The 115,343-nt window shown below is 42.0% G+C and carries 92 protein-coding genes and 7 tRNA genes (2 of these 99 cut by a window edge); 67 read left to right on the top strand and 32 right to left on the bottom strand.

Going from position 1 to position 115,343, the window contains the following annotated elements:
* Both priA and IEY67_RS14270 read left to right on the top strand, forming a co-directional pair.
* Positions 1 to 1,007 carry the 3' end of a replication restart helicase PriA gene (gene priA, locus IEY67_RS14265; RefSeq protein WP_183672079.1) on the top strand. It extends 1,456 nt beyond the left edge of the window, so only the last 1,007 of its 2,463 coding nucleotides appear in the window; the start codon falls outside the window, past its left edge; it ends in the stop codon at positions 1,005 to 1,007.
* A 44-nt stretch (positions 1,008 to 1,051) separates the two neighbouring features.
* Positions 1,052 to 1,540 (top strand): low molecular weight protein-tyrosine-phosphatase, encoded by a 489-nt coding sequence (locus IEY67_RS14270; RefSeq protein ID WP_370450099.1) that lies wholly within the window; start codon positions 1,052 to 1,054, stop codon positions 1,538 to 1,540.
* Here the strand turns inward: IEY67_RS14270 and IEY67_RS14275 are convergent.
* Positions 1,515 to 3,545, bottom strand: coding sequence for an HD family phosphohydrolase (locus IEY67_RS14275; RefSeq protein WP_183672080.1), 2,031 nt, complete (start codon positions 3,543 to 3,545; stop codon positions 1,515 to 1,517). The genes IEY67_RS14270 and IEY67_RS14275 overlap by 26 nt on opposite strands.
* A 94-nt stretch (positions 3,546 to 3,639) precedes the next feature.
* On the opposite strand from IEY67_RS14275, the gene gltX reads away from it, so the two are divergent.
* Both gltX and IEY67_RS14285 read left to right on the top strand, forming a co-directional pair.
* A complete protein-coding gene (gene gltX, locus IEY67_RS14280) occupies positions 3,640 to 5,157 on the top strand; it encodes a glutamate--tRNA ligase (RefSeq protein ID WP_183672081.1) in 1,518 nt (505 codons plus the stop codon).
* Between the two features lie 3 nt (positions 5,158 to 5,160).
* Positions 5,161 to 6,399, top strand: a complete 1,239-nt coding sequence (locus IEY67_RS14285; protein ID WP_122356328.1) for a 3-deoxy-D-manno-octulosonic acid transferase — start codon at positions 5,161 to 5,163, stop codon at positions 6,397 to 6,399.
* Between the two features lie 185 nt (positions 6,400 to 6,584).
* On the opposite strand, the gene IEY67_RS14290 is transcribed toward IEY67_RS14285, so the two are convergent.
* Together IEY67_RS14290 and IEY67_RS14295 are read right to left on the bottom strand one after the other, a co-directional pair.
* Positions 6,585 to 8,471 carry a RagB/SusD family nutrient uptake outer membrane protein gene (locus IEY67_RS14290; RefSeq protein ID WP_122356326.1) on the bottom strand — a complete coding sequence of 629 codons (1,887 nt, stop codon included), beginning with the start codon at positions 8,469 to 8,471 and terminating at the stop codon, positions 6,585 to 6,587.
* A gap of 29 nt (positions 8,472 to 8,500) precedes the next feature.
* Complete coding sequence (locus IEY67_RS14295) at positions 8,501 to 11,641, bottom strand: SusC/RagA family TonB-linked outer membrane protein (RefSeq protein ID WP_122356324.1); 3,141 nt, start codon at positions 11,639 to 11,641, stop codon at positions 8,501 to 8,503.
* Between the two features lie 1,216 nt (positions 11,642 to 12,857).
* Between IEY67_RS14295 and IEY67_RS14300 the strand changes: the two genes are divergently transcribed.
* The 4 genes from IEY67_RS14300 (at position 12,858) to IEY67_RS14315 (ending at position 17,432) form a co-directional block, all read left to right on the top strand.
* The gene (locus IEY67_RS14300) at positions 12,858 to 13,184 is read left to right on the top strand and encodes a DUF6922 domain-containing protein (protein ID WP_007654232.1); all 327 of its coding nucleotides are present in this window, start codon (positions 12,858 to 12,860) and stop codon (positions 13,182 to 13,184) included.
* Positions 13,139 to 13,783 (top strand): nucleotidyl transferase AbiEii/AbiGii toxin family protein, encoded by a 645-nt coding sequence (locus tag IEY67_RS14305; RefSeq protein WP_122356322.1) that lies wholly within the window; start codon positions 13,139 to 13,141, stop codon positions 13,781 to 13,783. The genes IEY67_RS14300 and IEY67_RS14305 overlap by 46 nt, the downstream gene beginning before the upstream one ends.
* A gap of 83 nt (positions 13,784 to 13,866) precedes the next feature.
* Positions 13,867 to 16,191, top strand: coding sequence for a GH92 family glycosyl hydrolase (locus IEY67_RS14310; protein ID WP_183672082.1), 2,325 nt, complete (start codon positions 13,867 to 13,869; stop codon positions 16,189 to 16,191).
* Positions 16,192 to 16,238: 47 nt separating this feature from the next.
* Positions 16,239 to 17,432, top strand: a complete 1,194-nt coding sequence (locus IEY67_RS14315; protein WP_183672083.1) for a DUF418 domain-containing protein — start codon at positions 16,239 to 16,241, stop codon at positions 17,430 to 17,432.
* 76 nt (positions 17,433 to 17,508) lie between these two features.
* Here IEY67_RS14315 and IEY67_RS14320 read toward each other — a convergent pair whose 3' ends face one another.
* A complete protein-coding gene (locus tag IEY67_RS14320) occupies positions 17,509 to 18,909 on the bottom strand; it encodes a C1 family peptidase (protein ID WP_183672084.1) in 1,401 nt (466 codons plus the stop codon).
* Positions 18,910 to 19,296: 387 nt separating this feature from the next.
* On the opposite strand from IEY67_RS14320, the gene IEY67_RS14325 reads away from it, so the two are divergent.
* Entirely contained in the window at positions 19,297 to 20,451 is a 1,155-nt protein-coding gene (locus IEY67_RS14325) for a DUF4934 domain-containing protein (protein ID WP_183672085.1), read from the top strand.
* A 246-nt stretch (positions 20,452 to 20,697) separates the two neighbouring features.
* Here IEY67_RS14325 and IEY67_RS14330 read toward each other — a convergent pair whose 3' ends face one another.
* Both IEY67_RS14330 and IEY67_RS14335 read right to left on the bottom strand, forming a co-directional pair.
* Complete coding sequence (locus IEY67_RS14330) at positions 20,698 to 21,849, bottom strand: acyltransferase family protein (protein WP_183672086.1); 1,152 nt, start codon at positions 21,847 to 21,849, stop codon at positions 20,698 to 20,700.
* A gap of 113 nt (positions 21,850 to 21,962) precedes the next feature.
* Positions 21,963 to 22,526 carry a Crp/Fnr family transcriptional regulator gene (locus IEY67_RS14335; RefSeq protein ID WP_122356395.1) on the bottom strand — a complete coding sequence of 188 codons (564 nt, stop codon included), beginning with the start codon at positions 22,524 to 22,526 and terminating at the stop codon, positions 21,963 to 21,965.
* Between the two features lie 313 nt (positions 22,527 to 22,839).
* Here IEY67_RS14335 and IEY67_RS14340 point away from each other — a divergent pair, with 313 nt between their 5' ends.
* The 3 genes from IEY67_RS14340 to IEY67_RS14350 are packed head-to-tail and all read left to right on the top strand — an operon-like array spanning position 22,840 to position 24,679.
* Entirely contained in the window at positions 22,840 to 23,808 is a 969-nt protein-coding gene (locus IEY67_RS14340) for an alpha/beta hydrolase (RefSeq protein WP_183672087.1), read from the top strand.
* A 2-nt stretch (positions 23,809 to 23,810) separates the two neighbouring features.
* On the top strand, positions 23,811 to 24,089 hold the full coding sequence (locus IEY67_RS14345) for a DUF2089 family protein (RefSeq protein ID WP_122356308.1): 279 nt from the start codon (positions 23,811 to 23,813) through the stop codon (positions 24,087 to 24,089).
* A gap of 2 nt (positions 24,090 to 24,091) precedes the next feature.
* Entirely contained in the window at positions 24,092 to 24,679 is a 588-nt protein-coding gene (locus IEY67_RS14350) for a YIP1 family protein (RefSeq protein WP_122374997.1), read from the top strand.
* A gap of 39 nt (positions 24,680 to 24,718) precedes the next feature.
* Here IEY67_RS14350 and IEY67_RS14355 read toward each other — a convergent pair whose 3' ends face one another.
* The 5 genes from IEY67_RS14355 to IEY67_RS14375 form a co-directional block, all read right to left on the bottom strand.
* Positions 24,719 to 25,369, bottom strand: a complete 651-nt coding sequence (locus IEY67_RS14355; RefSeq protein WP_183672088.1) for an HAD family hydrolase — start codon at positions 25,367 to 25,369, stop codon at positions 24,719 to 24,721.
* Positions 25,370 to 25,845: 476 nt separating this feature from the next.
* Complete coding sequence (locus IEY67_RS14360) at positions 25,846 to 26,961, bottom strand: carbohydrate-binding family 9-like protein (protein ID WP_183672089.1); 1,116 nt, start codon at positions 26,959 to 26,961, stop codon at positions 25,846 to 25,848.
* A gap of 21 nt (positions 26,962 to 26,982) precedes the next feature.
* Entirely contained in the window at positions 26,983 to 28,155 is a 1,173-nt protein-coding gene (locus IEY67_RS14365) for a serine hydrolase domain-containing protein (protein ID WP_183672090.1), read from the bottom strand.
* Positions 28,156 to 28,680: a gamma carbonic anhydrase family protein gene (locus tag IEY67_RS14370; protein WP_122356296.1), complete on the bottom strand. Its 525-nt coding sequence runs from the start codon at positions 28,678 to 28,680 to the stop codon at positions 28,156 to 28,158.
* Positions 28,681 to 28,701: 21 nt separating this feature from the next.
* Positions 28,702 to 30,489: an aminopeptidase P family protein gene (locus IEY67_RS14375; protein WP_183672091.1), complete on the bottom strand. Its 1,788-nt coding sequence runs from the start codon at positions 30,487 to 30,489 to the stop codon at positions 28,702 to 28,704.
* Between the two features lie 388 nt (positions 30,490 to 30,877).
* Here IEY67_RS14375 and IEY67_RS14380 point away from each other — a divergent pair, with 388 nt between their 5' ends.
* From IEY67_RS14380 to IEY67_RS14520, 29 genes are all read left to right on the top strand, one after another.
* The gene (locus IEY67_RS14380; RefSeq protein WP_183672092.1) at positions 30,878 to 31,732 is read left to right on the top strand and encodes a hypothetical protein; all 855 of its coding nucleotides are present in this window, start codon (positions 30,878 to 30,880) and stop codon (positions 31,730 to 31,732) included.
* A 34-nt stretch (positions 31,733 to 31,766) separates the two neighbouring features.
* Positions 31,767 to 32,654, top strand: coding sequence for a hypothetical protein (locus IEY67_RS14385; protein WP_122375112.1), 888 nt, complete (start codon positions 31,767 to 31,769; stop codon positions 32,652 to 32,654).
* A gap of 3 nt (positions 32,655 to 32,657) precedes the next feature.
* Positions 32,658 to 33,704 (top strand): S-methyl-5-thioribose-1-phosphate isomerase, encoded by a 1,047-nt coding sequence (gene mtnA, locus IEY67_RS14390; RefSeq protein ID WP_122375003.1) that lies wholly within the window; start codon positions 32,658 to 32,660, stop codon positions 33,702 to 33,704.
* 840 nt (positions 33,705 to 34,544) lie between these two features.
* On the top strand, positions 34,545 to 35,831 hold the full coding sequence (locus IEY67_RS14395; protein ID WP_229801076.1) for an IPT/TIG domain-containing protein: 1,287 nt from the start codon (positions 34,545 to 34,547) through the stop codon (positions 35,829 to 35,831).
* A 33-nt stretch (positions 35,832 to 35,864) separates the two neighbouring features.
* The gene (locus IEY67_RS14400) at positions 35,865 to 38,969 is read left to right on the top strand and encodes a SusC/RagA family TonB-linked outer membrane protein (protein ID WP_122375005.1); all 3,105 of its coding nucleotides are present in this window, start codon (positions 35,865 to 35,867) and stop codon (positions 38,967 to 38,969) included.
* A 13-nt stretch (positions 38,970 to 38,982) separates the two neighbouring features.
* Entirely contained in the window at positions 38,983 to 40,974 is a 1,992-nt protein-coding gene (locus IEY67_RS14405) for a RagB/SusD family nutrient uptake outer membrane protein (RefSeq protein WP_122375113.1), read from the top strand.
* A 14-nt stretch (positions 40,975 to 40,988) separates the two neighbouring features.
* On the top strand, positions 40,989 to 42,002 hold the full coding sequence (locus IEY67_RS14410; RefSeq protein ID WP_122375006.1) for a BT_3987 domain-containing protein: 1,014 nt from the start codon (positions 40,989 to 40,991) through the stop codon (positions 42,000 to 42,002).
* A gap of 110 nt (positions 42,003 to 42,112) precedes the next feature.
* Positions 42,113 to 44,461, top strand: a complete 2,349-nt coding sequence (locus IEY67_RS14415; RefSeq protein WP_183672093.1) for a hypothetical protein — start codon at positions 42,113 to 42,115, stop codon at positions 44,459 to 44,461.
* On the top strand, positions 44,461 to 46,140 hold the full coding sequence (locus IEY67_RS14420; RefSeq protein ID WP_229801077.1) for a DUF6057 family protein: 1,680 nt from the start codon (positions 44,461 to 44,463) through the stop codon (positions 46,138 to 46,140). The genes IEY67_RS14415 and IEY67_RS14420 overlap by 1 nt, the downstream gene beginning before the upstream one ends.
* A gap of 74 nt (positions 46,141 to 46,214) precedes the next feature.
* Positions 46,215 to 47,555, top strand: coding sequence for a TolB family protein (locus IEY67_RS14425; protein ID WP_229801078.1), 1,341 nt, complete (start codon positions 46,215 to 46,217; stop codon positions 47,553 to 47,555).
* Positions 47,556 to 47,717: 162 nt separating this feature from the next.
* The gene (gene rpsU / locus IEY67_RS14430) at positions 47,718 to 47,909 is read left to right on the top strand and encodes a 30S ribosomal protein S21 (RefSeq protein WP_122356288.1); all 192 of its coding nucleotides are present in this window, start codon (positions 47,718 to 47,720) and stop codon (positions 47,907 to 47,909) included.
* A 73-nt stretch (positions 47,910 to 47,982) separates the two neighbouring features.
* Positions 47,983 to 48,879 carry a tyrosine recombinase XerC gene (locus tag IEY67_RS14435; protein WP_122356286.1) on the top strand — a complete coding sequence of 299 codons (897 nt, stop codon included), beginning with the start codon at positions 47,983 to 47,985 and terminating at the stop codon, positions 48,877 to 48,879.
* A gap of 2 nt (positions 48,880 to 48,881) precedes the next feature.
* Positions 48,882 to 49,181 carry a ribosome hibernation-promoting factor, HPF/YfiA family gene (gene hpf / locus IEY67_RS14440; RefSeq protein WP_122375010.1) on the top strand — a complete coding sequence of 100 codons (300 nt, stop codon included), beginning with the start codon at positions 48,882 to 48,884 and terminating at the stop codon, positions 49,179 to 49,181.
* A 96-nt stretch (positions 49,182 to 49,277) separates the two neighbouring features.
* Positions 49,278 to 49,351, top strand: a tRNA-Thr gene (locus IEY67_RS14445).
* 25 nt (positions 49,352 to 49,376) lie between these two features.
* A tRNA-Tyr gene (locus IEY67_RS14450) sits at positions 49,377 to 49,459 on the top strand.
* A 51-nt stretch (positions 49,460 to 49,510) separates the two neighbouring features.
* Positions 49,511 to 49,583 (top strand) — tRNA-Gly (locus tag IEY67_RS14455).
* Between the two features lie 11 nt (positions 49,584 to 49,594).
* A tRNA-Thr gene (locus IEY67_RS14460) sits at positions 49,595 to 49,666 on the top strand.
* 50 nt (positions 49,667 to 49,716) lie between these two features.
* The gene (tuf, locus tag IEY67_RS14465; RefSeq protein WP_122356282.1) at positions 49,717 to 50,904 is read left to right on the top strand and encodes an elongation factor Tu; all 1,188 of its coding nucleotides are present in this window, start codon (positions 49,717 to 49,719) and stop codon (positions 50,902 to 50,904) included.
* 48 nt (positions 50,905 to 50,952) lie between these two features.
* Positions 50,953 to 51,025 (top strand) — tRNA-Trp (locus IEY67_RS14470).
* A gap of 19 nt (positions 51,026 to 51,044) precedes the next feature.
* The gene (gene secE / locus IEY67_RS14475) at positions 51,045 to 51,239 is read left to right on the top strand and encodes a preprotein translocase subunit SecE (protein ID WP_007654183.1); all 195 of its coding nucleotides are present in this window, start codon (positions 51,045 to 51,047) and stop codon (positions 51,237 to 51,239) included.
* Between the two features lie 12 nt (positions 51,240 to 51,251).
* Positions 51,252 to 51,794 carry a transcription termination/antitermination protein NusG gene (gene nusG / locus IEY67_RS14480; RefSeq protein WP_075558757.1) on the top strand — a complete coding sequence of 181 codons (543 nt, stop codon included), beginning with the start codon at positions 51,252 to 51,254 and terminating at the stop codon, positions 51,792 to 51,794.
* A 63-nt stretch (positions 51,795 to 51,857) separates the two neighbouring features.
* Complete coding sequence (gene rplK, locus IEY67_RS14485) at positions 51,858 to 52,301, top strand: 50S ribosomal protein L11 (RefSeq protein ID WP_122356280.1); 444 nt, start codon at positions 51,858 to 51,860, stop codon at positions 52,299 to 52,301.
* Between the two features lie 15 nt (positions 52,302 to 52,316).
* Positions 52,317 to 53,015 carry a 50S ribosomal protein L1 gene (rplA, locus tag IEY67_RS14490; protein ID WP_007654180.1) on the top strand — a complete coding sequence of 233 codons (699 nt, stop codon included), beginning with the start codon at positions 52,317 to 52,319 and terminating at the stop codon, positions 53,013 to 53,015.
* Positions 53,016 to 53,031: 16 nt separating this feature from the next.
* Complete coding sequence (gene rplJ / locus IEY67_RS14495) at positions 53,032 to 53,562, top strand: 50S ribosomal protein L10 (RefSeq protein WP_183672095.1); 531 nt, start codon at positions 53,032 to 53,034, stop codon at positions 53,560 to 53,562.
* Between the two features lie 44 nt (positions 53,563 to 53,606).
* Positions 53,607 to 53,984, top strand: coding sequence for a 50S ribosomal protein L7/L12 (rplL, locus tag IEY67_RS14500; RefSeq protein WP_122356276.1), 378 nt, complete (start codon positions 53,607 to 53,609; stop codon positions 53,982 to 53,984).
* 107 nt (positions 53,985 to 54,091) lie between these two features.
* Positions 54,092 to 57,904: a DNA-directed RNA polymerase subunit beta gene (gene rpoB, locus IEY67_RS14505; protein WP_122356274.1), complete on the top strand. Its 3,813-nt coding sequence runs from the start codon at positions 54,092 to 54,094 to the stop codon at positions 57,902 to 57,904.
* Positions 57,905 to 57,978: 74 nt separating this feature from the next.
* Positions 57,979 to 62,271 (top strand): DNA-directed RNA polymerase subunit beta', encoded by a 4,293-nt coding sequence (gene rpoC, locus IEY67_RS14510; protein WP_122356272.1) that lies wholly within the window; start codon positions 57,979 to 57,981, stop codon positions 62,269 to 62,271.
* 133 nt (positions 62,272 to 62,404) lie between these two features.
* Complete coding sequence (locus IEY67_RS14515; protein ID WP_183672096.1) at positions 62,405 to 63,268, top strand: endonuclease/exonuclease/phosphatase family protein; 864 nt, start codon at positions 62,405 to 62,407, stop codon at positions 63,266 to 63,268.
* Positions 63,269 to 63,655: 387 nt separating this feature from the next.
* On the top strand, positions 63,656 to 63,973 hold the full coding sequence (locus tag IEY67_RS14520; protein ID WP_007654170.1) for a DUF3467 domain-containing protein: 318 nt from the start codon (positions 63,656 to 63,658) through the stop codon (positions 63,971 to 63,973).
* Positions 63,974 to 64,052: 79 nt separating this feature from the next.
* On the opposite strand, the gene IEY67_RS14525 is transcribed toward IEY67_RS14520, so the two are convergent.
* Positions 64,053 to 64,223, bottom strand: coding sequence for a hypothetical protein (locus IEY67_RS14525; RefSeq protein ID WP_183672097.1), 171 nt, complete (start codon positions 64,221 to 64,223; stop codon positions 64,053 to 64,055).
* 139 nt (positions 64,224 to 64,362) lie between these two features.
* Between IEY67_RS14525 and IEY67_RS14530 the strand changes: the two genes are divergently transcribed.
* On the top strand, positions 64,363 to 65,100 hold the full coding sequence (locus IEY67_RS14530) for a lysophospholipid acyltransferase family protein (RefSeq protein ID WP_183672098.1): 738 nt from the start codon (positions 64,363 to 64,365) through the stop codon (positions 65,098 to 65,100).
* A 2-nt stretch (positions 65,101 to 65,102) separates the two neighbouring features.
* On the opposite strand, the gene IEY67_RS14535 is transcribed toward IEY67_RS14530, so the two are convergent.
* The gene (locus tag IEY67_RS14535; RefSeq protein WP_183672099.1) at positions 65,103 to 66,590 is read right to left on the bottom strand and encodes a capsule assembly Wzi family protein; all 1,488 of its coding nucleotides are present in this window, start codon (positions 66,588 to 66,590) and stop codon (positions 65,103 to 65,105) included.
* A 140-nt stretch (positions 66,591 to 66,730) separates the two neighbouring features.
* On the opposite strand from IEY67_RS14535, the gene IEY67_RS25195 reads away from it, so the two are divergent.
* Together IEY67_RS25195 and IEY67_RS14540 are read left to right on the top strand one after the other, a co-directional pair.
* Positions 66,731 to 66,940 (top strand): hypothetical protein, encoded by a 210-nt coding sequence (locus IEY67_RS25195; protein ID WP_229801079.1) that lies wholly within the window; start codon positions 66,731 to 66,733, stop codon positions 66,938 to 66,940.
* Complete coding sequence (locus tag IEY67_RS14540; protein WP_229801080.1) at positions 66,927 to 68,117, top strand: protein kinase family protein; 1,191 nt, start codon at positions 66,927 to 66,929, stop codon at positions 68,115 to 68,117. Before IEY67_RS25195 ends, IEY67_RS14540 begins: the two co-directional genes overlap by 14 nt.
* Here IEY67_RS14540 and IEY67_RS14545 read toward each other — a convergent pair whose 3' ends face one another.
* Positions 68,118 to 69,125 (bottom strand): alpha/beta hydrolase, encoded by a 1,008-nt coding sequence (locus IEY67_RS14545; RefSeq protein WP_183672100.1) that lies wholly within the window; start codon positions 69,123 to 69,125, stop codon positions 68,118 to 68,120.
* A gap of 687 nt (positions 69,126 to 69,812) precedes the next feature.
* Between IEY67_RS14545 and IEY67_RS14550 the strand changes: the two genes are divergently transcribed.
* The 10 genes from IEY67_RS14550 (at position 69,813) to IEY67_RS14595 (ending at position 83,458) form a co-directional block, all read left to right on the top strand.
* A complete protein-coding gene (locus IEY67_RS14550; protein WP_183672101.1) occupies positions 69,813 to 71,033 on the top strand; it encodes an alkaline phosphatase family protein in 1,221 nt (406 codons plus the stop codon).
* Between the two features lie 18 nt (positions 71,034 to 71,051).
* Positions 71,052 to 72,566, top strand: a complete 1,515-nt coding sequence (locus tag IEY67_RS14555) for a sulfatase (protein ID WP_122375016.1) — start codon at positions 71,052 to 71,054, stop codon at positions 72,564 to 72,566.
* Between the two features lie 102 nt (positions 72,567 to 72,668).
* Positions 72,669 to 73,022: a 30S ribosomal protein S6 gene (gene rpsF, locus IEY67_RS14560; protein ID WP_122274690.1), complete on the top strand. Its 354-nt coding sequence runs from the start codon at positions 72,669 to 72,671 to the stop codon at positions 73,020 to 73,022.
* A 2-nt stretch (positions 73,023 to 73,024) separates the two neighbouring features.
* Complete coding sequence (rpsR, locus tag IEY67_RS14565; RefSeq protein ID WP_007654155.1) at positions 73,025 to 73,294, top strand: 30S ribosomal protein S18; 270 nt, start codon at positions 73,025 to 73,027, stop codon at positions 73,292 to 73,294.
* 21 nt (positions 73,295 to 73,315) lie between these two features.
* On the top strand, positions 73,316 to 73,759 hold the full coding sequence (rplI, locus tag IEY67_RS14570; protein WP_122362415.1) for a 50S ribosomal protein L9: 444 nt from the start codon (positions 73,316 to 73,318) through the stop codon (positions 73,757 to 73,759).
* A gap of 239 nt (positions 73,760 to 73,998) precedes the next feature.
* Positions 73,999 to 75,213: an N-acetylmuramoyl-L-alanine amidase family protein gene (locus IEY67_RS14575; RefSeq protein WP_183672102.1), complete on the top strand. Its 1,215-nt coding sequence runs from the start codon at positions 73,999 to 74,001 to the stop codon at positions 75,211 to 75,213.
* A gap of 23 nt (positions 75,214 to 75,236) precedes the next feature.
* Entirely contained in the window at positions 75,237 to 76,121 is an 885-nt protein-coding gene (locus IEY67_RS14580) for an MlaD family protein (RefSeq protein ID WP_122353848.1), read from the top strand.
* A 365-nt stretch (positions 76,122 to 76,486) separates the two neighbouring features.
* Positions 76,487 to 77,884: a chromosomal replication initiator protein DnaA gene (gene dnaA / locus IEY67_RS14585; RefSeq protein WP_122353847.1), complete on the top strand. Its 1,398-nt coding sequence runs from the start codon at positions 76,487 to 76,489 to the stop codon at positions 77,882 to 77,884.
* 255 nt (positions 77,885 to 78,139) lie between these two features.
* Positions 78,140 to 80,677, top strand: a complete 2,538-nt coding sequence (locus IEY67_RS14590; RefSeq protein WP_183672103.1) for an adenosylcobalamin-dependent ribonucleoside-diphosphate reductase — start codon at positions 78,140 to 78,142, stop codon at positions 80,675 to 80,677.
* 87 nt (positions 80,678 to 80,764) lie between these two features.
* On the top strand, positions 80,765 to 83,458 hold the full coding sequence (locus tag IEY67_RS14595) for a 4-alpha-glucanotransferase (protein ID WP_183672104.1): 2,694 nt from the start codon (positions 80,765 to 80,767) through the stop codon (positions 83,456 to 83,458).
* Between the two features lie 36 nt (positions 83,459 to 83,494).
* On the opposite strand, the gene IEY67_RS14600 is transcribed toward IEY67_RS14595, so the two are convergent.
* The gene (locus IEY67_RS14600; protein WP_122353844.1) at positions 83,495 to 83,875 is read right to left on the bottom strand and encodes a bactofilin family protein; all 381 of its coding nucleotides are present in this window, start codon (positions 83,873 to 83,875) and stop codon (positions 83,495 to 83,497) included.
* 87 nt (positions 83,876 to 83,962) lie between these two features.
* On the opposite strand from IEY67_RS14600, the gene folB reads away from it, so the two are divergent.
* The 5 genes from folB to IEY67_RS14625 are packed head-to-tail and all read left to right on the top strand — an operon-like array spanning position 83,963 to position 88,457.
* The gene (gene folB / locus IEY67_RS14605) at positions 83,963 to 84,325 is read left to right on the top strand and encodes a dihydroneopterin aldolase (protein ID WP_122375020.1); all 363 of its coding nucleotides are present in this window, start codon (positions 83,963 to 83,965) and stop codon (positions 84,323 to 84,325) included.
* Between the two features lie 56 nt (positions 84,326 to 84,381).
* Complete coding sequence (locus IEY67_RS14610; RefSeq protein WP_183672105.1) at positions 84,382 to 85,818, top strand: monomeric [FeFe] hydrogenase; 1,437 nt, start codon at positions 84,382 to 84,384, stop codon at positions 85,816 to 85,818.
* A 6-nt stretch (positions 85,819 to 85,824) separates the two neighbouring features.
* On the top strand, positions 85,825 to 87,066 hold the full coding sequence (locus IEY67_RS14615; RefSeq protein ID WP_183672106.1) for a PNGase F N-terminal domain-containing protein: 1,242 nt from the start codon (positions 85,825 to 85,827) through the stop codon (positions 87,064 to 87,066).
* 57 nt (positions 87,067 to 87,123) lie between these two features.
* The gene (locus tag IEY67_RS14620) at positions 87,124 to 87,768 is read left to right on the top strand and encodes a MarC family protein (protein WP_122375023.1); all 645 of its coding nucleotides are present in this window, start codon (positions 87,124 to 87,126) and stop codon (positions 87,766 to 87,768) included.
* On the top strand, positions 87,768 to 88,457 hold the full coding sequence (locus IEY67_RS14625; protein ID WP_183672183.1) for an HAD family hydrolase: 690 nt from the start codon (positions 87,768 to 87,770) through the stop codon (positions 88,455 to 88,457). Before IEY67_RS14620 ends, IEY67_RS14625 begins: the two co-directional genes overlap by 1 nt.
* Positions 88,458 to 88,678: 221 nt before the next feature.
* On the opposite strand, the gene IEY67_RS14630 is transcribed toward IEY67_RS14625, so the two are convergent.
* Genes IEY67_RS14630 through mtaB form a run of 3 tightly spaced genes read right to left on the bottom strand, consistent with a single transcriptional unit; the run spans position 88,679 to position 91,917 of the window.
* A complete protein-coding gene (locus IEY67_RS14630) occupies positions 88,679 to 89,707 on the bottom strand; it encodes a glycosyltransferase family 2 protein (protein ID WP_183672107.1) in 1,029 nt (342 codons plus the stop codon).
* Positions 89,700 to 90,587, bottom strand: a complete 888-nt coding sequence (locus IEY67_RS14635) for a lysophospholipid acyltransferase family protein (protein ID WP_075558720.1) — start codon at positions 90,585 to 90,587, stop codon at positions 89,700 to 89,702. The genes IEY67_RS14630 and IEY67_RS14635 overlap by 8 nt, the downstream gene beginning before the upstream one ends.
* A 1-nt stretch (position 90,588) precedes the next feature.
* Positions 90,589 to 91,917, bottom strand: a complete 1,329-nt coding sequence (mtaB, locus tag IEY67_RS14640; RefSeq protein WP_183672108.1) for a tRNA (N(6)-L-threonylcarbamoyladenosine(37)-C(2))-methylthiotransferase MtaB — start codon at positions 91,915 to 91,917, stop codon at positions 90,589 to 90,591.
* Positions 91,918 to 92,125: 208 nt separating this feature from the next.
* Here mtaB and IEY67_RS14645 point away from each other — a divergent pair, with 208 nt between their 5' ends.
* The 5 genes from IEY67_RS14645 to IEY67_RS14665 all read left to right on the top strand — a co-directional run bounded on the left by IEY67_RS14645 (position 92,126) and on the right by IEY67_RS14665 (position 98,633).
* A complete protein-coding gene (locus IEY67_RS14645; RefSeq protein ID WP_183672109.1) occupies positions 92,126 to 92,806 on the top strand; it encodes a hypothetical protein in 681 nt (226 codons plus the stop codon).
* Between the two features lie 345 nt (positions 92,807 to 93,151).
* Positions 93,152 to 94,309: a DUF4934 domain-containing protein gene (locus IEY67_RS14650; RefSeq protein ID WP_183672110.1), complete on the top strand. Its 1,158-nt coding sequence runs from the start codon at positions 93,152 to 93,154 to the stop codon at positions 94,307 to 94,309.
* 107 nt (positions 94,310 to 94,416) lie between these two features.
* Positions 94,417 to 96,081 (top strand): AMP-binding protein, encoded by a 1,665-nt coding sequence (locus IEY67_RS14655; RefSeq protein ID WP_183672111.1) that lies wholly within the window; start codon positions 94,417 to 94,419, stop codon positions 96,079 to 96,081.
* A gap of 157 nt (positions 96,082 to 96,238) precedes the next feature.
* Positions 96,239 to 96,460 (top strand): hypothetical protein, encoded by a 222-nt coding sequence (locus IEY67_RS14660; RefSeq protein ID WP_028726975.1) that lies wholly within the window; start codon positions 96,239 to 96,241, stop codon positions 96,458 to 96,460.
* 76 nt (positions 96,461 to 96,536) lie between these two features.
* A complete protein-coding gene (locus tag IEY67_RS14665) occupies positions 96,537 to 98,633 on the top strand; it encodes an outer membrane beta-barrel family protein (protein ID WP_183672112.1) in 2,097 nt (698 codons plus the stop codon).
* 154 nt (positions 98,634 to 98,787) lie between these two features.
* Here IEY67_RS14665 and IEY67_RS14670 read toward each other — a convergent pair whose 3' ends face one another.
* The 8 genes from IEY67_RS14670 to IEY67_RS14705 all read right to left on the bottom strand — a co-directional run bounded on the left by IEY67_RS14670 (position 98,788) and on the right by IEY67_RS14705 (position 109,317).
* Complete coding sequence (locus tag IEY67_RS14670) at positions 98,788 to 100,077, bottom strand: NAD(P)/FAD-dependent oxidoreductase (protein WP_183672113.1); 1,290 nt, start codon at positions 100,075 to 100,077, stop codon at positions 98,788 to 98,790.
* A 144-nt stretch (positions 100,078 to 100,221) separates the two neighbouring features.
* Positions 100,222 to 102,375 carry a RagB/SusD family nutrient uptake outer membrane protein gene (locus tag IEY67_RS14675; protein WP_183672114.1) on the bottom strand — a complete coding sequence of 718 codons (2,154 nt, stop codon included), beginning with the start codon at positions 102,373 to 102,375 and terminating at the stop codon, positions 100,222 to 100,224.
* Positions 102,376 to 102,484: 109 nt separating this feature from the next.
* On the bottom strand, positions 102,485 to 103,498 hold the full coding sequence (locus IEY67_RS14680; protein WP_183672115.1) for an FAD:protein FMN transferase: 1,014 nt from the start codon (positions 103,496 to 103,498) through the stop codon (positions 102,485 to 102,487).
* 208 nt (positions 103,499 to 103,706) lie between these two features.
* Complete coding sequence (locus IEY67_RS14685; protein WP_075558714.1) at positions 103,707 to 104,660, bottom strand: N-acetylornithine carbamoyltransferase; 954 nt, start codon at positions 104,658 to 104,660, stop codon at positions 103,707 to 103,709.
* 34 nt (positions 104,661 to 104,694) lie between these two features.
* Positions 104,695 to 105,948 carry a glutamate-5-semialdehyde dehydrogenase gene (locus tag IEY67_RS14690; protein ID WP_183672116.1) on the bottom strand — a complete coding sequence of 418 codons (1,254 nt, stop codon included), beginning with the start codon at positions 105,946 to 105,948 and terminating at the stop codon, positions 104,695 to 104,697.
* A gap of 47 nt (positions 105,949 to 105,995) precedes the next feature.
* Positions 105,996 to 107,081, bottom strand: a complete 1,086-nt coding sequence (proB, locus tag IEY67_RS14695; RefSeq protein WP_183672117.1) for a glutamate 5-kinase — start codon at positions 107,079 to 107,081, stop codon at positions 105,996 to 105,998.
* Between the two features lie 14 nt (positions 107,082 to 107,095).
* A complete protein-coding gene (locus IEY67_RS14700) occupies positions 107,096 to 108,751 on the bottom strand; it encodes an AMP-binding protein (protein WP_183672118.1) in 1,656 nt (551 codons plus the stop codon).
* An 11-nt stretch (positions 108,752 to 108,762) separates the two neighbouring features.
* Complete coding sequence (locus tag IEY67_RS14705; RefSeq protein WP_122353822.1) at positions 108,763 to 109,317, bottom strand: helix-turn-helix domain-containing protein; 555 nt, start codon at positions 109,315 to 109,317, stop codon at positions 108,763 to 108,765.
* Positions 109,318 to 109,750: 433 nt separating this feature from the next.
* Between IEY67_RS14705 and IEY67_RS25430 the strand changes: the two genes are divergently transcribed.
* Positions 109,751 to 110,023, top strand: a complete 273-nt coding sequence (locus IEY67_RS25430) for a helix-turn-helix domain-containing protein (protein WP_158607079.1) — start codon at positions 109,751 to 109,753, stop codon at positions 110,021 to 110,023.
* A 407-nt stretch (positions 110,024 to 110,430) separates the two neighbouring features.
* Here the strand turns inward: IEY67_RS25430 and IEY67_RS14715 are convergent.
* The 4 genes from IEY67_RS14715 to IEY67_RS14730 all read right to left on the bottom strand — a co-directional run bounded on the left by IEY67_RS14715 (position 110,431) and on the right by IEY67_RS14730 (position 111,909).
* Positions 110,431 to 110,503, bottom strand: a tRNA-Gly gene (locus IEY67_RS14715).
* A gap of 26 nt (positions 110,504 to 110,529) precedes the next feature.
* Positions 110,530 to 110,612: transfer RNA gene (locus IEY67_RS14720), tRNA-Tyr, on the bottom strand.
* A gap of 55 nt (positions 110,613 to 110,667) precedes the next feature.
* Positions 110,668 to 111,150 carry a 6,7-dimethyl-8-ribityllumazine synthase gene (gene ribH / locus IEY67_RS14725; RefSeq protein ID WP_122353820.1) on the bottom strand — a complete coding sequence of 161 codons (483 nt, stop codon included), beginning with the start codon at positions 111,148 to 111,150 and terminating at the stop codon, positions 110,668 to 110,670.
* Between the two features lie 75 nt (positions 111,151 to 111,225).
* A complete protein-coding gene (locus IEY67_RS14730; RefSeq protein WP_122375033.1) occupies positions 111,226 to 111,909 on the bottom strand; it encodes a tetratricopeptide repeat protein in 684 nt (227 codons plus the stop codon).
* A gap of 137 nt (positions 111,910 to 112,046) precedes the next feature.
* On the opposite strand from IEY67_RS14730, the gene recF reads away from it, so the two are divergent.
* Together recF and IEY67_RS14740 are read left to right on the top strand one after the other, a co-directional pair.
* The gene (gene recF / locus IEY67_RS14735) at positions 112,047 to 113,150 is read left to right on the top strand and encodes a DNA replication/repair protein RecF (RefSeq protein WP_183672119.1); all 1,104 of its coding nucleotides are present in this window, start codon (positions 112,047 to 112,049) and stop codon (positions 113,148 to 113,150) included.
* Positions 113,147 to 113,440: a DciA family protein gene (locus tag IEY67_RS14740; protein WP_122353817.1), complete on the top strand. Its 294-nt coding sequence runs from the start codon at positions 113,147 to 113,149 to the stop codon at positions 113,438 to 113,440. The genes recF and IEY67_RS14740 overlap by 4 nt, the downstream gene beginning before the upstream one ends.
* Here IEY67_RS14740 and IEY67_RS14745 read toward each other — a convergent pair.
* The gene (locus IEY67_RS14745) at positions 113,430 to 113,951 is read right to left on the bottom strand and encodes a 5-formyltetrahydrofolate cyclo-ligase (protein ID WP_229801086.1); all 522 of its coding nucleotides are present in this window, start codon (positions 113,949 to 113,951) and stop codon (positions 113,430 to 113,432) included. The genes IEY67_RS14740 and IEY67_RS14745 overlap by 11 nt on opposite strands.
* Positions 113,908 to 115,343, bottom strand: the 3' portion of a protein-coding gene (locus IEY67_RS14750) for a S41 family peptidase (RefSeq protein WP_122353815.1). It continues 286 nt past the right edge of the window; the window shows 1,436 of its 1,722 coding nt (coding positions 287-1,722); the start codon falls outside the window, past its right edge; its stop codon occupies positions 113,908 to 113,910. The genes IEY67_RS14745 and IEY67_RS14750 overlap by 44 nt, the downstream gene beginning before the upstream one ends.

Here is a 115,343-nt window from a genome sequence, read left to right on the forward strand (position 1 = left end):
AAAAGATCATGAAAGATACGCTTTTCTCTCCTTTGCTGGTTGAAAAGGTAAATGCGGCGCTTGCTCGTGGTGAACAGGCTATCCTGTTCCAGAACCGGCGTGGGTTCGCTCCGATGATCGAATGTAAGAGTTGCGGCTGGGTCCCTCATTGTGTGAATTGTGATGTCAGCCTGACCTATCATAAATACCATAATCAACTGGTCTGCCATTATTGCGGATATACTATTCAGTTACCGCCCCATTGTCCGGAATGTCAGAGTGCAGAGTTAAAAATGATGGGATTCGGTACGGAAAAGGTGGAGGAGGAGATCGCCTCTTTGTTTCCGGCGGCAAAAGTCGAGCGGTTGGATTTCGACACAGCCCGTACCCGTACGGCTTACGAGCGTATTATATCGGATTTTGAGAAAGGGAAGACGCAGATACTGATCGGGACGCAGATGTTGTCCAAAGGGTTGGACTTTGGAAATGTGAGTGTAGTAGGTATTCTGAATGCCGATAACCTGATGAATTACCCAGATTTCCGGGCTCACGAACGCGCTTTCCAGCTGATGGTACAGGTGAGTGGGCGTGCCGGTAGGAGGGATAAACGCGGTACGGTTGTTTTACAGACTTCCCAGCCGGAGCATCCTTTGATACGGATGGTACAGCATTTTGCTTATCGGGAAATGGTCCGTTTGCAGTTGAGCGAGCGCAGTATGTTCCGGTATCCTCCTTATTACCGGTTGATTGTTCTGGTGCTCCGGAGCCGTAATGAGACTGTCTTGCAGGAAATGTCGACAATCTATGCTGAAAAGTTGCGTGTTCGTTTAGGAGAAAGGGTATTAGGCCCAGTGACTCCGCCTGTCACCCGGGTGCAGACATTGCATATTAAAAAGATCGTTCTGAAAATCGAAATAGCTGCAGCGATTGCCCCTGTTAGGGAGATACTGGAAGCAATTCATTTGGAAATGCAACGCTATCTTCCTTTTAAACAGTTGATAGTGCACTATGATGTCGACCCGGCGTAAACAATGAAGTATTCAATTAAAAAAACAATTAAATGACCAGTATGATGAAGCAGGAAAAGATAAGATTGTTATTTGTTTGTCTCGGAAATATCTGTCGCTCTCCGTCGGCAGAAGCGGTGATGAAGAAATTGGTAAAGGATGCCGGTCTTGAAGATTCTATCGAAGTCGATTCGGCAGGTATCATGGGATATCATGAAGGAGAACGTGCCGACCAGCGGATGCGTAGCCATGCGGCACGGCGGGGCTATGTGCTCGATTCTATCTCCCGTCCTGTCCGTACTTCCGATTTCTATGATTTCGATCTGATCATCGGGATGGACGATCGTAATATCGATGACCTGAAACAGAAGGCCCCCGACCTGGAATCTGTTGCTAAAATACACCAGATGACGGAATATTCCCGTAATAAATTATACGACTATGTCCCCGATCCCTATTACGGAGGCGCCTCCGGCTTTGAGTTGGTTCTCGATTTACTGGAAGACGCCTGTGGCGGATTATTGGAAACTATTTCTTCAGGTCAGGATAACTGATACGGGTATGGAACATCGTTTTCAGCTTGTCGACAAAAACACTTTTAATGGTTTCCACGTCCCGGAAGGTCAGCGGAGCACTCTTTAATAATCCGTCAGCGATCTGTCCGTCGATAATTTTATCCACCAACTGTTTGATGCTCTCTTCCGTATGTTCTTTCAGACTGCGGGAGGCCGCTTCAACAGAGTCCGCCATCATCAGCACGGCAGTCTCTTTTGAGAACGGGTTAGGTCCCGGATAAGTAAACACCTTTTCGTCGATCTCTTTATCCGGATATTGGTTTTTGAATGAGTTATAGAAATATTTGGCTTTCCCCAATCCATGATGTGTGCGGATGAAATCGACGACAGCTTTCGGTAACAATGCCTTCTCGGCTATCCTTACTCCATCGGTGACATGGTTGATGATCACTTTGGCACTCTGGTCGAAGGTCAGTTGGCTATGCGGATTCACACTACTTTGGTTTTCGGTAAAGAAAGCCGGATTTGCCATTTTTCCTATATCATGGTACATGGCTCCCGTACGCACCAGTTGCGCATTCGCTCCGATTTTTGCAGCCGCTTCCGATGCCAGTATAGAGACCTGCAGGGAGTGCTGGAATGTTCCGGGAGATGTTTCCGATAACTTTTTAAGAATAGGCGTATTGATGTTCGATAATTCCACCAACGTGATACTCGATACATATCCGAAGGTCTTTTCTAGCATGTAAACCAGAATATAAGTAAACATCAACAGAATGAAGTTAATACCGAAGTACAGGATCATCAGCCAGTTGATCTTGTTGAAATCGGCTTCCTGATATAAGGCAAGACTGATATAACATAATGTATAAGACATAAAGATCAGGAATGCGCAACGGATCAGCTGCGAACGTTCCGACAGGTCTCTCAAGCTGAAGGTAACGACCATCCCCGCTATGATCTGTAACAGCAGGAACTCATGCGGGAAAGGTACCATCAGCGAACATATCAATACGATGATAAGATGTGTAAACAGGGCTGTACGGGAATCAAAGAAAGTCCGGACAACGATCGGCACAATCGCATAAGGCAATATATAAATATTGAACAGTGCATACGTGACACACAACTCTGTCAATATACAACTGACAAATATACACAGGACGAGAAACAGCGCGTTCCGCCTGTTATGTAATATCTTCAACCGGAAGGACCACAGGTATAGCCAGAAACAGAAAATCATACCGAAGACCAGTACGAATTGTCCGCCAAGGATAATACTTTGACGTTGGGCGCCGCCCGACTTCGTTTCGTGTACGATCTTTAGGGAACGTAACACATTGTATGTGTGATTATCAATAATTTCTCCCCTGTCAACGATGCGTTCCCCCGCCTGTACCATACCGTTTGCCAGTGCTACCCCCCGGAGCATATCGTCTTTTACTTTCTCCGACATCGCTTCATCGTACGATACGTTTTCCGTCAGGTAATTATTAATATCACAAGACTGCAGGATCGATTTGTCCAAACGGGTCGGACAATTATTTATAATGAACTCATAAGCTGTTTTTACCGTGAAAAAGTCGCTGGCATAACGGGAATGTGCAATATTATTTTCCAGCAGGTTAACGCGTTCGTAGTTGTTCTTTTTCAGGTTTTCTACTTCCTGTGGGGCTATGATCCCTTTTTTGTACAGGCTGACCAGGCTATTTTCGATGTATTGCATATAAGCCGGCGTCGCTTTCCGTTTCAGGTCATTGTTGTAGGCAGTCCGTAACTTGTCGACTTCCGTATTTTCGACAGTCGCGTCCATGCGGAAATAAGGTTCGAAGTTTTTCAGTACACTGTCTTTTTCTGCTTCGACTTCGGCATCGGTTTTATAAATAGGAAAATCGCTCGGCGCAGTAAGCAATCCGTACCTCCAGGGCTTGCCTTCATAGAACTGATAACGGAATTTCCCCTCACGCGGGAAAAAGTAAGCAATTAGCAGAGATGCTACTATGAAATATACGGCCGGGTGTATGCTATAGTTTTTTAGTTTCATAAGATTCTCATTTGAGGGCGAAATGTACATAAAAAAGTTTAGTAAGAGAAAAAAAAGGACTACTTTTGCCGCATTATTATAGAATGAAAGAATTATGACTCAAAGGAAAGTTAGAGTCCGTTTTGCACCCAGCCCGACAGGGGCGCTGCATATCGGAGGTGTTCGTACTGCTTTATACAACTATTTGTTTGCCAAACAAAATGGCGGAGATTTGATTTTACGTATTGAAGATACCGATTCTCAACGGTTTGTTCCGGGAGCCGAGAAGTATATCATTGAAGCTCTTACCTGGTTGGGTATCAAGTTCGATGAAGGTGTGAACTTTGGAGGCGAACAGGGGCCCTATCGTCAAAGTGAGAGAAAGGCTATTTATAAAGACTATGTCGATCAGTTGTTGAACGACGGTCTGGCTTATATCGCTTTCGATACACCACAGGAACTGGATGCCAAACGTCAGGAAATCGCTAATTTCCAGTACGATGCATCTACCCGTTTGCAGATGCGCAACTCCTTGACACTTTCTGCAGAGGAAACAAAGGCATTGATCGATGCCGGCAACCAGTATGTTGTCCGTATCAAGATCGAACCGAACGAAGATATCCATGTAAACGATATCATCCGTGGTGAAGTAGTGATCAACTCTTCTATCCTGGATGATAAAGTATTATATAAATCGGCTGACCAGCTGCCTACTTACCATCTGGCAAACATTGTCGATGACCACCTGATGGAAGTAACTCACGTGATCCGTGGTGAAGAATGGTTGCCGAGTGCTCCCCTTCATGTCCTGTTATACCGTTATCTGGGTTGGGCGGATACGATGCCGCAATTTGCCCATCTCGCTTTATTGCTGAAGCCGGAAGGGAACGGTAAACTGAGTAAACGTGACGGTGACCGTTTAGGATTCCCTGTGTTCCCGTTGGAATGGCATGATCCTAAGACTGGCGATATTTCTTCGGGATACCGTGAAAGCGGTTATTTGCCGGAAGCAGTCGTTAACTTTCTTGCTCTGCTGGGATGGAACCCCGGTAACGATCAGGAGATCATGAGCATGGATGAACTGATCAAATATTTCGATCTTACCCGTTGCAGCAAGGCCGGTGCCAAGTTCGATTATGAAAAAGGTAAATGGTTCAACCACCAGTATATCCAGAAGAAAGACAATAAAGAAGTGGCAGCACTGTTCATGCCTATCCTTGAAAGCCACGGTGTAAAAGCCGAATCTGCTTATGTGGAAAAAGTGGTAGGAATGATGAAAGACCGTGTTTCTTTTATTAAGGAATTGTGGGATGTTTGTGCATTCTTCTTTGTTGCTCCGACCGAATACGATGAGAAGACAACGAAAAAACGCTGGAAAGCCGATTCTGCAGCCCAGTTGGCAGAACTGATCGAAGTGCTGCGCGTTCGTGAACCGTTCGATATCGAAGGAACTGAAGAAGAAGTGAAAGCCTGGATCGAAAGCAAAGGATACCATTTGGGAAATATCATGAATGCTACCCGTCTGGCTTTGGTCGGTGAAGGAAAAGGCCCTCACATATTTGATATTACAGAAGCTTTAGGAAAAGAAGAATCTATTCGCCGTATCGAAAGAGCGATTGAAGTGCTTAAATAAGTTATGTATAGTCTGGCAATCCACTTTTACGCATTTATCATTGCGTTGATATCTCCATTCCATAAAAAGGCCCGGATCATGCGTCTGGGGCAGTGGAGGACGAATTCTATTCTTCGTGAGAAGATCGACCGGAATGCAAAATATATCTGGTTTCATGCTTCCTCCCTGGGCGAGTTCGAACAGGGCCGTCCGATGATGGAGAAGATCAAGGCGGAACATCCGGAGTATAAAATACTGCTTACTTTCTTTTCTCCTTCGGGATATGAGGTTCGTAAGAATTACAATGGGGCAGATGTCATTTGTTATCTGCCCTTCGATACGCCTTACCGGGTTAAAAAGTTCCTGAATCTGGCAAACCCGGCTATTGCCGTATTTATAAAATATGAGTTTTGGGGAAATTACCTGCATGAGTTAAAACGCAGAGGCATCCCTGTTTATATCATTTCTGCTATCTTCCGTCGTGACCAGCTGTTTTTCCAATGGTTCGGTTATTCATACCGGAAGATGCTTTATTGCTTCACACATTTGTTCGTACAGGACGATCGCTCGAAAGAATTATTGAATGAATTTGGTATCAGGAATGTGACGGTTACCGGTGATACCCGCTTCGACCGGGTATTGGACGTTCGTAACCAGGCCCGTGAATTGCCGAATGTGGAACGTTTTGTTTGTGAAGGAGGAGAAGAGAAACACCTTACTCTTATTGCCGGAAGTTCCTGGCCGCAGGATGAGGAAATACTGATCCCTTATTTCAATGAACATCCGGAGATGAAATTAATTATTGCGCCGCATGAGATCCACCGGGAACATCTGATGTATATCGAGTCGCTGTTGAAGCGTCCCTCTGTCCGTTTATCGGATGTGAAGCAAGATCCGTCTTTACTGGAAGGAAAAGATTGCCTGATCATCGATAGTTTCGGATTGCTCTCTTCGATCTACCGTTACGGCACGATCGCTTATATCGGTGGAGGTTTCGGAGCCGGTATACATAATACATTGGAAGCTGCGGTGTATGGCATACCTGTCATATTCGGACCCAGATACCAGAAATTCAAGGAAGCACGCGACCTGATCAAAGTGGGAGGAGGTTTTTCCGTATCGGATAAACAGGTTTTCTGCGATAAGATGGATGAGTTGCTGACTTATCATGAAGTTTTGGAAGCTTCGGGTAATAGTGCCGGACATTTCGTTAGCGATAATGCCGGGGCAACCGATAAGATATTACAAACGATTCAGTTTTAAAAAGAGATACCGATTGATCAGATGTTTTTCAGGTTTATGCCGGATAAGAAACAGACATCTGTCAATCGGTACTCGTTTTTTTAAGCTCCGGGTTCTCAAAATCCCGTGTATTCCACTTTCATTCAATAGCCCGGAGCCTTGCGCATAGTTGATGTTTTTATGTATTGCGCTTTTTTCTCATTGATTTATTCTGTTGCCGGAGCTTCTTCACCGACCATCAGGGGAGTAATATTATTTTCTGCTCCCGGATAGCCGATATTCTGATTGATAACTCCTCCGGTATTTGTCTTGATCGCATTTTCCGGAACCGGCCACAGTACATGATGTACGCTCATCCGGTATTCGCCATAAGGGATAACGACTCCTTTGTTGTAAAAGTTATTATGCTTGATCACCCAATCGAAATAAAAGTTCACTCCAGCATCCTTACAGTTTGTCCCGGTTCCGCCCGGACCGGAGAAATTATCTAATTTATAGATGCGCCCCCCGAATTCTTCACAAGCCTTGCCTGTTTTAGCATACAGATAGGACATGCGGACCAGTTCCACATGGCGGTTTTCTTCGTAGTACAGTTCACGGGCACGTTCGGCCAATACCTCGGCGATACCGATCGTTCCGGTCAAAGGTTCTGCCCCGGCGCGGTTGCGGACAACATTCAGCATGGCGGCAGCATTCGCATTATCCCCTTTCCAATAGTAGCACTCGGCCATCATCAGATATGTTTCGGCTGAACGATAGACATACCAGGGAGTTTCACCGCCCTGGTAATCCTGTGTTTTTGTAGGGTCCGGAACAAACAGTTTGTAATGCGGCCACATATACCAGCAACGGATAGAGTCGGCAACGGACATGTCATTCGGGCGAACCAGCGGCTGGCCATACCACGGACTGTTATTCTTCTTCAGGCTCGGCTCATTGTATCGCAGATCCTCCATACGTTTCCAGCTGTCGTGATTATTCGGACTGCGCAAGTCGTTCTTTTCCTTATCGGTCCAGATCTCATACTGGAAATAATTCGTAGGGCGGCAAGTGCCGATACCACGGCCGTAATTGGCATCATTATCGATCTCCGTGTTCTTGTCTTCGGAGGCCGGAACAATAGCTGTCCCGGATTTTCCGTCCGGAGTTTTGATGGCTGCCCCTTTGGCCCAGTAGGGGAGTCCGTTACGCATCGTATAAATACGTTTATCTCCGGCTTCGACAATGTCAGGATAAGCCACCACGTACATGAGACCTTCCGTATTGTTCATGTCTATTTTAGCTTCTACGCTATGTAAGTCATGCATCAGGTTTGTATTCGGTTTGTTCTGGTTGCTGGTGAAACGTTCTGTCATCAACGGATGCCGGGCAACTACTTCCTTTCCCACTTCGATGGCGCGGTCGAAATCTCCCAGCGACATACATATTTTCATTAATAACATGCCGCAAGCATCTTTATTAGCCCTGCCGCGGTCCATCTGTTCAGGAACCCATTGATAGGCAAACTCCATATCCTTTTTACATTGTTCGAGTATGCTCCAGCGGTCATAGGAATAAAAGTCGAGCTTCGGCCGGGTGATCTCTTCACTTAACCAGGGGACGTTCCCGAACTGATGTGTCAATTTGTAATAACGGTAGGAACGATGGAAATAGGCTCCGCCCAGCACTGCATTCCGCTCTGCCTCGTCTTTGAATGTGGCGGCGTCGAGACGGCTGATCACAATATTGGCATACTTGATCCCTTTAAAACCTTCTGCCCAATACCATCCGTTCTTGCCTTTCATATCATTCTTCGTACGGGCAGGAAGCATCTCGTTATCGAAATCGACCAGCGAACCGCTTTCATCGGTTTTCCCATGTACGGCAATATCTGCTGTGTACATTTCCGTTAGTATCGGAGCGCCGTCGGTAAAAAATTCGTGGCGCATATTCCGTTCGCAGGCTACCAATGCGGAGTACAAACCGGCTGCGTCTACATAGGTGTTTTCCGGAGTGTAGAAGGATAGGGGCTTCGGTTCGAGCCAACTGTCGTTACAGGAGTTGAGTAAAGGTAACGCGGCTAAAGCCAGTATAAGATATTTTGTATTGTTCATAATCTTAATTCTTATAGGTTGATCAATGTTTATAAAGTAAAGTTTACACCGAAATTGACGGTTCTCAGCGTCGTGTCGCCGCCTTCCGGATCTCCGAAAGTCCATCCTGTGATGACGAACGGGTTACGAACGGCAACAGAGAAACGCATGTTCTGTACGGAGAATTTTTTCAGGAAGTTTTGCGGAACATTATACGACAATGTGATGTTTTCCATGCGTACAAATGTCTTTTTTACATAATTGCTACCGATGTTTTTAGATCCCAGGCGTCCGTAATCGTCGGTCGGATTATCTTTCGTCCAGCGCGGAATATCTACTACGGTATACCGGTCGAACATACCGCCTGTATTGGCAGCCCGGTTGAATGTCCCGTATTGTCCGATATGCGAATACATCATAAAGGATAAATTGAAGTTTTTATAGAATGTAAACTCATTTCTCCATGACCAGCGGTAACGGGGAGTTGTATATCCCTGGAATATCTTATCGTCGTTATCCATTACCCCGTCGTTGTTCTGGTCGATGTATTTAAAATCTCCCGGCTTATTCCCGTATTTGGCAGCCTCTTCTTCTTCTCCGAGCTGCCAGACGCCGTCGCGTTCATAATCCCATATCTGATCTGTATCGTGACCGATGAACCATTTGTTTGCTATATCATCCGCTTCTTTATATCCGATTACATTGCCGTCGGCATCCTTCACTTCTTCTTTGTCTCCATACAGATGTTTGATTTTCCGGCGGTTGAATGAGAAGGTTCCGCTTGAATTCCAAGAGAAGTTTTTATTCTCTATCAGATTGGCATTCAAAGTCAGCTCAAATCCACGGTTCGTCAATGTTCCCAGATTGGCTTTCACATTATCGTACCCTAAAATGGAAGGCAGCGAACGGCTCACCAACAGATCATTGGTTTCGGCCATGTAAGTTTCCATGCTACCGCTTAGTCTGTTTCCGCACACAGAGAAGTCGATACCTATATTGTAAGAGGCCGTACGTTCCCATTTCAATGCGCTGTTCGGCATGCGGTTGATGTATATCTGGGAGGTTACATAGACATTTCCGTTCTGGTCGATATAAGGATGCAGTCCGGAATTCAGGGAAGCCAATGCTTCATATTGGCCGATATCCCTGTTCCCGTTCTGTCCCCAGGAAAAACGGAGTTTTCCGTAATTCAGCCAATTGTCTGATGCCTTCATAAATTTTTCGGAAGTAAAGACCCAGCCCAAAGCTAATGCGGGGAATGTGGCACGTGGGTTCATTTGCCCGAAAGCGGAATAGCCGTCACGTCGGACCGAAGCTGTGATCAGATATTTATCCCGGAAAGAATAAAATACGCGTCCCATCAACGCATCTCCTGTTTTGTAGGTATCGTTACTGGAGACGGATGGAATGGCTCCGGCTCCGATATTATGGTATCCAAGCACGTCACTTGGGGTAAACTGCTGGTTCTTGGCTACCGTTTGCCACCATTGCCCCTTTTCCGCATTGAACAGGAACGTCGCTTCTACACGGTGATCCTTACCGAACTCCTGTTTCCAGCGTACGATATGGTCGAGCAGCCAGTTGAACGTCTTCTCGTTTTTTCGTTCCGACTTTCCGCCTTCTCCGGCCCATTCAGGATGTTGGGACGATTCATGGTTCATATATTCGTACCAATGGTAACGGGGAGTAAAATTCATTTGGTATTCCAACCCGAAAGGTAATTTCAGGATAGCATACAAATTGGCATTGAAATCATGGTTGATATCGCGCCGGTCGCGATACAGGTTGTCGAAGAACGGATTTTTGGTATTATTGTCGCCGGAAGGATACATCCGGTACGGACTATCCAGGTTGTCAATTTCGTTGGTCGTGTATGGTGAATTATGCTCGCGCTGATCGACATCGGCAGCCAGGTAACCGCCGATACGGGTCGCAAATTGAGAATTTAGTCCGACAGTAAGAAAAGAAGTAACTTTCGATTCCAGATTCAGTCGTGACCGGAAATTCCGGTAGCGGTCACCGGTTTTTACTCCTTCACGGTCGGCGTATCCCAGCGACCAATAATAAGAGAAATTGTCCGTCCGGTTGGAAATACTGGTGGTATAATCCTGTTGCAGACCGGTCTGATAAACGATGTCATCCCAATTGGTCTCCACACCGTTCAGATAATTTTCAATTTCGATATTCTGCAGATTCAGACGGGTCAGCCAGGTTGTGACCAGTGTCTTGTCATCAGGCAGCACTGAACCTGGATTTTTCTGGTCGTAATTGTACCATGTCAATGGATCGACTCCCATCGATGACAAGGTGCGCGGGTCGGCATACTTGCCGGGTTGTGCAGTTAGTTCGTCCTGGGATAGCAGACCCTCTGCATATTCCTGACGAAATGCCAGGAAGCCTGCTCCGTCAACCGTTTTAGGCAAGCGCGAATTATGTACCAGGCCGACGTTGGCATTGAAAGTAATCACCGGCTTACCCGTATTTCCTTTTTTAGTCGTAATGGCAATGACTCCATTGGCTGCTTTGGCTCCATAAACAGCAACGGAACTGGCATCTTTCAGGACATCGATGCTTTCGACATCCATGGCATTGATATCCTGCATGGAACCGTCGTAAATGACGCCATCCAGTACGATGAGAGGCGCAGAACCTGCACTTAACGTATTTTTTCCTCGTATTTGCAGGTCGGCTGTACCGGCAGCATCTGTAGACATGCTGATGGACAAACCGGCGGCACTGGCACGAAGCAGGTCTTGAACGGACCGTGGAGCTTCCGCTTCCATTTTTTCTGCTTTTACACGGGAAATAGCACCTGTCAGGTCTTTTTTCTTAGCTGTACCATAACCGATAACCAGTACTTCATCCAGTTCTTCGGTATCTTCTTTTAGAGTGATTGTGAGTATTTCCTGATTGGTAACAGGAATCTCTTGCGTTACATAACCGATATAAGAAAATACTAATATCGGCTTTTCCCCTGACACATTCAGTCTGAACATTCCGTCACTACCGGTTATGGTTCCATTGGTCTTTCCTTTTTCCATAACATTAACACCGATAAGTGCTTCACCTGAATGATCTTTTACAATACCTTTTACGGTAGTTCTTTGCGCATAGGCCTGACTAATAAACATCCCTGATAAAAATAGTATCAAGGCAAGTCGATGAAAAAAACTGAGAACATGATTTTTCATACAAATGTAAATACTAGATATCCATCAATCCCCGGAGTGGATGGTTATACAAATAAAAGAAGGCGTGAGGATTGTTGATTATATCTAGTTGGAGGCCTTCGACTGCCCTGTAGCTAATATAAACAACAACTCACGCCCTTTTATCTTGTACATCCATAGAGACATATGCATATAACAATGCCTATGAACAGATATAACAAGGAAAGGTTCGTGAGCGTTTTTGTTGTCTATTATCTAGCTACATTGAAAAGTGTCGAAGTTTCCAACTAAGATAATATCTTTAAAACGCTTCCGTAATCAATAAAATGTACCGACCAATAACGCTTTATCGGTGTGTACGGGAACAAAAATATGTAGAAGTGTTGGATAAAGCAAATAAAAACAAAAAAAGTTTTGAATTGTTCCTCTGTTCTCTTGAGAAAGATACGTTTCACAGAATAAGGAAAGACTGTGAAGATACGTCGTTTGAGACACGACTGACTTGTACAGGCAAAGCCATAGTTGCAGTCAGCTGTAAACCTCTGATAATAATTGACTATCTCTTGTTTTAAACAAATGTCATTTTGTCGGCATAAGGTTCGATGTGTTGGCGGTTTGACCAAATAATTGGATTTAAGATAACACGCGTGTTCTGTATTACTCTTCTTATAGAAAATGTATATACACATTTATTAACACAATGTTTGGCTGATACGCGTTTTTAACTCGGTTGAGAAAAGAGGTAAACTCGTTTTAAACGAATTATTTTTCATTTTAAATAAGTTTTATTTTGATTGTAGCAGAAATACCTACTCGTTTAAATGTATATACTTGTTAATTTAAGGGCGTATGTGTTATTTTATATGCGTAGGGAGAGCCTGATTATATGTTCTAAAGCATTTCATCGCTTCTAAAACTACCAGAACAACACTTAACTCTCCGGTGTTCAAAAGCTCGCAGGTGACCATATATTGCAATAAAATATCGGATATTTTAGAAATAATACGACAGAATAATATCAATATGTCTAGAATTATGACATCTCAAAGATGGCGAACCTCTCTACAATCGAATAAAAACAACCATCGCCTTCGGGCTATCCATACAACTTACCCAGCAGGCTATAAGATGACATTTTGTCAATTTGCTGTGAGGAGGATGGATAATAAAAACGTTTGAATAATTGTGTCTTCTTTCGAAATGTAGTAAATTTGTATAGGTACAAAAAGAACAGGAAATGACTATATTTGATGAATATAAGACATACACTGGTGATACATCAATCTCGTCATCCTTGCTTTGGGAATATGACTTGTCTCATTTTGATTGGTGGAAATCAAGAAAAGTAGTAGTTCAACGTGTCATAGAGAGGGGATGGCTAAAGGATTTTTATGCTGCATTTAAATTGTATGGCGGTATAGAAGGATTTAGGGAAATAATAAAAGAAGTTCCCAATTTGTCGTCCCGGGATATGAATTTTGTCTGTATTGCCTTTAATCTTAAAAAAGAAGAATTAAAATGTTACACACGGAAACTGTTGCGAGATCAACTCTTGAACTCTTAAAAATGCTGGAAAGTGAAAGTGTGATGTCAAATTTTAATTTGGCAGGGGGAACTTCTTTGGCCTTATATTTAGGTCATAGAATCAGTGTTGATCTGGATCTTTTTACACCGGAATCATTCGATGCAGGGAAACTAGAAATATTCCTTCGTGATAAATATGGTTTCCGTACTGACTTCATGGAAAAAAATACCTTGAAGGGAACCATAGACGGTGTTAAGATAGACTGCATTACCCATTCTTATGGTTATCTTGAGAAGCCATACACCGAGTCTGATATAAGATTGTATAGTATGGAGGATATCGTAGCCATGAAACTTTCAGCTATTGCCGATAATGGTTCGCGGCTAAAAGATTTTATTGATATAGCTTTTTTATCTACTCGTTTTCCTTTTAATTCAATGCTTAGGTTGTATGAGCGTAAATTCCCCGGGTCAAATCTCATCAGACCTTTCAAGGCTATTACTTATTTTGATGACATAGATTTCGAAGAAGATATTGTTATGTTGAATGGTAAATATGATTGGAAACTTATTGAAAGGAGATTGATTGATATGACTCAAATTCAAAATAAAGTTTTTGAGTCGTTTCCGCTTCCTTAATTTATATTTCATATATAGGTTAGCTGAATGGAAAAATTTGAAATGTAGTCATAATAATATTATTCTTATCAATCGATAGCATTATGAAAAAAAATATTAGTTTGTGTTCATTAGTTCTCTGTGTTGTTTCGTTTTCTTGTGGTTCTGTAAAAGATAACCAGGAATCGCAAGAGATTTTATCTTCTTATGTAAATCCTTTTATCGGTGCCTCCACCAGTATGGATGCGGGTGGATCTTATCATGGTTTAGGTAAAACTTTTCCGGGAGTGACGGCTCCGTTCGGTATGGTACAGGTCAGTCCTAATACGATTACCGGAGGGGATAATGGTTCCGGTTATAGTGATGAGCATACTTCCATCGAAGGTTTTGCTTTTACACAAATGAGCGGGATTGGCTGGTATGGCGATCTGGGAAACCTGCTTGTTATGCCGACGGTAGGGAAACTGCATACATTTTCGGGTACATCGGACGAACCGGATAAGGGATACCGCTCCCGGTACGATAAGTCTTCGGAAAAAGCATCTGCCGGTTATTACTCTGTGATGCTGACGGATTATCAGATAAAAGCGGAGGCAACGGCACTTCCTCATAGCGGAATGTTGCGTTTTACATTTCCTGAAAGTAAAGAATCGCGTATCCAGATAGATCTGGCAAGAAGGGTGGGAGGAACTTCTACCTGGCAAGCTATCGAAGTGATCAATGACCATACGATCCGTGGAGAGATGAAATGTCCTCCCGAAGGCGGCGGCTGGGGAAATGGCGACGGTAAAGCTGACTATATCGTCTATTTCTATGCCGAGTTTTCCCGGCCTTTCCGGTCGCATGGCGTATGGTCGGCCGATATACCGGACGACTGGACACGCAAACGCGGAGATATAGAGAGTGAACGCTATCATGAAGTAGTGAGAAATGCCCGGATCATTCCGGACGTAACTTCTTATGTGGGGAAGCATATCGGATTCTATGCTGACTTCGATACAAAAAACGGAGATCAGATTCTGATGAAAAGCGGCATCTCTTTTACCAGTATGAGGAATGCAGAAGAGAACCTTCATTCGGAAATGAATGCATGGGATTTTGATGCGACATTGGCTTCCTGCCAGCAGTTGTGGAATGACGCACTTTCCAAAATCACCGTATCGGGTGGGACGGAAGATGAAAAGCATATCTTTTATACGGCTCTTTATCACACGATGATCGATCCGCGTGTATGCAGTGATGTGAATGGAGAATATATGGGGGCGGATAAACAGGTGCATGTAACAGACCGGTTCTCTAAACGGACAATTTTTAGTGGTTGGGATGTTTTCCGGAGCCAGATGCCTTTGCAAACGATTATAAATCCGACTCTGATCAATGACCAGATAAACTCGCTGGTTGAGATTGCGGACCAGAGCGGAAACAACTATCTGGAACGATGGGAGTTGCTGAATGCCTATTCGGGCTGTATGCTGGGGAATCCGGCTATCTCAGTGTTATGTGATGCTTATTCAAAGGGAATCCGTTCGTATGATATAGACAAGGCTTATCAGTATGCATTGAATACATCCCGGATGTTTGGAAATAATGAAAACGGATATACGCCGGGTTCCATCTCTCATACATTAGAATATGCCTACAACGATTGGTGTATGGCTCGTTTGGCCGGATGGCTTGGGAAAGAGGCGGATAAGGAGCTTTTTGAACGCAGGTCAGGAACTTATACGACCCTTTACGATCCGGATTATGGCTGGTTCCGTCCCCGTAATGAAAAAGGGGAATATTTGCCGTTACCGGAACAGGGGAGACTGGCTGAAGGATATGGTTGTGTGGAAAGTAATGCCTATCAGCAAGGATGGTTTGTACCTCATGATGTGGAAGGCATGATCAAACTGATGGGCGGACGGGAAAAGGTTCTGGCTGATCTGACGGATATGTTTGAACAAACACCTGCCGGCTATTTATGGAATCAATATTATAATCACGCCAACGAACCGGTACATCATGTACCCTTCCTGTTCAATCGCCTGGGTGCTCCGGAACTTACGCAGAAATGGACGCGGGATATTTGCCGGAATGCTTATAAAAATTCAGTATTGGGATTGGTCGGTAATGAGGACGTAGGACAGATGTCGGCCTGGTACGTATTGGCGGCTAGTGGATTACATCCGGTTTGTCCAGGCGACCAGCGGTATGAACTGACCAGCCCGGTATTTGAGAAGATCGTCTTCAATCTGGATCCTGACTATGCGGAGGGTAAGACATTTGTGATTGAAGCTCACAATAACAGCCCTGAAAATATCTATGTCCAGCAGGCTACTTTAAATGGAAATCCTTACAATAAATGTTATCTGATGCATGCCGACCTGATGAAGGGGGGAACGTTGGTGTTACAGATGGGGGCAGAGCCTTCGGATTGGGGAAAATGAGATAAAAGACTTTTATATAGATTGAATATCTGATACATAAATAAGAAATGATACATACTATTCAAAAATCCGAACGCTTGAATGTTGTAGATGCGCTTCGCGGCTTTGCTTTGTTGGCTATTGTGTTATTGCATAATCTTGAACATTATAATATTTATTTCATTCCGGAGTTTCAGCCGGCCTGGTTGCAGGTTCTGGACAAATGGATGTGGGATAGCTTTTTCTTTCTGTTTAGTGGAAAGGCTTATGCTACTTTCTCCTTGCTTTTTGGCTTCAGCTTCTATATTCAGTTTCATCATGCGGAACAAAAAGGGCTAGATTTTCGGGGACGTTTTGCCTGGCGGTTAGTTCTGTTGTTTCTGTTTGCCCAACTTCATGCTTTATTTTATAACGGTGATATTCTGGTACTCTATGCCGTTGCAGGTTTTGTCCTTATTCCGGTGTGTAAATTGAAAGATAAAATTGTTTTTTGGATCGCCATCTTTCTGTTGCTTCAACCTTTTGAATGGGGCAGGATGTTGTATGCGTTATCTGATCCGGATTATGTCGCTGTCGGGAATAGATTCATGATCTATTCGGAACGGGTAGGAGGAGTGACTATGAATGGTTCTTTTTGGGAGGTCTTGCGCAGTAACATATGGGACGGACAATTGTATAGCAACTTCTGGCAGGTAGAAAATGGACGGTTGTTTCAGACATCGGCCTTGTTTATGTTTGGAATGTTGTTAGGACGTAATGGCTCTTTCATCAGGAACGACCGTACGATTGGCTTTTGGAAACGTGTCTTAGGCATAGGTATATTGGCATTCGTTCCGTTGTATCTGCTTCGGGTTTTTGTCCCCGAACATATAGATAATCCATCCGTATTGCTTCCTTATAAGATAATAACTCAATCTCTTGGCAATTTTGCCTTTATGCTGATCCTGGTTTCGGCCTTTGTGCTGATTTGGTTCAAAAAGGAGAATGGGGGTAACTGGCAGAAGTTTATTATCCCTTACGGACGTATGAGCCTGACCAACTATATTTCGCAGTCTATAATAGGTGTGTGTATTTATTATGGATTTGGCTTGGGGTTGTATCGTGTTACCGGAGCTACGGAGACTTTGCTTATCGGACTGGCTATTTTCACCGTTCAATGGGTATTCAGCCGTTACTGGTTGTCGTGCCATAAACAAGGTCCATTGGAGTATTTATGGAAACAAGGAACCTGGATAGGCAGTAAAAACAATAAAAAGAAGTAATTAGAGAGTGTAGAAAAAATAACCCCGACAGACCAGGTTTGTCGGGGTTATTTTTCTATGTTCCAGAATACAACTATTAATATTCGTCTGTAAACATCGGGTCCCAGGCCGGGAGGCGGGTCGGTGTTTGTTTGAGAACGTCTTTTACTTTGTCGGTGATATATTTCTTGTCGACTACCAGACGGAACATATATTCGTTGAACCATTCGTCGGTCATGATCAGGTGGCCGCTGTTGGCACCCGGTCCCCAGCTGTTTTCGACCATCCATTTTTTTGGTGTGCCGTTAGCATCGAGATCGACGGCCATCAGGGTCATGGCATGTGACGATCCGCTGGCGAATGTTTGGATACGTTGTTTCTTATCCATGCCGAAAGTAGTTCCCATCAGTGAGCCGTAGTCGTAATAGTTCACGTCCAGCAGACCACGTTCACGGTCGAAGAATTTACCCACGTCGCAAGAGAAATACATCATTGTGCTGTCTTTGATGGAGGCGATAGCCATTTCTTTGATATCTTCGATCGGAAGGTTTACGTAAGTCCAGTTCTTTCCGTCATAACGGTGGCGGTCGAAATCGATCTCATATAACTTGTAGTACTCACGGCTCGGATCGTTCATTAACATGACATAATTGTTTGTCAGGTCTTTGCCGATATATTCATCGAAGAATGATTTAGGAGTGTATTCTTTGGTTTCAACCGGATTGCCTTGTGCATCTTTACGTGTCCAAGTGAATTTCGTAGGCGGTTCACCCAGGTTGAGGACCAGCATCCGGTAAATAGTTCCCAGCATTTCGGTTTTACTCTTTTCCAGTGCGGCTACTTTACTCCCTTTGGCAGACTGGTCGCGCAGATGCAGGCCGAACTCTTTCAATTTAAGGCTGATCAGATTAGCCATTCTTCCTGTACTTTCACTGCTATTGGTTTCTACCATTACGTCAGACGGAACTACGCCATATTTACCCAGAATATCGGATATTCCGGTGAACTGTCCTCCGTCGCTAAGCGGATTTTTGAATAGCCATTCCACCATTTTGTCATCCATCGGCTTTTCGCGTGTGTCGATAATCCCTTGCAGGAACAGATTGGCTTTTTCCAGCTGGTCCCAGAAGAAGGAGTAATTCTGCGAGAATTGAAAATCTCCCATATTGTACTTTGCGATCGCCTGTGCACGAAATACGTTCAGACCGGTAAATAGCCAGCAACGGCCGGATGATTTCTGGTTGGTAATCCCTTTGCTGTCTACTTTATTGGAGAAATAAGTATCGAAATTATTTTTACTTTCTGCATTTACCGCCAGTTTGTTGATATCGTTATTACTGATGGCGTTATGAATAGCCTTGTCGGTAGGAGTCCCTTTGTACGATTGTTTGATCTGTTGCAGCATTTCCGGAGAAATTCCTCCGCTGGTTTGCTGTCCGAAGGCGGATAACGTAATACCCAGTGCAAGGGCTGTTATCCATAGGTTGTTTCGTTTCATGATATAGTTCGTTTATGTTATGTATTTAATTTGTTACAAAGATAAGGGATACAAATTGGAATGACTAGATATGGTAAAAGAAAAATAATATATGTATTTTCTGATAACTTTGGTAAAATTTACTGTTTTTAATTGTTTGTTTGAAAACAATATTACTAATGTTGTAGAATGTTATATTTAGGTAGTGTCGGAATTTGATACACTAATGCTTGCTATAATCGTTTGCTTAAGTAGTAGGTTTGTATAGTTTAATCCCTATTTATTGTGACAGTTGTTGTAACAAATGTTAATTTGAAGATATGTGTTAAAGAAATACATATTTTTATCAAATTTAGTGTTTATATTTGACGGATGTCTTGAAAAACAATCTTGTATACATAAATAATAATGGGGAAGATGAAATTTTCTATTTTCAGTTATTCAATTCTATTCTTTTCTTTGTTTTTTGTTATCAGTTGTCGGAAAACTGTAATAAAGCGGAGTGATTCTGACTCAGTATATATAACTTTCAATGATAAAGAAAAGATAGATCTGGATGAAAGGTATGTGACTTTTATTGACACCATTAGATTGGAAACAAATGATAATTCCTTACTTAAGTATATAGATCGTATCTGTGTTGATGAGGACATGTACTTCTTTTTTGACGGATCTTTATCTAAAATTGTCATTTTTGATAAAGAAGGAAACTATGTAAACCAAATAAGTAAAATAGGCCAAGGTCCGGGAGAATATGCTCAACTATCCGATTTTTTTGTCGATACGAAAGAAAAACAAATCGTATTGCTTTGTGATAGACCTGAAAAAATAATGTACTTCAATTATGAGGGGGAATTTATAAAGGAAAACTATTTTAATACTTTGTATATGCAAATTGCTTCAGACAACGAGTATATATATGTAGATAATCCATTTCATCCGGAATTAGAAAACTCACAAGTAATAGTTTTAAATAAGAAAGGAAATATAGTATCATATCAGTTACCCTTATTGCCGAATCCGGGTATAAATTTGATGGCACCTGGAAATTGCTTTACAAAAAATTCCACTATTCATTATGTTCGACGTTTTGATAATTCGATATATGAAATTAAAGATGGTGTTGTCAGTCAGCAATACTGTATAGATTTTAAACAACATAATCTTCCCGAAAATATATTTGATGGGATTGAGACCCCTGATCAATTGCACGAATTAGCACGGGAGAAGAGATATATCTATTGTTTATTTAATATATCAGATGGTGAAAAATACATGCTTATAAATACAAATATTGGAATTTATATTATTGATAAGGAAATGAGTGAGATACAGAAAATAGATTATATTAAAAATCCACTCCTTCCTACAGATACAAAACATAATTTTCCTATAGATAATACGAATGGTATTTTTGCGTGTGTTTACTCTTCATATATGTTTGATACGCAAAAAGAATGGATACAGAATGGTAAGTCTAAATTGAATGAAGAGCAGCGAAAATTTGTGTTGAGTGTAAAAGAAGAAGATAATCCAATACTGTTCTTGTATCAATTGAAATGAAAAAATGATTGGGGATATCATCGGATGGTGGTCTTAAAAAGACCTTCTATATACGATATTGCTGTTTTTAACTCGGATAGTAACCCAAGGTATTAATTGCAAAACGAATAGTTGGACTTCCCGGTGATACGGTTGCTATTGTAAATAGTGATCTCCAAATAAAATAATCTTATGCTTGTTAAGACATATTTATATATTCCGTAAATTACTTTTGTTGAAGTAATTTACGGAATATGTTTGTGATACTTATTTCTTAGCGAGGAACTTCTTACTCAGCCATTTTCTAACCGGTTCGTCATATAGTTTCAGGCATAGGTAAGCCAAAACTATATTCAATATACAAACACCCAAGACTACCTGCCAGGTCTCTGCGAGCGTGTAAAGTTCTTTGTCGATCAACCAGGCATAGAACAGGTACATCACAGGATAATGTATGATATAAAGAGGGAAAGAAATGTCTCCCAGGAATTTACATATCTTTGTCGATTTCGTATCGGTAGTGGTTCCCGATGCTCCCACCCAGATAAGGATAGGGAAAATCAGGATGATACAAAATGATTCATAAAGTCCGTTCATAGAAATCGGATCTGTCCCTTCCACGAATGGTACAGAGAACAACCCCAGTAATATGATCGAACAGATCCAGAATGCGCCTCTCACCTTGATGGGCTTGAAGTTACGGGATAAAAGCATACCCATTGAAAAGGGGAAGAGCATGCGTAATAATCCGCCTACAAAATTCACGCCATCCAATGTCCACCCGACTCCGATGTTACCGTAACCGGATACGTCGAGGGTGGCGAATGCTGCCAGTGCTGCTCCCATCAAAAAGACGACTACAGTCAATGCCTTGGTTGATAAACGGCGAATGAACAGGGCATAAAGAATATTACCGATATACTCGAAAAACAACGACCAGCTGGGACCGTTCAGCGGGAACATTTCGCCATTTCCTCTGACTTCATAACTGGCTCCCGGTATGGCGGGAATGAAGAACAATGAACAAAGCAGGGATAGCATGACCAAGGAAATAGAGACATGTGTCCCGTCCCATTTTACACTGCCTTGAATCAGGAAAGAGATAACACCCAGAACCGCTCCCATGATAACCATCGGATGAAGACGGATCAAACGGCGTTTAAAGAAATCTTTCATGGTTAGCGTTTTTGACCAGCGGTCGTCATACGCATAACCAATAACGAAACCGGATAGGATAAAGAAGAAATCCACAGCCAGATAGCCGTGATTGATACTATCGATGGTAGTGCCTCCGGCAAAAGCGTAGCCTTCGAACACGTGATACCATACGACTAAAAGTGCTGCCACCCCTCTTAATCCGTCGAGAAGATCGTAATGAGGTTTACTGTCTGTGAATGCAGCAGAAGAGATGTTTTGCATGATAAGAGTTTGTTATTTAGATTATTATTATTACGTGTAACTTATGAAGCTCCAAAATTATAAAACTTATGCGTCCTAAAATTTGTCCTACGTCAAATAGTACCGGATAAAGATTATTTCTGGGCTCTGATCCGGCTGAGTGTAGATGAGGTTATCCCCAGGTAGGAGGCAATATAGCCCAATTGTACACGCTGATACACTTCGGGAAATTGTTGTTTGAATTCCTCAAATCTCTCCTTTGCTGACAAGGTAAGACGTTCTTTATGTGAGCGGTGCAAACGCCTGTATTCGTTCTGATGAATGACTCTTCCCCAGTTGGCCAGTTCGATATTGGTTTGAAAAAGCTGTAGCAAATCGGCCAGTGATATTTGATAGGCTACTACTTCTTCAAGCGTTTCTACAAACTCTTCACTTACCTTATTATAGTACAACTCATCCATACTAAAGACAATACTTCCTTCATAGGCGAAAGAGGTGGTTATTTCCTCTCCGTTTACCAACCAGAAGGAGCGGGTCATTCCTTTCTCTATAAAGTAAGCCGATTTGCAAAACATATTAGCTTTTATCAGTTGATGCTTTTTAGGGAAATGACATAAAGTGACATGTTCTTTCAATGTTTGTATCGTTGTATCGGAAATTGGATATGAAGAGTTTATCTTGTCAATAATATTTACCATAAGAAATTCTTGATTATTTTCCATCACATGCAAAAATAAGAGGAATAATGCAACATTTCTCCTGTTGGGGAGATATTTTCATAGAAAAGGTGATAAAGTAGATTAATCAATCTAAATAAGAAGGATATTAAACAGACTTCAGACCGTATTTGATGTATAGCGTTTGGTCCTCCTGTTTATTTAGATTCATTGCTCTATTTCTATTTGTGGATGAATTATGTTTATAAATAGTTGAATAAAGTTTATATATGATTGAATTTTATTCAATATAATTTCTATATTTGTCCGGATAACTTTTTAGGAAGGTAATAATATGAAACAGATGAAATTATTATTCAGCGTCTTTTTCTCTTTTGTATTTCTGACTTGTTTCGGGCAGTTGCAACCATTGACCGGTCAGGGAGTGACCTTGAATACTCAAAGCGGAGATATTCATGGAAAACTACTTCTTCCTCCGGGAATGAAGTCTTTTCCTGTTGTTTTATTGATTGCCGGATCAGGCCCGACCGATATGGATGGTAATTCTGCCGTTGGGCAGATGACGAACAACTCTTTGAGATACCTTGCCGAAGATTTGGCAAAGCAGGGGATTGCTTCTCTTCGTTTCGATAAGCGGGGAATAGCTTCCAGTGCTTCGGCAGGAAAGAGAGAGGCAGACTTGCGTTTCGAAGACTATGTGAATGACGTAAAAGGTTGGATCGATTATTTGAAAAAAGATTCGCGCTTTACCGGTATTACGGTGATCGGGCATAGTGAAGGATCGTTGATCGGGATGTTGGCATGCCGTAATAATCCGAAAGTAAAAGCCTTTGTGTCGTTAGCCGGAGCGGGGAGACCGGCTTATGAAATAATAGAAAAGCAGTTGTCTTCCCAACCGGAATCGGTCCGGAATATAGTAGCCGCTATCAATGATTCGTTGCGACAGGGTAAATTGGTGGCGAATGTTCCGTTTGGAATGGAAGCGCTGTTCAGGCAATCGGTTCAACCTTATATGATATCATGGTATAAATATAATCCTCAACAGATAATCAAGGAATTAACGATACCGAGCCTAATCGTGCAGGGTAAAACCGATATACAGGTTCTCGTAGAGGATGCGGAACTGTTGAAGAAGGCTTCTCCTTCGGCAAAGCTTCTTTTAATTGAAAAGATGAACCATGTATTGAAAGATTGTGATACGACCGATCCCCAGAAGCAGATGGCAGTCTATACAAATCCTTCTTTACCGGTTAATGCAGTTTTGCTTTCGTCATTGGGTACGTTTATAAAGGAACAGAAGTGATTATGGGAGAAGTCAGAAAACGTTTGCCGTTGCAGTGTCCGGCCTGTGATTCTCCTCTGAGAGTGGGACGGCTCTTTTGCGAACAATGTGATACGGAGGTTTGCGGGAACTTTGAACTGCCTCTTCTGGCAAGGTTGACCGAGAAGGAGCAGTTATTTATCGTTGATTTTATCAAGTCGAGTGGCAGCTTGAAAGATATGGCGAAGAATATGGGAGTGAGTTATCCTACTGTTAGGAATATATTGGATGATCTGATTGATAAATTAAATAAGATTGAATAGTTATGAAAAGACAATGGTTGAATTTTCTGATTAATCCGTTTGAATGGATTGCCGGTTTTCAGGCGCTGGGGTGGGGGCTTTTAGGAATGGTCGTATCCACGGTTATCAGCTATCTTTCCGGATGGCATTATCATGGTTTATTGCATTTCGGTCCGGCACCGAATCCGGCCTGGTGGTGTTACGCTGTCGAACATCTGGTTGTTTGGATGGTGCCGGCTACTTTGTTTTATCTCGGAGGGTTGATCTTGTCGCGTTCCCGGATCAGGGTGATCGATGTGTTGGGGACAGTTGCTTTTGCCCAGATCCCTTTCATCTTTATGAATTTGTTCAATATGTTGCCTCCGATGCAGAATCTGGCAAAAGTGGATATGAATGTGCCGCCGACAGAATTGTTGGCACAACCTGGTTTCCTGGTAGGAGTATGGCTTTCATTGATCGGAGTTATATTTCTGGTCTGGGTATTGGTCTGGATGTTCAAAGCACTGAAGGTCTCTTGTAATCTGAAGGGGTATTCGTTGGGTATTCTCTACTGTGTAGCCGTGTTTGGTGGTGATATTCTTTGCCGTTACCTGATCGGTCTGTGTTATTAATATCAATGGAAAAAATATCTTTTAATCCGTAAATTACTGCTATAAGAGTAATTTACGGAGTGCCGGAATATTTTCCGCAATATGATCTGCTCCGGCATCTGAAAGTTCTTTATAATCTCCGAAGCCGTATAAGACGCCGATAGAGTCGATCCCTACGTTTTTGGCTCCGATGATATCGTGTTTCCGATCGCCTATCATCACAACAGACTCCAGATTGGTTATTTGATTGGATTGTAAGATATAGTTGATCACATCTGTTTTTGTGTGAAGAGAGCCATCCAGGCCACTACCGGCAACAAAAGAAAAATAGTCGCTCAACCCGAAATGATCGAGGATACGTTTGGCAAATATTTCCGGCTTGGAAGTAGCCAGTATCACAGTTCTACCGTTTTTTTGTGCATCTGCTAGTAGTTCTTCGATTCCCGGATATAATTCATTTTCCAGAATGCCTTTGTCGGCATATCTTTCCCTGTATTTGGCAACGGCAACGGTCGCCTGTTCATCCGTGAAGTTGTAAAAGTCTTTGAACGAATCCAGAAGAGGCGGTCCGATAAAAGGGGATAATTCCCGTAGGTCGTTTACCTGAATACCAAAATAATTTAATGCATATGCAACGCATCGGGTGATTCCGGTCTCTGAGTCGGTAATGGTACCGTCGAGGTCAAAAAGAAGATATTTATATTGTTTCATTTTTATCCTATTTGTATGTTACTTTTCTCTTGATAGAAAAGTAACCAAAAGATCAAGGCTTAATCGGCTTCACTGCTTCGGTGAAAGACTCTGCTGAAAAATCCGAAACTCGCTACGCTCAGACAACGGATTTTTTTAATCGCTTCGTCTTCCCCCTTCGCGGACGTTCACCCGTTTAGGCCTTTCCCAGGAAGCTCCGCTTCCTCTTAGGATTGCCGACACTGATAATTATATACTATGAACAGTACTTTCTGTTTTAACAGGCAGTGTCGGCAATCACAAAAGAACGCTTTGCGTTCTATGAAAGGCCTCAGCTGGTGAGCGTAAAGCGCAGCATCCGGAGAGAGCGTCCGGAGCATCCGTTGTTTGAGCGCAGCGAGTTTCGGAGGCGACAGCGAACGCAGGATGCGGAGTAGCGAGGCAGGTGTAGCCTTGATCTTTTGGCTACTTTTCCATCAAGGGAAAAGTAGGTTTAATTATTTTTTAGAAGCCCAAACCATTCCATCCTGTCTGATATGCCATACATTTCCATCTGTGCCGGGTAATGTGATTTCATACATGGAAGGAGTGTTGAACAGGCTGATCTGTTTGGCTTGTTCTGCCGGACATAATTCTTCCGGTTTGAGAGCCGCTACGGAAGGAGCATACTCACCGAATGTCGCAGCATACTCATTCTGACGGTAATACAGGTTGCGCAGAAGCCACTTCACTTCATCGTTCGGGTCTGTAACAAACGGAGTTTCTCCGGTTCCCGCAACCTTATCGGATATCTGTACAAATCCCCAGTATTCCGGCATGTGGATATTGATCACTCCGGTCGGAGCCCATACCCAGTTATATTCACGTATTTTGTCTTCACCTTTAATGGGGACTTTTACGTACTTGCCATCCTGTACCTCTGTAGTCCATTCCACACGTGAGAAGTTTGTACGGATATGTTCACCGTCGACAGGTCCTTTTTTACCTCTCGCTACCTGATAGATCGATGACCAGGGGATAAATACTTCTACGCTCCAGGATTTGTCGGTGTCTTTCGGGTTATTTAATGTGCCATCCACGTAGACGGCCGATTTCATACCGGCAAATTCCCAGTTGTTCAATACTTGCGGATTGTCACGGTAGGGTTTGCTCAGGAACAGATCCCATTCTGTGCCTAACGCATTTACCTCATATTCCAGGTAATTATGTGTATCGTTTGTCGGATTGAGGAATATTTCAAAGTCGTTATCCTGATAGATTACGGCATCATGTTCTGTGATCGTAGCCCATACATGAGGCTCTTCCATCAGGACGGCAAAATACATACCATTGTCATCGTAAGTCATTTTAGCCCGTGTCTGCAAAAGTGGTTTGGGGCGTTTGTCTCCTTCGATGTCTACAAACTCGGTTGTCCAGGGAATAGCATCCCATTCTTCGGGAGACAGTTTACCGTCTATCTTGATCGGAGCCGGAGCTTTGTAGCATACATACGTCGGAGGATTGTAAGGAGCCTGCGGCGTGTAAGTGATCTCTTTTCCTTTCTCCTGTGGCGCTTGTGCACAAGAAAGGAGTAACAATGCTACCATGGGTGCAGTAAAAACTGTTTTCTTCATTTGTTGTTTAATTTAGTATGTTTATTCTGATTCTCTCTGATTATTTGTTGACTTTTGTATTATTTCGATAGCAGCTCCCAGCCATGTATCTATATCATCCGGGTAATGTTGGGCGGTACGTGTATCGCTGCGTTTATGCCCCAGGCGTACGACGACGGCATTCAATTTCGGAATGGCAAAGACATATTGCCCGAGAATTCCTCGCATGTAAGGGATTTCCATATCCTTGTAAGTCAGGTGCCAGAACTGGAAGCCGTAGCAGTGGTTCGTTTCATTGTACTCTTTGAATATCAGATTAGTGTCGGGAGTCGTAGCTTCTTTTATATAGGATTCGGAAACGAGTTGTTTTCCGTTCCAGTTCCCTTTGTTTAAGATTAGTTGTCCGAAGCGGGCGAAGTCGCGGGCATTGCTGTTGAAGCAGCAATATGCTTTTTCGATACCGTCCTTTTTATCCAGACTCCAAAGAGCATCTTCTTCTGCGTTTAGCGGAGTCCATAGTTTTCTTGAAACGTATGAACTGATGTTCTCTCCGGTCGCTTTTTCTACGATAAGGGCGAGTAACTGCGTTACGCCACTCTGATAAATAAAGTGGATGCCAGGTTCTTCGATTTCTTTCATTCCCAAAGCGATCTGTTGCAGATCATCTCCGTAATACAGTTTGGTGGTGGGAGAGAAGGGGGAAGAATAGGCCTCGTCGAAGTCGACACCTGCGCTCATTGTCAGCAAATGGCGTAGCGTCAGGGCTTTGCCATTGTATCCTTTGAATTCGGGATAGAAGTCGTTGACAGGTTGGTCTACATTTTTGATGAAGCCGTCGTCTATGGCGCATCCTATAGCCAGTGAGACTATGCTTTTAGCCATGGAAAACGAGTTGCTGCGCGAGTGCGGAGAGTAATCTTCCCAGTATTGTTCGAAAAGTAAGGTGCTGTCTTTGATAATGACAAAGGCTACAGTTCCCAGATCCTCAAAAACAGGCTGGAATTTTTCCGGAACGGATAGTTTGTTGTATGCTTTCGATTCCGGCCAAGGTTGCGGGTTGCCGGCCTTCACCGTCCGGTTTTCAAAGATCGGATACTGGTCGATCTCCGGGAGCAGGTGAATAAGAGCGCGTCGCAGGTAATAATTGGAGGGCAATACCAGATAGCCTCCGATACAACATAGAGCCAGTAGTATTGCCCATCCTGTCTTTTTCATTTATTCTGAATCTTCTTTATACCAACTTGAATACATGTGGTAGTTTTTTGCAATCTTCTGGTTGATCTCTTTGGCTTGTTCCGGATCTACCTTCTTTACGAATTTAGCAGGGACACCGGCATAAATACTACCCGGTTCGACTATGGTTTTGCTCAGAACAACCGAGCCGGCAGCTACGATAGCCCCTTCACCGATCACTGCATGGTCGAGTACAACCGACCCCATTCCGATCAGGGCTCCGTTGCATATTTTGGCTCCATGTATCGTCACATTATGCCCGACCGAGACGTCATCGCCGATCTCTATAGTCGATTTTTCATATAACGTATGTAGTACGGAGCCGTCTTGTATGTTGACTCCGTTTCCTATGCGGATTGAGTTTACGTCGCCCCGGAGAACGGTTCCGAACCAGATGCTGCAACCGTCTCCTATTTCGACATCGCCGATAATAGCGGCGTTGTCTGCTAAAAATGTGTCTTTACCGATTTTCGGGGTAAAGCCTCTTACTGATTTTATTAATGCCATAATTTTATAGTTGACAATTGATTAAATTTCTGTTGTTTTCTCTTTTAACCACGCTTTTTCATCTTCATTCAGATGTGGGCTTAACAAGTCGTACACCATCTGGTGATATTTGTTTATCCAGGCACGTTCTCTGACTGACAACATCGGGACAATGATCAGTTTTGTGTCTATATAGCACAAAGTGAGTGTGTCGAATCCGTAGAATTTACCGTATTCCGTTTCGCTGTCTTCACGGACAAGCACCATATTCTCTGTCCGGATACCGTATTCTCCGGTCCGGTACATGGCCGGTTCATCACTGATCACCATACCCGGTTTCAGAGGTATGGGATTTGCCTCCATACGGATACTCTGAGGACCTTCATGTACGTTCAGACAATGACCGATCCCGTGACCTGTTCCGTGCAGGTAGTTAATGCCTGCATCCCATAATGCTTTCCGGGCGAGAATATCCAGTTGTACGCCTTTCGCTCCTGCAGGGAATTTGCATTTGGCAATTCCGATCGTTCCTTTTAATACACGGGTAAAATCTTTTTTCATTTGCTCCGTCGGTTCTCCCAGGGCGATTGTACGGGTGATATCGGTAGTCCCGTCCAGATATTGGGCGCCGGAGTCCATCAGAAGCATATTGTCCGCTTTTATTTCCGCGTCGGTTTCTGGTGTGGCTGCATAATGGACAATTGCTCCGTGGGCAGCATATCCGCAGATCGTTTCAAAACTGTCCATGATATACTGCGGTTGTTCGGCTCGTAAAGCCGTTAGTTTGTCGGATGCGCTGAGTTCGGTTACTTTTTCTCCTGCAGCTAATTTCTTTTCCAGCCAAATGTAGAAACGGGTCAATGCAATACCGTCTTTTACTACGGCATTGCGGAATCCTTTTATTTCAGTTTCGTTCTTGATACTTTTCAGGTGGTTTGCCGGTGTGATGTCTTCAACGATGGTACATCCTTTGGGCAGTGCATTGTAAAGCGACAGGTTTGTTTTTGCCGGGTCGATGAATACGGAACTCTTTTCCGGAAGCCGGGAAAGATATTTTTGTATCATCGTATAGTCGGCGAGGACCACTCCTTCTTTTTTTAGATGTTCGGCTGCTTCTGCCGTGATCTTTCCGGGATTGATGAAAAGTACACTTTCGTCTTCGGATACAAATGCGTAACTGATTACGACAGGATTGTACGTAACATCTGTCCCGCGTATATTGAATGTCCAGGCAACTTCATCGAGGGCGGCAATGATAAGGCTGTCGGCACCTTGTTTGCGTAATAGGTTGTTGATCTCATCCAGCTTTTCACGAACCGATTTTCCACTCAGTTCTACCGGCATTTCGAATAACGGATTGCCGGGGATAGCCGGTCGGTCTTTCCATACAAGGTCGATCAGGTCGTAAGATGCTTCCAGTTTGATCCCTTTCCGATTTAGCGTTCTTTCCAGTTGGGTGGCATCGGCAACACTGTAGGTTTGTCCGTCCAGTCCGACCGTTTGCCCGTTCTGCATTTCATGCAGCAGAAAGTCCGGGATTGTCGGAGTTTCCGGTAAGGCCATCTTATATAGTTCGATACCGGAGCCTTCCAGTTGAATACCAGCTTGTAAAAAATAGCGGGAATCAGTCCATAACCCGGCTTTATCGGCCGTTATGACCACTGTGCCGGCAGAACCGTCAAATCCTGATATCCATTCACGCGATTTCCAGCGGTCGGCAGGATATTCGCTCAGATGCGGATCTGAACTGGGGATGATGTAAGCATCTATATTTTTTTCTTTCATTGCCTCTCTAAGCGCGGCAATACGTTCCGGAATGTTTGTTTTCATCGCATTATTGTTTTAGTCAACATTACTATTGGCAAAGTTAATAAAATATCGGAGAAACCCTTTTCTTCACTTGGGAAATACCTGTATATTCTGAGCTATAAGTTGTGACATTTACTGAATATTTAATTTGCAAACAAAGAAGTTGGGGGAAGTATTGGAAGTGAAACCGCTGTTTGGGGTGTATTATTTGTTTTGCGATAAGTATATTTAGATAATATGTAATAGGGGTTTTTGTGCATTGAATGTCTTAAATATAAAGAATGTTACTGACGGGTAGCAGGGCAAGCCAATAAAGAAAAGTGCAGGTCGCATTCGTTTCTATGGCAGAAGGATAGGTAATTTTAAATAAAAATAATATATTTGTTGGACTTTACTTAATCGAATGATCATGAAAAGGATATTGTTTGTTTTGAGTGTAGTGGCTCTGTTTAGTTTGAGCTCCTGTTCTTCGTACTATTATTCTGTTTTGGAATCGAATGATACGATAGGTGAGAAGAATGGTAACAGAGATTTTGTCATAGAAAATGACAGTGTGTTTATTTCTTATTGTTTTTACGGTGAAGATGCACCTATATCTATAACTGTGTACAACAAGATGGATGAGCCACTGTTTGTGGACTGGCAACGTTCTGCCTTGATAATCGACGATGTGGCTACCAGTTATTATCAGGAAAAAGCACCTATTCAGGGGCAGACTGAATCCAGTTATTCCGGAGATGCATATAGATGGAACAGAAATTACAGCATAACAGATGGTTATTCCGCAGGTTCGTTTGCCGGGGAGATCGCATTGCCTAAAGGGGTAAGTTTTATTCCTCCGAAATCGAAAGTGGAATCTACACCTTTGAGGTTGTCGAATTTCCCATTTGACCGGATTCCGAAAGATCAGTATACCAGACAGAAATTTGCTAAGTCTAATTCCAGTGTGGTAACTGTAAGAGTGAAAAAATTTACAGAGGAAGATACTCCTTTGGCTTTCAGAAGTTATTTAAGTCTTTATACGGCAGATCAGGATAATGGAAAAAGAAAATACTCTACTTTTGAAAGTAGTTTTTATGTTTCCCAATTGATAAAGACCGGAAATGTATCACCGGCTTCTTTCGATGCAGGGAAAAAACAGGCCGGAGACTTTTTCTATGTACATAACGTGAAGGGGGCCGATGCCGGATTGATTGTCGGTGCTGTTGCTATCGGAGCTGCAGGTATTGTCATTGAATCGACGTTAACTCCTAATTCATATTGATTTGCCTGAAGGAGAGTTGAAAAAAATGGAGGATATGAGGAAGTGGATATTTTTAGTTTATGCATGTGGAATCCTGTTTGGGTTAAGCAGCTGTTCATCTTATTATTATTCGACACTGGCCTCTAATGACCGGTCCGGAAGTTATAATGTCAATAATGACTTTGTGATCGAGAATGATAGCGTGTGCATTATCTATAGTTTTTACGGAGAGGATGGTCCCGTTTCGGTTATTATTCAAAATAAGCTGGATGAGCCTTTATTTGTCGATTGGGAGCGTTCAGCTTTAATAGTAAACGGGAGAGCTACGAGTTACTGTAAGGACGCTGTTCCTATTGAAGGAGTTACCGAGTCTTCTTCATATGGGAGCACCTATAACTGGGATCGGCAGTACGGCTCGGTAAGCAGTCGTTCGCGTGGTACTTTCTCCGGAGAGATGCAGGTTCCTAAAGGGATCGAGTTTGTACCACCCCGTGCCCAGATCGAATCATCCGATCTGACATTGAATAAATTGGTTTTCGATATAATATCACGTGAAGAGCTGATCGACCAGCGTTTTGCAAAAGCGGACGGTAGTCATGCCCGTTTGAAAGCAAAAAAATTCAGGGAAAGTAATAGTCCTTTACAGTTAAGAAGTTTTCTTGCTTTTTTTACCGGAGGAGAAAATGGACGGGAACGTCATTATTCTTATTATGAGACTTCTTTCTATTTGTCAGAATTGGTAAAAGCGGGTAATCTGGCCCCCTCTAACTTTCAGGCCTGGCGGGATGAGTCCGGAAATTTTTTCTATAATTGCGATTATAGAAGTAGACGCATCGGATGGATTTGGGGGGCGGTGGCTTTGGGTGCTGCCGGATTGACTACCGTTATATTGCTGGCAACAAAAACACCGTCGCTTGATATGCCCGATATGCCTCATTTTTAACTTATGATGAAAAATATAACTGATTTGAAAACTGTCCGTCTCAGTGATGACCTGAATGCTGTCGTGATTCTGGACCAAACCCGGTTGCCTGCTGAAGAGTGTTATTTGGAGTTGTCTTCGGCAGAGGAAATATGGGATGCGATTTACAAGTTGAAAGTACGTGGTGCGCCTGCTATAGGAGTAGCTGCTGCTTATGGGATATATGTGTGCAGCAGACTGATTCAGGCCGGATCGTTTGATGAGTTTTATACGGAGTTTCACCGTATTAAGAATTATCTGGCAGGTGCTCGTCCTACGGCTGTCAATCTGGTCGCCGCTCTGGAGCGGATGGAGAAAGTTGTGCTGAATAATGTTTCGGCAACGGTGCCTGACCTGGTAGAGTTACTACATGGGGAGGCGATGGCCATTCGTGAGGAAGATGCAGCTGCATGTCGGCGTATCGGTGAATATGGCTTGTCGCTGTTGCGTCCGGGAATGGGGATTCTGACCCATTGTAATGCCGGACATCTGGCTGTTTCCGAATATGGGACGGCGCTGGCACCCATTTATCTGGGAGAGGAGAGAGGCTATGGCTTCAAGGTTTTTGCTGATGAAACCCGTCCGTTGCTGCAGGGAGCACGGCTCACTGCTTATGAATTGCATCGGGCTGGAGTAGACGTTACGCTTATCTGTGATAATATGGCTTCGTCTGTTATGCAGAAAGGGTGGGTGCAAGCTGTTCTTGTCGGTTGCGACCGGATCGCAGCTAATGGCGATGTTGCGAATAAGATTGGAACATCGGGTGTGGCTATACTTGCTCGTCATTATGGTATTCCTTTTTATGTTTTGGGACCTACTTCAACGATCGATATGCAATGTCCCGATGGGAAATCCATTGTTATTGAGGAGCGCGATCCTGATGAAATAACAAAAATGTGGTATATACATCGTATGGCACCAAAAGATGTAAAAACATTTAATCCGGCTTTTGATGTGACACCCTATGAATTAATTACTGCAATCATTACGGAAAAAGGTATTTTTAATCCGGTAGATGGAGGAATTGAGTAATAGTGGATAATTCAGTATGGCTATAAGTGGGAACGCAGTGTTTTCAATGCCTCCGTCAGTTTCTTTTTAGTAACCTATTTGTGTTATAGTCAGTGTCTTGTGGAATTTTGTTAAGCGATAGAAATGGAGTAGAAAAAGAGATCTGTTTTCTGTTGAATTCAAAGAAAAATATTCTTTATGTAGAATAAGAAGACATATAAGTCTTTAATTGAATTTGATAAAAGTAACCTATTAGAGTAGTAGTATATTAATCTGTTTCAGGTTGTCAACGCAAGTGTATTGTTGATAATTAAGCCTTGAAATTCTTCTTATTTGTAGTTCTGCCAGAACTATGTCCTCCGTGTGCAAATGTACGAACTAAATTTATAAAAAACAAAGCAATAAATGCAAATTTATTTGTTTTGTTTGCTGATTTGTGCGTTAAATTTTGTTGTACAGACGTGTTCCCGTGTTAGTAGAGATGTTTTGTATCCAATTCCTGGTATTTTAGATTAAACTTGCTTGAATCAGTCCACATTTATATTAAAAACATTCCAATTTAATAGCGTAAATTATTTATTCATTTTGATAATCAGAATGTGTGATAAGCAATCACCATAGTTCTGGCAGGACTCGATGCCAATGTGAAAAATTGAAAAACAAAATAGCCGGATAAAGTTTCTTCAATGTGAATGTATTGTTAACCTATTAAAAAAATGTCTATGAGTGGATAAAATTAAACCCGGATTATTGCAGTATGTAATACTGAAACAGAAAGTTATACCTAAATATCTAAAGTAATCAATTATGACAATTTATTTCAAACCCAAGAGATTTGTTACCAAGAATGTACCATCTCTTATGCTAAGTTGTTTACTTATCTTCATTTTTTCTTGTTCAGATGATAAGACGAAGACTAATGGAAGTGGACAACCCTATGATCCGAATACTCCTGTCAAACTGGAAACATTTTATCCCGATTCGGGAGGAATGGCAACCAAGATGATCATTAAAGGTACGAATTTCGGTACAGATCCGGAAGCGATAAAAGTATATTATAATACCAAAAAGGCGGCAGTTGTACGTGCCTCCGGTAATATGCTTTATGTAATTACTCCGAGGCAACCCGGAGCAGAATGTCAAATTTCTGTGGTTGTAGGAAAAGACTCTCTTACTTTTGAAAATACATTTTCTTATACAACACAAACTACTGTTTCTACTATAGCCGGAAAACCGGTGGGAGGTGATGATGGGCATGGAGAGATGATTGATGGAACATTGGCTGAGGCTTCCTTTGATCAACCCTGGTTCTTATGCGTGGATGCTGAGAAAAATATTTTTGTCAGCGAACGTCTTGGACATGCAGTTCGCCAGATTAATGAAGAAAAGAATGTAGTCAGTACATTGGTTAAGGGTTCAGGAAACTGTCCGTATCCTAATGCCTCTGCCACGGATGCAGAAGGCAAAACTGTTTTTGTAGCTTTAGACCAAGGTTCCCAGGGATTGATAGAGTTTGATCCTGAAACTCAGTGGGCCCCTAAAAGAATTAAACCCAGGGCTAAGGAAGGTACTCCTGCGTTTACACTGGACTGGATGCATTCGGTCGCTCCTAATATAAATGACGGGTTAATCTATACACGTGCTTATAACGGGCAACTGGTTCGCTTTGACCCGAGAACAAAATCTGCAGAAAAGTTGGACGAAGGCTTGTTGAGTAGTTCCGATAGCTTTGTTAGTTTTGATACCCTTGAACCTGATATGTTGTATATCTGCTATTCGGCTAAACATTGTATATATAGTTATAACATCAAAACAAAAGAACATGAACTTTATGCCGGTGTTCAAAATGAAAAGGGATGGCAGGATGGAGAACGGGAAGATGCCATGTTTAATGATCCGAAACAAATCTGCTTTGATGAAGACGGGGTGATGTATATCGCTGATGCCGGAAATCATGTAATAAGAAAAATCACACGTGATGGTGTGGTAAGTACTGTCATTGGTATTGCCGGTGTAAAAGGATATGTGGATGGTTCACCGGAAGATGCTTTATTTCAATATCCTACAGGGGTGGCTATCGACAAAGAGGGTACTATTTATGTCGGCGATGCAAGGAATAATTGTGTTCGTAAATTGGCTATAGAATAATCTAATAATTAAAACAAGTTTAAAATTGATGATATGAAAAAACTCTTCATCATACATATGTTGCTATGGTGTGCTATGGTTATGGTCGCACAGAAGCAAACATTTACGATACAAGGAACAATTATTGATCCGTCATTCAATAATGAACCGCTATCCGGGGTGAATGTCTATTTGAAAGATCGTCCGGGTGTTGGTACGGCTTCGGATATAGACGGTAAATTTTTTGTAAAGGCCAGCAAAGGAGATGTGATTGTTTTTACCTATCTGGGATATGATAATTTTGAATATCAGGTAGTAAAAGATGAAAAGAATCTGGTTGTCAAAATGGTGACTTCATCGGTTCAGTTGGAGGAGGCCGTTGTTACTGCCATGGGGAGTAAGCAACGAAAAATTAGTGTGCTTAGTGCTGTTTCAACTGTCGATACAAAAGATTTGCAAGTACCGTCTACTTCAATCAACAACATGCTGGGAGGTAGAGTTGCCGGAGTTATATCTTTACAAAGTAGTGGAGAACCAGGCAAAAATATATCGGAATTCTGGGTTCGTGGTATGAGTACTTTCGGTGCTAACAGTAGTGCTTTGGTACTTATTGATGGGTTGGAAGGCGATTTGAGTCATATAGAACCTGCTGATATTGAAAGTTTTTCTATTCTAAAGGATGCCTCTGCAACAGCAGTGTATGGGGTTAGAGGTGCTAATGGGGTTGTATTGGTGACAACCAAACGTGGAACGGTGGACCGTTTGAGAATTACAGCACGTGCAAATTTAACGGTATCTACATTGAAGCGCTTACCAGAATACTTGGGAGCTTATGATTATGCAAAATTAGCCAATGAAGCCCGGGTAGTATCAGGGTCTACTCCATTATATTCACCGATGGAAATGGATTTGATCAAATACCAACTTGATCCGGATTTATATCCTGACGTAAATTGGCAGAATGAGGTATTGAATAAGACTTCTTTACAGCAAACTTATTATATCAATGCACAAGGAGGAGGTAGTATTGCCCGTTATTTCATTAGTTTGGGAATGTCCGATGAAGGCGCAGCCTATAAACAGGATAAGAATAGTAAATATAAGGCCGGTTCCGGATATAATACATATAATTATAGAACAAATCTGGATGTTAATGTGACAAAAACAACCCAGGTCTATTTGGGACTTGACGGAACTTTGACTTCCAAAAAAGAACCGGGTATGGCGAATACCGATTATTTGTGGTATGCGCAAGCTGCTCTGACTCCGCTTACGATTCCTACTAAATATTCTAATGGTATGTTACCGGCTTATGGAACAGGTAGCCAGTACTCTCCTTATGTGATGTTGAACCATACGGGGATGAAAACATCTGAGACTTACTCCAATATGGTGACGCTTGCTTTAACTCAGGATTTTTCACCGATATTGAAGGGGTTGAAAGTGAAAATACAGGGTGCTTTAAATAATAAGAGTTACTATGATGAAACACGTTATGTTTTGCCCGATATGTATTATGCAGTGGGGCGTTCCACCGACGGGGAGTTAAAACTGGTAAAGAAAATCAATTCCGAAGCGGCTATGTTTGGTAATTATCAGAGACAATGGCGCAAATACCATTTTGAAGCGAATGTGAATTATGAAAATATGATCGGTGACGATCATCGTTTTACTGGGTTACTCTACTACTATATGAGTGATGAGAAAGACACATACAATGTAAACACAAGCATGGATGCGATACCTAAAAGGTATCAAGGGTTGTCCGGACGTGTGACATATGGTTTTAAAGATACCTATTTCGTTGATGCTAACTTTGGTTATACCGGCTCTGAAAATTTCCGTCCGGGACAACAATTCGGTTTCTTTCCTTCCGGTGCGGTCGGATGGGTTCCGACAAACTATGATTTTATGAAAAAAACTTTGCCTTGGTTGAACTTCCTGAAATTCAGATTCTCTTACGGGCAAGTAGGTAACGACCGTATTTCAGATAAACGATTTCCTTATTTGACTATTATCAATTCGACAGCCAATACAGGGTGGGGAAGTCGTTACTCCTGGGGGGTAAACGAGTCGATTGTCGGTGCGGATAATCTGGCTTGGGAAAAATCAACCAAAGCAGACTTAGGTATTGAAGGTCGTTTGTTTGATGAACGTGTGAATTTTGTTGTGGACTTCTTTAATGACCAACGCGAAGGTATTTTCCAACAGCGTACCCAGGTTCCTGATTTTGCGGGCATTATAACGATGCCTTTTGGTAATGTCGGACGTATGAGAAGTTATGGATCTGATGGGAATATTTCTTATACACAAACGTTTGGTAAGGACTTTACTTTTACGGTTCGTGGAAACTTTACCTATTCAACAAATGATGTTCAAGATTGGGAGCAGGCATATCCTAAATACGAATATCAACGTATTGCCGGTAATCCATTGAATATACAGAGAGGGTATATTGCTTTAGGGTTATTCAAGGATGATCAGGATGTGGCAAGTAGTCCTGCCCAGTTCGGTACGGTTCGCCCGGGTGATATCAAATATAAAGATGTTAATGGAGATGGAAAAATAACGACAGACGATAAAGTGCCGTTATCTTTTTCTGATTATCCACGTTTGATGTATGGTTTTGGGGGTGAGTTTAGGTATAAAAATCTGACCTTATCGGTGTTATTTAAAGGAACTGGTAATACGGACTATTATAAAGCAGGTTTACCTGACGGATATGGTAATTATGATGTATATGAAATGGGATATATACCGTTCCATAAAGCCGTGGTGGGTAATGTTCCGGCATTGGCTGGTATCCAGGGAAACCGATGGACTCCAGCCTGGTATTCGGGAGATCCGTCTACAGAAAATCCGGATGCTATGTTTCCTCGTCTGACCTATGGAAAGAATGAGAATAATACACAAGTTTCGACTTTCTGGAAAGGTAATTCCAAATATTTGCGTTTACAGGAAATAAGTCTGACCTATAACCTGAAGTCTTTAGGCTGGTTGAATAATGTCGGGATTTCTTCCGTAGACCTGCAATTGGTCGGGTATAATCTTTGTGTCTGGGATAAAGTAAAGACGGTAGATCCGGAACAAGCTGGTAAAAACGGGAATGTTTATCCCATACCGGCCAGATATGCGATACAAATGTATGTTAATTTCTAAAAAAAAACAGGATATGAGATATTTAAGATATTTGAAACATTTAATCATTGCTGCTTTTATTGCTTTGTATTGTTCTATGAGCTCGTGTAACTATCTGAATGTAGATGATTATTTTATGGATACATTGGGATATGATTCGATCTTTCATAATAAGTTGAATTTGCAACAATATTTATGGGGTACAGCAGCTTTTTTTTATGATGAAGGGGCTATTTGGGGGAGTACGTATACGCCGGGAGTTGTCGCTTCGGATGAAGCTTTTGTTATGTGGGACCATGACGAGTATCCGGGCACGCAGTTTGTTTTGGGAAATATAAATCCGGACAATCTGATGAGTATGAATGTCTGGCCTCAAATGTATAAGATTATACGGAAAACTAATCTTATTTTTCAACGAATAGATGAGTGTAAAGATCTTACGACTTTAGAAGAGCGTGAAATATTGGGGTATGCTCATTTTATGCGTGCTTATGCTTATTATCATATACTGATGAATTTTGGTCCGGTAGTTTTGATAGGTGATGAAACACTGGAAACGAATGAGAAGCCGGAGTATTACAATCGGGAAAGAGCGACCTATGATGAGTCGGTCGATTATATTTGTGACGAGTTGGAGTTGGCTGCGAAATATATACCTTTAACTGTCTCTATGGGACAATTCGGTCGTCCTACTCGTGGAGCGGCATACGGTTTGATTGCACGTCTGCGTTTACAGCAGGCAAGTCCTTTGTTTAATGGTGGCGCAGCGGCTAAAACGCATTTCGCATCCTGGAAACGTTCGGTCGATGGAGTTGATTATGTCTCACAACAATATGACGAAAATAAATGGGCGATTGCTGCAGCTGCAGCAAAACGCGTGATAGATATGGGAGTCTATGAGTTGTATACGGTAAAACGCGATTCAACGACCATGCCGTTACCTAAGAATGTCCCTTCGGGAGATTTTCCCAATGGAGCCGGAAATATCGATCCTTTCAAATCGTATAGCGATATGTTTACGGGAGAAGCTTTGTCACAGAAAAATACAGAGTTTGTATGGGGACGTACTTCCAGTAATGTAAGAGAATATACCCGGCATGCATTTCCTATTGATAATTTAGGTGGATGGAACGGCATGGCTGTGCCTCAAAAAATTGTAGATGCGTATTATATGGTAGACGGTCGTGATATCAACGACTCGAGTGAAGAGTACCCCTATTCGGAAGTCGGATTTTCCAGTGAGAAGCAATCTTTCTCCGGTTACCAGTTGAATAATGGTGTGTATAATATGTATCTGAATAGGGAAATGCGTTTTTATGCCTCTATCGGTTTTTGTGAATGTTTTTGGCCTTGTCTTTCAACGAGTGAGAGTGGTCGTAGAAATCAGACGATCACCTATTTTAAGGGTGGAAATTCAGGAAAAGACCGTACCAACTCAGATATTCGAAACTATCCGATTACTGGTTATGTAATAAAGAAGTATATCCACAAAGATGATGCCTGGGCGGGAAATGATGCGGAGAGACTGGAAAAACCTTTCCCCATAATTCGTTATGCAGAAATTCTTATTTCTTATGTGGAGGCACTTAACAACCTGACGGGAGGACATACTATTACGGATGCTGACGGAAACAGCCGGACATTTACCAGAGATGAGAATGAAATGGCTAAATATTTTAATATGATTCGTTATCGTGCCGGGCTTCCGGGTTTGACATCAGCTGAATTATCATCCCGCGATCAAATGTTCGATCTGATAGTACGGGAAAGAATGATCGAGTTCTTGCATGAGAATCGTCGTTTCTATGATGTACGTCGCTGGGGAATTTATGAAGAGGTCGATAAAGATCCTATTGTCGGGATGGACACGGAATCGCGTAAAGACAGTTATTATGAACGTACAGTTGTAAATCATCCGATTGCCAGAAACCGTAAGGTCGAAAGAAAAATGATCTGGTTGCCTATTAGCCGTCAGGAAATAAGAAAAGTGCCGAAAATGGATCAAAATCCGGGATGGGATAATTAATAATAATAAAATATATGGATATGATAAATAAGGTAATATATAGAATAACAGCATGTTTGTTCTTTGTCGGACTTATCGCTTGTAACCAGAGTAATATGTTTCAGGAAGAACAATATAAAAAAGTGCTTTATGTGCTAAGTGATGATAATATGGCTTTTCAGGTCCTTCACTCACTGAATGAAACAGAAAGCACTGGTTATTTGACTCTTTATGCTGGAGGTACACTGGATATAGACCAGGATGTGACGTTTACGTTGGAACCTGATGAAGAATTGCTGGATGAATATAATTTGTTGAACTATGACTTGGATACGGACAAGTATGCGAAAAGATTGTCTCCGTCTAAATATACGATCGATTCATATTCAGTAACGATGAGGCGGGGAGGAGAAATGCCTTATGCTTTATTGCCTATTAAGATACGTCCGCAAGGACTTTCCCCGGATTCTTTGTATATGATACCATTGAAGTTGACGAGCGTTTCTGCTTATGAAATTAATCCGAAGAAAAATCGTGTGCTTTATCAGGTAGTTCTGGAGAATGATTATGCTTCGGAAAAGGATAATACGTTAATGTCGATGAGAGGAACTCGCCAGATAGGCGACGGGACTGTTTCTAAAATTGCTGCAAATAAACGTATGTATCCTTTAAGCAAGCAGGAAGTAAGGATTAATGCCGGTATGGAAAACAGTGGAAATAAAGCTGATCTGGAGTTGATCAATAAATATAGTATTATTGTAAAGATTGGTGAAGAAAGAACATTGACTTATAATGGTGTCTCTTATTATCCATTGACAGTATATCCTTATAAGAAAGAAAATATACAGGTTGAAATGTTGGGAAGTGAAGACGATAAAGAAGTATTGACTGTCGCTGAATCGAACCGATATGGTGAAGAATTGGGAATAATGAGATTCCATATTTCTTATCGATATCGTACTTTGGTTTCTCCTGCCTCGGAAGATCAGGAGGCGGAATGGAGTGATTGGGTCGTTGTTACTGAAAATATGAAACAGTTAGCAAAGTAGTATACTGGTTCTTCTTTGTAGGTCCAAAAAAGCAGGAAACAATCGTTTTTGGCTTTTTTGGACCTCTTATAAAGTATCATGAAGGAATGATGAAAAATATCAGTTGATTTATGAAACCCTTATTTATGATTATAGTTTGTGTCCTGTTGAATGGAATGATGTCGTTTCGTTTATTTCAGGAAAAAACAACAAGTGAACAGATTCTTTCCTTTTTTGATAATCTCCGGATGGTTCAACAGGAAAAGTTGTATTTACATTTGGATAAGCCCTATTATGCCGGGGGAGAACAGATTTGGTTTAAGGGATATCTGGTAAACTCGTCTACCCATAAACCGGATATGCCGGATAACTTTATTTATGTGGAATTAGTTAATCAGGATAATAAAATTATTCGCAGGCAAAAAGTGAAGAAAAATGAAGGAGGGTTTTGGGGAAATTTGTCATTGCCTTTGGATCTTCCTGTAGGCGAATATACATTGAGAGGATATACTAATTGGATGCGTAATACTGATTCCGGTTTTTTCTTTCAGAAAAATATTCCGGTAGCCAATGTATTGGATAGGTCTGATTCTGTAGATTTCAATAAGGAAGATATAGGGGAAAATGATTTTAGTGTTTCCTTCTTTCCCGAGGGAGGACATTTATTAATTGGATATCGTCAGCAAATAGCTTATAAATGTCAGCGCTCGGATGGCTATAGTGGAGTGATGAAAGGATATATAGTTAATCAGTTAGGGGATACGCTCACACAATTAGAGAGTGAACATGATGGTATGGGAGCTTTTTCTTTTTTTCCGGAGAAAGATAATTCATATTATGCATTAGTCCGTTCTCCCGGATGCGCAGAAAAAAAGATACAATTGCCACAAGCGGAAGATTCTGGTATTACATTGTCATTAAATCAGTCGGCAGGAAAAATACGTTATCGTATCTTTTCGTCTCTGCCTGCAAGTAAGCAATCGGATTCGTTATATTTGATCGGCCATACAAGAGGATCACTTCGCTTTTTGTTACCGGTGAGTAATGATAACTATACGGGGGTTATCAATTCCTCTTATTTCCCGGATGGTATTTCTCATTTTCTGTTGATGGATCAGACCGGGAATAAATTGAGTGAGCGGTTGATATTTAATTATCCGGAAAAGAACAGTTGTTGGACTTTACAAACTGATAAGAAAAAATATGATCGTCGGGAAAAAATAAAAGTAAATATCAAGTTAGATACTGAGTCGGAATCATCAGTGAAAGGGTTCTTTTCCTTAAGTATTACGGATAATAATTCGGTTTTTATGGATTCGCTATCGGGTAATATTTATTCCGAACTATTGCTTGTATCGGATTTGAAAGGGTTTATAGAGAATCCTGGATGGTATTTTAAAGAGAAGTCCAGAAAGGCTATAAGGGGGCTGGATTTATTGATGTTGACGCATGGATGGAGTCGTTTTGAAGTCAACCCTTTTACCGAACAATCACATGTGCCCGCTTATTTCGTGGAGAAAGGACAGTATATAAGTGGGAGAATTTTGAACTTTTGGGGTAAAGAGGCGAAAGAGGCGGCAATAGTTGCCGTTGATCCGGTAAATAATCTGGTCAGGTCTTTGGAGTCGGATGAAAAAGGCTGTTTCCTGCTGGATGGAATTGATTATTGCGACTCGACAACTTTTGTAATACAGGCCCGTAGCAAAAAAGGCTTGGCTGTTGTCGATATAAAGATGGACGAAGAAACTATTCCGGTTGTAAAAAATAAAAATTTATTTCCTGATTCATTGTTTGTTTTTAATCCGCATTATTTATCCTCTGCAATAGATGCCGGTGGTATGCGTGTAATCAATCTGGAAGATGTTGTCATTGAAGGTAAACGGAGCCAGACAGCTAAAGAGAAGGCCGAACGTGTGTGGGCTGATTATTCGATGACAGAAGAGATGCTAGGAAAGTCTGTATCCAGAACTGCAAAAGATTTATTCAGAAATGCTATGGGAGCAGCAGATATAAGTGATCCGTTAGTAGTGATTGATGGGATGTGTTGTTGGGATGATAATTATATATTGGAAACGATTTATCCGGATGACATGAAAAGCTTTGATGTATTTAAGGACCAGAAGCGATGTAAATATGGTTCTGTTAGTAAGTCGACTCCTGCCGTGGTGATTACATTGAAGCCGGAAGCGATGAGCCGTAAAAGAAAGGGGGTTGCTTTATTTCATTCGCTTGGATATGTGAAGCCGGATCAATTCTACCATCCGGTATATGATATGCCTGATGAAAAACAGTTGGAAAAAATGGATGTACGTAGTACGATTTATTGGAATCCAACTTTGGAAATAGACTCACAGGAAGGTGCAAATGTGGAATTTTATGCTTCGGATATCCCTGCATCATATCATGTTGTAATTGAAGGTGTGGATGAAAGTGGGCAGTTGTATCGGTATTCAGGTGATTTATTGAAAATTGTAGAATGATGAGTAAATTGTTGTATATAAGTCTGTTTATTCTTCTGGTTCTGTTATTACAGGTTGGATATAGTTATCATTTTTTCTATATCGAACAGTTTCAGTTGTTTATGTTTTCGGAAGATTATCTGTTTGAAACGATTTTTCATCCTGGAGGCTTATCCATATATCTAGGAGAGTTTTTTGTACAATTTTTTTATTATCCTCTGGTTGGCGAGATTATTACAGCATTTTTATTAGTATGTGCAGCCGGATTAGTGAAAAAATCCAGATCTTTCAATAATACATGTTTTTTACCGGAAGGTCTTATTCTCCTGTTTTTACTGATTGATATTCTTGATTTTAATTTTCTTTATGCAGGGATAGTTGCTTATTTGTTTTGTGTAATTTTTCTGCTGGCTTACCAGCGTATTCGGAAAGATATCGTACGTATCCTGACCGGATGTCTGATGAGCTGCTTGTTATATCTGATAGCCGGATCGGTATTTGTCGTTTTTGCAGTCTCATTATTGATGCTGGAAATAAATGTATATAGAATAAAAAAAAGCATGCTTCTTATGCCTTTGGTTTTCATGATTCTGCTGGTGTTTTATCTGGATCATGCCGGGTATCTGTATTATTCGGAGATTATATGTTTTGCAGATGGGATATATGCATTGAAAGGAGGGGCAGGCTGGGTTATCTATGCTCCGTGGTTTTTATTGGCTTTCAGTCCGTTTCTGAGTTCATATTCGGATTTTATTTTTAGCATGATAAAAAATAAATATGGGAAGGTTGGCATGCAGGTGGTTCTATTGTTCCTCTGCGGTGTTTTTTTATTGTCCGAATATGATGACAGGAAATCTTTGCCGGTGAAAAAATATGCTTATTATGCAGCTCATAAAAAGTGGGAAAAGATATTACATAGTTGTAAGATACAGCCTCCTGCGGATTTATTGTGTCTTAATTATCAGAATTTAGCTTTGGCTGAACAGGGTATTTTGGCAGACTCCTTACTGATGTATACACAACAGGGGAGTAAAGGACTGTTTGTTGACTGGAATATGACTCCTTTTGTATCTATGACACTACAACAGATATGTTATTGCTATGGAGATATAGCATCGGCTCGAAAATATGCTTTTGAATGTAATGTCTGCGCACGATCTGTCGGATATCCACTGGCATTGAAAATGTTAGTCGTATGTAATCGGGAAGAAGGAGAATGTGCCGTTGTGGATAAATATCTTTCTTATTTGCATAAAACGTGGGTCTATCGAGATTGGGAGGTGGACACTCTTAGCTTGAGACCGATTGAATCTCGGGTTGATAATTTTGTATATCGCCAGAATATGGATCAGTTGGCTTACGATAACGTCTATGATAAGAAATTGGCTGATTTTGTTTTATGTTCATATTTACTGGATAAAAACTTGAATGAGTTTTTGAAAGCATTTTACTATTTTTATAAAAATGAAAAAAATATTCCGGTTATTTATCAAGAGGCAATTCTTATAGGAGCGCGTAGTAATCTTCAAATACTCGATTATTTCTCGATACCGGATGCCTTGAAGGAACGTTTTCTGGCTTATCAATCTTTTTGTAAGGCAAATAGATCGAAGATATCTGTATCCGGAAAAGAAAGTAGAAACGTTTGTTATACAAAGAGTTATTGGTATTATTATGATTTTAATCCGGTTCGGTTATGATTAAATATTTATTATTTTGTTGGTATGTAATTCTGTTTTTATCTTGTGGTGGGGAAGAACGACCAAGCTATGCAATGAGGGAACTTATATTTCCGGATTATAGAGATGTTACAATACCGGTTAATATAGCACCGTTATCTTTTTACGTGAATCTGCCGGAAATGGATAAAGATGTCCGGATATTATTACGTACGCAAACCTGTGAGTTAGTCCGTCAGGGTAAAGAGATTTATTTCTCCTCACATGAATGGAGAGAATTAGTAATGTCGGATAGTGTACTGAATGTTTGGGTTCAGAAAAAGACCGATCGTCTGTGGAATAATGTTGATTCTTTTAAGATTTATGTATCCGCTGATCCGATAGATCCTTATCTTTCTTATCGCCTGATAGAACCGGGATATGAAGTGTGGGGAAATATGGGTATCTATCAACGTTGTTTGGCTAATTATGAAGAAAATGCTATTTTTGAAAATTCAGGTGTAAAAGAGACTTGCGTGAATTGCCATACGACGAATCAGGGAAACCCGGAAGAATATATATTTCACCAACGTTCTAAGTCGGCAGGAACTATCTTGGTTAAAGATGGTGTTGTTAGCAAATTGAATACGGATTATTCTGAAAAAATAAAAGTATTAGTTTATCCATCCTGGCATCCTTCGGGGAAATATATTGCTTTTTCTGTAAATAAGACAGTACAGACGGTACATTCACAGCATAGGAACCGTATTGAGGTGATGGACCTGCACTCTGATATCGTGATCTTGGATGTACAAAAAAATATACTTTTAACCAGTTCTCAATTATCGTCGGCTAATGCCTATGAGACTTTTCCTTGTTTTTCTTCCGATGGAAAAAAGTTGTACTTTTGTTCAGCTCCAGCGATATCGTTACCGGATTCATTTAATTTTGTGCAATACAATTTATGCAGTCTGGATGTGGATTTGGAAAAGGGTGTCTTGGGAAGTAGAATAGATACGGTGATACGGGTAGACACACTAAATGCCAGCCTCTCTTTTCCTAAAATTTCACCGTCCGGGCGTTTTATGCTGTATACACGGCATGCTTACGGTAATTTCTCTATCTGGCACAGAGATGCGGATTTATGCATGTATGATTTACAATCCCAAAGAGAAATAGATATATCTGTCTTGAATTCGGAAGAGGCGGAAAGTTTCCATTCCTGGTCGTCGGAAGGACATTGGATTGTTTTTAGCAGCCGTCGGATGACAGGACTTTTTACTTGTTTATATCTAGCTCATATTGATTCTTTAGGACATGCAGGAAAGCCATTTTTATTACCGCAAAAAAGTAATGATTCTTATTTTTTTCAATATAAGTCTTATAATGTACCCGAATTTATGAAAGGGATGGTTCGAACAAACAGGAAGGAGTTGGAGATGGCTATAAGGAGATGATGTGCATAACTGCTACGAAGAGTTTCATAGCGGATCTGGTTTTAGCTTCTTTTGTGGAGGCTTCGTGAAAATAAATTCCCGAAAGTTTTGCTAATAACGAAAGAATCAGTAATTTTGCTGCCCATTTTGAGGATATAATTAAAAACAATAAATAATTAAATTATGATCGTAGTTCCATTGAAAGAAGGCGAAAACATCGAGAAAGCGCTTAAGAAATTTAAAAGAAAGTTCGAAAAAACAGGAGTAGTAAAAGAACTGAGAAGTCGTCAGGCTTTCATAAAGCCTTCTGTTGAAAAGAGAAAACAAACTATGCGTGCAGTTTACGTTCAGCAATTGCAGCAGGTAGAAGAATAAAATATCCTGCCAGGCTTGTTTTATTGAATTCTTATTCCTATTTTCGTTGCATAAAAGTTGATGCAACGCAGATATGTTGATAGATTCATTTTTAGATTATCTTCGGTATGAGAGGAACTATTCCAATTATACGATAGAGGCTTATTCGAAAGATTTGCGTCAGTTCGAAGAGTATGTAAAAGTGAATAAGGATAACAGATTTGCTCCGGATGAAGTCGATGCGGATTTAGTTAGATGTTGGATCGTTTCTTTAATGGACGATAAGATGTCTCCTGTGTCGGTCAATCGGAAATTAAGTTCTTTGAAGTCTTTTTTTAAATTCCTTATGAAGCAGGGAAGCATCTCTGTTAATCCATTAAGGTTAATAACCGGACCGAAGACAAAGAAGCCGTTGCCTTATTTCGTCAGAGATAAAGAAATGGAATTGTTGTTGGATGGTGATGGGTTTGATGAGGATTTTGAGGGTGTAAGGGATCGTCTGATACTTGAAATGCTATATGATACAGGTATTCGTCGTTCGGAATTAACCGGAATTTGTGATTCTGATGTTGATTGTGATACGATGCAAGTGCGTGTAACAGGTAAACGTAACAAGCAGCGACTGATTCCATTTGCAGAAGGATTAAAAAACTTAATACAGGCATACACTGAAGTTCGAAATCGTGAAGTTGGTTCGGAGAGCGGATGGTTTTTTGTAAGAAAAAACGGGGAACAACTATCGGCAGGCATCGTCTATAATATAGTAAAGAAGAAATTGTCGGAGATCCCAACATTGGCGAAACGTAGCCCTCATGTATTGAGACATTCGTTTGCAACAAGTATGTTGAATAATGGAGCAGAGCTGAATGCTGTGAAAGAACTGTTAGGACACAGTAGTTTGGCTTCAACCAGCGTTTACACACATACAACCTTTGAGGAATTAAAAAAAGTGTATCATGCTCATCCAAGAGCTAAAAAAGAAGGAGGTTAATTATGGACATTAGAATTCAAGCAATCCATTTTGACGCAACAGCTCAGTTAGAAGCGTTTATTCAGAAAAAAGTTAGTAAGTTGGAGCAATACTTCGACGGCATAATATTAGCAGAAGTAACGTTGAAGGTTGTGAAACCCGAATCAGCTAAGAATAAAGAAGCAGCTGTGCATCTAAAAATAAAGAATGGCGATTGCTTTGCGGAGAAGATAAACGACACTTTTGAAGCGTCTATTGACGAATGTGTTGAAGCTTTGGAAAAGCAATTAGTTAAATTCAAGGAAAAAATCAGAGCCAAATAAAAAAAACGGTAGATAAATTTGGTATGTAAGAAATAATATCTAAATTTGCAGCCGTTTCGCCTACACGACGAAACGGCTTCTTTTAGAAGAAGGCTCGCCTCTTTAGCTCAGTTGGCCAGAGCACGTGATTTGTAATCTCGGGGTCGTTGGTTCGAATCCGACAAGAGGCTCAAAGGAATTGAAAATTAAAAATAGGGGCAGTTACCAGAGTGGCCAAATGGGGCTGACTGTAACTCAGCTGTCTTTCGACTTCGGTGGTTCGAATCCATCACTGCCCACAACTAAGGAACAATCTAAAAAGCAGATTGGTTCGTGAAAGAATTAAAATTGCGGAAGTAGCTCAGTTGATAGAGCATTAGCCTTCCAAGCTGAGGGTCGCGGGTTTGAGCCCCGTCTTCCGCTCTTTTTATTTCGCCTGTGTAGCTCAGCGGTAGAGCACTTCCTTGGTAAGGAAGAGGTCCCGAGTTCAAGTCTCGGCACCGGCTCAGATGATATTTAGAACATGATCATTAATCAAATAAAGAACAATTAAGTTATGGCAAAAGAGAAATTTGACAGATCGAAACCACATGTGAACATTGGTACGATTGGTCACGTTGACCACGGTAAAACAACTTTGACAGCTGCTATCACAACAGTATTGGCAAAGAAAGGTCTTTCAGAACTGCGTTCATTCGATTCTATCGACAACGCTCCTGAAGAAAAAGAAAGAGGTATTACTATTAACACTTCTCACGTAGAGTATTCGACTGCAAACCGTCACTATGCTCACGTAGACTGTCCGGGTCACGCCGACTACGTAAAGAACATGGTTACTGGTGCTGCTCAGATGGACGGTGCTATCATCGTAGTTGCTGCAACTGATGGTCCTATGCCTCAGACTCGCGAACACATCCTGTTGGCTCGTCAGGTAAACGTACCGAAGCTGGTTGTATTCATGAACAAATGCGACATGGTTGACGACGAAGAAATGTTGGAATTGGTTGAAATGGAAATGAGAGAACTTCTTTCATTCTATCAGTTCGACGGTGACAACACTCCGATCATCCGTGGTTCTGCACTGGGTGCATTGAACGGTGATCCGAAATGGGAAGATAAAGTAATGGAACTGATGGAAGCTTGCGATACTTGGATTCCGCTGCCTCCGCGTGAAGTTGACAAACCTTTCTTGATGCCGGTTGAAGACGTGTTCTCTATTACTGGTCGTGGTACTGTTGCTACTGGTCGTATCGAAACAGGTATCGTAAAAGTTGGTGAAGAAGTTCAGATCATCGGTCTGGGTGCTGACGGTAAGAAATCTGTTGTAACAGGTGTGGAAATGTTCCGTAAACTGTTGGATCAGGGTGAAGCTGGTGACAACGTAGGTCTGTTGCTGCGTGGTATCGACAAGAACGAAATCAAACGTGGTATGGTAATCTGCCATCCGGGTAAGGTTAAAGAACACTCTCACTTCAAGGCTGAGGTTTATATCCTGAAGAAAGAAGAAGGTGGTCGTCACACTCCGTTCCACAATAAATACCGTCCTCAGTTCTATATCCGTACATTGGACGTAACAGGTGAAATTACTCTTCCGGAAGGAACTGAAATGGTTATGCCTGGTGATAACGTAACAATCGACGTTGAACTGATCTACCCGGTAGCTTGTAACGTAGGTCTTCGTTTCGCTATCCGCGAAGGTGGACGTACAGTAGGTGCTGGTCAGATTACAGAATTGATTGACTAATATTACTACAATATGTGTAGCCAGTCTTTAATAGAGACTGGCTATTTTACGGAAGTAGCTCAGTCGGTAGAGCACTGGTCTCCAAAACCAGGTGTCGGGAGTTCGAGCCTCTCCTTCCGTGCTAAAAATCTATAGATTCGATGAAAAAGATAATTACTTATATTAAGGAATCTTATAACGAACTTGTTTATAAAGTTTCTTGGCCCACTAGAACAGAGCTTTCCAATAGTGCTGTGGTTGTTATGTTTGCTTCCCTTATAATTGCAGCAGTAATCTTTGTTGTAGACTTAGGCTTCGAAAGCGTAATGCGTTTCTTCTACGAGAAAATCTTTTAATCAGTTTTAGATATGTCTGATATCCAAAAGAAATTTTATGTTCTGCGTGCCATTAGTGGTAAGGAGAATAAGGTCAGAGAATATCTCGAGGCTGAGTTGAAGAATACGGATCTGGGTGAGTATGTCAACCAGGTTCTGATTCCTACGGAGAAAACTTTTACAGTGCGTAATGGTAAGAAGGTGATGAAAGAAAGAGCTTACTTGCCGGGTTATGTATTGGTAGAAGCAGCATTAGTCGGAGAAGTCGCTCATCGATTAAGAAACATTCCCAATGTGATTGGTTTTCTGGGCGGGTCTGATAACCCGGTTCCGTTGCGTCCTTCTGAAGTGAGTCGTATTTTAGGTACGGTTGACGAATTGCAGGATCAACAGGAAGAACTGGATATCCAGTTTTATGTTGGTGAAAGTGTTAAGATCACCTTTGGACCGTTCAGCGGTTTTACTGGTGTAATCGAAGAAGTCAACGCTGAGAAAAAGAAACTTAAAGTGATGGTAAAAGTCTTCGGACGTAAAACACCGCTTGAGTTGGGTTATATGCAAGTTGAGAAGGAGTAATGCTTTTGTTACGAAAAGTGTTTTCTTTCTGTTATTGATGTTATATATCTAAATTTTAGAAAAATGGCTAAAGAAGTTGCTGGACAAATCAAATTGCAGATTAAAGGAGGAGCAGCAAACCCTTCTCCCCCAGTAGGACCTGCTTTAGGTTCTAAGGGTATTAATATTATGGAGTTTTGCAAGCAATTTAATGCCAGAACCCAAGACAAGGCTGGTAAGATATTACCTGTGGTAATTACTTACTATGTCGATAAGTCTTTCGACTTTGTCGTTAAAACCCCTCCTGTTGCTATTCAGTTGCTGGAAGCATCCAAACAGAAGAGTGGTTCTGCTGAGCCGAACCGTAAGAAGATTGCTGAAATCTCTTGGGATCAGGTAAAAACTATTGCAGAAGACAAATTAGTCGACTTGAACTGTTTTACTGTTGAAGCTGCCATGCGAATGGTTGCTGGAACAGCTAGAAGTATGGGTATCACTGTTAAAGGGACATTCCCGGGTAATAATTAATAAACTTCAATTGAAATGAGTAAACTGACAAAAAATCAAAAGTTAGCTTTAGGCAAGATTGAAGCTGGGAAAGCATACACATTAAAGGAAGCATCAGCATTAGTAAAAGAAATTACTACTTCTAAGTTTGATGCATCTGTAGATGTAGATGTTCGTTTAGGAGTTGATCCCCGTAAAGCTAACCAAATGGTGAGAGGTGTCGTTTCACTTCCTCACGGAACAGGTAAGCAGGTTCGGGTTCTCGCATTATGTACGCCGGACAAGGAAGCTGAAGCAACTGCTGCTGGAGCTGACTATGTTGGCTTGGATGAGTATATCGATAAGATTAAAGGTGGTTGGACTGATATTGACGTTATCATCACTATGCCTTCAATCATGGGTAAGATCGGTGCTTTAGGTCGCGTATTAGGCCCTCGTGGTTTGATGCCTAACCCTAAGAGCGGTACGGTTACCAATGAGATCGGCAATGCAGTGAAGGAAGTTAAGCAAGGTAAGATCGACTTTAAAGTAGACAAATCCGGTATCGTTCATACATCAATCGGAAAGGTATCTTTCAATGCCGATCAGATTCGTGATAACGCGAAGGAATTTATTTCAACTCTTTTGAAGTTGAAGCCGTCTGCAGCTAAAGGTACATATATAAAGAGCATTTATCTTTCAAGTACAATGAGCGCGGGTATTAAAATTGACCCGAAATCAGTTGAAGAAAACTAATTAAAATTATTGCACAATGAAAAAGGAAGATAAAGGCATAGTTATAAGCCAGCTTACAGAAACTGTAAAGGAATATCCTAATTTCTATTTGACTGATATCGAAGCATTGAATGCTGAGAAAACAAGCAAATTGAGAAGAGAATGTTTCAAGCAGGAAATTAAGTTGGTTGTTGTTAAGAACAACTTGCTTAAAAAAGCATTAGAAAATGTGGACGGTGATTTCTCACCGCTACAGATTGCTTTGAAAGGCAATACAGCTGTTATGTTTTCACAAACAGCAAATGCTCCTGCTCGTCTGATCAAAGAATTTACAAAAGGTGCAAAGAAAGGCGAAATCGCTAAACCGGAATTGAAAGCTGCCTATGTACAGGAAAGTTTCTATGTCGGTGCTGAAAACCTGGAAGCCCTTGTAAATATCAAGAGCAAAAACGAACTTATCGGCGATGTTATTGCATTGTTGCAATCTCCGGCGAAGAACGTTATCTCTGCTCTTCAGTCATCAGGACAAACTATCCATGGTCTGTTGAAGACTTTGGAAGAAAGATAATTATTTAATATTTTACAGTAAACAATCATTTAAATCATACAAAAATGGCAGATTTGAAAGCTTTTGCAGAACAATTAGTAAACCTGACCGTAAAAGAAGTTAGCGAACTGGCTACAATCCTTAAAGAAGAATATGGTATCGAACCTGCAGCTGCAGCTGTTGCTGTTGCTGGTCCTGCTGCTGGTGGCGCTGCTGCTGCAGAAGAGGAAAAAACATCTTTCGATGTTATATTGAAAGCACCGGGTGCTAACAAATTGGCTGTTGTTAAGGCAGTAAAAGAATTGACAGGTCTTGGTTTGAAAGAAGCTAAAGATTTAGTTGATGGTGCTCCTAGCGCAATCAAAGAAGGAATCGCTAAAGCTGATGCTGAAGGATTAAAGAAACAGCTGGAAGAAGCTGGAGCCGAAGTTGAGCTTAAATAGTATTTATAACCTGGTTTCCAGGTGATTTGGTTAAGAGTCTCCCTTAAAGGAGATTCTTAACCTTTTTGTGTCTATAATTTCAATAAGTTCAATAAATTCCTTACTAGATGTCTTCAACAGCTGAAAACCAAAGAGTTAATTTTGCTTCGATTAAGAATCAGTTTCCGTATCCGGACTTTCTCGAAGTTCAATTGAAGTCATTCCAAGACTTTCTTCAACTTGACACACCTCCAGAAAAGAGAAAGAAGGAGGGGTTGTATAAGGTATTTGCGGAGAATTTCCCCATTGCAGATACCAGAAACAACTTTGTGTTGGAGTTCTTAGATTACTATATAGATCCGCCCCGTTATTGCATTGATGAATGTATAGCGCGTGGATTAACCTATAGTGTGCCTTTAAAAGCAAAGTTAAAACTATATTGTACAGACCCGGATCATGAAGATTTTGATACTGTAATCCAGGATGTATATTTAGGCCCTATCCCCTATATGACGGAGAGAGGTACTTTTGTGATAAATGGTGCTGAACGTGTTGTTGTTTCGCAGTTACACCGTTCTCCGGGTGTATTCTTTGGTCAGAGTACACATGCTAACGGAACGAAATTGTATTCAGCACGTATCATTCCGTTTAAAGGTTCATGGATCGAATTTGCTACAGACATTAATAATGTGATGTATGCTTATATCGACCGTAAAAAGAAATTACCTGTAACTACCCTTTTAAGAGCTATTGGTTTTGAAAGCGATAAAGATATTCTTGAAATCTTTAACCTGGCTGAAGAAGTAAAAGTTTCGAAAGCTAATCTGAAGAAACTGATCGGTCGTAAGCTGGCTGCCCGTGTATTGAAAACCTGGGTAGAAGATTTCGTGGATGAAGATACTGGCGAAGTTGTTTCTATTGAACGTAATGACGTTATCATCGATCGCGAGTCGGTTTTGGATAGCGACAGTATTGAAGCTATTCTGGAATCTGGAACACAGAATGTTTTATTACATCGTGAAGACCAGAATCTTTCAGATTATGCAATCATCTATAATACGCTTCAGAAAGACCCGAGTAACTCTGAGAAAGAGGCTGTACTATATATTTACCGTCAGTTGCGTAATGCAGAACCTGCAGATGAAGCAAGTGCCCGTGAAGTTATACAGAACCTGTTCTTCTCTGAAAAACGTTATGATTTAGGTGAAGTAGGCCGTTACAGAATCAATAAAAAGTTGAACCTTACCACCAGTGATGATGTCAAGGTTTTGACTAAAGAAGATATAATCGAGATCATCAAATATCTGATCGAGTTGATCAACTCGAAAGCGATTGTGGATGATATCGACCACTTGAGTAACCGTCGTGTACGTACCGTAGGTGAACAATTATACAACCAATTCGGTATCGGTTTGGCTCGTATGTCGCGTACAGTACGCGAACGTATGAACGTTCGTGACAATGAAGTATTTACTCCGATCGATTTGATTAATGCGAAGACTATTTCTTCTGTCGTTAACTCTTTCTTCGGGACAAATGCCTTGTCACAGTTTATGGACCAGACAAACCCGTTGGCTGAAATTACTCACAAACGTCGTCTGTCTGCCCTTGGACCGGGTGGTTTGTCAAGAGAACGTGCCGGATTCGAGGTTCGTGACGTTCACTATACACATTATGGCCGTCTTTGTCCGATTGAAACTCCTGAAGGACCGAATATCGGTTTGATTTCTTCTTTGTGTGTATATGCAAAGATCAATGATCTGGGATTCATTTCGACTCCGTACCGTAAGGTTGTGAATGGTCAGGTAGACTTTTCCGACGAGAGTCTGCAGTATTATACGGCAGAGGAAGAAGAGGAAATGACTATTGCACAGGGTAATGCTCCGCTGGATGAAAATGGTAAATTTATTCTTGAAAGAGTAAAGGCTCGTTTCGAAGCAGACTTCCCTGTTGTTCCGCCTTCTGAAATCGACCTGATGGACGTGGCTCCTCAGCAGATCGCTTCAATTGCTGCATCTCTGATTCCGTTCCTGGAACATGATGATGCGAACCGTGCGTTGATGGGATCTAACATGATGCGCCAGGCAGTTCCTTTGTTGCGTACGGATGCGCCGATCGTAGGTACTGGTATCGAGGCACAGGTTGCCCGCGATTCACGTACACAGATCATGGCCGAACGTGACGGTGAAGTTGTATTTGTAGATGCAACTTGTATCAAGATTAAATATGACCGTACAGAAGATGAAGATTTCGTAAGCTTCGAAGATGCGGTTAAGACATATGTTATTCCGAAGTGGCGTAAGACTAACCAGAGTACTACTGTTGACCTTCGTCCGATCTGCCATCGGGGTCAGCGTGTAAAAGCAGGAGATATCCTTACTGAAGGTTATTCTACACAGAATGGAGAACTTGCTTTAGGGCGTAATGTGAAAGTGGCTTATATGCCATGGAAGGGTTACAATTATGAGGATGCCATCGTACTGAACGAACGTATGGTTCGTGAAGACTTCTTTACCTCTGTTCACGTGGATGAATATATCCTTGAAGTTCGCGAAACAAAACGTGGTATGGAAGAATTAACGTCTGATATTCCTAACGTAAGCGAAGAAGCGACTAAGGATTTGGATGAAAGAGGTATTGTTCGTGTAGGTGCTCGTATCGAACCGGGTGATATCCTGATCGGTAAGATTACTCCGAAGGGTGAATCCGATCCTTCTCCTGAAGAAAAATTGCTTCGTGCAATCTTCGGTGATAAAGCTGGTGACGTGAAGGATGCTTCTTTGAAAGCAACTCCGTCTCTTCGCGGTGTTGTTATCGATACGGCTTTATTCTCTAAAGCGGTTAAGAAACGTAAGTCCAGATTGACAGATAAGGCTATTCTTCCGAAGTTGGATGAAGAATACGAAATGAAGATGGCCGACCTGAAAAACCTGCTGGTAGAGAAATTATTGACTCTTACTACTGGTAAAGTTTCTCAAGGTGTTAAGGACTATATGAATACTGAAGTGATTGCAAAGGGTGCTAAGTTTACTCGCAAGGCTTTAGAAGACTTGGATTACAATGCTGTTCAGGTTAGTAAATGGACTGCCGATGCTGATAAGAACGAACTTATCAAGCAGGTGATCCTGAACTATCTGAAGAAATATAAAGAACTGGATGCCGAACTGAGACGTAAGAAATTCGATCTTACTATCGGTGATGAACTGCCGACAGGTATCGTTCAGATGGCAAAGGTTTATATTGCTAAGAAACGTAAGATCCAGGTAGGTGATAAGATGGCCGGTCGTCATGGTAACAAAGGTATTGTTTCCAAGATCGTTCGTCAGGAAGATATGCCGTTCCTGGAAGACGGAACTCCGGTTGATATCTGCTTGAACCCGCTGGGTGTGCCTTCTCGTATGAACCTTGGACAGATATTTGAAGCTGTATTAGGTTGGGCTGGTAGAACAATGGGTGTTAAGTTTGCAACTCCGATTTTCGATGGTGCATCTTTGGATGACCTGAACGAAATGACTGACAAGGCGGGTATTCCACGGTACGGTAAATCTTATCTGTATGATGGTGGTACAGGTGAACGTTTCGACCAGCCGGCAACAGTTGGTGTTACTTACTTCCTGAAACTGGGACACATGGTTGATGATAAGATGCACGCTCGTTCAATCGGTCCGTACTCTTTGATTACTCAACAGCCTCTGGGTGGTAAAGCTCAGTTTGGTGGTCAGCGTTTCGGAGAAATGGAAGTTTGGGCACTGGAAGCTTTCGGTGCAGCACATGTTCTTCAGGAAATTCTTACAATTAAGTCTGATGACGTTGTAGGACGTTCTAAAGCTTACGAAGCAATTGTAAAAGGTGATCCGATGCCACAACCGGGTATTCCGGAATCTCTGAATGTATTGCTCCATGAGCTGAGAGGTTTAGGTTTAAGCTTTACTCTGGATTAATTCAACAACAATATAAGTAGATGGGTTTCGGCTCATCTACTTTATCTATTGATAACTCTTTATAAATAAACAATATGGCTTTTAGAAAAGAAAACAAGATAAAGAGTAACTTTTCAAAAATAACCATCGGTCTGGCTTCTCCTGAAGAGATTCTTGAAAACTCTAGCGGCGAAGTGTTGAAACCGGAAACGATTAACTATCGTACGTACAAACCTGAACGTGACGGTCTTTTCTGTGAGCGTATCTTCGGTCCGATCAAGGATTACGAGTGCCATTGCGGAAAATACAAACGTATCCGTTATAAAGGTATTGTCTGCGATCGTTGCGGGGTAGAAGTTACAGAGAAGAAAGTGCGTCGCGAACGTATGGGACATATCCATTTGGTTGTTCCTGTCGCTCATATCTGGTATTTCCGTTCTCTACCCAACAAAATCGGGTATCTGTTAGGCTTGCCTACCAAGAAACTGGATTCTATCATTTATTATGAACGTTATGTGGTTATTCAGCCGGGTTGTGTAGACACAGTTGCTGAATTAGACCTGCTTTCGGAAGAAGAATATCTGCAGATTCTGGATAACCTGCCAAAGGAAAACCAGATGCTGGAAGATACTGATCCCAATAAGTTCATTGCAAAGATTGGTGCTGAGGCCGTTTATGATTTGCTGGCTCGTTTGGATCTGGATTCTCTTTCTTATGAACTGCGTCATCGTGCAAGTACAGACGGTTCACAGCAACGTAAGAACGAAGCTTTGAAACGTTTGCAGGTTGTAGAATCTTTCCGTGCATCCAGAGGTCGTAATAAACCGGAATGGATGATCGTAAAGGTTGTTCCTGTTATTCCTCCCGAACTGCGTCCGTTGGTTCCGCTGGATGGTGGACGTTTCGCAACATCTGACTTAAATGATTTGTATCGTCGTGTTATTATCCGTAATAACCGTCTGAAACGATTGATTGATATTAAGGCTCCGGAAGTAATTTTACGTAATGAAAAACGTATGCTTCAGGAAGCTGTGGACTCTCTGTTCGACAACTCTCGTAAATCGAGTGCTGTTAAGACAGACGCTAACCGTCCGCTGAAGTCATTATCCGACAGTTTGAAAGGTAAACAAGGTCGTTTCCGTCAGAACTTGTTGGGTAAACGTGTTGACTACTCTGCTCGTTCGGTTATTGTTGTTGGTCCTGAATTAAAGATGCATGAGTGCGGTCTGCCGAAGAATATGGCTGCCGAGCTTTATAAACCTTTCGTTATCCGTAAATTGATCGAACGCGGTATCGTAAAAACGGTTAAGTCTGCTAAGAAGATCGTTGACCGTAAAGAACCGGTTGTTTGGGATATTCTGGAATATGTAATGAAAGGTCATCCTGTGTTGCTGAACCGTGCACCGACACTGCACCGTTTGGGTATCCAGGCATTCCAGCCTAAACTGATCGAAGGTAAGGCTATCCAGTTGCACCCGTTGGCTTGTACGGCATTCAACGCCGACTTCGACGGTGACCAGATGGCTGTTCACTTGCCTTTAGGAAATGAGGCTGTATTGGAAGCACAGATGTTGATGCTTGCTTCTCACAACATTTTGAATCCGGCTAACGGTGCACCTATTACCGTTCCTTCTCAGGATATGGTGCTTGGTTTGTATTATATTACAAAACTGCGCCCTGGAACACAAGGTGAAGGTCTGGTATTCTACGGACCGGAAGAGGCAACAATTGCATACAATGAAAAGAAAGTGGATATCCACGCTCCGATCAAAGTGTATGTAGAAGATGTTAATGAAAATGGTGAGATCGTTAAGGTATTAACTGAAACGTCAGTAGGTCGTTTGATGGTAAACGAATTCGTTCCTGCCGAAGTTGGTTATATCAACGAAGTGCTTGGTAAGAAATCTCTTCGTGATATCATTGGTAAGGTAATTAAGACTTGCGGTGTTGCCCGTACTGCTCAATTCCTGGATGATATCAAGAATTTAGGATACTACATGGCATTTAAGGGAGGTTTGTCGTTCAACCTGGCCGACGTACTTATCCCGCCTGAAAAAGATGAACTGGTTAAGGAAGGTTACGATGAAGTAGAACAGATCCTGGCTAACTATAGCATGGGTTTCATTACCTTCAACGAACGTTACAACCAGATTATCGATACCTGGACACATGTCAACAGTAAGTTATCTAATATCCTGATGAAGCAGTTGACTGCTGATAACGACGGATTTAACTCTGTATACATGATGATGGACTCCGGAGCTCGTGGTTCTAAAGAACAGATCCGTCAGCTGTCTGGTATGCGTGGTTTGATGGCAAAACCTCAGAAGAGTGGTGCTGAAGGTGGTCAGATTATTGAAAATCCTATCCTTTCAAACTTTAAAGAAGGTTTGTCTGTGTTGGAGTACTTTATCTCTACTCACGGTGCTCGTAAAGGTTTGGCCGATACCGCTTTGAAGACTGCCGATGCTGGTTACCTGACTCGTCGTCTGGTAGACGTATCGCATGATGTGATCATTAATGAAGAAGACTGTGGTACATTGCGTGGTCTGATTTGTACAGAACTGAAGAATAACGAAGAAGTGATCGCTTCTCTGTATGAACGTATTCTGGGCCGTGTATCAGTACATGATATCCAGCATCCGTTGACTGGTGAACTGATTGTAGCTGCCGGTGAAGAAATTCGTGAAGATGCTGCTAAGATGATTCAGGATTCTCCTATTGAAAGTGTGGAAATCCGTTCGGTACTTACCTGTGAATCCAAGAAAGGGGTTTGTGCTAAGTGTTACGGTCGTAACCTGGCAACAGGCCGCATGGTTCAGAAAGGTGAAGTTGTCGGAGTTATCGCTGCACAGTCTATCGGTGAGCCGGGTACACAGTTGACACTGCGTACATTCCACGTCGGTGGTATCGCTTCTAACATTGCTACAGAAAACAGCATTACATCTAAATATGACGGTATTCTGGAAATTGACGAACTTCGTGCTGTTGAAGCTGACGACGCTACAGCTGGTAAGAAGTATCAGGTAGTAGTAAGCCGTTTGGCTGAAATGCGTATCGTCGATCCGAATACAAAGATCGTATTGCTGACTCACAATATACCTTACGGTTCTAAATTGTTCTTCAACAATGGAGACAAGATCAGTAAGGGTGACGTAATTATTGAATGGGACCCGTTCAATGCTGTTATCGTATCGGAAGTTTCCGGTAAGATTGAATTCGAAAGTGTAGTAGAAGGTGTTACTTACAAAGTTGAAAGTGACGAAACTACAGGTTTGAAGGAAAAGATCATCATTGAATCTAAAGATAAGACAAAAGCTCCGGCTGCTCATATCGTAGATGAAAACGGCAATTACCTGAAGAATTACTCATTACCTCTGGGTGCTCACGTAGTTAAAGAGAACGGTGATCCGGTTAAGGCTGGTGAAGTTCTTGTTAAGATTCCGCGTGCAGTAGGTAAGGCTGGTGATATCACCGGTGGTCTTCCCCGTGTTACTGAGTTGTTTGAAGCTCGTAACCCATCTAACCCGGCTGTCGTTTCTGAAATCGACGGTGAAGTTGGATTCGGAAAGATCAAACGTGGTAACCGCGAGATCACTGTAACTTCTAAGCTCGGTGAAGTGAAGAAGTACATGGTACCTCTGTCAAAACAGCTTTTGGTTCAGGAAAATGACTATATCCGTGCTGGTATGCCGTTGTCTGACGGTGCTACTACTCCTTCGGATATCCTTGCTATCAAGGGGCCGACTGCCGTTCAGGAATATATCGTGAACGAAGTACAGGACGTTTACCGTTTGCAGGGTGTGAAGATCAACGATAAACACTTTGAGGTTATCGTTCGTCAGATGATGCGTAAGGTAGAAGTGGTTGATCCGGGAGATACACGCTTCCTGGAACAGCAGATCGTTGATAAGCTGGAAGTAATGGATGAAAACGACCGCATCTGGGGTAAGAAAGTTATTACCGATCCGGGAGATTCTCAGACAATGCAGGCTGGTCAGATCGTAACAGCCCGTAAGTTGAGGGATGAAAACAGTATGTTGAAACGTCGTGATATGAAACTTGTTGAAGTTCGTGATGCCGTTCCTGCTACTGCCAACCAGATCCTCCAGGGTATTACACGTGCTGCATTGCAGACTAACAGCTTTATGTCGGCTGCATCATTCCAGGAAACAACAAAGGTATTGAACGAAGCTGCTATCAACGGAAAGGTAGACCGTCTGGAAGGTTTGAAAGAAAACGTTATCTGCGGTCACTTGATTCCGGCTGGTACAGGCCAGAGAGATTTCGACAAGTTGGTTGTCGGTGCTAAAGATGAATTTGAACGCATCTTTGCTAACCGTAAGAATGTTGTTGATTTTAATACAATGGATAAAGATGATGAGTAAAAAACTTATCAGATAATATAAAAAAGGCTTTCGGTATTTTCCGGGAGCCTTTTTTGTTTTTGTTAATTTGCTTAATCTGCATAGATAGTTTACTTTTGTCTATCGCCTATAATAACTAAACATATAAAGTATCATGAAAAAGATTTTATTGAGTATTCTCTCTGTTTTATTGTTTGTCGGTTTCTTATCGGCTAAGCAACCGGGTGTGCCATTAAAGGTAATGACGTTTAATATCCGTATGGATACAAAAGATGACGGAGATAATCAGTGGAGTAACCGGAAGGATCTGGCTGCCAATTTGGTTAAGTTCTATAATACCGATATTTTTGGTGCACAGGAAGTGTTGAATCATCAGTTGAATGATCTTCTGAGCCGTTTGCCCGAATATACATCTGTCGGTGTCGGTAGGGAAGATGGCAAGACAAAAGGTGAGTACGCTCCCATCATTTATAAGAAAGACCGTTTTGTGCTTGAAGACAGCGGTAATTTCTGGTTGGCGGAAGATATGAATGCGGTAGGTAAAAAAGGCTGGGATGCCGCTTGTGAACGTGTTGCTACCTGGGGGATCTTTAAGGATAAGGAATCCGGTAAAAAGTTTTTCTTCCTGAATACTCATCTGGACCATATGGGAAAAGTAGCCCGTCATGAAGGTGCCTCGTTAGTTTTGGAGGAAGCTCATAAGCTCTCCAAGGGATTGCCCGTTATTGTTACAGGTGATTTTAATGCAACTCCGGATGATGACCCTATCAAGGTGTTGACAGATGTAAATGATCCCCGGCATATCACTCATACACGTGAAATAGCAGATTTGAAATATGGTCCGGAATGGACTTTCCATGATTATGGACGAATCCCTTTGGAAAAACGTGAGTGGATTGATTATATTTTCGTAAAAGGCGACATAAAGGTTATGAATAATGGCGTCTTAACAGATACACTCAATCACCTTTATCCGTCCGATCATTGTCCGGTTATTACAACTTTGGTAATTAAATAGAATATATTGGTCTATAGAGAAATGTATATTGGAGTAATTCCATTTATGTCTATTTTTGTAGATGTTTTATTTTGTTAATTATCGAAGAAATATTAGTTAATAGCTATTTTGTGTTTGGAGGTTTTTTGTACAGTTTGTATCTTTGTAACGTTCATGATGCAGATATGCGTTTGAACTGAAAAAAACCTTAGCCTAAAAGTCAGGATAATAAATATTAAACACAATAAGGTATTTTTTTTACATTGGTCTAAAGAATTGAGAATTAAAAACACAACTGGAAAAGGGCCGCCTGTGAAGGTGGCCCTTTTTATTTGCATTATATTTCATGGATACTTCTTATATCTGTATATTTGTGCCCGATTAGTTAAACTTAAAACATAAAGAAAAATGGAGAACAATAACAAACCGTCTAACGAGATACAAGTAGAACTGTCTGAAGAAATGGCACAAGGTACTTATGCCAATCTGGCAATTATCTCACATTCAACATCCGAGTTTATATTAGACTTTATCCGTGTGGTTCCGGGAGCTCCGAAAGCACAGGTAAAAAGTCGTGTCATACTGACTCCGGATAATGCCAAACGACTATTCTTTGCTTTACAGGATAACCTGGCTAAGTATGAAGAACAGTTGAAAGGTGGTAATAAGACTGCTAACTTCGAAGATTTTATACCACCGATGGGTGGTGTTCAGGGAGAGGCTTGATTTATAGTATCTTTCTAAAAGAAAAGGGATCGTTTCTTGATAATTGAAACGATCCCTTTTTAATTTTTAAGCATGTGTGTTACTGCACTTTCTTGTTGATAACAATGTGGCTGATGTAACCAAGGATGATAATAGCTAAACCTGCAATAAGGATAGTGTTAGTTACACCTCCGGTAATAGCCGGTACAGCAAGAATGATTACACCGATTAAGAGCACGATTACCCCAAGATTTTTAACTAATTCGTTCATGGTTATAGATGTTTTTATAATTATTTTCTTTTCTACCGCAAATAAAGTAATAATAACCCGATTGCAAAAATATTTTAGAATAAAAATAATGAAACCATCGAATTTAGCTCCTATATTTGTAGTATCAATACAGTTATATATGCTACGAATACTTTACTTGGTTTATTTATGGCTGTTTTTTGTACCTGTCTTTGTGGTGCTTACTATCATTACAGCCCTAACCGTTATTGTTGGTTGTTTATTGGGAGGAGAAAAGATTTTCGCTTATTATCCGGGCATGATATGGTCACGGCTGACTTGTTATCTGGCACTTTGTCCGGTGAAAGTAAAGGGGCGGGAGAATATAGACCGTAAACAATCGTACGTCTTTGTGGCGAATCATCAGGGGGCATTTGATATTTTTCTGATTTATGGTTTTCTGGGAGTTCCGATTAAATGGGTTATGAAAGCCGGGATTGGAAAGATTCCTTTTGTCGGTGCTGCTTGCCGGGCTGCCGGATTTATTTTTGTCGATAACTCGACATCTAAAGCTGCTATCCGTAGTGTACAGGAAGCTGAACGTTGTTTGAAGAACGGTGCATCCGTAGTGGTATTCCCGGAAGGTTCACGTACATATACCGGTAAGATGATCCGTTTTAAAAAGGGGGCTTATCAGATGGCACTCGATCAACATTTGCCGATCATACCGATTACATTGAACGGACCTTTTGATGTATTACCGATCGGTTCGCTGAATGTGCATCGCCATAAGATGGAGATGGTGATCCATCCCGCTATCCCGACAAACGATATGGATCCATCCCATAAAGGGATGCAGCTATTTGCAGATCGTACTCAGGATATTATAGCTTCCGCTTTATGGGACAAATATAAATGATGTTACTTCCAGGCTTTTAACAGGCCGGTTTTAGTTACACCCAGACTGAAGCCGACATTTTTCCCTAGCATTGTTCCTGTATCGGCTGCAACAGAACCGGTAAAGAGCCATCCTTTTAACTGAGGGTGCGTATAATTGATATCTATCAGAGTGGAAGTTCCGTATTTTTTGTTTAAGAATGGAAAGTAGGAGGTACCCCAACCGTTCATAGCCGTGAACAACACACGATAGGAGAGAAGTGTATTGATATTTCCTTCAGCTCCGATATGCCAGCTTTTAACACGATTGTTCTCAAACCCCAAAGCTCCGTCTTTATTATACTCAGGTGCCGGGATCAGTGGAGAACCTATCCCGCGGTTGAAATAAGAGAAACCTGTCCGATATTCTCCATTGTTGTAATAATCATCGTTTCCACCTCCGCGTCCGCCTTGCCATTTATCACGGTCGAATGTAATAAAGTGCATGGGGCCACTTTGGTTCATTGTTACCAGATATTCGCCAACAATTTTATTTAACCAGGGAATAGTAGGCAAGTCTACTTGTATTCCCCACAAGCCATCGCTTTTATTTGCAAACTCTATTCCTGATTTGTCGTTGAAATAATGTTGATAATAAAAATGTCCAGCCCAATCTTTCATTGTATAGCTTAACTTAAAGTCGAAAGAGCCGTAATGACTACCTAATACATTTATCTGATCGGATAGAGAAGCGTCGTCTCCTCCCTTTTGTCCAAAAATAACGCGTATCAGATCTTTAAAAGATTGAGGCTGTTTCCCAAGTCTGGCATCAGTAGATGTCCCTCCCCATTGTGCAAAGTGTTGTGCTCCCAAGGTGAAAGACAAAGGAAAATCGTTTCTTGTATCTTTGATACGGAGGAAGAGTGATTTATGATGCCATAATACATTCTTTACATAAGTCTGTTTCGCATTGGCAAAGTCTTCCAGATAATCGGTATCAAATGACCTGCCTATGGCAAAATCTCCTCTAACCTGAAGCAAGCCTTTGGTTAGTGGCACCACAGTAAATTCAGGCATACTTAAATTTATTTCAGGAATGGGACGGGCATTAGGCGATTGGACCATATCGCCCGAACTCAGGTTACGGTCCCACAACGAATTGTAACGTTCTTTGCTACCGATGCTGAGCAATAAACTCCTGTATCCTATTTCCGCATAAGCTTGCTGAATGAATACATTGCGATGGCGTGGTACAGCTGCCACAAGATCGAGGCCTGCCCCCCAGCGAAACTTACTTCCGAAATGCTGATTATGGAATACACCGGCATTTAAGAAACCGTTCCCCGCATCCAACGGGATAACTCCATACCGATTGCTTACCATCCAGAACGGAGTATTTGAACCTGTAGCTGCAGAACCGAACAGCTCTGCTTTATAAATAGTGGAATCTTGTATTTTGTTGATCTGGGAATAACCATGAACCGAAATACAGAGCAAAATTATTCCTGCAAATATAATATGTAAGGCTTTCATTCTATTTATTTTTTGTCCGCAACAAAGGTAATGATAAATATAATGCTACTATTGAAGCATTTAAAAAAGAAGCTTAAGCATTATAAAAATACAAATATAATTGTATCTTTGTTGTCACGGCTTGATTTACAACGTTTAATATGGATGATAAGCAACTTTTTTTTGAATTTCTTGAACTTGAAAAGTATAGAATTTCATTATCTTTGGGGGAATGCCTGTTAGATTCCAGACCTTTAGGAAGAGGAGAAACCGGCATTGTCTTCAAAGCTCGCATGAATGGAAAGGATGTAGCTTTGAAATTCTTTTTGTTCAGGGGGGGACGATTCGGGAAAGGAAATGTGGTTAAATAAGCTTAAAGCCAGATACCTGACAATTTCTCTTCTGGAAACGAGAGATAACATTGTGCAGTATGCTGACTTTGATATTGTAACCATACAAGGGGAAGAGATTCCTGTCCTGGTCATGAAACTATATAAATGTTCATTGGAAGAATATAGGAATATTCTTTCTATGGATACTTTTCTCAAGCTGTTCCGTTTCCTAACGAATACCGTTCATTTTTTGCATAGCATGGGGATCTGCCACGGAGCAATCAGGCCGCGTAATATCCTGGTGGATGACCATAATGAGTTTGTGTTGACCGATGTCTCCATCATTGAGAACAGCGACTCCGGTTACTCGGATATTACTGCGATAGGAGAAGTCTTGCAATGGTATGCTTTTGGCAATACCAGCAACGATGTAGCGATAAGCAAAGTCTTCCCGTCTTTGGAGCTGTATGACCAGATTGTGGAACGTTGCCTGACACAGGATAACAGCCAACGGTTCCGTTCAGTGGACGAGATATTGTCTTTTGTCGAGATTCAGAAAGAACGTGATCCGAATGAGTTGTTGAAAGAGTTCAGCTTGATTTGCCGGAAGAACTTTCCTAAGGAATTACCGGAGTTTGTCCATTGCTCCGACCAGGCGAAGATCGCTAAATTATTCTCCGAGTTTGTTTCCAGAAAGGACTTCTTCGGCAGCAATCTGATTTACTTTACGGATGTGGAGCGAAATATCTTTTCTCCGCAGATCTGCAAGAACGGATATATCAAGTTTGATAACTCCGCTCAGTATAAGGTGCTGGATATCTGGATTCATAGCGACAGTGACATGCGTAATGATTATATCCTCGTTCACCATTCGAATACATTGCCGGAAAAAGTGAATGGCAAGGATGTGTACCGGTGGGCCGTTTACGAAGACCGTACGCAGATCACCTGGGAAGAAGCTATGAACGGCTTCGCGGAAAACGATGGAGATATTGTGGCTCTGGACCGTACCAAGGTCGAGTTTTTCAACCGTATTCCCCGTGAAGGTTATACTTTTATAGCTTTAAACCACCTGCATAGTCTGGCTTCTCCTGCCAATACCGGAACGTTGCGCGATTATTTTTTCCGTTTCAGCTTCAGCTATGTCAACCGTTATATTCTGGAAGATATGAATAATCTGACCAAGCAGCACATTGCCGCTCCGCGAAGGAAATGATCAGAAGTTCTTTGCTGTTATCCAGTCGAATACCGTTCGGTAAGTATAGTCACGGGATGCCTTTTCCGAAAGGATCAGGTCATGAATGCCATTGGGTATTGTGTCGCGTGTGACATGTTCTCCGAGCTTAGGGGCATACTTTTGAATATCATGTACATCGAGCACGATATCGGACGACAAATATTCGTTATGCCATTCTTTCGTCTCCGGATAAGATTTGTTGGACGACATCACAAGGATCGGGCAATCCAGCTTCAATCCTTTCCGGACTTTCTGCTGTCCTTTCTGAATCGCCTTTATCCACCCCGCCTTTTTAGGATGTCCGTTAATCATTTTCCAGTTTGTATCGTATTCCCATTCCCCCTTGAATTGTTTCAACAGACTATGTGCATAAGAGGCGATGCCGTAACCCTGTACGGTCAGATTTGGGAAAAGTCTTCCGACGAATGCCACAGCCGGGATAGTGATCTTCTCCATAAACCAGCCGAAATTCCAGTCGAGGAAAGGACTATTCAGTATCAGTCCGTCAACAGGTAGATGACCATTCTTGCTGTCCAGATACAAAGGTGTGATCAATCCTCCCGTAGAATGGGCCATCAAGAGAATCTTGTCGTTCCCTTCCGAGCGTATGGTTGCCAGTGCCGTATCGATATCTGCAAAATATTCTGTAAGGCTTTTGCAGAAAAACGGATTCTGATTGGGCAGGATGGAACGTCCGTATTTCCTCAAGTCCATCGCATAAAAATTGTAGCCATGTGCATTCACGCTGTCTCCCAGTTGCTTTTGGAAGAAATAATCGTTATAACCATGAATATACAATACTGCTTGTTTCACATCGGGCAGTTGGGGTTTTTTTACCAATGTACAGACCACTTTCCCTTCATAATCGTCAGGCATCTGAAACGTACGCCGCAGGTATCCGTCTCCCAATACATCGGGGACGTATTGGGCATACATGCTGATAGCTAGAAAAATAAGTAAGGATGTAAAATACAGTTTGCGTCTCATAATTGTTTTCCTTTTATAACCGCGACGGGTATGTCATTGTTCCGGTTACAAAGGTAGGTAAACTATTAGCACAAAAGAACCGGTGTTTTGATCTTTTCCCTATTATTATTTGGAGCCTGTTTAAATTTAAAATATCGAGCTCAAAGGGATATTTCTTTTTATTATCTACAATAATAAGATCATATCTAGCACTATTTACTACTTTATGAGTACTGAATACAACCATCCTACACTTATAGGTTACAACAATTCGCTCTATGTCCACCACCTGTTACCTGACATGATTTGTTTGTTTTTCTGCCTGGAAAACTTTTGTTTATTCAGTACGAAACTAAAGTTTCCCAGGCAAGAAACTTTAGTTTCCTCCTATAGAAACTTTTTATTCGTCCTTATCCCTTTCTCTATTGAAAAGCAGAATGGCATATAAAGTGGTAGATAACAATAAATATTGTAGATATATTATCATCTACAACCACTGTATAAGAAGCTTGTTTACAAGGAGTCTATGACATGATTGTAGATGTTGTAGATAGTATAAACTATTTAAATTTCGTTTTTTTGAGCTTTAAAGCAGATTAGATAGGCGTTGTTTTTCGATTAATATGATTAGTCTTGCTCTTTATTTCATTAAATAAAAGAAATGTGTACTTTTAGGACTTCATTTATAATCATAAAGGGGAGATAGTTATGAGACGTATTTATTATTTGTTGCTGGTTAGCCTGTGTTGCACCAGTTTGTTTGCAAAAACAAAGAAAGCTGTGTATATAATCATTGACGGAGTTCCTGCCGATCAGATCGAGCGGCTTCATACGCCGGCCATATTCGATATTGCTTCCAGAGGAGCTTATGCGAGGGCTTACACCGGAGGTGAGATAGGCGGATATTCACAGACTGCAACGATCTCAGCCATCGGTTATACCAATCTGCTGACGGCTACCTGGTTTAATAAACATAACGTAGGGGGTAACTCCGACCTGAAACCCAATTATAACTACTGGACTATCTTCCGGATAGCCAAAGAACAACCCAAAGATTACAAAACAGCCATTTATTCCAGCTGGACAGACAATCGTACCGTTTTGATCGGGGAAGGAAAGAAGGAAACAAACTATTTGAAAATAGATTATGTAAAGGACGGTTACGATCTCGATACAATCCGCTTCCCGAAGAAGGAAAAAGATTTGCATATTTTCGATATAGACGAACAAATTTCGAAGGATGCCGCCGAAGGAATCCGTAAAGATGCCCCTGATCTGAGTTGGGTTTATCTGTGGTATACCGACGACGCGGGACATATTGCCGGAAACGGAGCTTTCTTCGATGAATATGTTCGGAAGGCTGACAACCAGGTTGCTCGTATTTGGGAAGCTGTCAAATATCGTGAAGCTAATTTTGATGAAGAATGGATGATCATAGTAACGACCGACCATGGTCGTGGCGAGAATGGTCACGGACACGGAGGGCAATCCGGGCGCGAACGTACTACCTGGATTTCGACCAACGTTCCGGTAAACAACCATTTCAAGGCGGGCGGTCTGGCGATCACGGATATTGCCCCTTCTATCTGCCGTTACATGGGATTCGAGGTGCCGCAATCAGTCCTTTGGGAACAGGATGGCATGCCGTTCATCGGTAAAACGGATATTTACGATTTGCAGACTTTACCTTATGATAATATGGTGGAACTCTCCTGGAAATCTTATTCGGGAAATGTCCCCGTTACGGTTTATGCCGCTGCCGACAATAAATTCAAGGAGGGAGGGAAAGACGAGTGGATAAAAGTCGCAGAGCTTCCTGCCGGAGCGACGGAATATACAGTCGATCTGCAAACATTGCCGTCTTCGAAATTCTATAAGTTCGTTGTGCTGTCTCCCGGAAATCATTTAAACCGCTGGTTACTGAAATAGAAATATAATATAAGTATTATGAAGAAAACTTTATGTGTATCGAGTTTATTGCTTTTGACCGGACAGCCGATGATTGCGCAGGAACGTCCGAATATAATCGTTTTTCTTGTAGATGATATGGGATTGATGGATACCTCTTTGCCTTTCCTTACGGATGCAGAGGGGAATCCGGTCCGTTATCCGTTGAACGATTGGTATCAGACACCTAACATGGAGCGCATGGCCCGTCAGGGAATCCGTTTCTCTACTTTTTATGCACAGAGTGTAAGTTCTCCGTCGCGTGCCTCTATTATGACCGGACAAAACTCGACCCGGCACAGAACAACCAACTGGATCAACTCCGAAAGTAATAACAAAACCCCTTTCGGACCCGAAGAATGGAACTGGGAAGGCCTGTCGAAGAGCGATGTCACTTTGCCCCGTGTCCTGCACGATGCCGGATATAAGACGATCCATGTCGGTAAGGCCCATTTCGGATGCCAGAGCAGTGAAGGTGAAAATCCGCAGAATATCGGTTTCGACGTAAATATCGCAGGCTCTTCGATCGGGCAGCCGGGTAGTTACTATGGTGAGAATGGCTACGGAAATATAAAAGGGAATAAAAGCCGTGCCGTGCCAGGACTGGAGAAATATCACGGTACGGATGTCTTTCTGAGCGAGGCTTTAACTCTGGAGGCTAACGAACAGATCAATAAGGCGGTGGGAGAGGAGAAACCTTTCTTCTTATATATGTCTCATTACGCTGTTCACGGTCCGTTTGAAGCCGACAAACGCTTTGCCGCTCATTACGGTTATACGGGAAAGCCGAAGGTAGCAGCCGATTTCGCCACCTTGATAGAAGGTATGGATAAATCGCTGGGCGATATTATGGATCATCTGGAAGAACTAGGTATAGCAGAAAATACCTTGATCATGTTCCTGGGAGACAATGGTTCTGACGCTCCTCTCGGTGATGATAAAGGATATACCTCTTCTGCTCCTTTACGGGGAAAGAAAGGAACGGAATATGAGGGTGGTGTCCGTGTTCCGTTCATTGCTTGCTGGGGAAAGCCGGATGCACAAAATCCAAATCAAAAGAAATTACCGATAGAAGCAGGCGCGATCCAGCAGCAATTGGGTACGGTCATGGATCTGTTTCCGACCGTTCTGTCTCTTGCCGGAGCTGACAATCCGAAAGGACATACGATCGATGGTGTGGACTTGCGTGTTCAGTTTGAAGGGAAAAAGAACGCTACCCGCTCGGAGAAAGTATTGATGCATTTTCCTCACGAACATCGTGGAAGTTATTTCACCACCTATATCGATGGCGACTGGAAGCTGATTTACTACTATAATCCTGAAAGGCCGGCCGAACCCCGTTACCGTCTATACAACCTGAAGAACGACCCGGGCGAATCGCTCGATCTCTCCCTTCGTGACGGCAACCGGGTAAAAGCGATGGTGAAAGCCATGAGTGCCCAGCTTGAAGCAGAAGGGGCGCTTTATCCGGAAGATGCGGAAGGGAATGTGTTGAAACCATTCTTGCTTTTTTAGATAAAATACTAAGAAAAAGAATCGAAGTATTTGTGGTGTAAATAATTCTCCTTACCTTTGCACCGCAAATTTTAAGTATTAACAAAAATAAAACAGCGTTTTATGAACAATTACGAAACCGTTTTCATTTTGACTCCCGTTTTGTCTGACGCACAGATGAAGGAAGCGGTAGAAAAATTCACGAACCTCCTGAAAGCAGAAGGCGCAGAAATCGTGAACGAAGAAAATTGGGGATTGCGCAAATTAGCTTATCCTATCGACAAGAAAACAACAGGCTTCTATCAGCTGGTTGAATTCAAGGCAAATCCGGAAACTATCGCTACTTTGGAAGTTAACTTCCGTCGTGACGAACGTGTGATCCGCTTCCTGACTTTCCGCCAGGACAAATATGCAGCAGAATATGCAGCTAAGAGAAGAAATCTGAAATCATCTAAAGAAACAGTAAAGGAGAATTAATCATGGCAGCAACTCAATCAGAAATCAGATATTTAACTCCGCCTTCAGTAGACGTTAAGAAAAAGAAATATTGCCGTTTCAAAAAGAACGGTATCAAGTATATCGATTACAAAGATCCTGAATTCCTGAAGAAATTCCTGAACGAACAGGGTAAAATTCTTCCGCGTCGTATCACTGGTACATCTTTGAAGTTCCAGCGTCGTATCGCTCAGGCTGTAAAAAGAGCTCGTCACTTGGCGTTGCTTCCTTACGTAACCGATTTAATGAAATAATAAAAAGAGAGGAGACAGAATATGCAAGTTATTTTGAAAGAAGATGTAATCAATTTAGGTTACAAAGACGATATCGTAACAGTAAAAGACGGTTACGGACGTAACTTTCTAATCCCCCAGGGTAAGGCAGTAATCGCTTCTGAGTCTGCTAAGAAAGTATTAGCTGAAAACCTGAGACAGCGTGCTCACAAATTGGCTAAGATCAAAGAAGATGCTCAGGCATTGGCTGCTAAGTTGGAAGGCGTTGCATTGACTATCGGTGCAAAGACCAGTTCAACAGGTACAATCTTCGGTTCTGTTACAAATATCCAGGTTGCTGAAGCTTTGGCAAAGGCTGGTTTTGAAGTAGAACGTAAGATCATCTATATTAAGGATGCTGTTAAGGAAGTAGGTAACTACAAAGCAATCCTTAAACTTCACAAGGAAGTTTCTGTTGAAATTCCTTTCGAAGTAGTTTCTGAATAATTCAGTAAACGATATAAAGTGAAAAGGGCAGTCCTTCGGGATTTGCCCTTTTTTATTTTCCGTCATTTCTTTTTATAGAATTGATTTGTAGTTTTCATATTATTGGGCTAAATCTGTTTTCTAATATTGGATTCTCTTTGCTGTAAACAAGAGACGACCAATTATTTATAGAAAAAGACTTCGCTTAATCAGCAAAAAAATGCTACATTTGCCCCGAATTTGCATAAAAATACTGTAAAATGGCTAGGATATCTTCTCTATGTATTAATCTGCTGATGGTCTTGTTTTTGACCCAGCCTGTACTTCAGGCGAGGGAGAAAACGTTTACTGTCGTGATTGATGCTGGTCATGGCGGAAAGGACCCGGGAGCGAGAGGTACGGTTATCAATGAAAAAGAAATCAATCTTTCGGTAGCTTTGAAACTGGGAGATAAGATATCTGCGAGCCACGATGATGTAAAAGTTATTTATACCCGCAAGACTGATCGCTTTATTGAGTTGGATGAACGTGCAAATATCGCGAATCGGAATAAGGCGGATCTTTTTATTTCTATCCATACAAATTCAGTTAAAAAGGGTAGTACAGCTCGGGGAACGGAAACATATACGTTGGGTTTGGCTCGTACTGATGAAAATCTGGCGGTGGCTATGCGTGAGAATTCGGCTATATTACTGGAGGATAATTATGAACAAAAGTATGAAGGCTTTGATCCGAATTCTTCTGAATCCTATATTATCTTTGAGTTTATGCAAAATAAGCATATGGAACAAAGTATAGGTTTTGCTTCGGAGATACAAAAGTGTTTTGTGTCTGCTAAACGGGCTGACAGAGGGGTAAGACAGGCTGGCTTTTTGGTTTTAAGGAAAACGAGTATGCCGAGTGTATTGGTAGAACTGGGATATATTTCGAATCGCGATGAGGAACATTTTATGAAATCATCAGATGGACAAAATAAACTGGCAAATGCTTTGTTCGATGCATTTACTCGATATAAAAAAGAATATGACCGAAAGCAAGGAGGAGTATCGGGAGGGAATTCTTCTTCCGGAAGCGTAACGACATCGGTAGAAACTTCTTATTTTGCAGATGAGCAAGTAGAAGAAGGGGTAGCACCCGGTAGCGAACAGGATATTCTAAATAGAAAGAAGAAGTCTTCCGTCTCTTCACAAAAAAGGCAGAGTACAACTACCGCTGCGAGAACAAAATCAGTCACAACAGGTAAAATTGTCTATAAAGTGCAAATTCTTACCTCGGATAAAAAACTTTCTTCGGGGGCAAAAGTGTTTAAAGGATATAAGAATGTGGATTACTTCGTGGAGAAAGGAATCTATAAATATACTTGTGGTGAAACGACTGATTTTGATTCGATCAGGAAGTTGCGCAGGCAGGTAGCTAAAGATTTTAAAGATGCGTTTATCGTAGCTTTTAAAGATGGCAAAAAGGTGAAATATTAAAGAGAAACATATAATTTAAAGGGATGAAAAGTATATTGACCAAAGAGGCAAAGATCGGACTTGTGAGTATAGTCAGTCTGGCATTGCTTTATTTCGGGATTAATTATCTGAAAGGTATAAATTTATTTAAACCGGTAAATCATTATTTTGTCACATTTCATAATGTAAAAGATGTAACAGTCTCTAGTCCTGTTTTCATTGACGGTTTTAAAGTGGGGTTGGTGAGAAGTATTGTTTATGATTATGAGAATACTGATAAAATAACGGTTGAGATCAGTCTTGACGATGAGATGCGGTTGACTTCAGGGAGTTATATAACTATTATAAAGACGCTTTTAAGTGGTGGAGAGCTTCATATTCATCTGAATAAATATGTACAAGACTATTTGAAACCAGGTGCTACAATCGAGGGGCGCATGGAGGAGGATATGATGCAGGCCGTACAGGAAAAGATCTTGCCGGGGGTAGAAGTGCTTTTGCCTAAGCTGGATTCGATATTGGGCGGCTTACAGGCCTTGATCAATCATCCGGCAATATCTCAGTCCCTGGATCATATTGCGAAGACCACAGGGAACCTGGAGGTTTCCACCCGCCAGCTGAATAGTTTGCTGAGTAAAGATGTTCCGGGTATCGTTTCTGACCTGAAAGTAATAACCGGTAATTTTAATGAAGTGAGTTCCGGATTGAAGGAGCTGGATTTGGCCACCACGGTCAATTCGATCAATGCAACTTTGGCGAACCTGCAACTAACTACAAACAAGCTGAATCAGAAGGATAATACATTGGGCTTATTGTTGAATGACAGGAGTTTATATAATAATTTGGATAGTACGATGCTGAATGCTTCCAGGTTGTTGCTGGATCTGAAGCAGAATCCGAAAAGATATGTTCATTTTTCTGTTTTTTGACCAAAAAGATGATTAAAGAGTCTAATCTTATTTAGAAATTTTCCAATTAAGGAAAAATATATATAAACATAATTGTAGGCATGCATAAGGCCTTTAGATAGAGGAAAGTAACTTACTCTATAGGTCCTTTTGCATGGAAAACAGTGGGATAGCGTAGTTAATAAAAGTGCCCCAAAATAAAGGCTTCGTGAATAGATGAGTGTGTAAGTGGCTGTAAATCAGTTTTGTTTTTATAACTACTTGAAAGTAAATGGGATATTAAACATTCAAAAGAACCAAATAATTCGGCACTTTTTTTTTACGAATTAATTTCTAAACTTTGTAGTCGGAAAAATAAAAAAGTATAGTTGGGAGAGTAATAAATCATGCAAACTGAATATCAGACATTGTGGAATAAATGCCTCGCTGTCATAAAAGACATCGTGCCGGAGGCCGCTTTTAACACATGGTTCATGCCGATCGTCCCGTTATCCTACGAGGATAATAAGTTCACGATCCAGGTGCCAAGCCAATTCTTTTATGAATATCTTGAAGAGAAATACGTCAATGTACTGAAAGTTACATTGTATCGTGTGATTGGTCAGGGTACAATACTTAACTACCGTGTGATGGTAGATAAGACAACAGGTGGTACGGTGGATTATCCGGCAGAAAATGGTTCAGTAGCAGTAAAGAAAATAACTCCCAAAGATGCAAATAAGGCTCCTAATCCATTTATTCAAACTGCACCGCAGGATTTAGATCCTCAATTGAATCCCAAGTATAACTTTGATAACTATTTTGAAGGAACCAGTAATAAGTTGGTGCGTACAGCTGGTGAAGCCGTTGCTCAGAATCCCGGAAAAACAACATTTAATCCGCTGTTCATTTTCGGACCGTCTGGCGTTGGAAAGACACATTTGTGTCATGCTATAGGAACCCGTATCCGCGAACTCCATCCGGAAAAGAAGGTGTTATATGTTTCTTCCCACTTGTTTCGTGTACAGTTTACTGATGCGATCCGTAAAAATACGACGAATGACTTCTTGAATTTTTATCAGAATATCGACGTGTTGTTGCTGGATGATATCCAGGAATTGATCGGTATGGATAAGACTCAGAATACATTCTTTCATATATTCAATCACCTCCATCAGTTAGGTAAGCAGTTAATCCTTACTTCGGATAAGGCTCCTGTCGACCTGCAGGGTATGGAAGAGAGATTGATCACCCGTCTGAAATGGGGACTTACTGCTGAGTTAAGTCGTCCGGACCTGGATCTTAGAAAGAAAATCCTAAAGAATAAGATCAACCATGACGGTATCGTTATTCCGGATGAGGTATTTAACTTCATTGCAAATAATGTAACGGAAAATGTTCGTGACCTGGAAGGAATTCTTGTTTCGTTGATGGCAAATGCTGTTATTAATAATAAGGAAATAGATCTGCCTTTGACTAAGCGTGTCGTTAGTCAGGCCGTTCGCTTGGAAAAGAAGCAGCTTTCTGTTCAGATGATCCAGGAGATAGTTTGTAATTACTTCAATTTGGACCAGGCGGTTATTCAGACCCGTTCCAGAAAACGCGAAATAGTACAGGCTCGCCAGATAACGATGTATCTTGCCAAAAAATATACGGATTGTTCGTTCTCCCACATCGGTAAGATTGTCGGAAAGAAAGACCATGCAACTGTACTGCATGCTTGTAAAACGATCAAAGATCAGATGGAAACGAGTAAATCTTTCCGTTCTTCAGTAGAAGAGATCGAAGTGAAGTTGAGAGGCTAATAAATCTCTACATATAAAGATTAAAAAGGATGTTATTTTTATAGCATCCTTTTCTGTTTTGGAAAACATTGAATGTGTTGATGTTTTCTTTTTGGAAAATATTTTCGATGGTGTGAAAAGTTATTTTATTGATAATCATATGGTGTATAAAGAGAAATGGAAAACCTTGAATTCGTTTCGATTTTAGTTGTTGAATAATTTGGTCAATAAATAAAGTATTCTTAAACTTGCACTATTATTAATACAGTATTTATCGTGAACCATAAAACTTACACATTCGATGAAGCATTTAAAGCTTCACTGGAGTACTTTACAGGTGATGAGCTTGCCGCTAAAGTATGGGTAAACAAGTATGCCTTGAAGGATGCATTCGGGAATATTTATGAGGGATCTCCCGTAGATATGCACCATAGGTTAGCTAATGAAATTGCTCGCGTTGAGAAAAAGTATCCTAATCCGTTATCAGAGCAGGAACTTTATGACCTATTTGATCATTTCCGTTACATCGTTCCTCAGGGTAGTCCGATGACGGGAATAGGCAATGATTATCAGATTGCCTCACTCTCTAATTGTTTTGTTATAGGATTGGATGGAGAAGCAGACTCATATGGCGCAATAATCCGTATCGATGAAGAACAGGTTCAGTTAATGAAGCGCCGCGGAGGTGTTGGACATGACTTGTCTCATATCCGTCCGAAAGGCTCTCCTGTAAAGAATTCTGCATTGACATCGACAGGATTGGTGCCGTTTATGGAACGTTATTCCAATTCGACACGTGAGGTTGCACAGGACGGACGTCGTGGTGCGTTAATGTTAAGTGTATCGATCAAACATCCGGACTCGGAGTCTTTCATCGATGCCAAAATGACAGAAGGCAAAGTAACAGGTGCAAATGTATCTGTCAAGATTGATGATGATTTTATGAATGCTGTGGTTAGCGGCAGTCCGTATAAACAACAATACCCGGTCGATTCGAATGATCCGACAACGGTGAAAGAAATTGACGCACCGGCTTTGTGGAAGAAAATCATCCATAACGCATGGAAGTCTGCTGAACCTGGGGTATTATTCTGGGATACAATTCTTCGTGAGTCAGTTCCGGATTCGTATGCAGATCTTGGTTTCCGTACGGTTTCTACAAATCCTTGTGGTGAAATACCTCTCTGTCCGTATGATAGCTGCCGTTTGCTGGCTATCAATCTTTATTCTTATGTTGTGAATCCGTTTACAAAAGATGCTTATTTTGACTATGACCTGTTTAAAAAGCATGTAGAACTGGCACAACGTATTATGGATGATATTATCGATCTGGAATCTGAAAAGATCGAAAAGATCCTGGAAAAGATCGACTCTGATCCGGAATCGATGGAAGTGAAGGAAACTGAACGTCATTTGTGGGAAAAGATCCAGAAGAAGACGTTGCAGGGACGTCGTACAGGTGTGGGTATCACAGCTGAAGGCGATATGATTGCCGCTTTAGGTCTGCGTTACGGAACAGAAGAGGCTACGGAATGTGCAGAGAAGATCCAGAAAACGTTAGCTTTGGCAGCTTACCGTTCATCGGTAATGATGGCGAAAGAGCGTGGAGCTTTCGAAATTTACGATTCAAAACGTGAAGAGAAAAATCCGTTCATAAACCGTCTGCGTGAGGCTGATCCGGAACTGTACGCTGATATGCTGAAATACGGTCGTCGTAACATTGCCTGTCTGACGATTGCTCCGACTGGTACGACCAGTTTGATGACACAGACAACTTCCGGTATCGAACCAGTATTCCTGCCGGTATATAGACGCCGTCGTAAGGTAAATCCGAATGATGCGGAAGCCCGTGTCGATTTTGTGGATGAGACAGGAGACGCATTTGAAGAATATGTAGTATTCCATCATAAGTTTGTTACCTGGATGCAGGCCAACGGTTATTCCGTTATTAAGAAATATACCCAGGAAGAAATTGATGAACTGGTCGCTAAATCACCGTACTATAAAGCTACATCGAATGATGTGGACTGGTTGCAGAAAGTCCGCATGCAGGGACGTATCCAGAAATGGGTGGACCATTCTATCAGTGTAACCATCAACTTGCCGGCTGACGTATCGGAAGAATTGGTAGATTCTCTGTATGTTGAAGCATGGAAGTGCGGCTGTAAAGGTTGTACGGTTTATCGTGACGGTTCACGCTCCGGTGTATTGCTAGCAACCGAAAAGAAGAAGAAAGACGATTGCAACTGTATGGAACCGCCGGTGATCGTCTCAACACGTCCGCGTGAACTGGAAGCCGATGTGGTTAAATTTCAGAATAATCGTGAGAAGTGGATCGCTTTCGTCGGTTTGCTGAACGGTCGTCCGTATGAGATCTTTACCGGGCTTGCAGATGATGATGAAGGTATCATGTTGCCGAAGAATGTTTCTAAGGGAACGATCATCAAGAGCTACGATGAAGATGGAAAGAAACATTACGATTTTCAGTTCAAAAACAAACGTGGTTATAAGATGACCATCGAAGGCCTGGACGGAAAGTTCGATCCTGAGTTCTGGAACTATGCAAAACTGATCTCAGGAGTATTGCGTTACGGTATGCCTATCGACCAGGTTATCAAGCTGGTTCAGGGTATGGAACTGAATAATGAATCGATCAATACCTGGAAGAACGGTGTTGAACGTGCCTTGAAGAAATATCTGCCGAACGGTACGGAGGTAAAAGGACAGATATGTCCGAACTGCGGTCTGGAAACCCTTATCTATCAGGAAGGGTGTCTGATCTGTACAAACTGCGGAGCTTCAAAGTGTGGATAAGTGTAACACTACAAATATTTTTATAGGAATGCGGGGAAAATCCCCGCATTTTTTATACCTTCGTCTCCGGAACTAAATTTGATACACATGAAAGTCACCTTTAATATAAACTTCCATACCGTTTGGGGTCAGAAGTTATGTGTGGTTGGATCTATTCCCGAGCTTGGCTCATGGGAGCCTGCTTTGGCGAAAGAAATGAACTACAAAGGGGATGGAAACTGGCAGCTTGAGCTGGAACTGGAACTTACATCGCCTCAGCAGACCATTGAATATCGCTACTTTTTAAGTATAAACGACAAACAGATATTTGAAGAGTGGGAGAAAAACCATCAGGTAACATTTGAAGGACATGCCAATCATTATACGCTATATGATTACTGGCAGATACGTCCGGCTAATCTGGCCTTTTACTCTTCGGCTTTTACCAAAAGCCTGTTTGCACATCCCTGTAATACATATGAAAGAGTTGTAAAAAGCGGAAAGAAACTGACCATTAAGATATCTGCTCCCCGTGTAGAGAAATCGCAAAGTATTGCCATTACCGGGAATCAGGAATGTCTGGGAAACTGGCATCCGGATAAAGCGTTGATACTTAGTTGCGATACATTCCCCGACTGGCACATCGACCTGGATGCGAATGACATCACTTATCCGTTGGAATATAAATTCCTGGTATATGACAATGATAAACATCAACCTTTATACTGGGAGGAAGATGAGAACCGGAAGCTCGACTTACCTTCGCAGGATTTCGGAGAAACGGTAATGATCTCCGGATTGTATTTCCGTGATAATTTACCTTTATGGCGGTGTGCGGGAACAGTTATCCCCGTATTTTCTTTACGTTCCGAACAAGGGTTCGGTGTCGGTGATCTGGGAGACTTGCGGATGCTGGTCGATTGGGCGAAGAAAACCCGCCAGCGTATTATCCAGGTATTGCCTATGAATGATACGACAATGAGTCATACCTGGATGGATTCTTATCCGTATAGTGCCATCTCCGTGTATGCCCTTCATCCGATGTATATCTGTTTGCCGCAGATGGGAGAATTGAAGGATGCAGGCCGTGCCGCTTTTTATAAAACAAAACAAGAGGAACTGAATGCAAAAGACTTCGTCGATTATGAAGTTGCAGTAGGATATAAGCTGGCTTATTGCCGTGAGTTCTTCAGTCAGGAAGGACAGTCTGTTCTGTCGACTCCGGAATATCAGGAGTTTTTCGAACAGAACCAATCCTGGTTGATTCCTTATGCCGCTTACAGCTATCTGCGTGAAAAGTATGGAACATCCGACTTTAACAAATGGGATAAGAATGCGACCTATAACAAATCTCAGATACGTGAATTATGTTCGGAAGATAGCGGAGCATATCCGGAAATATCGTTCTATTATTTTCTGCAATATATACTCCATGTACAATTCAAGTCGGCGTCCGACTATGCCCGTAAAAACGGTATTGTCCTGAAAGGTGATCTTCCGATCGGAGTAAATCGGACCAGTATCGATGCCTGGACGGAGCCGCAGTATTTCAATATGAACGGTCAGGCCGGAGCACCTCCCGACGACTTCTCTGTGGAGGGACAGAACTGGGGATTCCCTACTTATAACTGGAATATCATGGAGAAAGACAATTTCTCCTGGTGGAAGAAACGTTTCCGTAAGTTGAGCGACTATTTCGATTGTTTCCGTATCGACCATATATTAGGTTTCTTCCGTATATGGGAAGTGCCGTTGGATTATATCCAGGGACTTTGCGGTCATTTTAATCCGGCTTTACCTCTTACCGAGGACGAGATAGAACAATATGGTATGGTATTCAACGAAGCCCGGTTTACGACACCGCATATTAACAGGAAGTTCCTGCCCGAACTCTTTGGCGATTTAGCTGAAGAAGTGGAGGGAACCTATCTGGCCCAGTCTTCATCCAATCATTTTGTTTTGAAATCGTTCTGCGATACACAACGAAAGATCGATGCACTATTTGCAGGAAAAACGGATGATGTCTCTTTGCGGATAAAGAACGGCTTGTTTGCCATCGCCAATGAAGTTCTGTTTTTGCGTGATCCGCAGGAAAAGGAAAAGTACCATCCCCGTATTTCCGCCAGTCATTCTTATATGTATAGTGAGTTGAATACTTCCGATAAGTATGCATTCGACCAGTTGTATTGGGATTTCTTCTATCACCGTCATAACGATTTCTGGAAAGCACAGGCATTTAAGCGCCTGACGCCATTGGTTGGAAGTACCAATATGTTGGTGTGCGGTGAGGATTTGGGAATGATACCTGATTCCGTACCCGATGTCATGAACAAACTTCAGATCCTTAGTCTCGAAATAGAACGGATGCCCAAGAGTCCGCAGAGCGAGTTCACCGATATGCATAATCTGCCTTATCATTCCGTTTGTACGACATCGACACATGATATGTCGCCACTCCGGAGCTGGTGGAAAGAAGACCGGGGAAAGATACAACGCTATTATAATAATGTATTGCATTATGAGGGACAGGCGCCGAAAGAATGTTCGTCGGAGATTGCTTCCCGTATTGTGGAAAATCATCTGGCGACAAACTCCATGCTGACCATTATCCCGTTACAGGATTGGTTTGCCATCGACGATACGGTAAAAAGGAAAGATATTGAATCGGAGCGGATCAATGTACCTGCCAATTCCAATCATTATTGGCGTTACCGGATGCATATCCCGTTGGAAAGACTGTTGTCGGAAGATCGGTTTAATGATAAGATTGCAGAATTGATTACTGCTTCAGGAAGAAAATAAGAACAGGATATAACAATAAAAAAGCCCGGTAGTAATTTACTGGGCTTTTGTTTTCTTTGTCGTATCGGGTGACATATTACAAACTCCGTTGAAACGGGCATTCGGTTCTATTTCGAGTGACTGTGCAAACACATCTCCTTTGATATTTGCCGTAGCTTTCAGGACTAATTTTTCACTGACACGTACGGAACCTTCTACTTCGCCCAGGATCTCGGCATTGGAAGAGACAATATTACCGATAACTTGTCCTTTCGGTCCGACAACGATCTTGCCGTTACAACTGATATCGCCTTCTACCTGGCCGTCTAATCTGAAATCGGTTTCTGTAATAATATTACCTTTTACGGTTGTTCCGGTGGCAAGGGTGTTATGTAGGCCACCAGCAGAGTTTTCGTCTTTTTGTTTTATTCCCATCATGATACTTTGTTGCTTGAATCGCAAATATAGACTATTTTTTTGCAGAAAGGTTTACTTTATCTACTTTTACAGATAAAATAACGAAAAATGACAGTACAAATAGAGCTGGAGGCCATGAAATTTTACGCTTACCATGGTGTCGCCCCACAGGAGACACGGGTCGGTAATACGTTTGTGGTGAACCTTGTTTTAACGGCACCTCTTGATAAAGCGGTAGCCGACGATACTCTGGAAGATACGATAAATTATGCCGTTGTCTATGAGGTTGTTAAGAGAGAGATGGCAATTCCATCCAAGCTGATCGAACATGCTGCCGGACGTATCCTGGCGGCATTAAAGGAAACGTTCCCCCAACTTCTTATGATCGAACTGAAACTCTCCAAACTGAATCCCCCTTTTGGCGGAGATGTTTACAGTGCCTCTGTAATTCTTAGAGAGACCTACAGTTAGTTTTTGGAGAACTTTCTCTATCTTTGCATAATTAAAGCACAAATAAACAAAACACCATGGCATTTACCAACAACGTAATGATTGTGCGCCACGGATTGATGGCGAAGTTAGTGAAACTTTGGAAAGAGAATCGTCTCCTGGACGAGATTGACCGTTTGCCCATAGAATTAAGTCCCCGTAAATCGAAAGTGATAGGCCGTTGCTGTGTACATAAGGAGCGTGCTGTCTGGAAATACAAGACACTTCCTCTGCTGGGATTCGATATGCAGGACGAAATAGACGAACTGACTCCGTTGTCTGAATATGCCAAACGAGCACTGTTACGTCCGGAAAACAAGAAGGAAAACCTGATGTGCGTTGTCGATGAGGCATGTTCTTCCTGTGTACAGGTAAACTATGAAATTACAAACCTATGCCGTGGTTGTGTGGCGCGTAGCTGTTATATGAACTGTCCGAAAGACGCCATCCAGTTCAAGAAGAACGGACAGGCACGGATAGACCATGATACCTGTATCAGTTGTGGTAAATGCCATCAGAACTGTCCTTACCATGCCATCGTATATATTCCGATCCCTTGTGAAGAAGTTTGTCCGGTGAAGGCGATCAGTAAGGACGAATATGGCGTGGAGCATATCGACGAATCGAAATGTATCTATTGCGGTAAATGTGTGAATGCCTGTCCTTTCGGTGCCATCTTCGAGATATCGCAGGTGTTTGATGTCTTGCAGCGCCTGCGTAATAAGGAGCAGATGATCGCCATTGTAGCTCCTTCCATCCTGGCACAATTCAGTGCGCCGGTGGAAAATGTATATGGTGCGATCAAGGCGATGGGATTCACGGAGATTGTTGAAGTAGCCCAGGGAGCGATGGAAACGACCCGCCGGGAAGCAGAAGAGTTGAAAGAGAAACTGGAAGAAGGACAACCTTTTATGACGACCAGTTGCTGTCCTTCCTATGTGCAGTTGGCGGAGAAACATATTCCGGATCTGAAGAAATATATCTCTTCTACCGGTTCTCCCATGTATTATACCGCCCGCATCGTCAAAGAGAAATACCCCAATGCCCAGGTTGTCTTTATTGGTCCGTGCGTAGCCAAGCGCAAGGAGGTGAAGATGGACCCGGCAGTCGATTTCACACTGACATTCGAAGAGATTGGTTCTATTCTGGAAGGACTGGATATCAAAGTAGAAGAAGCAAAACCCTTCTCCGTTCTCTATAATTCTGTGCGTGAAGCGCATGGCTTTGCCCAGAGTGGCGGTGTTATCAATGCCGTAAAAGTGTATCTGAAAGAGGAGCAGGTGAACGCCGTACAGGTAGCCAACCTGACGAAAAAGAATGTCGCTCTGCTTCGTGCCTATGCCAAAACAGGCAAAGCCCCGGCACAGTTTATCGAAGTCATGGCTTGCGAAGGTGGTTGTGTAACCGGTCCTTGCATCCATGCGGATAAGGTTACGGGACAGAAACAGCTGATCAAAGAACTTACTAAATTCTAAACAACAATGACAAAGAAAATCTTATTCTCATTTTCATTGGCAGGTGCCTTGTTGCTAACGGCATGCGGGCACCGCGAACTACCGGCAATGGGTGACTATTCCGTGCAGGTATTCCATGACACGCCGGTGAAGTTCACACCGGATCAGTATGCCGGTTATAGTGAGCCGGGACCGGATAGTATCTATCATCTGGTAAACGGACGTATCATTCTGAAGAAGGTCACGTTGCCTGACTATAAGCGCAATGTTTCCGTCAACCTGAAAGTGACGATCGCATCCAACGGTGACCGTTGGGATAAGTCGGGTTCCTGCTTTATCCTGCCGAAAGAGTCAGCGATCAATTTACTGAATATCGCCAAAGGGGAGAAACAATTTCCGGCTGTAGACAGTACGAAGCTGGAAAATATGATTGGTATCGTTTCCGGTGAAGACTATGAACCGACAGTCGAGCTGATGCGTTTTATGACACCGTTCGGGGTGGGCCATTACAGCAGTCCCGACGACTCGTTGAGCAGCAAACGCAAACCGGTTTATATCGACCAGTGGGCTGACAGCGTAAGTTGGGAGCAGAATATCACAGACCTGTATCCTTTGTTTGAAGGAGGTGCTTACGTAGGAGTCTTTATCGATACCTGGACGGCCGAGGGATATATTGCCAGCGTGACAATCGATGTGGACGAGTCGGATATCACTTGTGATGCTTTGACGAAGAGGCATGTAGAACCGTTAATGAATACGGTTTATTATATCGGCCAGTCTTATCCGGATATCTTTGCCCGCAAAGACGTCTCGACCGGTTTTACTATCCCGGAAGGTGCGAAGAACGTCCGCCTGAAATATATCGTAACCGGGCATGGCGGTCATAACGGTGGTGACGAGTTTGTCCAGAAGCAGAATGTTATCTCAGTAGATGGAGAGGAAGTTCTGAACTTCATTCCCTGGCGTAACGATTGTGCCTCTTTCCGCCGTTTTAATCCGGCGACAGGTGTTTGGCTGGAGAAACGTCTGGCTTCTTATATCGGCCCTAAAGGGTATGCCGAAAAAGAGGTGGAAGAGCCGGTTGCTTCTTCCGACTTCTCCCGTTCCAACTGGTGTCCGGGTTCCGATGTCGTTCCCGAAGAAGTGGAACTGACGGATATCCAACCGGGCGAACATACCCTGACGGTCAGCATCCCCGAAGCCCAGGAGATAGACGGCAACAAGCTCAACCATTGGCTGGTTTCCGCTTATTTGGTGTGGGATGAATAAACATACGTAGGGGTGGGCAAACCCGCCCCTACATAAACCTATTAAATCATTGTTATTATGGACACCTTACTCCCTTTCGCCCTTTTGTGCTTCACCTCCTTTTTTACACTGACAAACCCGTTGGGCACTATGCCGGTCTTCCTGACCATGACGAACGGAATGAGTGATGACGAACGTAAAACCATTGTCCGCCGTGCAACGATCGTATCGTTTATAACCTTGATGGTCTTTACTTTCTCCGGCCAGTTCCTCTTCACATTCTTCGGTATTTCCACAAATGGTTTCCGTATTGCCGGAGGTATTATTATCTTTACCATCGGATTCGATATGCTGCAGGCACGTTATTCCAAAGCAAAACTGAAAGACGATGAGGTAAAGACCTATGTAAACGACATCTCCGTCACTCCGTTGGCCATCCCTATGTTATGTGGGCCGGGCGCTATTGCCAACGGCATCATGTTGATGGACGATGCAGATACATTGATAAAAAAGATACTGCTTATCAGTGTCATAGCATTGGTTTATTTTATTACCTTCCTGATTCTCCGGGCATCTACCCGGCTGAACAAGTATATGGGTGAGACAGGCAACAACGTGATGATGCGTCTGATGGGCCTTATCCTGATGGTTATTGCTGTGGAATGTTTTGTAAGCGGATTCAAACCCATAATGATTGACATACTACAACAAGCTAATTTATGATAGAAGGAATACAGGTCATCGGTTTTGATGCCGATGACACGCTTTGGGTGAATGAAACTTATTTCCTGGAGACGGAGCAGAAGCTTCGTCTTTTGTTGGCCCCTTATGTGGATGGGGATACCGTATCGGCAGAGTTGTTCAGGACGGAAAGCAGGAACATGCCTCTTTATGGCTACGGTGTGAAAGCTTATATCCTTTCTGTTCTGGAAACGGCGATCCGTATTACGGACGGGACAGTCCCGGCAAACGTATTGGAGCAGATTCTTCTTTTGGGAAAAGAACAGCTGTCCAAACCAGTAGAACTTCTGGACGGAGTGGAGGAGACGTTGAATGCCCTTGTGGGTCGTTATCGCCTTATTGTGGTAACGAAAGGCGACCTGCTCGATCAGGAGCAAAAGTTACGCCGTTCGGGAATCGAACATCTTTTCCATCATGTGGAGATTATGAGCGATAAGACCGGCAGGGAATATCGTTTGTTATTGAAACATCTCGACATACAACCAGAAGAGTTCTTGATGATAGGGAACTCTGTCCGTTCAGATATCCTTCCTCCGTTGGAACTGGGAAGCTATGCCATCCACGTACCTTATCAAACGACCTGGGCGCACGAAAAGGTAGATGAGCCGGTTGTCAGCCCTCGTTTTTTTACCGTTGATTCTTTATGGGATGTGATATCCTTGCTACCCTAAGCCCGCTTGCCGTTAGATCTAATCTTTTTCATTCTTACTATTAATCTTTTTTGTCCGGACTTTTGAGTCTGTAAGGTGTGCTTTGCGTAAATGTAACACTATAGTTTCATAAATGTAAGGATAGCCTTACATTTATGAATTCTGCATCTTACTTTTATAAAGGTTAGGAGAAAAAGACTTAAAGGTTACTATGTCTCCTCTTATTTGTAGTGAGGAAACGGCTAAAGGTCGGTGAACTTCTTTTTCCCTTTCAGGTAGAAAGAGAGAATAAGGCTGTTGCGCATCAGTTCCGGGATAGTAGCCAGTGTTGTTTTAGCAAGGTTCTCTTTCCTTTTGGCAACATAATCCGGCTTCATTTCGAAGAATGCTTTCCGAGCTTCGTATACCGCTTTGGCATTCTGAATGTATCCGCATAGCAGAAATTTGGTGGCCGCAATATAATCCAGAAAGAAACGCGCACGCATCACATGCTTCAGGTCTTTTTCGGAAAGATTCTTGTAAATCATCAGCAGGTTGTTTCGGAAATTGAGGAAGGTCTTCCGGGGACTTTCCACCTGTAAGGTAGCACCTCCAACATGATAAACAACCGATCCGGGTGTACATACCAGTCGATACCCGCGGGAACGCAGGCGCCAGCACATATCGATCTCTTCCTGATGGGCGAAGAAACCTGCATCCAGCCCGCCTATCTCCTTATAAATAGCTGTACGGATGAAAAGACAGGCACCCGTAGCCCAAAGGATATCGGCAGGTGCGTCGTACTGGCCATTATCTTTTTCTACGATATGTAGTACGCGGCCCCGGCAGTAAGGATAGCCGTAAATGTCCATATAACCTCCGGCAGCCCCGGCATATTCGAAATATTCCTTATTACGCTGTGCCCTGATCTTGGGTTGGGCGGCAACTATTGTCGTGTCGGCTTCGAGAGCAGACAATGGAGCATCGAGCCAGCCCGGTGTAACTTCGACATCACTGTTCAGCAGAACGGTATATTCATTGTCTATCTGCTTGATTGCCTGATTGTATCCTTCGGCGAAGCCGTAATTCTTATCGAGCTGAATGATCCGTACGGACGGGAACTTTTCTTTCAGCATAGCAATGGAGGCATCCGTAGAACCGTTGTCGGCAACGACTACTTCAGATAGTTCGGAAGGACTGTAATCGATGACCGACGAAAGGAATTTCTCCATCAGCTTGCAACCGTTCCAGTTCAATATAACAATAGCGACTTTTTTTGAATTACTATGCATCTTCTCGTTTGTATTTCCAACGTTTGTGAGTCCAGAGCCAATAAGCCGGATTACGAAGGATCATCTTCTCCGTCATGCGGGCATACGATTCGGTAATCTCGTTTTCGGCAGTTTGTTTGGCATGGGCTGTCATTAACTTCATTTCAACCGTGTAATATCCGCGCTTCACTTTCTGTACATCGAGGAAGATAACCGGCAGGTCCAGTTTTCGTGCGATACGTTCGGCGCCGTTCAGCATCGGAGTGTCCTGATTCAGGAAGTTTGTCCAGTAATGCAGGTTCGCCTTGCTTGGTGTCTGGTCTGCAATGAAGATCACGATGTTCTTGCTGTTTTCGCGCTTCAGTGTCATCATGTCACGTACCGTATCATTCTTTTTCATACCATACGAACCGAAGCGGGTGCGGAGAAAGATGAACAGGCGGTCGACTGCCTTATTGTTCAGGGGGCGGTAGATTTGCCATAGTCTGGATTCCGTATATACCAGGCTGGAGGCACTGAACCATTCCCAGTTTCCGTAATGTCCCATCAACATCATAACCGTATTTTGTCCTTCCGCCTGTAGCTTGGTTGCGACTTCGGGGTTCTTGATGTGGGCACGGCGTAACACTTCCTCCGGCGATATGTGCGCCAGTTTGATCGTCTCGACAATATAGTCGGAAAAGTGATGATAGAAGGCTTTCTCCAGCCTGCGAAGTTCTATTTTGGACTTTTCGGGAAAGGAAGCTTCCATATTGCGGCGGACTACCCTTATCCTGTAACGGATTACCCTATAGATAAGTACATACAGGATATCTGACAGTACATATAATACCGGCATGGGTAGGAAAGCATGAACTTTGGCCCATGAATAGATCAATCCGTATTGAATTTTATTCCACATATCAGCTGTTTGTTACTAATTCACAATTCAGTGCGGTACGGTCTTCATTCCAGCCGGTCAGTGTTACCCGTCGGGTCTCGTTTACCAGCGAACTGTCGTAAGGTATCTCTACTTTGATATAATTTTCTGTGAAACCATGCATCATGCCTCCTTTACGGGTATGTTCGAACAGAACTTCCGCCTGACTGCCGGTATGGGCATCATAGAAAGCATGTAGTTTCCTGTCGGAAATGTCCAGCAGTTGCTGGCTGCGGGCATGTTTTATTTTCGGGTCTACCGAATGGGCGATCTTCAAAGCCTGTGTTCCCGGACGTTCCGAGTAACTGAACACATGCAGTTGACTGATGTCCAGGCTGTCGATAAAGCTGCGTGCCTCTTCGAACAACTCGTCCGTCTCTCCGCGGGTACCGACAATCACATCCACACCGATAAAGGTGTGCGGCATGATCTCCTTGATCTTCTCGATCTTATGGCGGAAAAGGGCCGTGTCGTAACGGCGGCGCATCAGTTTCAGAACTTCATCGCTTCCGCTTTGCAGGGGAATATGGAAATGAGGGGCAAATCGTTTGCTGGAAGCAACGAAGTCGATCGCTTCGTCTGTGATCAGGTTCGGTTCGATGGAAGAGATGCGGTAACGCACGATGCCCTCCACTTCGTCGAGTGCACGGATCAGGTCGATGAATGTTTCACCGGTCGATTTACCGAAGTCACCGATGTTGACTCCCGTCAGTACAATCTCTTTACCCCCTTTGCGGGCTACTTCCTGTGCCTGTTCCACCATGCTGGCGATAGTACCGTTGCGGCTCCGTCCGCGGGCAAAGGGAATGGTACAGTAAGAACAGAAGTAATCGCATCCGTCCTGCACTTTCAGGAAATGGCGCGTACGATCGTCTGCCGAGCAGGAAGGGGAGAATGTGCGTATATCTTTCGTTTGTGAGGCGATCACTGCACCGCCTTCTTCTTTTTTCTTCAGGTCGTCCAGATACATTAATATATCCAGTTTCTGTTCGGCACCGAGAACCAGGTCGACACCTTCTATATGGGAAACCTCTTCCGGTTTGAGCTGTGCGTAACAACCCGTTACAACGATAAAGGCTCCCGGATGTTGTTTACTGATCCGGCGGATGGCCTGGCGGCATTTCTTGTCGGCAAGCTCTGTCACGGAACAGGTATTAACAACACAGATGTCTGCTTTCTCACCCGCACGGGCTTTGCGTACCCCCTGTTCGGCAAGGACCTTTCCTATCGTAGAGGTCTCTGCGAAGTTGAGCTTGCAGCCCAGGGTATAATAAGCAGCTATTTTGTTTTCAAATACGGTTTTGTCTATCATTGCGATTGAATTATCGCGCAAATGTAGCTAAAATTATTGACATGTAGATTGTTGATGTTTTATCTGGTTACAGCAATGTCGTTATTTATTTAAACTTAGTGAAAGACTTTGTTTTTTATATGATATAGTGAATAGTAAATAGCAATTATATGAATTATTATGAATAACTTTCAGCCAATTTTGTAACAAACTAATATAATGATATAATATGAAAGAGTTATTTTTGAGTTTTAAATATTCCTTTAGCTCAGGTACAGGAGAATTGGAAGGTTATAGATATATTCAAAATGTATTTATTGACATTTATGCTTCAGATATAGAAACCGAAGAAGAAGTGTTAATCGGTAAATCTAGATTAAAATTGATACTAATAAATCAAGCTATTGAAGATCATTTTAGCCTACCGGAACTGTTTGACACAGACCCGGATTTATTTTTTATAGGAGATCAGGTCTTTGATCTGGAAAATGAAAACATTTGTTCTGTTATTCTGGATAAATATCCGGAATGTAGCTTGAGTTTGAATATCGGAGTATTGGATAGGTTGGTACTTATTCCAGAGTATAGGGGATATGGTATTTCTCAGAAAGTAATCAAAGATACGATATTCCATTTTATGACAGCTTGTGGTTTGTTTGTTATTCATCCTTTCCCTTTACAATTTGAAGGAGAACATTGTATGGGAGAAGATACTTGGGAAGACAAGAACTGGTATAAAGGGCTAGAAACCAATGAAAAGAAAGCATTCAAACAATTGACGGCTTTTTATCAAAAGCTTGGATTTGAGCAAATTAAAGGTGTTGAAGGTCTATTGTTTTATTGTCCTTTCTATAAAAATAAGAAATTGGATAAGGTAGATTTGAGTGAATTAACTGTTATTCCAGATTAGCACGTATAAGGAGAATATATTTAGAATGGCATGTAGATTGGGCAGATATGGATGCCCTCTGCATGCCATTTTACATACTTCATATTAGGGTTCAACCAGAATTATTATCGGAGTTTTCTTTTAGAGAGCAAGATGCCAGACGTAAGAGTCTGGTCAGGGATAAGATTTGTTTCATACAGTGTTTACTTTCTGTGATAAGGTAAATATATCAATAATGATTGTTAAAGATAAAGTGTGTAATATAAATTAAGTTGTTTATTTGATGGCGAGTACGTATATTTCGTACGATTTATTCGTGCAAGTGTGAGGATGTTCGTAATTAAAATGTATAACAAACAGAAAGAAATGAAAAAGTTAAATGCAAGTCTGGTAATGATTCTCCTTTCAATGGCAGGATTCACAGGATGCCAGCAGTCCGGTAGTCAACATGACGATCTTATCACAGTGGATGTCAGTGCCAGTTATCCCGAGAAGGAACTGGTTCTACAGGATTTTATGGATGTGGAATATGTTCCGTTGGAAACAAATGACGAATTTATTACGCAGGGCATTGTGGAAGCCATCGGTAAGAAGGTCATAGTAGTAAGGAATATGCGGGACGGGAATATTTTCGTTTATGACAGGGCGACTGGGAAAGGGATAAAGAAGATAAACCGCTTTGGACAAGGTGCCGAGGAATATTCAGGGATTAACTCTATTATATTGGATGAAGATAACAGTGAAATGTTTGTCTCTGACTATCCCGCACGAAAAATATCGGTGTATGACCTGTCCGGAAATTATAAGAGAAGTTTCAAGTATGCAGATACCGGCTATTATGACGATATCTTCAATTATGATCGTGATCATTTGATTTGTTACAAGAAATATTCGACATCGAAAGAAGATGAACAGGCATGCCATTTGCTTGTTTCCAAGCAAGACGGAAGTGTCACCCGTGAAATCCGAATCCCTTTTAAAGCGTATAAGACACCGGTCATTATGAAAGATGAATTGACGGTTGTGCCTGAGTTTCACCTGATGTTCCCCAATCAGAATAATTGGATACTTGTGAACACCTCGTCCGATACGTTGTACAACTATTTGGCTGATGGCCATATGTATCCTATCATTGCGCGGACTCCCTCCATCAATACCATGGAAACGGAAGTCTTTCTTTTCCCGACCGTTATTACCGATCGTTATTATTTTATGCGGACTATGAAGAAAGAACTTGACTACAAAACGTTTAAAGGATTCCCTGGTACCGATTTGTTCTATGACAAACAGGAAAAGACTCTTTCTCAGTTTACCATGTACAATGGTGATTATTCAAATAAGAGATCGATTTCATTCCTTTTTAAACCCCGCAACTCTGAAATTGCAATCAGCCAGTCTTTGCAGGCTCCTGACCTCGTCGAGGCTTATGAGAAAGGACAGCTGAAAGGCAAATTGAAAGAAATTGCAGCGGGTTTGGATGAGGAAGCCAATCCGGTGATTATGTTGGCAAAGTACAAAAAATAGAATATAAACCGGCAGATGAATGTAGCGGTTAAGGGTTAAACTCTCCCTATCTGTTGTGTATCTGCCGGATAGTCTGTATTTTTGCACGAAATTTAAGCATCTGTGCTATGATACAAGAGAACTTCATTAAGATATACGAAAACAGTTTCAAGGAAAACTGGTCGTTACCCGCCTTAACAGATTACAGCAAGAATGTCACTTTTACATTTGAAGATGTTGCGAAGGAGATTGCACGCATCCATATTTTGTTTGAGGAATGCCAGATCCGCCGGGGAGACAAGATCGCCCTGATCGGAAAAGACAGTGCCCGCTGGTGTATTGTTTATATGGCAGCTGTGACCTATGGTGCGATCATAGTACCGATCCTGCAGGATTTTAATCCGAATGACGTGCATCATATTATCAACCATTCCGAATCGGTGTTCCTGTTTGTCAGCGACCGTATTTGGGATTCGTTGGAAGAAGATAAGATCGAAGAGATACGCGGTGTATTCTCTCTTTCCGATTTCCGTTGCCTGCATCAGCGTGACGGTGAAAGTATCCAGAAGCTGATGAAGTCGATGGATGAAAAGATGGAAGAGAAGTATCCGAACGGATTTTCCAAGAACGATATTAAATATGCGGAATTGGATAACGACAAGGTTGTCCTGCTGAACTATACTTCCGGTACGACCGGTTTCAGTAAAGGCGTTATGCTGACAGGCAACAACCTGGCCGGTAATGTGACTTATGCCAAGACACTGGATCTGATGTATCGGGGTGATCGTGAATTATGTTTCCTGCCGTTGGCGCATGCCTATAGTTGTGCTTTCAACTTCCTGGTACCGATGGCTGTCGGTGCACATGTTTATATGTTAGGAAAAGTACCTTCTCCGAAGATTTTGCTGAAAGCATTCGAAGAGGTGAAGCCGAACCTGATCCTGACCGTTCCGCTGATTCTGGAAAAGATCTATAAGAAAATGATTCTTCCCCAGTTGAGTAAGACAACGATGAAGCTGGCTCTGAATATCCCTTTGCTGGATTCCCGTATCTATGCACAAATCCGTAAACATCTGGTGGATGCTATGGGAGGCCGTTTCCGCGAGGTTATTGTCGGAGGAGCTGCCATGAACCAGGAAGTAAGTGATTTTCTGTATAAAATCAAGTTCCCGTTTACGATCGGTTACGGTATGACGGAATGCGGACCGCTGATCAGTTATGATAATAATCGCGAATATGTACTAGGTTCTTGCGGGCAGATACTGAAAGGTATTATGGAGGTACGTATCGATTCTGATGATCCGTATAATACGGTAGGGGAGATTCAGGTTCGTGGTGAGAACGTCATGAAAGGCTATTATAAGAATGAAGAAGCGACTAAAAATGTTTTTACCGAAGACGGCTGGCTTCATACCGGCGACCTGGGAACGATCGACCACGATAATCGTATCTTTATCCGTGGCCGCAGTAAGACAATGATCCTGGGTGCCAGCGGACAGAATATTTATCCGGAAGAGATTGAATCGAAGATAAACAACCTGCCTTTTGTCATGGAAAGTATCGTTATCGAAAAAAACGGTAAGTTGGTGGCTTTGGTTTATCCAGATTATGATACGGTGGACGGAACCGGTATTTCTCATACCGATCTGCCGGTCATTATGGAACAGAACCGGATTGAGTTGAACAAGCAACTGGCTTCCTATGAAGTGGTATCTGAAATACAGTTATACCCGACCGAGTTTGAGAAGACTCCGAAGAAAAGTATTAAAAGATATTTATACAGTAACTACTAATCTCTATTATTGTCTCTTGATTAACAGTCTCTTGCATTCGTTGCAAAAAATATTTGAAAAAAAAGTCTCTTATGTTGTACAACATATTTGATTAATACATACATTTGCATCGTTTTAAGACAAGAAGATATTATAGACCGTTTAAATTAAAGACAAAATGAAAAAGTTAGTTGCATTTGCTGCTATCGTTGCAGCCGTTTCTTTCACATCTTGTGGTAACAAATCTGCAGAATCAAATGCTGAAGTTGCTGAAACAGAAACTACAGTAGAAGAAACTCCTGCAGTTGTTGAAGAAGAAACAGTAACAGAAGAAGTTGCTCCTGCTGAAGGTGATTCAACTGCTGTTGCTACTGAAACAGAAGCTGCTCCTGCTGAATAATATTCAGTAAACAGTTAGAAGGACAGTCTGTATGCTTACACATACAGACTTTTTTTGTTTATAACGGTATATCAATATGAAAAGAAATCTACTCATTATCCCAGTTGTCGCGTTGTTCAGCCATGCGTTGTCATCCCAGAATCCGGTCGACATGAATCTGTTGTTACAAAATGTAGAAATACAGGGAAAGCGTTTTTCCGGTTTGAACGGGGGAGAGGTCAAACGTCTGCAGGTTGATAAGAACCTGAGTAGTGTGACGGGGACTGTCTCGGAAGCCTTTCGCCAGATGCCTTCGCTGGTCACTGATATTGAAGGGGGAGTGACTTATCGCGGTTCCAGTAAGGCGGGGATGCTGATCAACGGTATTCCTTACGGATTGCTGGAAGAATATAGCGGAGATGTCCTGATCCAGTTGCCTGCTTTGTTCTTCAACCGTATCTCCATGTCTGCCCTGCCCGACATCTTGCTGGTTCCCGACGGTGATGCCGGTGTACTGAATCTTTCTTCTGCCAACTATACGAAATCCGATTCTCCTTTGACGGTTACATTGGGGGCCGGGTTACAGGAACGGTATAATGTCGGTGCGGTCGTCAATCTGCATCCGGGTAAATTCCATATTGTCGGAAAATATAATTATCGTAAGGAATACCGTGAACGTTCATTCGATAAGACTACATGGACGGAGGCGGGTACAACCCTGATGAATAACAATGCGAAGGCACGTCCCGATGTTCATCTGGCGGATTTGAGCGTTGGTTACGATCTGACTTCAAATGACCTGCTGACGGTATATGGACTGTATCATTTAATGGATTACAGCCGTTATGGCGGGATCAATAATAAGGTCTTGAATCCGGACGGGACTGTGAAGAATCAGATGACGCGCCACCGTTACAACGACCAGCGTCAGGATGCTTATGCTGTGGAAGCGAGATGGAATCATCGTTTTGCCAATCCGCTGGACCAGTTGAGTGTGACATTCAATTACAATGATTTTAGTTACGACGAGGATAATCAGTATGAGAATGAAAAGCCGGGCACCGGAAATATCCTGAAGAAAGATAATATGTTCGCCAATCAGGACAAACATAATTATTATTTGTCTGCCGCATTCAGTAAATTGTTTACAAACGATTGGTATTTCAAAGCCGGTTATATCGGACGTATAAAAGATGAAAAGTACAGGACTGAGACGAACGATATCAGCCTGGATGACGATATCTGGACTCCGGTAGATAATAAGACATACGATTATTCTTTCAACCGGAATACTCATTTGCTGTATGCTTCTGTAGATAAGCGATGGAATCGTTTTTCAGCCGAGGCTGGTTTACAGGCGGAGATAAATGCACAGGAGTTTAAGACTTATGTCCCGGAAGTGGATAAGTCGGAGACTTCGGATTCGGAAAGAAGTCATACTCGTTTCCATCTCTATCCACGTGTGAAACTGTCTTTGCAAACCAGTAAATCCGGTAGCCTGTCGTTGAGTTATCTGCAACGGGTGATCCGTCCTTACGGAGCGGATCTGAATCCTTTCATTCAGTATGGCGACCCGACGCATTTGACACAGGGAAATCCTGACCTGAAAGATGAGTTCATTCATTCTTTGGAGTTGTCTTATTTATTGGTGGCGGATCGTTTCCGTTTCTCTCCGGCTATTTATTACCGGAATAAGTCAAACCGGATCATGGAAGTGGTGAATGATGAGTCTGTCTGGCAGAAAGAGAATATCGGACACAGCCAGTCATTCGGTTTTGAACTGTCCGGCAACTGGAATCCTATCCGTATACTGAATATCGGTTTCTCCGGAAATGTATATAAAGATGAGATTGACGGACGTACGGTCGGCTATGATGAAAAGAAATCGATGGTTTGTACGGATTGGAAGGGGAGTGTAAGTATTGCCATAACACCGACCACCGAGTTTCAGTTGGATGGTTTCTTTATTTCGGACCAGTTGACACCGCAGGGAAAAATAAAGAGCCACAGCAGTGTGAATGCCGGACTCTCGCAGTATTTTATGAATCGTAAATTACGTGCTAACTTAAGTATCAATAATATCTTCGACGGTCTGGAGGAGACAACGATTATCGATACGAGCAAAATGCATATGGAGCAAATCCGTAATCGGGATGCCCGGGTTACGTGGTTAACGCTTACTTATAGTTTATAATCAAAATAAATAAACCGGACGCAGATGTCGCAGAATACGCAGATTAACGCAGACTTATTTTATTGATAATTAATCTATCTGCGTTACTCAGCGCCCGTCTGCGACATCTTCGTCCGGTAAATATCGTCTTTTGACATACCTTCTTGTTTTCATTTTATATCGTATCCTTTTTCTTTTTGGGTATATAAAGTATCAAACGAATAGACTGATCGTAAGTAAAGTAGCTCCATACCCATTCTATCAGTACCATCAACTTATTCTTGATCCCCAAGATAGAACGTAAATGAACCAGCATCCACACCATCCAGGCAATAAACCCTTGTAACTTCAGCTTTTTTAGATCGGCGACAGCTTTGTTGCGTCCTACGGTTGCCAGTGTTCCGAGATTTATGTAATGGAAGGCTTTCAATGTTTTTCCCGATTCCAGGCGTTTGAGGTTATCTGCAAGCAGACTTCCCTGCTGGATAGCTACCTGGGCTACTTGCGGATGGCCGTTCGGGTATTCTTCTTCTGTCTGGAAACAAACATCGCCGATAGCAAATACGTTTGTCATCCCTGGCATCTGGTTAAATTCATTGACTGTGATCCGGCCACCCCGGTTCAATGCTTCTTTATCGATATGATCAAAATGCGTGGCGGTTACACCACTGACCCAAACGAGGGTTTTGGTTGTGATAGTGGAGTTGTCATCCAGTATGACTTTTCCATCCTGATAGTCTGTTACCCGTTTATTCAGTATGATGTTTACGCCCATCTCTTTCAGGAATTTCTCTGCGTTCTCGGATGCTTCGGTAGACATTACTCCAAGTAGCCTGGGAGAACCTTCTATCAAATAGATATTCATATCCGACTGTTTCAGGTCCGGATAATCCTTCGGCATAACGAATCTTTTCATTTCAGCCAGTACTCCGGAAACTTCTACGCCAGTGGCTCCACCACCAACGATAACCACATTCATCAGTGCTTGTTTTTCTTCCGGGTCGGTAGAGATTGTAGCCTTTTCAAAGTTGGAAAGCAGGGTGTTCCTTAGTTCAAGAGCTTCCTGAATCGTTTTCATCGGTAATGCTTTTTCTTCAATATTCTTGTTACCGAAGAAGTTGGTGATGGTACCGGAGGCTATCACCAGATAGTCGTAGCTCAGTTCACCGATCGATGTCTCGATCAGGTTTCGTTCGGTGATAACGGCTTTCACTTCTGCCATTCGGAAGTAGAAGTCTTTTTGTTTCTGGAATATCTTTCGGAAAGGAAATATGATTGATCCCGGCTCCAGACCGGATGATGCTACCTGATACAATAAGGGGGGGAACTGATGGAAATTGTTCTTGTCAATCAAGACTACCTGGAAGTTGCTTCCTTTCAGTTTATTGGCCAGCTTTAATCCCCCAAAACCACCACCAATAATAACAACCCTTTTCTTATCTGTTTTTGCAATGTTGAAGCCCATGATGTTCTATTTTATGTTTTATAATAGAACAATCGGATGGGGGAATAAGTTTGTCTGAAACGATTGAGAATGAGCGGTAGATGCAACAAAGTGCAACCATTTACTCTTTTGGCTGCACTTCGTCTTATAGGTAATTAAAGGAATTTATTTAGTTAAATATCCCGGATTTTGATTGATACCAAAGTAGGTTTCTCTTTCCGGTATCGGGAATATCTTTTGATAGGTTTCAATATTCAGTTTACTTTCTGCCAGATTGTTCCTTTTCAAATAAGCAAAGTAAGAGAAGAATCCTTTTAATTCTTCTTCCCAAGTAGTAGTCAGGGCTGTCTCTACATTATCTGTATTTATGCTTTCTTTGCCTCGTTTATTTCTGACAGTATTAATGAGGTCGGTTGCTTTACTTTTATTACCTGTATGAATTTCACATTCGGCAGCTGACAATACAATATCCGTGTAGGTGAAAACCGGAAGACGATCACTTTTGAGTATTAGATTGCAATAATCGCTATTGCCATCTTGAATCAATGAGAATATGAGTTCTTGGCTGTTGGAACCACATGCTTTTTCTCTGGAAGGTTCAATATTGTAATCTCCATTATTAATGATATCGTTTAACAATCCGAGTGCCTTTGTATATTCTCCAGTTTGTATATACATTTTTGCTAATACAGCTCTGGGGGTATCTTTAGATACGAATATTAGATTATTATTTTTCTTTGCAGGGAATAATTCAATACACCGTAATAACTGATCTTCAAATAGAGCGAATAAATCTTTTTCTTTCATTTGATTTATGGGAGCATCTATTCCGTTGTCTTTTACATAGGGAACGTTACTCCATAGGATTGCTAACTGGTAATAAACTATTGCTTCCAGATTTGTAAATGCGGCCAGACCTAATTCTACATTATTTTGTTCGGACAATTGTTTATATGTGCGCATGATAGGAAGTGCTTTGTATGCTAGTTCCCATGCTTGGGCAACTGTTGAATTGTATGAGTCCAGTTCATGGTTAAAGAACACTTCCCAGGCTTTATTTTCATAATTATTGAAACTTTGTGAATAGAACGCTTCCATCAAATAGTTTTGATAGAAGGAATTACGCATTCCCAATAGAATATTAGCATAAAGATTTTTTACATCATTGCTGGCAATTTCTTTATTAAAGTCACCTTCTTGTGCGATGCATAAAGTAGCACTGGTCTGTTCATCCAAGCTGGTGATAATGACATTATCAGTTGTCATTAAAATTGATTTGGCCGGTTCTATGGTTAACTCCAGGTAGTCATTATCGGAAATCGTACTCTTGAATTCCGGTTTCCGGAGTCCCCAATCATAAGTTCCTTCTGATATATTATCCATTTTAAATACTTTGTATTTTATCTGGCTGTTAACCTTCACTTTGAATATACCACCCTCTTTTCCTACTTTAAGCGTATCCATTTCAAAGCTTAGATCTTTGTTTCCGACTCCAAATTCATTGCCGGCTATTCCATCTCTATCCCAATCAATAAAATAAGACAGATCGGGAACATTTACATCCTTATTTAAGGATTTATACCGTTCCACGATGTTGTTTGCAATAGAAGTAACATTCAATTGTGTACTTTTATCCCATATATCTTCCTTATGTTGGTCAGATAGTTTTCCATCAACTTTAAGATCTTCGCTAATACTAGCCATATATTCTGTTAGTTTAGCCTCTGATTTGCCATTTAATAATGTTGCAGATACGACTATTAAAGCTCCTGATTCATTTGTCCCGGCTGTGATAGAATATGTATTGAATTCTTTCTCTGCATATTTTTGAAGTCCAAAACTTGTTAATAATTCCTTTTGAACCTGTGTGTTAGCTTCTTTATAAGAAAGTTTATCTTGTTTAATCAGTTGTATCAGTCGGTCTTTTTTCAGATGGGTCAGGATATTGATGTTTATAGATGTACCATCGGAAAGGTCTGATAGAGCTTGAAGAGTGATTTGGCCGTTTGACAGGTCACCATTGACTTCATTAAAGAAATATCCTTCAGCTTTAAGCAAAACATACGGAGATTCCAAAGTAATATTGTTTAGGTTGAAATTCCCTTCGTCATCTATAATCGTTGTTGTGAAACTTCTTCCGGTTGGAGATAACGACTCGTTCAGTTCTTGTATGTCTACAGTAGAACCTTTTACGAATGGACCTTTCTCTACTTTACCTTGAATATTCCATTCACGGGGTTTGTTGTTTTTTTCATCATCAGAACAACTAAAGAAGAATGTCAGCACAATTAATAGGCTAAGAATGTTTGTTCTTGTCATAATTTGTTTTTAATATAGGTAAACGTTTGTTTTTTAATACACTGGTAAAATAAACGAAATAAAATCACATACATTATATAATATCTGATAATTAACACTTTGGAACTGATTATTTGTTTACAGAGACAAGGTGTTTCCTGAAGCCTTCTGAGTAATCTGTGCGGAAATCCCCATTCTCGTCGGCATAAATGAACAGATATTCCAGTTCCGGATGCTGTTGCAGGATTTTGTGGGCTTCTTCCCGGCCCATGGCCATGAAAGCTGTTGCGTAGGCGTCGGCTGTCATGCAATCGGCAGCAACGATGGTGGCACTGAGGATCGGTTGACCTGCCGGATAACCGGTTCGGGGATCGATGGTGTGGGCGTATTTCTTTCCGTCTTTGATATAGAAATTACGATAGTCACCGGAAGTGGCAAGGCCATGACGACCACATAACTGTACGATTTCCTGTAACTCCTGGTTGACACCCATCGGATCGTCGGTAGGTTTGGTGATACCGATACGCCAACACTCTCCTTTAGGGTTGACTCCTTTGACTGTCGTTTCACCGCCTATGTCGATCATGTAATTTTCAATACCTTTACTATCGAACAGCCGGGCAATGACCTCGCAACTGCAACCGTCTCCCAATGAAGAACAATTCAGCAGGATGCGTGGATCATCCTTGATTACTTTCTTTCCTTCCAAACGTATTTTCTGATATCCGACAAAAGCACGTATGCTATCTATCATCGCAGGTGTGACACTGTCATTTTTGCTGAACCCGAATCCCCAAAGATTGATGAAAGGGGCACAAGTAATATCATAAATGCCATTGGTTTGTTCGGATACTTCCTTTGCTTTGTTGAATACCTCCACAAAAAGATCGTCCACTTCTATGTCTTTATTCCTGTTGACCTGAGAAATGACTGAGGTAGAATCGAACGGGTTGAGGCAATGGTAATAACGTTGAAGTTCTGCATGGATCTCATCTTCCAGCGACTCGGTATAACAGAATTGAATCTGATAAGGAGTGTGAAGTATTCCTGCTACTTTAAAATACTGTTCAGGTTGTTTGCAACCGATTAATAAGGAGATGATGAAAAAAGACAGACCAGCTGGAAGTAAGTAGGAATGTTTCATGCTTTAGTTGAGATAAATTATGTTCCGGATATAGCCAGCTACCTCGGTCTTTGTTCGCTTTATCCGGCAGGTTGTGTTTATTAGGTCCAATTATTTATTCATATCACAGTTGTGAAACACAAGAAACTCATCTGTGAAACAGACGGAATCCAACTGTGATATGAAAGAAATCCAGTTGTGAAACGAAATAGAGACTTCGTTTTTAGGGTTATAATCCCATCAATATCTTTTTCAGTACCGTCTGTGCCGAAATTTCGCGATTGGCGGCTTCCGGGATCACGATGCTTTGCGGGCTTTCGATCACGTCGTCGGTAACGATCATGTTACGGCGAACCGGCAGACAGTGCATGAAATAAGCATTGTTGGTCAGTGCCATCTTTTCCGTATCGACAGTCCAGGCACGATCTTTACTTAATACCTGACCGTAGTTAGGATCGGTATAAGCGGCCCAGTTTTTGGCATAGATAAAGTCTGCACCTTCGAAGGCTTTCTTCTGATCGTATTCCACACGGGCATTGCCTACGAACTTAGGATCCAGTTCGTAGCCCTCCGGATGGGTAATCACAAATTCATAATCCGTCGCATTCATCCATTCGGCAAAACTGTTGGGGACAGCCTGCGGAAGAGACTTGGGATGCGGAGCCCAAGTCATAACCACCTTCGGACGGGCTGTTTTCTTATATTCCTCGATTGTGATCAGGTCGGCAAAACTTTGTAGCGGATGGCGGGTAGCCGCTTCCATACTGAATACCGGACGACCGGAGTACTTGATAAATTCAGAGATGATCTTTTCGTTGTAATCGTCTTCCTTGTTTTCGAAGCGGGCGAAAGAACGCACACCGATGATGTCGCAGTAGCAACCCATGACCGGAATAGCTTCCAGCAGGTGTTCCGGTTTGTCTCCATCCATGATGACGCCGCGTTCGGTTTCCAGTTTCCACGCACCCTGGTTCACGTCGAGAACCATCGTGTTCATCCCCAGATTCATCGCAGCCTTCTGGGTAGAGAGGCGCGTACGCAGGCTGGAGTTGAAGAATATCATTAACAGCGTCTTGTTCTTGCCAAGTTCTGTGAACTGAAAGCGGTCTTTCTTGATCTCGAAAGCTTCGTTAAGCGCCTGCTTCAGGTCGCCTAAATCCTGTACACAAGTGAAATGTCTCATATTATTAATTTAATGATGGATACAAAAATAGGTATTATTTTCGTATTTGCCCGTTTCCTTCGATAATGTATTTATAAGTCGTCAGTTCCGGTAAAGCCATCGGTCCGCGGGCATGTAACTTCTGGGTGCTGATACCGATTTCTGCCCCGAAACCGAACTGTGCGCCGTCGGTGAAAGCGGTCGATACGTTGGCATAGACACAGGCGGCATCTACCTGTTGCTGGAACAGGCGGATAGCTTCGAATGATTCGCTGACGATGCTTTCGCTATGTTTAGAACTGTAACAGGCAATATGTTCCAGTGCTTCTTCGAGCGATGCTACGGTACGGATACTCATCTTGTAGTCGAGGAACTCGGTACCGAAGCTGTCTTCGTTGGCAGGTTGCAGCAGTGCTGGCGGGTATTGTCCCGACAAAGCTGCGAAAGCCAGCTCGTCCGCATAGATCGTGACATCGCTCTCTTTCAGTTTATCGCAGATAAAAGGAAGATCGTTGAGCCGTTCCTGATGGATGATCAGACAATCCAATGCATTGCAAACGCTTACCCGGCGGGTCTTGGCGTTGTTTACGATGGCTTGTCCCTTTTCTTTATCTCCATCTTTGTCAAAATAAGTATGGCAGATACCGGCTCCTGTTTCGATAACCGGCACGCGGGCATTGTCGCGCACGAAATTGATCAGCGAACTGCTGCCACGGGGAATGATAAGGTCTACCAGGCCGACGGCATTCAACAGTTCCGTTGTCGCTTCTCGTTCGGGAGGTAATAAAGTACAAACGGCCGGGTCGATGCCGTGGCGTTCCAACACGGTATGGATGATAGTAACCAATGCATGATTGGAGTCGTCTGCATCAGAACCACCTTTTAGTACACAGGCGTTTGCACTTTTGAAGCATAGAGAGAAAACATCGAATGTGACATTCGGACGTGCTTCGTAGATAACGCCTATCACTCCGAATGGCACCGATACTTTACGGATTGCCATGCCGTTCGGGCGGATGGCTTCACTGATCACATTGCCGAGCGGCGAGGGGAGTGAGGCTACGTTCCGCATGTCTCCGGCAATACCGGCTAGGCGATCGGTGGTCAGTTTCAAACGGTCGTATTTGGGATTGGCCGGGTCCATACGGGCCAGGTCTTTCTCGTTGGCCGTAAGAACTTCCGCCTGTCTGTTTATCAGTTCGTCAGCTGTATCGGTCAGGATACGGTTTATAGCCTCGTCGCTTAACGTGATAAGTTGACGGGATGCGGTAACGCTTTGCTTTAATAACTCTGTTATATTTGTTGACATATTATTTCCTGATATTATCTTTTCCCATGATTAAACATACCTATTAATTAATCCAGATATAAGTAATCGTAGTGAACAAGCGGTTTCAAATCACGTTGACCGATCAGACCAGTAGCTTCCCGGCTGTCGTATCCGGCACAACCGACTCCGATCTGTTCACCTTCTTCATTAATGATCTTTACGATATCATTCTTTTCGAAGTCCCCGATGATAGCGGTAACGCCCACCAACAACAGGCTGGTAGCCTTGTTTCCGGTTAAGGCCTCTTCCGTACCCTGATTGATGTGTATCTCTCCTTTGGCGAAACCTTCAGAGTGAGCGATCCATTTCTTTACGCTGCTGACTGGTTTGGATGCCGGTATGAAACGTGTACATACGGTCTGGCTGCTTTTTGCCAATAACGAAGGCAGGATATTTTCTTTTTTGCCATTAGCAATAATCACGGTGATTCCTTCGTCAGCTACTTTCTGCGCGATAGTACATTTCGTCAGCATTCCGCCACGTCCGAAAGATGATTTGCTGGTTTGTACATATTCTGAAAGATCCTGTTTACCACCGTCAATCTCCCGGATGACCGTTGCTGTCGGATCGGCAGGATTACCGTTATAGATACCGTCGATATTACTCAGGATAATAAGCGCATCCATCCCCATCATGGTAGCGATCAGGCCGGATAGTTCATCATTATCGGTAAACATCAGTTCGGTAACGGATATTGTATCGTTCTCATTGACGATAGGAATCACTTTGTTGTCGAGCATCACCTCCATGCAATGTTTCTGGTTGAGGTAATGCGTGCGGCTACCGAAGTTCTCCTTTGTGGTGAGAACCTGGCCGCAAGCGATCTTATGTTCGCGGAATAACTCAAAGTAGCGGTTGATCAGCTTGGCTTGACCTACTGCTGAATAGAGTTGGCGGGCAGAGACGGCATCGAGCTTCTTACCGGGTTTCACCTCGCTTCTTCCGGAGGCTACTGCTCCGGAAGATATTAATACCACTTCTACTCCGTTGCGGTGTAACTCCGCAACCTGATCAACCAATGCCGACATACGGGTGACGTCGAGTGAGCCATCCTTTCTTGTCAATACATTACTTCCTATCTTTACTGCTATCCGTGTAAACTGATATGTCATTTTCGTGTAATCTTCTATTTTTTATCTTTATCCCTGATTTCCACACGGCGGATTTTACCGCTGATGGTTTTAGGTAATTCTTCGACAAATTCTACTACACGAGGGTACTTATATGGAGCGGTAACGCGCTTAACATGATCCTGTAATTCTTTGATCAATGCTTCGCCCGCTCTCTCCTTGTAATCCTTCGCCAGTACAATCGTAGCTTTTACCACCTGTCCGCGAATTTCATCAGGTACACCTGTGATCGCACATTCGACAACAGCAGGGTGTGTCATCAGTGCACTTTCCACTTCGAACGGGCCGATGCGGTAACCGGAGCTTTTGATCACATCGTCGGCACGACCGACAAACCACAGATAACCGTCTTCATCACGCCAGGCAACGTCGCCCGTATAATACATGCCGTCGTGCCAGGCTTCATGAGTAAGCTCGGCATCGCGATAATATTCTTTGAACAGACCGATCGGTTTGCCCTGAGTCGTATGAATAACGATTTGTCCCTGTTCTCCATCTTCTGCGCGGGTTCCGTCCGGACGGATCAGGTCTACATCGTATTGCGGGTTAGGTACCCCCATAGAACCTGGTTTCGGCTCCATCCATGGGAATGTAGCAACAGTCAGTGTTGTTTCCGTCTGACCGAATCCTTCCATTAATTTAATGTCGGTGAGTTTATAGAATGCTTCGAATACGGCAGGGTTCAGTGCTTCACCGGCAATCGTACAATATTGCAGGGAAGACAGATCGTATTTCGTCATATCTTCACGGATCAGGAAACGGAAGATCGTAGGAGGTGCACACAAAGAGGTGATCTTGTAATCCTGGATCATTTGTAACATATCGGCAGGAGTGAACTTCTCGTGATCGTAAACGAATACGGTTGCTCCGGCAATCCATTGTCCGTATAGTTTTCCCCAAACGGCTTTCCCCCAGCCGGTGTCGGCGATGGTGAGGTGAAGGCTGTCACGGTGCAGGTTGTGCCAGAAACTACCGGTTACGATATGTCCCAGCGGATAAGTGAAATCGTGTGCCACCATTTTCGGATTACCTGTCGTTCCGGAGGTAAAATACATCAATGAAATGTCATCATTGCTGTTCGGGTGAGACGGGCGTATGAATGGTGCGGCATTTTCGATCCCTTTATGGAAATCTTCGAAACCTTCCGGTATTTCCGGACCTACGGAAACTAATTTCTCAATAGTCGGAGATTCCGGCAGTGCATCGATAATATGTTTGGTGATAATATCTTCGCCGGCACAAACGATCATTTTTATATCGGCAGCGTTATTACGATAGACAATATCCTTTTTTGTCAGCAGGTGAGTTGCCGGAATGACTACGGCTCCTAGCTTATGTAGTGCGATGATCGAAAACCAAAATTCGTAACGACGTTTCAGGATCAACATGACCATGTCGCCGTGCCCGATTCCTAAAGACTGGAAATAGGCAGCCGTCTGATCAGTATATTTCTTCAGTTCGGCAAAAGTGAAATCAATATGTTCACTCTGGTCGTTTGTCCAGCACAAGGCTTTTTTGTCGGGTTCTTCTGCAGCCCAAGCATCTACCACGTCATATCCGAAGTTGAAATTTTCGGGTACTTTTATTTTGAAGTTATTTATAAAATCTTCCTGCGACGTAAAGGTCGTCTGATCTAAGAATCTTTCTAACATGACTTTTTAATTTATAAAATGATAGCCAGAAAACTGACCTTCTCTCCATCCAACGCTTTCATACCATGAGGCAGTTCGGAATTAAAATATATACTGTCTCCTTCTTCCAGGATCAAATCTTTGTTATTGATCTGCAGGAGCATGCGGCCCTTTAATACCAGATTATATTCCTGTCCGGGATGCGAATTCAGATAAATAGGCTCATCTTCCGGTTTCGGATGAACAGTAACCATGAACGGATCGGCTTTACGTCCGACAAATCCGGCAGCCAGCGATTGGTATTTGTAGGCTTTGGTGCGTTCAACAGCGATACCTTTACCTTTACGAGTAATAAAATAAGAACTCATTTTAGGTTCGTCGCCAAACATCAAGGTAGTAAGTTCTACACCGTATGCCTGTGAAATCTGATGTAAAAGGCTGACTGAAATATCGACTGTGCCGCTTTCCAGTTCCAGGTATTGCTCTGTGGTCAGGTTACAGACCTTGGCGATCTCTTCAGGAGTAATCTCCAGTGCGTCCCGCAATCCGGCCAGACGCTCAGCTATCTGTTTTATCTGTTCGTTCATCTCCGTAGATTATTAATATATTTATGTTGCCCCAAAGATATGAATAAAAAGCAAAATGACTAGAAAAATGGGGGATAGAATGTTATTTGGATATTTCCTTTGGAAAAGAGATTGTTAAATCTTATATTTGCTTTGAAGTTCAAGCGGTAACGCTTTCTTTACGATAATATTACCTTGAATCAGACTAATAAAGAGTATAATGGGGAGAAATTTTTTTCATGTTTACCTGATTGTTGTTACATGTAGGATATTCATTCTTTTTTTGTATAAAGTACAGAATAAATGTCTAGGGTATATAAATTGTACTCGTTCAACGAATATAACTGAAGTATCTCCCGAAGATCAGCTTGTATATGATACAGTGTGCAAAAGGATTAATAATTTCCTGATAAATGAAAAACACTTTCAGGATAAAAATATAAATATAGTAGTAATGGCACATCAGTGCCATATCAGGAAAGATTTGGTGAATAAAACATTGAAAGCCAAATATGATTTAACTTTTTCAAATTATCTTAGAGAAAAGCGTATTAAATACGCGTGTACTTTATTACTTGATCCATCCAATATGAAGATAGACGTGATTTCAGATGCTTCTGGATTTAAAACAACACGAACTTTTGTCAGGAGTTTTAGGTCTGTGAAAAATGTATCTCCGACCGAATACCGGCATCTTCAAGTATTCAAAAGAAATATGTTTTGTTGACAAATTGTTGACAGACCTGTCGTTTTCGGGTTTGGCATGTGACAAAAATGGCTTTGTCCTTTCTGTATCTTGCTTTTTCTTGTCTGCGTGGAATTTTTGTTATTCATTTGCTGGAAAGAAAAGGTTTAAGAGTTTGATACAAATAATGAAGTGTTAATATACCTTGACTATGAAGAAGAGAAAGAAGAAGTGATTCTTCTTTGGGTAGTCCGATAAAGACGTTTGTCGGACTACTTTTTCTAAAATATTAGTGGGCTATGATTAAGTTTACGTATTTTGTTTGGAGAGAGTTGATCAACTTTATTTTTCCATAGTTTTTTGGTTAGTAATAAGGAAGTCCCGGCTTGTGAAAGTCGGGACTTTTGCATATAAAAAAAGGATAACCTTTCGATTATCCTTTTCTTGAGAGCGGAAGACGGGACTCAAACCCGCGACCCTCAGCTTGGAAGGCTAATGCTCTATCAACTGAGCTACTTCCGCAATTTTAATTGCTTTTGAAAAGTTAGTGGGCAGTGATGGATTCGAACCACCGAAGTCGAAAGACAGCTGAGTTACAGTCAGCCCCATTTGGCCACTCTGGTAACTGCCCCTATTATTTTCAATTGCGATGCAAAGGTACGATTATTTTTGAAACCTGCAAGCGTTTAGTCAGAAAAATGAATCATTTTTAATGCAGTCACTGCTGCTTCATCCCCTTTATTTCCGTACTTACCGCCTGCTCGGTCTTCCGATTGCTGCATGTTGTCAGTAGTTAACAGACCGAAAATGAACGGAATATCATACATCAGATTTAACTCGGTAATACCTTGTGTAACGCCTGAACAAACATAGTCGAAATGGGGAGTATCGCCTCTGACAACGCATCCCAGAACGATCACGGCATTTACATCTTTTGTTTCAGCCATACGTTTGGCTCCGAAAGTCAGTTCAAAACTACCCGGTACACGTTTGACATATATGTTTTCCGGTTTTACACCATGTTTTTCCAGCGTGTTACAGGCACCTTCCAGTAGTTTTTCTGTGATGTGCTTATTCCACTCTGCGACTACAATACCGAATGTCATTTCTGAGCCGTCCGGAACGCTGTTGAAGTCGTAATCTGATAAATTTTGATAAGCTGTAGCCATAACTCTATATTTAAAATAAAAGGATGCCTTTTTTGATGAGACATCCTCTTATATAGTTTATATCGTATGATTATATTATTTAGCAGCAGAAGCACGGGCGATATATTTATCGATATCGGCAGCTTCCATTGAGTTGAAATATTTTTCTTTAATCGTAGTATATGCTTTAACAGCATCACTGTACTGTTTCTGGTTTTCGTAAGCAATACCTGCTTTTTTCAGATAAACCGGACTGATCACTTCGTTGTCTGCTTTCTTGGCTGCTTTTTCGAAATAGCTGATACCTTCTTTTATATTACCCATATTTACGTAGCAGTCACCGATCAAACCTATAATAGCCGGAGAAATCATGTTGTCATCTCCGCTGAATGATTTCAGTTTATCAATAGCCTTTTCCGTATCGCCCATTTTGAAATAGCAGATACCTGCATAGGCTTTTGCCAGATTACCGGAAGTTGTGCTTCCATATTGATCAATGATTCCTTCAAAGCCGTCGAAATCAGCTCCATTGCCGTTCAATGCCAGATTGAAAGAGTCTTTAGCGAAATACTGTTCTCCTTTAAATATAGCAGCGGCTGCTTTCTTTTCCTGAGGAATCAAATAACCGTGTTTAATTCCCAGAACAGCTCCAACAACAAGTGCGATAGCTATAATTCCGTAAATGATCTTTTTTGAATTGTTTTCAATGAACTGTTCCGATCTCGAAACAATCTCTTCTACTTCTAACTCCTTGTTGGTGTCTTTTCCCTTAGTAGCCATAATGTGTTATAGTTATTTATTATTTTATCTACAGATTTATGCCAATGGCAATTCAAAGCGCAAAAGTAGTTTTTTTTACTGATATAATCTATACTTAGAAGTATATTTTTTAATTTTGTACGATTAATAAAGTACAGATGATACTCAGAAAGCTTTCTATTCTCAACTACAAAAATATTCTTCAGGCGGAAGTTGTTTTCTCCCCGAAAATGAATTGTTTCTTTGGAAATAACGGGATGGGGAAAACGAACCTGTTGGACGTGATCCATTATCTTTCGTTTTGTAAGAGTCATATAAATACTCTTGACAGTCAGATCATCAACAATGATCAGGAGATGTGTGTGATCCAGGGAGAGTATGATTACGAAGGGAGGGCGGAGGATATTTTCTGTGCTATCCGTCGCCGTCAGCGAAAACAGTTCAAGCGGAATAAAAAGGAATATGAAAAATTGTCCGAACATATCGGACTATTGCCTTTAGTCATGGTTTCACCTGCTGATTCGGATTTGATCCGTGGCGGAAGTGACGAACGACGCCGATTTCTGGACCTGATCATTTCACAGCAGGACAAGCAATATCTGCATGCTCTGATACAGTATAACAAGGCGTTGCTTCAGCGTAATATGCTTCTTAAGAATCAAAGTACGGATGCCGCTTTGTATGAAGTATTGGAAATGCAGATGAGTATGTACGGAAAAATGGTTTTCGATAAGCGTCAATTACTGGTGGAGAGTTTTATTCCTATTTTCAATGAGTACTATCAGACTATTTGCCGTTCTACCGAACAGGTCGGATTACGCTATATTTCCCAGTTGGAGGATAGAGACTTGACAGAATCATTGGCTGCCAACAGGGAACGTGATCGTATCCTGGGATATACATCCAACGGCGTGCATAAAGATGAACTGGAAATGACACTGAATGAGCAGCTGATCCGCCGAGTAGGTTCTCAGGGACAGAACAAAACTTATCTGATTGCGCTAAAATTGGCCCAGTTCGCTTTTCTTAACCGAAAAGGCCAGACGACTCCCATTTTGCTTTTGGATGATATTTTTGATAAATTGGATGCGGCTCGTGTTGCCGAGATTATAAAACTGGTTAGCGGTGACAGTTTCGGACAAATATTTATAACTGATACCAACAGGAAATATCTGGATGAAATACTGCAAGCTATGAATCATGATTATGCCTTGTTCAGGGTAGAACAGGGTGAGGTGCAACCTATGGAGGATCGTGTATGAAACGGCGGAACACACAAGCTATCGGTGAAGTCCTGAGAGATTTCTTTGAAGATAATACGGAACTTTATGAAAAGATTCTGGAGATTCGGGTGGAACGTGCCTGGAAAGAGGTGCTCGGACCGATGGTTATGCAATATACCCGTAATATATATGTACGCGATCATATATTATATGTATCGCTGACTTCTTCCGTATTAAGGAGTGAGCTTACTTTATGCCGCGAAAGGTTGGTGAAGAGCTTGAATGAATATGCTGGTGCTACTGTTATTCATGATATAATTATCCGGTAATAACTTCTTTTTCTGTAATGATCATATCCATTTTTTTGTCGAAAGGTTCAACCGGGATCATTTCCTGTAACTGAAAATCGAAACAGATTCCAATTTTAGGTGCTTGTAAAGTGGATAATAACCGGTCGTAATATCCTTTTCCGCGTCCCATGCGGTTCAATTGGCGGTCGAATGCCACACCGGGAACAACGATCAGATCAATATCCGTTTCAGGAATAGTCGTTTCCTGATCGGCAGGTTCCAGAATGCCGAAAACTCCGGGTTTTAAGGAATCTATTCCTTCGTAAGGTAATAAACGAAGATCGTCGCCAACTACCAGTGGGAGGAGAAGTTGTTTTTTATCATACCATTTTTCGAGAAAAGTGGCTGTCTGAACTTCTCCGGGGATAGCGTTGTATAATGCGACACAAGAAGCCTGCCGGAAGAGTTCAGTCCCTTCCAGCTGCTTCAGTATTGTTCCAGAAAAATCAAGCAATGTAGTCTTCTCGTACGAACTCTTTAGAGAGGCTATGTATTTTCGAAGGTGTTGCTTGGATTCTTGCAATTCCTTTATCTGCATCTTTTTTCTCTAATGTAGGAATCGATTTTCCTTCGTTTATGATCTGAATGGCACGTAATAAAGTAGGGTCGTCTTTCAGGAAGATCGGATAGAATCCGGCTTCGTCGAAGAAATTCCGTACAATATACGCATGTAACTGGTTTTCGATCAGTTTGCCTGATATATTGATCAGGTTCGGACGTTTCTTGATGCCTTTGGATGCTGCAAAATTGGTGAAATCGTACAACAAAGGTTGAGATTGTAAATATTTGTACAGATCCTGATAATCCGTGAACGATGATAACTTTTCACGATTCTGATCAGAATATTCCAAAGCATACAGATAAAGCGTTCCGCTGTTAACAATGCTGGTGAAATAAGTAGTGATGCCGCTCGTATCACGCGGAATGAAGATATCCGGCATGATACCGCCACCGCCATAGACGGTTCGTCCGATCATGGTATGATATTTTTCCGTGTGTGTATTCTTGATACTGTCAGCTGAATCGAATTCACCATGAATGAAGCGATTATACAGATCCTGATCGTAGTCTGCGGAATCTCCCAATTTATAGTCTTTTTGAATACTTCGTCCTGAAGGCGTATAATACCGGGCAATCGTCAGTCTGATTTCTGAACCATCGCTTAGTTTGATGGGCGATTGTACCAACCCTTTTCCATAGGTACGGCGTCCGATGATCAATCCGCGGTCATTATCCTGGATCGCACCTGAGAAAATTTCACTGGCAGAAGCTGAAAATTCATCTGTCAGGACAACGATAGGAGTCTCTTTGCAAGTACCGGTACCATTGGTGTACACATCGTTTCTCGGGAATGCTTTACCTTCTGTGTAAACGATTAGCCGTCCTTCCGGCATAAATTCGTTAACCATATTGATAGCAGCATCCATATAGCCACCGGTATTTCCACGCAGGTCGATGACGAAAGAACTGCATCCCATTTCTTTCAGTTTGGCAATCGCTGTGATAAATTCGTTATAGGTTGTCCGTCCAAACTTACTAACTTTGATATAACCGATTCCTTTACTCACCTCATAAGAAACATCCACGGAATTAACCGGAACATCTCCGCGTGTCACATCGAAGTAAAGCAGGTCGGGAGCACCTCCACGTTTCACACCAAGTTTAACCGTACTGTTCTTCGCTCCGCGTAGTGTACGCATAATCTTTGCCTGGCTGGTGTTATTCCCGGAATAAATGGAGTCGTTGATCGTGATGATACGGTCGAACGGCAATAATCCAGCCTTTTCGGCCGGACCTTTAGGGATGACGCTGATCACCAGGATGGTATCTGTCTGCATATTGAATGAAACCCCGATGCCACTGAATGAACCTTCCAGGTCTT

This window comes from Parabacteroides faecis, assembly GCF_014647375.1.
GTDB classification, from domain to species: Bacteria; Bacteroidota; Bacteroidia; order Bacteroidales; family Tannerellaceae; genus Parabacteroides; species Parabacteroides faecis.

Coding starts and splice junctions, on each gene's coding strand:
- IEY67_RS14270 (WP_370450099.1), top strand. CDS start 1,052: ATGAAGCAGGAAAAGATAAGATTGTTATTTGTTTGTCTCGGAAATATC.
- IEY67_RS14275 (WP_183672080.1), bottom strand. CDS start 3,545: ATGAAACTAAAAAACTATAGCATACACCCGGCCGTATATTTCATAGTA.
- gltX (WP_183672081.1), top strand. CDS start 3,640: ATGACTCAAAGGAAAGTTAGAGTCCGTTTTGCACCCAGCCCGACAGGG.
- IEY67_RS14285 (WP_122356328.1), top strand. CDS start 5,161: ATGTATAGTCTGGCAATCCACTTTTACGCATTTATCATTGCGTTGATA.
- IEY67_RS14290 (WP_122356326.1), bottom strand. CDS start 8,471: ATGAACAATACAAAATATCTTATACTGGCTTTAGCCGCGTTACCTTTA.
- IEY67_RS14295 (WP_122356324.1), bottom strand. CDS start 11,641: ATGAAAAATCATGTTCTCAGTTTTTTTCATCGACTTGCCTTGATACTA.
- IEY67_RS14300 (WP_007654232.1), top strand. CDS start 12,858: ATGACTATATTTGATGAATATAAGACATACACTGGTGATACATCAATC.
- IEY67_RS14305 (WP_122356322.1), top strand. CDS start 13,139: ATGTTACACACGGAAACTGTTGCGAGATCAACTCTTGAACTCTTAAAA.
- IEY67_RS14310 (WP_183672082.1), top strand. CDS start 13,867: ATGAAAAAAAATATTAGTTTGTGTTCATTAGTTCTCTGTGTTGTTTCG.
- IEY67_RS14315 (WP_183672083.1), top strand. CDS start 16,239: ATGATACATACTATTCAAAAATCCGAACGCTTGAATGTTGTAGATGCG.
- IEY67_RS14320 (WP_183672084.1), bottom strand. CDS start 18,909: ATGAAACGAAACAACCTATGGATAACAGCCCTTGCACTGGGTATTACG.
- IEY67_RS14325 (WP_183672085.1), top strand. CDS start 19,297: ATGGGGAAGATGAAATTTTCTATTTTCAGTTATTCAATTCTATTCTTT.
- IEY67_RS14330 (WP_183672086.1), bottom strand. CDS start 21,849: ATGCAAAACATCTCTTCTGCTGCATTCACAGACAGTAAACCTCATTAC.
- IEY67_RS14335 (WP_122356395.1), bottom strand. CDS start 22,526: ATGGTAAATATTATTGACAAGATAAACTCTTCATATCCAATTTCCGAT.
- IEY67_RS14340 (WP_183672087.1), top strand. CDS start 22,840: ATGAAACAGATGAAATTATTATTCAGCGTCTTTTTCTCTTTTGTATTT.
- IEY67_RS14345 (WP_122356308.1), top strand. CDS start 23,811: ATGGGAGAAGTCAGAAAACGTTTGCCGTTGCAGTGTCCGGCCTGTGAT.
- IEY67_RS14350 (WP_122374997.1), top strand. CDS start 24,092: ATGAAAAGACAATGGTTGAATTTTCTGATTAATCCGTTTGAATGGATT.
- IEY67_RS14355 (WP_183672088.1), bottom strand. CDS start 25,369: ATGAAACAATATAAATATCTTCTTTTTGACCTCGACGGTACCATTACC.
- IEY67_RS14360 (WP_183672089.1), bottom strand. CDS start 26,961: ATGAAGAAAACAGTTTTTACTGCACCCATGGTAGCATTGTTACTCCTT.
- IEY67_RS14365 (WP_183672090.1), bottom strand. CDS start 28,155: ATGAAAAAGACAGGATGGGCAATACTACTGGCTCTATGTTGTATCGGA.
- IEY67_RS14370 (WP_122356296.1), bottom strand. CDS start 28,680: ATGGCATTAATAAAATCAGTAAGAGGCTTTACCCCGAAAATCGGTAAA.
- IEY67_RS14375 (WP_183672091.1), bottom strand. CDS start 30,489: ATGAAAACAAACATTCCGGAACGTATTGCCGCGCTTAGAGAGGCAATG.
- IEY67_RS14380 (WP_183672092.1), top strand. CDS start 30,878: ATGAAAAGGATATTGTTTGTTTTGAGTGTAGTGGCTCTGTTTAGTTTG.
- IEY67_RS14385 (WP_122375112.1), top strand. CDS start 31,767: ATGAGGAAGTGGATATTTTTAGTTTATGCATGTGGAATCCTGTTTGGG.
- mtnA (WP_122375003.1), top strand. CDS start 32,658: ATGATGAAAAATATAACTGATTTGAAAACTGTCCGTCTCAGTGATGAC.
- IEY67_RS14395 (WP_229801076.1), top strand. CDS start 34,545: ATGCTAAGTTGTTTACTTATCTTCATTTTTTCTTGTTCAGATGATAAG.
- IEY67_RS14400 (WP_122375005.1), top strand. CDS start 35,865: ATGAAAAAACTCTTCATCATACATATGTTGCTATGGTGTGCTATGGTT.
- IEY67_RS14405 (WP_122375113.1), top strand. CDS start 38,983: ATGAGATATTTAAGATATTTGAAACATTTAATCATTGCTGCTTTTATT.
- IEY67_RS14410 (WP_122375006.1), top strand. CDS start 40,989: ATGGATATGATAAATAAGGTAATATATAGAATAACAGCATGTTTGTTC.
- IEY67_RS14415 (WP_183672093.1), top strand. CDS start 42,113: ATGAAACCCTTATTTATGATTATAGTTTGTGTCCTGTTGAATGGAATG.
- IEY67_RS14420 (WP_229801077.1), top strand. CDS start 44,461: ATGAGTAAATTGTTGTATATAAGTCTGTTTATTCTTCTGGTTCTGTTA.
- IEY67_RS14425 (WP_229801078.1), top strand. CDS start 46,215: ATGAGGGAACTTATATTTCCGGATTATAGAGATGTTACAATACCGGTT.
- rpsU (WP_122356288.1), top strand. CDS start 47,718: ATGATCGTAGTTCCATTGAAAGAAGGCGAAAACATCGAGAAAGCGCTT.
- IEY67_RS14435 (WP_122356286.1), top strand. CDS start 47,983: ATGTTGATAGATTCATTTTTAGATTATCTTCGGTATGAGAGGAACTAT.
- hpf (WP_122375010.1), top strand. CDS start 48,882: ATGGACATTAGAATTCAAGCAATCCATTTTGACGCAACAGCTCAGTTA.
- tuf (WP_122356282.1), top strand. CDS start 49,717: ATGGCAAAAGAGAAATTTGACAGATCGAAACCACATGTGAACATTGGT.
- secE (WP_007654183.1), top strand. CDS start 51,045: ATGAAAAAGATAATTACTTATATTAAGGAATCTTATAACGAACTTGTT.
- nusG (WP_075558757.1), top strand. CDS start 51,252: ATGTCTGATATCCAAAAGAAATTTTATGTTCTGCGTGCCATTAGTGGT.
- rplK (WP_122356280.1), top strand. CDS start 51,858: ATGGCTAAAGAAGTTGCTGGACAAATCAAATTGCAGATTAAAGGAGGA.
- rplA (WP_007654180.1), top strand. CDS start 52,317: ATGAGTAAACTGACAAAAAATCAAAAGTTAGCTTTAGGCAAGATTGAA.
- rplJ (WP_183672095.1), top strand. CDS start 53,032: ATGAAAAAGGAAGATAAAGGCATAGTTATAAGCCAGCTTACAGAAACT.
- rplL (WP_122356276.1), top strand. CDS start 53,607: ATGGCAGATTTGAAAGCTTTTGCAGAACAATTAGTAAACCTGACCGTA.
- rpoB (WP_122356274.1), top strand. CDS start 54,092: ATGTCTTCAACAGCTGAAAACCAAAGAGTTAATTTTGCTTCGATTAAG.
- rpoC (WP_122356272.1), top strand. CDS start 57,979: ATGGCTTTTAGAAAAGAAAACAAGATAAAGAGTAACTTTTCAAAAATA.
- IEY67_RS14515 (WP_183672096.1), top strand. CDS start 62,405: ATGAAAAAGATTTTATTGAGTATTCTCTCTGTTTTATTGTTTGTCGGT.
- IEY67_RS14520 (WP_007654170.1), top strand. CDS start 63,656: ATGGAGAACAATAACAAACCGTCTAACGAGATACAAGTAGAACTGTCT.
- IEY67_RS14525 (WP_183672097.1), bottom strand. CDS start 64,223: ATGAACGAATTAGTTAAAAATCTTGGGGTAATCGTGCTCTTAATCGGT.
- IEY67_RS14530 (WP_183672098.1), top strand. CDS start 64,363: ATGCTACGAATACTTTACTTGGTTTATTTATGGCTGTTTTTTGTACCT.
- IEY67_RS14535 (WP_183672099.1), bottom strand. CDS start 66,590: ATGAAAGCCTTACATATTATATTTGCAGGAATAATTTTGCTCTGTATT.
- IEY67_RS25195 (WP_229801079.1), top strand. CDS start 66,731: ATGGATGATAAGCAACTTTTTTTTGAATTTCTTGAACTTGAAAAGTAT.
- IEY67_RS14540 (WP_229801080.1), top strand. CDS start 66,927: ATGTGGTTAAATAAGCTTAAAGCCAGATACCTGACAATTTCTCTTCTG.
- IEY67_RS14545 (WP_183672100.1), bottom strand. CDS start 69,125: ATGAGACGCAAACTGTATTTTACATCCTTACTTATTTTTCTAGCTATC.
- IEY67_RS14550 (WP_183672101.1), top strand. CDS start 69,813: ATGAGACGTATTTATTATTTGTTGCTGGTTAGCCTGTGTTGCACCAGT.
- IEY67_RS14555 (WP_122375016.1), top strand. CDS start 71,052: ATGAAGAAAACTTTATGTGTATCGAGTTTATTGCTTTTGACCGGACAG.
- rpsF (WP_122274690.1), top strand. CDS start 72,669: ATGAACAATTACGAAACCGTTTTCATTTTGACTCCCGTTTTGTCTGAC.
- rpsR (WP_007654155.1), top strand. CDS start 73,025: ATGGCAGCAACTCAATCAGAAATCAGATATTTAACTCCGCCTTCAGTA.
- rplI (WP_122362415.1), top strand. CDS start 73,316: ATGCAAGTTATTTTGAAAGAAGATGTAATCAATTTAGGTTACAAAGAC.
- IEY67_RS14575 (WP_183672102.1), top strand. CDS start 73,999: ATGGCTAGGATATCTTCTCTATGTATTAATCTGCTGATGGTCTTGTTT.
- IEY67_RS14580 (WP_122353848.1), top strand. CDS start 75,237: ATGAAAAGTATATTGACCAAAGAGGCAAAGATCGGACTTGTGAGTATA.
- dnaA (WP_122353847.1), top strand. CDS start 76,487: ATGCAAACTGAATATCAGACATTGTGGAATAAATGCCTCGCTGTCATA.
- IEY67_RS14595 (WP_183672104.1), top strand. CDS start 80,765: ATGAAAGTCACCTTTAATATAAACTTCCATACCGTTTGGGGTCAGAAG.
- IEY67_RS14600 (WP_122353844.1), bottom strand. CDS start 83,875: ATGATGGGAATAAAACAAAAAGACGAAAACTCTGCTGGTGGCCTACAT.
- folB (WP_122375020.1), top strand. CDS start 83,963: ATGACAGTACAAATAGAGCTGGAGGCCATGAAATTTTACGCTTACCAT.
- IEY67_RS14610 (WP_183672105.1), top strand. CDS start 84,382: ATGGCATTTACCAACAACGTAATGATTGTGCGCCACGGATTGATGGCG.
- IEY67_RS14615 (WP_183672106.1), top strand. CDS start 85,825: ATGACAAAGAAAATCTTATTCTCATTTTCATTGGCAGGTGCCTTGTTG.
- IEY67_RS14620 (WP_122375023.1), top strand. CDS start 87,124: ATGGACACCTTACTCCCTTTCGCCCTTTTGTGCTTCACCTCCTTTTTT.
- IEY67_RS14630 (WP_183672107.1), bottom strand. CDS start 89,707: ATGCATAGTAATTCAAAAAAAGTCGCTATTGTTATATTGAACTGGAAC.
- IEY67_RS14635 (WP_075558720.1), bottom strand. CDS start 90,587: ATGTGGAATAAAATTCAATACGGATTGATCTATTCATGGGCCAAAGTT.
- mtaB (WP_183672108.1), bottom strand. CDS start 91,917: ATGATAGACAAAACCGTATTTGAAAACAAAATAGCTGCTTATTATACC.
- IEY67_RS14645 (WP_183672109.1), top strand. CDS start 92,126: ATGAAAGAGTTATTTTTGAGTTTTAAATATTCCTTTAGCTCAGGTACA.
- IEY67_RS14650 (WP_183672110.1), top strand. CDS start 93,152: ATGAAAAAGTTAAATGCAAGTCTGGTAATGATTCTCCTTTCAATGGCA.
- IEY67_RS14655 (WP_183672111.1), top strand. CDS start 94,417: ATGATACAAGAGAACTTCATTAAGATATACGAAAACAGTTTCAAGGAA.
- IEY67_RS14660 (WP_028726975.1), top strand. CDS start 96,239: ATGAAAAAGTTAGTTGCATTTGCTGCTATCGTTGCAGCCGTTTCTTTC.
- IEY67_RS14665 (WP_183672112.1), top strand. CDS start 96,537: ATGAAAAGAAATCTACTCATTATCCCAGTTGTCGCGTTGTTCAGCCAT.
- IEY67_RS14670 (WP_183672113.1), bottom strand. CDS start 100,077: ATGGGCTTCAACATTGCAAAAACAGATAAGAAAAGGGTTGTTATTATT.
- IEY67_RS14675 (WP_183672114.1), bottom strand. CDS start 102,375: ATGACAAGAACAAACATTCTTAGCCTATTAATTGTGCTGACATTCTTC.
- IEY67_RS14680 (WP_183672115.1), bottom strand. CDS start 103,498: ATGAAACATTCCTACTTACTTCCAGCTGGTCTGTCTTTTTTCATCATC.
- IEY67_RS14685 (WP_075558714.1), bottom strand. CDS start 104,660: ATGAGACATTTCACTTGTGTACAGGATTTAGGCGACCTGAAGCAGGCG.
- IEY67_RS14690 (WP_183672116.1), bottom strand. CDS start 105,948: ATGTCAACAAATATAACAGAGTTATTAAAGCAAAGCGTTACCGCATCC.
- proB (WP_183672117.1), bottom strand. CDS start 107,081: ATGACATATCAGTTTACACGGATAGCAGTAAAGATAGGAAGTAATGTA.
- IEY67_RS14700 (WP_183672118.1), bottom strand. CDS start 108,751: ATGTTAGAAAGATTCTTAGATCAGACGACCTTTACGTCGCAGGAAGAT.
- IEY67_RS14705 (WP_122353822.1), bottom strand. CDS start 109,317: ATGAACGAACAGATAAAACAGATAGCTGAGCGTCTGGCCGGATTGCGG.
- IEY67_RS25430 (WP_158607079.1), top strand. CDS start 109,751: ATGGCACATCAGTGCCATATCAGGAAAGATTTGGTGAATAAAACATTG.
- ribH (WP_122353820.1), bottom strand. CDS start 111,150: ATGGCTACAGCTTATCAAAATTTATCAGATTACGACTTCAACAGCGTT.
- IEY67_RS14730 (WP_122375033.1), bottom strand. CDS start 111,909: ATGGCTACTAAGGGAAAAGACACCAACAAGGAGTTAGAAGTAGAAGAG.
- recF (WP_183672119.1), top strand. CDS start 112,047: ATGATACTCAGAAAGCTTTCTATTCTCAACTACAAAAATATTCTTCAG.
- IEY67_RS14740 (WP_122353817.1), top strand. CDS start 113,147: ATGAAACGGCGGAACACACAAGCTATCGGTGAAGTCCTGAGAGATTTC.